Annotated in this window: 104 protein-coding genes, 1 pseudogene and 1 riboswitch (2 of these 106 only partly in view); of the genes and pseudogenes, 52 read left to right on the top strand and 53 right to left on the bottom strand. The window is 70.4% G+C overall.

What is annotated here, in order from left to right; all coding sequences use genetic code 11:
* The 4 genes in view from NAG42_RS23445 to NAG42_RS23460 are tightly spaced (at most 7 nt apart) and all read right to left on the bottom strand, a layout consistent with a single transcriptional unit that may run on beyond the window.
* Positions 1-404 carry the 5' portion of a DUF6461 domain-containing protein gene (locus NAG42_RS23445; RefSeq protein WP_250033085.1) on the bottom strand. Its footprint begins 1,351 nt before the window's first position, so the window shows 404 of its 1,755 coding nt (coding positions 1-404); its start codon is at positions 402-404; its stop codon lies beyond the left edge, outside the window.
* A 7-nt stretch (positions 405-411) separates the two neighbouring features.
* Positions 412-954 carry a P-loop NTPase family protein gene (locus NAG42_RS23450; RefSeq protein WP_250033087.1) on the bottom strand — a complete coding sequence of 181 codons (543 nt, stop codon included), beginning with the start codon at positions 952-954 and terminating at the stop codon, positions 412-414.
* A gap of 4 nt (positions 955-958) precedes the next feature.
* The gene (locus NAG42_RS23455) at positions 959-1,612 is read right to left on the bottom strand and encodes a response regulator (RefSeq protein WP_250033089.1); all 654 of its coding nucleotides are present in this window, start codon (positions 1,610-1,612) and stop codon (positions 959-961) included.
* The gene (locus NAG42_RS23460) at positions 1,609-2,727 is read right to left on the bottom strand and encodes a sensor histidine kinase (protein WP_250033091.1); all 1,119 of its coding nucleotides are present in this window, start codon (positions 2,725-2,727) and stop codon (positions 1,609-1,611) included. The genes NAG42_RS23455 and NAG42_RS23460 overlap by 4 nt, the downstream gene beginning before the upstream one ends.
* 120 nt (positions 2,728-2,847) lie before the next feature.
* Between NAG42_RS23460 and NAG42_RS23465 the strand changes: the two genes are divergently transcribed.
* From NAG42_RS23465 to NAG42_RS23475, 3 genes are read left to right on the top strand one after another with little or no spacing between them, the layout of a single operon-like run.
* Entirely contained in the window at positions 2,848-3,642 is a 795-nt protein-coding gene (locus tag NAG42_RS23465) for an alpha/beta fold hydrolase (protein WP_250033093.1), read from the top strand.
* 40 nt (positions 3,643-3,682) lie between these two features.
* Positions 3,683-4,015: a PadR family transcriptional regulator gene (locus tag NAG42_RS23470; RefSeq protein ID WP_250033095.1), complete on the top strand. Its 333-nt coding sequence runs from the start codon at positions 3,683-3,685 to the stop codon at positions 4,013-4,015.
* A complete protein-coding gene (locus tag NAG42_RS23475) occupies positions 4,012-5,034 on the top strand; it encodes a hypothetical protein (RefSeq protein ID WP_250033097.1) in 1,023 nt (340 codons plus the stop codon). The genes NAG42_RS23470 and NAG42_RS23475 overlap by 4 nt, the downstream gene beginning before the upstream one ends.
* A 444-nt stretch (positions 5,035-5,478) precedes the next feature.
* On the opposite strand, the gene NAG42_RS23480 is transcribed toward NAG42_RS23475, so the two are convergent.
* Positions 5,479-6,087 carry a hypothetical protein gene (locus tag NAG42_RS23480; RefSeq protein ID WP_250033098.1) on the bottom strand — a complete coding sequence of 203 codons (609 nt, stop codon included), beginning with the start codon at positions 6,085-6,087 and terminating at the stop codon, positions 5,479-5,481.
* A 250-nt stretch (positions 6,088-6,337) separates the two neighbouring features.
* Between NAG42_RS23480 and NAG42_RS23485 the strand changes: the two genes are divergently transcribed.
* The gene (locus tag NAG42_RS23485; RefSeq protein WP_284045782.1) at positions 6,338-6,751 is read left to right on the top strand and encodes a pyridoxamine 5'-phosphate oxidase family protein; all 414 of its coding nucleotides are present in this window, start codon (positions 6,338-6,340) and stop codon (positions 6,749-6,751) included.
* A gap of 75 nt (positions 6,752-6,826) precedes the next feature.
* On the opposite strand, the pseudogene NAG42_RS45370 reads toward NAG42_RS23485, so the two are convergent.
* The 7 genes and pseudogenes from NAG42_RS45370 to NAG42_RS23520 all read right to left on the bottom strand — a co-directional run.
* A pseudogene (locus NAG42_RS45370) lies at positions 6,827-6,910 on the bottom strand (DUF1348 family protein); the annotation flags it as partial.
* A gap of 14 nt (positions 6,911-6,924) precedes the next feature.
* Positions 6,925-7,893, bottom strand: coding sequence for a DNA polymerase domain-containing protein (locus NAG42_RS23495; protein ID WP_250033106.1), 969 nt, complete (start codon positions 7,891-7,893; stop codon positions 6,925-6,927).
* An 18-nt stretch (positions 7,894-7,911) separates the two neighbouring features.
* Positions 7,912-8,280, bottom strand: coding sequence for a hypothetical protein (locus NAG42_RS23500; RefSeq protein ID WP_250033108.1), 369 nt, complete (start codon positions 8,278-8,280; stop codon positions 7,912-7,914).
* Between the two features lie 142 nt (positions 8,281-8,422).
* A complete protein-coding gene (locus NAG42_RS23505; protein WP_438872436.1) occupies positions 8,423-9,310 on the bottom strand; it encodes a carbohydrate ABC transporter permease in 888 nt (295 codons plus the stop codon).
* A complete protein-coding gene (locus NAG42_RS23510; RefSeq protein WP_250033484.1) occupies positions 9,307-10,134 on the bottom strand; it encodes a carbohydrate ABC transporter permease in 828 nt (275 codons plus the stop codon). Before NAG42_RS23510 ends, NAG42_RS23505 begins: the two co-directional genes overlap by 4 nt.
* A gap of 129 nt (positions 10,135-10,263) precedes the next feature.
* Complete coding sequence (locus tag NAG42_RS23515; protein ID WP_250033110.1) at positions 10,264-11,571, bottom strand: ABC transporter substrate-binding protein; 1,308 nt, start codon at positions 11,569-11,571, stop codon at positions 10,264-10,266.
* Between the two features lie 272 nt (positions 11,572-11,843).
* A complete protein-coding gene (locus NAG42_RS23520) occupies positions 11,844-12,815 on the bottom strand; it encodes a LacI family DNA-binding transcriptional regulator (RefSeq protein ID WP_250033111.1) in 972 nt (323 codons plus the stop codon).
* Between the two features lie 460 nt (positions 12,816-13,275).
* Between NAG42_RS23520 and NAG42_RS23525 the strand changes: the two genes are divergently transcribed.
* Entirely contained in the window at positions 13,276-14,133 is an 858-nt protein-coding gene (locus tag NAG42_RS23525) for an NAD(P)-dependent oxidoreductase (protein ID WP_250033113.1), read from the top strand.
* A 411-nt stretch (positions 14,134-14,544) separates the two neighbouring features.
* Here the strand turns inward: NAG42_RS23525 and NAG42_RS23530 are convergent, their stop codons facing one another.
* The gene (locus NAG42_RS23530; RefSeq protein WP_250033115.1) at positions 14,545-15,474 is read right to left on the bottom strand and encodes a hypothetical protein; all 930 of its coding nucleotides are present in this window, start codon (positions 15,472-15,474) and stop codon (positions 14,545-14,547) included.
* 76 nt (positions 15,475-15,550) lie between these two features.
* Positions 15,551-16,018 (bottom strand): ribonuclease HI, encoded by a 468-nt coding sequence (rnhA, locus tag NAG42_RS23535; protein WP_250033117.1) that lies wholly within the window; start codon positions 16,016-16,018, stop codon positions 15,551-15,553.
* 69 nt (positions 16,019-16,087) lie between these two features.
* Here rnhA and NAG42_RS23540 point away from each other — a divergent pair, with 69 nt between their 5' ends.
* From NAG42_RS23540 to NAG42_RS23585, 10 genes are all read left to right on the top strand, one after another.
* Positions 16,088-17,005: an ABC transporter ATP-binding protein gene (locus NAG42_RS23540; RefSeq protein WP_250033118.1), complete on the top strand. Its 918-nt coding sequence runs from the start codon at positions 16,088-16,090 to the stop codon at positions 17,003-17,005.
* Positions 17,002-17,760 (top strand): ABC transporter permease, encoded by a 759-nt coding sequence (locus NAG42_RS23545; RefSeq protein ID WP_250033120.1) that lies wholly within the window; start codon positions 17,002-17,004, stop codon positions 17,758-17,760. Before NAG42_RS23540 ends, NAG42_RS23545 begins: the two co-directional genes overlap by 4 nt.
* 74 nt (positions 17,761-17,834) lie before the next feature.
* The gene (locus NAG42_RS23550) at positions 17,835-18,680 is read left to right on the top strand and encodes an ABC transporter ATP-binding protein (RefSeq protein ID WP_438872444.1); all 846 of its coding nucleotides are present in this window, start codon (positions 17,835-17,837) and stop codon (positions 18,678-18,680) included.
* On the top strand, positions 18,677-19,468 hold the full coding sequence (locus tag NAG42_RS23555) for an ABC transporter permease (protein WP_250033122.1): 792 nt from the start codon (positions 18,677-18,679) through the stop codon (positions 19,466-19,468). The genes NAG42_RS23550 and NAG42_RS23555 overlap by 4 nt, the downstream gene beginning before the upstream one ends.
* A complete protein-coding gene (locus tag NAG42_RS23560; protein WP_250033124.1) occupies positions 19,429-20,619 on the top strand; it encodes a sensor histidine kinase in 1,191 nt (396 codons plus the stop codon). Before NAG42_RS23555 ends, NAG42_RS23560 begins: the two co-directional genes overlap by 40 nt.
* Positions 20,616-21,233: a response regulator gene (locus NAG42_RS23565; RefSeq protein ID WP_250033125.1), complete on the top strand. Its 618-nt coding sequence runs from the start codon at positions 20,616-20,618 to the stop codon at positions 21,231-21,233. The genes NAG42_RS23560 and NAG42_RS23565 overlap by 4 nt, the downstream gene beginning before the upstream one ends.
* A 390-nt stretch (positions 21,234-21,623) precedes the next feature.
* Positions 21,624-22,580: an FAD:protein FMN transferase gene (locus NAG42_RS23570; protein ID WP_250033127.1), complete on the top strand. Its 957-nt coding sequence runs from the start codon at positions 21,624-21,626 to the stop codon at positions 22,578-22,580.
* Positions 22,573-23,271 (top strand): ferric reductase-like transmembrane domain-containing protein, encoded by a 699-nt coding sequence (locus NAG42_RS23575; RefSeq protein ID WP_250033128.1) that lies wholly within the window; start codon positions 22,573-22,575, stop codon positions 23,269-23,271. Before NAG42_RS23570 ends, NAG42_RS23575 begins: the two co-directional genes overlap by 8 nt.
* The gene (locus NAG42_RS23580; protein ID WP_250033130.1) at positions 23,268-24,491 is read left to right on the top strand and encodes an NADH-ubiquinone oxidoreductase-F iron-sulfur binding region domain-containing protein; all 1,224 of its coding nucleotides are present in this window, start codon (positions 23,268-23,270) and stop codon (positions 24,489-24,491) included. Before NAG42_RS23575 ends, NAG42_RS23580 begins: the two co-directional genes overlap by 4 nt.
* A gap of 59 nt (positions 24,492-24,550) precedes the next feature.
* Positions 24,551-24,778, top strand: coding sequence for a ferredoxin (locus tag NAG42_RS23585; RefSeq protein WP_250033132.1), 228 nt, complete (start codon positions 24,551-24,553; stop codon positions 24,776-24,778).
* On the opposite strand, the gene phoA is transcribed toward NAG42_RS23585, so the two are convergent.
* On the bottom strand, positions 24,747-26,105 hold the full coding sequence (gene phoA, locus NAG42_RS23590) for an alkaline phosphatase (protein WP_250033134.1): 1,359 nt from the start codon (positions 26,103-26,105) through the stop codon (positions 24,747-24,749). The two genes, NAG42_RS23585 and phoA, sit on opposite strands and share 32 nt — an antisense overlap.
* Before the next feature lie 218 nt (positions 26,106-26,323).
* Between phoA and NAG42_RS23595 the strand changes: the two genes are divergently transcribed.
* Both NAG42_RS23595 and NAG42_RS23600 read left to right on the top strand, forming a co-directional pair.
* Positions 26,324-27,514, top strand: a complete 1,191-nt coding sequence (locus NAG42_RS23595; RefSeq protein WP_250033135.1) for a hypothetical protein — start codon at positions 26,324-26,326, stop codon at positions 27,512-27,514.
* Positions 27,515-27,766: 252 nt separating this feature from the next.
* A riboswitch (cyclic di-GMP riboswitch) is annotated at positions 27,767-27,846 on the top strand.
* 14 nt (positions 27,847-27,860) lie between these two features.
* On the top strand, positions 27,861-30,785 hold the full coding sequence (locus tag NAG42_RS23600; RefSeq protein ID WP_250033137.1) for a Calx-beta domain-containing protein: 2,925 nt from the start codon (positions 27,861-27,863) through the stop codon (positions 30,783-30,785).
* Positions 30,786-30,843: 58 nt separating this feature from the next.
* Here NAG42_RS23600 and NAG42_RS23605 read toward each other — a convergent pair whose 3' ends face one another.
* Genes NAG42_RS23605 through NAG42_RS23615 form a run of 3 tightly spaced genes read right to left on the bottom strand, consistent with a single transcriptional unit; the run spans position 30,844 to position 35,128 of the window.
* Positions 30,844-32,745, bottom strand: coding sequence for an ABC transporter ATP-binding protein (locus tag NAG42_RS23605; RefSeq protein ID WP_250033485.1), 1,902 nt, complete (start codon positions 32,743-32,745; stop codon positions 30,844-30,846).
* Positions 32,746-32,798: 53 nt separating this feature from the next.
* On the bottom strand, positions 32,799-34,535 hold the full coding sequence (locus NAG42_RS23610) for an ABC transporter ATP-binding protein (RefSeq protein ID WP_250033142.1): 1,737 nt from the start codon (positions 34,533-34,535) through the stop codon (positions 32,799-32,801).
* Positions 34,535-35,128 (bottom strand): TetR/AcrR family transcriptional regulator, encoded by a 594-nt coding sequence (locus NAG42_RS23615; protein WP_250033143.1) that lies wholly within the window; start codon positions 35,126-35,128, stop codon positions 34,535-34,537. Before NAG42_RS23615 ends, NAG42_RS23610 begins: the two co-directional genes overlap by 1 nt.
* A 126-nt stretch (positions 35,129-35,254) precedes the next feature.
* Here NAG42_RS23615 and NAG42_RS23620 point away from each other — a divergent pair, with 126 nt between their 5' ends.
* From NAG42_RS23620 to NAG42_RS23630, 3 genes are all read left to right on the top strand, one after another.
* The gene (locus tag NAG42_RS23620; RefSeq protein ID WP_250033145.1) at positions 35,255-37,453 is read left to right on the top strand and encodes a putative bifunctional diguanylate cyclase/phosphodiesterase; all 2,199 of its coding nucleotides are present in this window, start codon (positions 35,255-35,257) and stop codon (positions 37,451-37,453) included.
* A gap of 62 nt (positions 37,454-37,515) precedes the next feature.
* Positions 37,516-39,171, top strand: a complete 1,656-nt coding sequence (locus NAG42_RS23625) for a sulfatase-like hydrolase/transferase (protein ID WP_250033147.1) — start codon at positions 37,516-37,518, stop codon at positions 39,169-39,171.
* Positions 39,172-39,370: 199 nt separating this feature from the next.
* Complete coding sequence (locus NAG42_RS23630) at positions 39,371-40,099, top strand: discoidin domain-containing protein (RefSeq protein WP_250033149.1); 729 nt, start codon at positions 39,371-39,373, stop codon at positions 40,097-40,099.
* A gap of 771 nt (positions 40,100-40,870) precedes the next feature.
* Here the strand turns inward: NAG42_RS23630 and NAG42_RS23635 are convergent.
* A complete protein-coding gene (locus tag NAG42_RS23635) occupies positions 40,871-41,896 on the bottom strand; it encodes a hypothetical protein (RefSeq protein ID WP_250033151.1) in 1,026 nt (341 codons plus the stop codon).
* 96 nt (positions 41,897-41,992) lie between these two features.
* Between NAG42_RS23635 and NAG42_RS23640 the strand changes: the two genes are divergently transcribed.
* Together NAG42_RS23640 and NAG42_RS23645 are read left to right on the top strand one after the other, a co-directional pair.
* Positions 41,993-42,541 (top strand): GNAT family N-acetyltransferase, encoded by a 549-nt coding sequence (locus tag NAG42_RS23640; protein ID WP_250033152.1) that lies wholly within the window; start codon positions 41,993-41,995, stop codon positions 42,539-42,541.
* Between the two features lies 1 nt (position 42,542).
* The gene (locus NAG42_RS23645; protein ID WP_250033154.1) at positions 42,543-43,160 is read left to right on the top strand and encodes an adenosylcobinamide amidohydrolase; all 618 of its coding nucleotides are present in this window, start codon (positions 42,543-42,545) and stop codon (positions 43,158-43,160) included.
* On the opposite strand, the gene NAG42_RS23650 is transcribed toward NAG42_RS23645, so the two are convergent.
* From NAG42_RS23650 to NAG42_RS23690, 9 genes are read right to left on the bottom strand one after another with little or no spacing between them, the layout of a single operon-like run.
* The gene (locus NAG42_RS23650) at positions 43,147-43,731 is read right to left on the bottom strand and encodes a DUF1684 domain-containing protein (protein ID WP_250033162.1); all 585 of its coding nucleotides are present in this window, start codon (positions 43,729-43,731) and stop codon (positions 43,147-43,149) included. The two genes, NAG42_RS23645 and NAG42_RS23650, sit on opposite strands and share 14 nt — an antisense overlap.
* A 56-nt stretch (positions 43,732-43,787) precedes the next feature.
* Entirely contained in the window at positions 43,788-44,963 is a 1,176-nt protein-coding gene (locus tag NAG42_RS23655) for an alpha-amylase family glycosyl hydrolase (protein ID WP_250033164.1), read from the bottom strand.
* 55 nt (positions 44,964-45,018) lie between these two features.
* Positions 45,019-45,384, bottom strand: coding sequence for a DUF3253 domain-containing protein (locus NAG42_RS23660; protein ID WP_250033165.1), 366 nt, complete (start codon positions 45,382-45,384; stop codon positions 45,019-45,021).
* Positions 45,381-46,529, bottom strand: coding sequence for an AAA family ATPase (locus NAG42_RS23665; RefSeq protein ID WP_250033166.1), 1,149 nt, complete (start codon positions 46,527-46,529; stop codon positions 45,381-45,383). The genes NAG42_RS23660 and NAG42_RS23665 overlap by 4 nt, the downstream gene beginning before the upstream one ends.
* A complete protein-coding gene (locus NAG42_RS23670; RefSeq protein WP_250033167.1) occupies positions 46,519-47,301 on the bottom strand; it encodes an RNA ligase family protein in 783 nt (260 codons plus the stop codon). Before NAG42_RS23670 ends, NAG42_RS23665 begins: the two co-directional genes overlap by 11 nt.
* 51 nt (positions 47,302-47,352) lie before the next feature.
* Positions 47,353-47,790, bottom strand: coding sequence for a GNAT family N-acetyltransferase (locus NAG42_RS23675; RefSeq protein ID WP_250033168.1), 438 nt, complete (start codon positions 47,788-47,790; stop codon positions 47,353-47,355).
* Positions 47,787-48,692, bottom strand: coding sequence for a phosphotransferase family protein (locus NAG42_RS23680; RefSeq protein ID WP_250033169.1), 906 nt, complete (start codon positions 48,690-48,692; stop codon positions 47,787-47,789). The genes NAG42_RS23675 and NAG42_RS23680 overlap by 4 nt, the downstream gene beginning before the upstream one ends.
* 22 nt (positions 48,693-48,714) lie before the next feature.
* The gene (locus NAG42_RS23685; RefSeq protein ID WP_250033170.1) at positions 48,715-49,524 is read right to left on the bottom strand and encodes a PrsW family intramembrane metalloprotease; all 810 of its coding nucleotides are present in this window, start codon (positions 49,522-49,524) and stop codon (positions 48,715-48,717) included.
* A gap of 55 nt (positions 49,525-49,579) precedes the next feature.
* Complete coding sequence (locus tag NAG42_RS23690; RefSeq protein WP_250033171.1) at positions 49,580-50,812, bottom strand: multidrug effflux MFS transporter; 1,233 nt, start codon at positions 50,810-50,812, stop codon at positions 49,580-49,582.
* 220 nt (positions 50,813-51,032) lie between these two features.
* On the opposite strand from NAG42_RS23690, the gene NAG42_RS23695 reads away from it, so the two are divergent.
* On the top strand, positions 51,033-52,382 hold the full coding sequence (locus tag NAG42_RS23695; protein WP_250033172.1) for an MFS transporter: 1,350 nt from the start codon (positions 51,033-51,035) through the stop codon (positions 52,380-52,382).
* A gap of 37 nt (positions 52,383-52,419) precedes the next feature.
* Here the strand turns inward: NAG42_RS23695 and NAG42_RS45375 are convergent, their stop codons facing one another.
* The gene (locus NAG42_RS45375; RefSeq protein ID WP_369077113.1) at positions 52,420-53,289 is read right to left on the bottom strand and encodes a pentapeptide repeat-containing protein; all 870 of its coding nucleotides are present in this window, start codon (positions 53,287-53,289) and stop codon (positions 52,420-52,422) included.
* Here NAG42_RS45375 and NAG42_RS23705 point away from each other — a divergent pair.
* Positions 53,271-53,768, top strand: a complete 498-nt coding sequence (locus tag NAG42_RS23705; protein ID WP_250033174.1) for a mycothiol transferase — start codon at positions 53,271-53,273, stop codon at positions 53,766-53,768. The genes NAG42_RS45375 and NAG42_RS23705 overlap by 19 nt on opposite strands.
* Positions 53,769-53,814: 46 nt before the next feature.
* On the opposite strand, the gene NAG42_RS23710 is transcribed toward NAG42_RS23705, so the two are convergent.
* The 3 genes from NAG42_RS23710 to NAG42_RS23720 are packed head-to-tail and all read right to left on the bottom strand — an operon-like array spanning position 53,815 to position 58,126.
* Positions 53,815-55,284 (bottom strand): ATP-binding protein, encoded by a 1,470-nt coding sequence (locus NAG42_RS23710; protein WP_250033175.1) that lies wholly within the window; start codon positions 55,282-55,284, stop codon positions 53,815-53,817.
* Between the two features lie 3 nt (positions 55,285-55,287).
* Positions 55,288-56,946 carry an NAD(P)/FAD-dependent oxidoreductase gene (locus NAG42_RS23715; protein ID WP_250033176.1) on the bottom strand — a complete coding sequence of 553 codons (1,659 nt, stop codon included), beginning with the start codon at positions 56,944-56,946 and terminating at the stop codon, positions 55,288-55,290.
* A 10-nt stretch (positions 56,947-56,956) separates the two neighbouring features.
* Positions 56,957-58,126 carry an NAD(+)/NADH kinase gene (locus tag NAG42_RS23720; RefSeq protein WP_250033177.1) on the bottom strand — a complete coding sequence of 390 codons (1,170 nt, stop codon included), beginning with the start codon at positions 58,124-58,126 and terminating at the stop codon, positions 56,957-56,959.
* Between the two features lie 191 nt (positions 58,127-58,317).
* Here NAG42_RS23720 and NAG42_RS23725 point away from each other — a divergent pair, with 191 nt between their 5' ends.
* Positions 58,318-59,820 (top strand): ricin-type beta-trefoil lectin domain protein, encoded by a 1,503-nt coding sequence (locus NAG42_RS23725; RefSeq protein ID WP_250033178.1) that lies wholly within the window; start codon positions 58,318-58,320, stop codon positions 59,818-59,820.
* A gap of 72 nt (positions 59,821-59,892) precedes the next feature.
* On the opposite strand, the gene NAG42_RS23730 is transcribed toward NAG42_RS23725, so the two are convergent.
* Positions 59,893-60,675: an isocitrate lyase/PEP mutase family protein gene (locus NAG42_RS23730; RefSeq protein ID WP_250033179.1), complete on the bottom strand. Its 783-nt coding sequence runs from the start codon at positions 60,673-60,675 to the stop codon at positions 59,893-59,895.
* A gap of 35 nt (positions 60,676-60,710) precedes the next feature.
* Here NAG42_RS23730 and NAG42_RS23735 point away from each other — a divergent pair, with 35 nt between their 5' ends.
* Genes NAG42_RS23735 through NAG42_RS23745 form a run of 3 tightly spaced genes read left to right on the top strand, consistent with a single transcriptional unit; the run spans position 60,711 to position 61,825 of the window.
* Entirely contained in the window at positions 60,711-61,067 is a 357-nt protein-coding gene (locus tag NAG42_RS23735; protein WP_250033180.1) for an ArsR/SmtB family transcription factor, read from the top strand.
* On the top strand, positions 61,064-61,546 hold the full coding sequence (locus NAG42_RS23740) for an SRPBCC family protein (protein ID WP_250033181.1): 483 nt from the start codon (positions 61,064-61,066) through the stop codon (positions 61,544-61,546). Before NAG42_RS23735 ends, NAG42_RS23740 begins: the two co-directional genes overlap by 4 nt.
* Positions 61,547-61,573: 27 nt before the next feature.
* Positions 61,574-61,825 (top strand): hypothetical protein, encoded by a 252-nt coding sequence (locus NAG42_RS23745; protein ID WP_250033182.1) that lies wholly within the window; start codon positions 61,574-61,576, stop codon positions 61,823-61,825.
* Here NAG42_RS23745 and NAG42_RS23750 read toward each other — a convergent pair.
* Positions 61,818-62,792, bottom strand: coding sequence for a class I SAM-dependent methyltransferase (locus NAG42_RS23750; RefSeq protein WP_250033183.1), 975 nt, complete (start codon positions 62,790-62,792; stop codon positions 61,818-61,820). The two genes, NAG42_RS23745 and NAG42_RS23750, sit on opposite strands and share 8 nt — an antisense overlap.
* A gap of 101 nt (positions 62,793-62,893) precedes the next feature.
* Here NAG42_RS23750 and NAG42_RS23755 point away from each other — a divergent pair, with 101 nt between their 5' ends.
* The 8 genes from NAG42_RS23755 to NAG42_RS23790 all read left to right on the top strand — a co-directional run bounded on the left by NAG42_RS23755 (position 62,894) and on the right by NAG42_RS23790 (position 68,970).
* Complete coding sequence (locus NAG42_RS23755) at positions 62,894-63,292, top strand: TOBE domain-containing protein (protein ID WP_250033184.1); 399 nt, start codon at positions 62,894-62,896, stop codon at positions 63,290-63,292.
* Positions 63,289-64,092 carry a molybdate ABC transporter substrate-binding protein gene (gene modA, locus NAG42_RS23760; RefSeq protein WP_250033185.1) on the top strand — a complete coding sequence of 268 codons (804 nt, stop codon included), beginning with the start codon at positions 63,289-63,291 and terminating at the stop codon, positions 64,090-64,092. The genes NAG42_RS23755 and modA overlap by 4 nt, the downstream gene beginning before the upstream one ends.
* Positions 64,089-64,871 (top strand): ABC transporter permease, encoded by a 783-nt coding sequence (locus tag NAG42_RS23765; RefSeq protein ID WP_250033486.1) that lies wholly within the window; start codon positions 64,089-64,091, stop codon positions 64,869-64,871. The genes modA and NAG42_RS23765 overlap by 4 nt, the downstream gene beginning before the upstream one ends.
* Positions 64,868-65,902, top strand: a complete 1,035-nt coding sequence (locus NAG42_RS23770; protein WP_250033186.1) for an ABC transporter ATP-binding protein — start codon at positions 64,868-64,870, stop codon at positions 65,900-65,902. The genes NAG42_RS23765 and NAG42_RS23770 overlap by 4 nt, the downstream gene beginning before the upstream one ends.
* A 368-nt stretch (positions 65,903-66,270) precedes the next feature.
* Positions 66,271-67,131, top strand: a complete 861-nt coding sequence (locus NAG42_RS23775; protein WP_250033187.1) for a helix-turn-helix domain-containing protein — start codon at positions 66,271-66,273, stop codon at positions 67,129-67,131.
* A 130-nt stretch (positions 67,132-67,261) separates the two neighbouring features.
* Complete coding sequence (locus NAG42_RS23780; protein WP_250033188.1) at positions 67,262-67,651, top strand: hypothetical protein; 390 nt, start codon at positions 67,262-67,264, stop codon at positions 67,649-67,651.
* Positions 67,652-68,115: 464 nt separating this feature from the next.
* Entirely contained in the window at positions 68,116-68,316 is a 201-nt protein-coding gene (locus NAG42_RS23785) for a DUF397 domain-containing protein (RefSeq protein ID WP_250033189.1), read from the top strand.
* A 432-nt stretch (positions 68,317-68,748) separates the two neighbouring features.
* Positions 68,749-68,970, top strand: a complete 222-nt coding sequence (locus NAG42_RS23790; RefSeq protein WP_250033190.1) for a helix-hairpin-helix domain-containing protein — start codon at positions 68,749-68,751, stop codon at positions 68,968-68,970.
* A 57-nt stretch (positions 68,971-69,027) separates the two neighbouring features.
* On the opposite strand, the gene NAG42_RS23795 is transcribed toward NAG42_RS23790, so the two are convergent.
* The gene (locus NAG42_RS23795; protein WP_250033191.1) at positions 69,028-69,876 is read right to left on the bottom strand and encodes a helix-turn-helix domain-containing protein; all 849 of its coding nucleotides are present in this window, start codon (positions 69,874-69,876) and stop codon (positions 69,028-69,030) included.
* 87 nt (positions 69,877-69,963) lie between these two features.
* Here NAG42_RS23795 and NAG42_RS23800 point away from each other — a divergent pair, with 87 nt between their 5' ends.
* Positions 69,964-70,653 (top strand): SDR family NAD(P)-dependent oxidoreductase, encoded by a 690-nt coding sequence (locus tag NAG42_RS23800; protein WP_250033192.1) that lies wholly within the window; start codon positions 69,964-69,966, stop codon positions 70,651-70,653.
* Positions 70,654-70,774: 121 nt separating this feature from the next.
* Here the strand turns inward: NAG42_RS23800 and NAG42_RS23805 are convergent, their stop codons facing one another.
* Entirely contained in the window at positions 70,775-71,329 is a 555-nt protein-coding gene (locus NAG42_RS23805; protein ID WP_250033193.1) for a hypothetical protein, read from the bottom strand.
* Between the two features lie 30 nt (positions 71,330-71,359).
* Positions 71,360-73,801, bottom strand: coding sequence for an excinuclease ABC subunit UvrA (locus NAG42_RS23810; RefSeq protein ID WP_250033194.1), 2,442 nt, complete (start codon positions 73,799-73,801; stop codon positions 71,360-71,362).
* 276 nt (positions 73,802-74,077) lie between these two features.
* Here NAG42_RS23810 and NAG42_RS23815 point away from each other — a divergent pair, with 276 nt between their 5' ends.
* Positions 74,078-75,697 (top strand): beta-1,3-glucanase family protein, encoded by a 1,620-nt coding sequence (locus tag NAG42_RS23815; protein ID WP_250033195.1) that lies wholly within the window; start codon positions 74,078-74,080, stop codon positions 75,695-75,697.
* A gap of 116 nt (positions 75,698-75,813) precedes the next feature.
* Here NAG42_RS23815 and NAG42_RS23820 read toward each other — a convergent pair whose 3' ends face one another.
* Positions 75,814-75,960: a pentapeptide repeat-containing protein gene (locus tag NAG42_RS23820; protein WP_284045832.1), complete on the bottom strand. Its 147-nt coding sequence runs from the start codon at positions 75,958-75,960 to the stop codon at positions 75,814-75,816.
* Positions 75,961-76,070: 110 nt separating this feature from the next.
* On the opposite strand from NAG42_RS23820, the gene NAG42_RS23825 reads away from it, so the two are divergent.
* Positions 76,071-76,445 (top strand): DUF2255 family protein, encoded by a 375-nt coding sequence (locus NAG42_RS23825; RefSeq protein ID WP_250033196.1) that lies wholly within the window; start codon positions 76,071-76,073, stop codon positions 76,443-76,445.
* Here NAG42_RS23825 and NAG42_RS23830 read toward each other — a convergent pair.
* Genes NAG42_RS23830 through NAG42_RS23840 form a run of 3 tightly spaced genes read right to left on the bottom strand, consistent with a single transcriptional unit; the run spans position 76,432 to position 82,649 of the window.
* The gene (locus NAG42_RS23830) at positions 76,432-78,222 is read right to left on the bottom strand and encodes a S9 family peptidase (RefSeq protein WP_250033197.1); all 1,791 of its coding nucleotides are present in this window, start codon (positions 78,220-78,222) and stop codon (positions 76,432-76,434) included. The two genes, NAG42_RS23825 and NAG42_RS23830, sit on opposite strands and share 14 nt — an antisense overlap.
* A 19-nt stretch (positions 78,223-78,241) precedes the next feature.
* A complete protein-coding gene (locus NAG42_RS23835; protein ID WP_250033198.1) occupies positions 78,242-80,014 on the bottom strand; it encodes an N-acetylglutaminylglutamine amidotransferase in 1,773 nt (590 codons plus the stop codon).
* A 58-nt stretch (positions 80,015-80,072) separates the two neighbouring features.
* Positions 80,073-82,649 (bottom strand): carboxylate--amine ligase/circularly permuted type 2 ATP-grasp protein, encoded by a 2,577-nt coding sequence (locus NAG42_RS23840; RefSeq protein ID WP_250033199.1) that lies wholly within the window; start codon positions 82,647-82,649, stop codon positions 80,073-80,075.
* A 184-nt stretch (positions 82,650-82,833) separates the two neighbouring features.
* Between NAG42_RS23840 and NAG42_RS23845 the strand changes: the two genes are divergently transcribed.
* Together NAG42_RS23845 and NAG42_RS23850 are read left to right on the top strand one after the other, a co-directional pair.
* A complete protein-coding gene (locus tag NAG42_RS23845) occupies positions 82,834-83,913 on the top strand; it encodes an NAD-dependent epimerase/dehydratase family protein (RefSeq protein WP_250033200.1) in 1,080 nt (359 codons plus the stop codon).
* Between the two features lie 53 nt (positions 83,914-83,966).
* A complete protein-coding gene (locus tag NAG42_RS23850; protein WP_250033201.1) occupies positions 83,967-86,090 on the top strand; it encodes a bifunctional SulP family inorganic anion transporter/carbonic anhydrase in 2,124 nt (707 codons plus the stop codon).
* Here the strand turns inward: NAG42_RS23850 and NAG42_RS23855 are convergent.
* Genes NAG42_RS23855 through NAG42_RS23865 form a run of 3 tightly spaced genes read right to left on the bottom strand, consistent with a single transcriptional unit; the run spans position 86,087 to position 88,020 of the window.
* A complete protein-coding gene (locus NAG42_RS23855; RefSeq protein WP_250033202.1) occupies positions 86,087-86,719 on the bottom strand; it encodes a maleylpyruvate isomerase family mycothiol-dependent enzyme in 633 nt (210 codons plus the stop codon). The genes NAG42_RS23850 and NAG42_RS23855 overlap by 4 nt on opposite strands.
* The gene (locus NAG42_RS23860; RefSeq protein ID WP_250033203.1) at positions 86,716-87,171 is read right to left on the bottom strand and encodes a MarR family winged helix-turn-helix transcriptional regulator; all 456 of its coding nucleotides are present in this window, start codon (positions 87,169-87,171) and stop codon (positions 86,716-86,718) included. The genes NAG42_RS23855 and NAG42_RS23860 overlap by 4 nt, the downstream gene beginning before the upstream one ends.
* A 24-nt stretch (positions 87,172-87,195) precedes the next feature.
* Positions 87,196-88,020 carry an SDR family oxidoreductase gene (locus NAG42_RS23865; RefSeq protein WP_284045787.1) on the bottom strand — a complete coding sequence of 275 codons (825 nt, stop codon included), beginning with the start codon at positions 88,018-88,020 and terminating at the stop codon, positions 87,196-87,198.
* Positions 88,021-88,499: 479 nt separating this feature from the next.
* Here NAG42_RS23865 and NAG42_RS23870 point away from each other — a divergent pair, with 479 nt between their 5' ends.
* Positions 88,500-89,036 (top strand): Rv1352/Rv1906c domain-containing protein, encoded by a 537-nt coding sequence (locus NAG42_RS23870; RefSeq protein WP_250033205.1) that lies wholly within the window; start codon positions 88,500-88,502, stop codon positions 89,034-89,036.
* Positions 89,037-89,040: 4 nt separating this feature from the next.
* On the opposite strand, the gene NAG42_RS23875 is transcribed toward NAG42_RS23870, so the two are convergent.
* The 4 genes from NAG42_RS23875 to bdeA form a co-directional block, all read right to left on the bottom strand.
* Entirely contained in the window at positions 89,041-89,685 is a 645-nt protein-coding gene (locus NAG42_RS23875; protein WP_250033206.1) for a response regulator, read from the bottom strand.
* Positions 89,676-90,755, bottom strand: coding sequence for a sensor histidine kinase (locus NAG42_RS23880; protein WP_250033207.1), 1,080 nt, complete (start codon positions 90,753-90,755; stop codon positions 89,676-89,678). Before NAG42_RS23880 ends, NAG42_RS23875 begins: the two co-directional genes overlap by 10 nt.
* Before the next feature lie 428 nt (positions 90,756-91,183).
* Positions 91,184-91,816 (bottom strand): DedA family protein, encoded by a 633-nt coding sequence (locus NAG42_RS23885; RefSeq protein ID WP_250033208.1) that lies wholly within the window; start codon positions 91,814-91,816, stop codon positions 91,184-91,186.
* A gap of 83 nt (positions 91,817-91,899) precedes the next feature.
* Positions 91,900-92,811, bottom strand: coding sequence for a bis(hydroxyethyl) terephthalate hydrolase (gene bdeA, locus NAG42_RS23890; RefSeq protein ID WP_438872437.1), 912 nt, complete (start codon positions 92,809-92,811; stop codon positions 91,900-91,902).
* A 248-nt stretch (positions 92,812-93,059) separates the two neighbouring features.
* Here bdeA and NAG42_RS23895 point away from each other — a divergent pair, with 248 nt between their 5' ends.
* Positions 93,060-93,668 carry a QsdR family transcriptional regulator gene (locus NAG42_RS23895; protein ID WP_250033209.1) on the top strand — a complete coding sequence of 203 codons (609 nt, stop codon included), beginning with the start codon at positions 93,060-93,062 and terminating at the stop codon, positions 93,666-93,668.
* On the opposite strand, the gene NAG42_RS45035 is transcribed toward NAG42_RS23895, so the two are convergent.
* On the bottom strand, positions 93,645-94,520 hold the full coding sequence (locus NAG42_RS45035) for a tryptophan 2,3-dioxygenase (RefSeq protein WP_250033210.1): 876 nt from the start codon (positions 94,518-94,520) through the stop codon (positions 93,645-93,647). The genes NAG42_RS23895 and NAG42_RS45035 overlap by 24 nt on opposite strands.
* Before the next feature lie 45 nt (positions 94,521-94,565).
* A complete protein-coding gene (locus NAG42_RS23905; protein ID WP_250033211.1) occupies positions 94,566-94,970 on the bottom strand; it encodes a YchJ family protein in 405 nt (134 codons plus the stop codon).
* A gap of 276 nt (positions 94,971-95,246) precedes the next feature.
* On the opposite strand from NAG42_RS23905, the gene NAG42_RS23910 reads away from it, so the two are divergent.
* From NAG42_RS23910 to NAG42_RS23945, 8 genes are all read left to right on the top strand, one after another.
* On the top strand, positions 95,247-96,233 hold the full coding sequence (locus NAG42_RS23910; RefSeq protein ID WP_250033212.1) for a LacI family DNA-binding transcriptional regulator: 987 nt from the start codon (positions 95,247-95,249) through the stop codon (positions 96,231-96,233).
* Positions 96,234-96,452: 219 nt separating this feature from the next.
* Positions 96,453-97,835: an ABC transporter substrate-binding protein gene (locus NAG42_RS23915; RefSeq protein ID WP_250033213.1), complete on the top strand. Its 1,383-nt coding sequence runs from the start codon at positions 96,453-96,455 to the stop codon at positions 97,833-97,835.
* 58 nt (positions 97,836-97,893) lie between these two features.
* Positions 97,894-98,835, top strand: coding sequence for a carbohydrate ABC transporter permease (locus tag NAG42_RS23920; RefSeq protein WP_250033214.1), 942 nt, complete (start codon positions 97,894-97,896; stop codon positions 98,833-98,835).
* Positions 98,836-98,839: 4 nt separating this feature from the next.
* Positions 98,840-99,724, top strand: a complete 885-nt coding sequence (locus NAG42_RS23925; RefSeq protein WP_250033215.1) for a carbohydrate ABC transporter permease — start codon at positions 98,840-98,842, stop codon at positions 99,722-99,724.
* A gap of 67 nt (positions 99,725-99,791) precedes the next feature.
* Positions 99,792-101,366, top strand: coding sequence for a glycoside hydrolase family 13 protein (locus NAG42_RS23930; protein WP_250033216.1), 1,575 nt, complete (start codon positions 99,792-99,794; stop codon positions 101,364-101,366).
* 33 nt (positions 101,367-101,399) lie between these two features.
* Positions 101,400-104,168, top strand: a complete 2,769-nt coding sequence (locus NAG42_RS23935) for a galactose-binding domain-containing protein (protein ID WP_250033217.1) — start codon at positions 101,400-101,402, stop codon at positions 104,166-104,168.
* 40 nt (positions 104,169-104,208) lie between these two features.
* A complete protein-coding gene (locus NAG42_RS23940; RefSeq protein ID WP_250033218.1) occupies positions 104,209-107,763 on the top strand; it encodes a galactose-binding domain-containing protein in 3,555 nt (1,184 codons plus the stop codon).
* 106 nt (positions 107,764-107,869) lie between these two features.
* On the top strand, positions 107,870-108,742 hold the full coding sequence (locus tag NAG42_RS23945) for an alpha/beta fold hydrolase (RefSeq protein ID WP_250033219.1): 873 nt from the start codon (positions 107,870-107,872) through the stop codon (positions 108,740-108,742).
* On the opposite strand, the gene NAG42_RS23950 is transcribed toward NAG42_RS23945, so the two are convergent.
* Positions 108,743-109,318 carry a hypothetical protein gene (locus NAG42_RS23950; protein ID WP_250033220.1) on the bottom strand — a complete coding sequence of 192 codons (576 nt, stop codon included), beginning with the start codon at positions 109,316-109,318 and terminating at the stop codon, positions 108,743-108,745.
* Positions 109,319-109,763: 445 nt separating this feature from the next.
* Entirely contained in the window at positions 109,764-111,221 is a 1,458-nt protein-coding gene (locus NAG42_RS23955; RefSeq protein WP_250033221.1) for an MFS transporter, read from the bottom strand.
* 63 nt (positions 111,222-111,284) lie between these two features.
* On the opposite strand from NAG42_RS23955, the gene NAG42_RS23960 reads away from it, so the two are divergent.
* Positions 111,285-111,836, top strand: coding sequence for a TetR/AcrR family transcriptional regulator (locus tag NAG42_RS23960; RefSeq protein WP_250033222.1), 552 nt, complete (start codon positions 111,285-111,287; stop codon positions 111,834-111,836).
* A gap of 134 nt (positions 111,837-111,970) precedes the next feature.
* On the opposite strand, the gene NAG42_RS23965 is transcribed toward NAG42_RS23960, so the two are convergent.
* Positions 111,971-112,690, bottom strand: partial view of a Gfo/Idh/MocA family protein gene (locus tag NAG42_RS23965; protein ID WP_250033223.1) — the 3' portion only. 303 nt of this gene lie beyond the right edge of the window; only the last 720 of its 1,023 coding nucleotides appear in the window; its start codon lies beyond the right edge, outside the window; it ends in the stop codon at positions 111,971-111,973.

Below are 112,690 nucleotides of genomic sequence, written 5' to 3' on the forward strand. Positions count from 1 at the left end.
ACCAGGGCGACCGTACGATCGATGATGCCCACGCGATAGCTTTCCAGCAGCGTGGCGGCGGACGTGGTCTCGCTTTCCCGAATTCCGCCCAGGGAGGCCGTCGCATAGCCGAATCGCTCCGGCGGTGCCGGCAGGCCGTCCAGCACGTCCGGCGCCGCTCCCCAGTCGTACCCCGCGATCGTCAGCTCGAGCGCGCCGAGCAGGCGCTCGGCCGCCAGCGGGCTCAAGGTTCGCAGGACCGACATGCTTGCCGGTTCCGGCCAGGGCATGCCCCAGTTGCGCCGGTTCTCGTCAGGGAGACCGAGCCGCCCGAGCGATCCGGCCGGACCGGCGGCCACCCGCACCCGGAGGACCGGTATCGCCGCGGCGACAAAGGCCGCCAGTTCATCCGTACGCGAAGGCATCGGTTCATCATCCCGGGCTGAGCGGCCGCCGGTGACCGATACCGGAGAGCCACCGCTCGACCTCGGCCGGCGAGCGCAGCAACACCGTCTCGGGGAAGTCCGGACTCGCCTGCCACCGGCGCATCCGGGCGCGTTTGCGGGCGAACGACTTGACGTGGAAATAGAGCAACGACTCGCGGTCGAAGAAGGCCAGCCGCCAGGTCTCGTAGTTGCCGTTGCAGATGGGCGTGCGGTGCACGATGTGGCGGACCGTGCGGCGCAGCAGGCGGGTCCACGACACCCACCGCGGCAGGTCGAGGCCGACGATCAGATCGGCTCGTTCGAGTACCAGGTCGTGCCACATCGCGTAGCCGGCGTCGATCACCCAGGCGTCGCTCGCGAGCAGCTCGCGGATGAGGTCGCGCTGTTCCTGCTCAGGCCGCGCCACCCAGCCCGGCTTCCAGGTGAGGTCGTCGATCGAGTGGTAGGGCAGGCCGAGCCGTTCGCCGATCCGGGCGGCCAGCGTCGACTTGCCGGAGCCGGTCACCCCGTAGACCAGAATGCGTTGCATCCGGTCACGATAGGGGTCCGGCCAGACCTTCCTCGAACGCGATAATGACCAGCTGGACCCGGTCGCGGACGCCGAGCTTGGCGATCGCCCGGGTGATGTGGGTCTTCGCGGTGAGCGGGCTGATCACCAGCTCGCGCGCGATGTCGTCATTGGACAGTCCGGTCGCGACCAGCCGCACCACCTCGCGTTCGCGCCCGGTCAGCACGGCCAGCCGGTCACCCCGCGGCGCGGCGGCCGGGCGGTGGGCGAACTGGCTCACCACCCGCCGGGTGACGCTGGGCGAGAGCAGGGCGTCACCGGCCGCCACGACCCGCACCGCCTGGCGCAGCCCGTCCGGCTCGATCTCCTTGGTCAGGAAACCGCTCGCCCCGGCCGCGAGCGCCGCGAAGACGTACTCGTCGGTCTCGAACGTGGTCAGGATGATCACTCGCGTGTCCGGGGCGAACGACAGGATCTCGCGGGTGGCCGCGATGCCGTCCAGGCCGGGCATCCGGATGTCCATCAGGATCACGTCGGGTCGCAGCGTCCGCGTGGTGCGCACGGCCTCGTCGCCGGTGGCGGCCTCGCCGACGACCTGGATCTCCTTGTCCCGGCGGAGCAGGCTGCGGAACCCGGCGCGGACGAGATGCTGGTCGTCGGCGAGCAACACGTTGATCATTCGCGCTCCAGGTAGGGGATGGTCGCCCGTACGGAGAAACCGGTCCGGCCGGCGCCGGCCGTGAGCGCCCCGCCCAGCGCGGCCACCCGCTCCCGCATGCCGGCGATGCCGTTGCCGTCGACGATCTCGGCCGGCACCCGGCCGTCGTCCTGCACGTCGACCACCGCACTTGCCGGGGCATAGCGCAGCGTCACCGCCACCCGGGTCGCGCCGGAGTGCCGCACCGTGTTGGTCAGCGACTCCTGCACCACGCGGTAGATCGCCGTGCCCACCGCGGCCGGCACGTCCGACCGCTCGCCGAACTCGTTGACCGACACGGTCAGTCCGGCCGCCCGCACCGGCTCGGCCAGCCGGTCCAGCCCGTCGAGCCCGTGGGCCGGCTCGGCGACCGGCGGCGCGCCTCCCTCGCGCAACACGTCGACCAGCGACTTCAGATCGGTCATGGCCTGCCCGCGGACGTCCTGAGCGAGCCGCAGCGACGAGCGGGCCTCCGCCGGGTCGGTGTCGAAGGCGTCGAGCGCGACGTTGAGGTGCACCCCGACCACGGCGAGCGTGTGCGAGACGACGTCGTGCAGGTCGCGCGCGATTCCCACCCGCTCCTCGGCCCGCCGGCGCCGCGCGTCCAGATCCCGCTCGTGCTGGGCCTGCTCGAGGCGCAGAGCCGTCTCGTGCTGCCAGTGGCGGGTGCTCACAAAGGCGGTCGCCGCCGCGAGCAGCGCGGCCAGCCACAACGCGTCGCCGCCGACGTGCGCGAGCGTCCAGTCGGCGCCGTGCTCGGTCATCAGGACGAAGGTGTCCCAGTTGGCCCCGTACAGCAGCGCCAGCCCGCCCGCGATGAGGGTGAACCGCAGCCGCCCGGCGAGCACCACGGCCACGAAGGCGGCACTGGCCGGCCATACCCAGCCCGACCCGACCAATCCGGCGCCACGCATGGCGGCGACCGTCGCGAGCGAGAAGACCAGGACCGTACGGGGGAAGCGTGGGGCGAAGAAGGCGGCGACCGCCAGCCAGAAGGCCAGCGTGAGGGTCATGACGGTCTGTCCGTTGCCGCCGGTGATCGCCAGGCCCGCGGGGACGCCGACCAGGGTCACGGCCGATGCGAGATATCTGTTCATGGCCAGGACGCTAGGACCGGCCGGGGGTGCGGCACGTCGTCCCACGGTGGACACTTCCATCGACGCCTCCCGGCTACCGGCTGCACCATTCGGAGTATTACCCGCCGATAGGCTGCCGTGGTGACCCTGCCTCCCACGGACGAGCTCCGCACGGCCGGTGGCGTTCTGCGCTACTGCTTCTACGGCCCGGCCGACGGCTTCCCGGTGATCGCGCACGGTGGTTCGCCGAGCAGTCGCTGGAAACGGCCGGTCCAGTTGGAGGCCATGGCGCCCAGCGGGCTGCGGATGCTCCATTACGACCGTCCGGGCTACGGTGGCTCGACCCGGCGGCCGGGCCGCACGGTGGTGGACGCGGTTTCCGACGTACGACTCCTGGCCGAGGCCCAGGGCTGGTCGCGTTTCGCCGTCTTCGGTGGCTCGGGCGGTGGCCCGCACGCACTGGCCTGCGCCGCGCTGCTGCCCGAAATGGTCACCCGGTGCGCTGTGCTGTCCGGCATCAAGCCGACGGCCAGACCCGGCCTCGACGAGCCGGTGCTGCGGACCGATCTGGCCGGTCACGCCGCCGGCATCATGGAGCAGGTCGCCGTGGGCGGCCCCGAGTCACCGGCCGAGCCCGGACCGCCGGCCCGCGACGACCCCGACGCGCTGGCCCGGTTGCACGCGACCTTCACCGACAGCCTCGACGGCTGGGTGGACGACACCCTGGCCTTCGGCCGGCCGTGGGGCTTCGACGTGGAGGCGATCACCGTCCCGGTCGCCCTCTGGCGCGGCACCGACGACCAGGCCGTGCCGGCCGACCACGCCGAGTGGCTGCTGTCGCACATCCCGGGCGCCGAGGGGCACGTCTACACCGGCGGCCATCTGCCCGGCCCGGACATCTACAACGACATCTACGAATGGTTGCGGCGGCCATGACTCGCTTGACGGTATATATCGTCGACCGTACTATCGCCGCATGCAGGAGCCGACCTTTCTGATCATCGCCTCGCTGGCCGATCAACCGCTGCACGGCTACGGCGTCATCCAGGCGGTCACCCGTCTGTCCGACGGCGACGTGAAGCTGCGCGCCGGCACGCTCTACGGCGCGCTGGACCGCCTCACCGAGCAGGGCCTCATCGAGGTCGACCGCGAGGAGCAGGTCGACGGCCGCCTCCGGCGGTATTACCGGCTCACCGACAGCGGCGCGGGGGCGCTGTCGGTCGAGATCGAGCGGCTGCGCCGCAACGCCGCCGCGGCCGAGCGGCAGCTCCAGCGCCGGCTCCGGCTGTCGTTCGGCGGTGCCGCGTGACGCTCGAGCGCCGCTACCGCCGCCTCCTGCTGGCCTATCCCGGCCCCTATCGGCGCGGCCACGGCGCCGAGATCGTCACGACGCTGCTCGAGATGGCGGCGCCCGGCCAGACCCGGCCCGCCGCGTCCGACGCCTGGCATCTGTTCCTCAGCGGCTTGCGGCAACGCTTCCGGTTGCCCTCCGGGCGGCCGCTCGTCCTGATCGCCGCAGTGCTGATCACCTTGGTCACGGGGGCCTTCGGTGCGGCCGCGGGCTCATGGGCGGCCGAGCAGACCTTCACCGACCTGCCCGGCGACGCCGGCGTCGAGGCCCTGACCCGCCAGGTGGCCGGCGGCGGCGCCGAGTTCGGTTCCGACCGCGCGGCCTCCCCGTGGTGGACCACGATGGTCCACGCCGGCGTGGACGAGCCGTCTTATACGCCCGAGGCGGCGCAGGCCCGGCTGACCGCACATGGATGGCAGGTGACAGCGATCCAGCCCCGCTCCGGCACGTCCGCCACCTTCGACCCGGCCACCGGCGCGACGGTCTCGGAGGCCGTGCGCAGCAGTGCTTTCGAGGCCACCCGCGACGGGCTCCGGCTGCAGGCCACCGGTTACGTGAGGGCCGGCCACGGCGTGGTGAACGTCCAGCTGTGGCCGGCCGACACGGGCGCCGTGGCCCCGCTGATGATCGCCGGCGCTGTCCTGGGCCTGCTGGCCGGCTGGCTGCTGACGGCGGCCGGCGCCTACCGGCTGCGTCCCCTTCCCACCTCCCGCCGCCGGGTCGTGGCCACCCTGACCACGCTGGCGCTGGGGGCGCTGGCCGTGCCCGCTTTCGCCCTGTGGGTGAACGTGTGGCGGGTCCTCGAGCACCGGGAGATGCCGATCTTCACCGTCCACAGCGCACTGAGCGCCGGCCCGTACTGGTCCTACGGCACAACGTGGCTGCTGCCCCAACTGGCCGCCGCCGGCCTCCTCCTGTCCCTCATCGCCTGGGCAGTCACCCTGCGCCGCCCACCCCCGACCCCGGTCGAGGCCTAGCCCACATCTCGTCAGGGGCCGGATTGAACGAGCAGTGGGCGAACGTGGACGCGCCACTTCTAACCACTCGCGATCCCTCGCGGGAGTGGTCGTGCACCTTGGACTCGACGTTGATGGGCTTCCGCGCGGTAGTCCGATGAAGCACCGTGTCGCGCTCCCTGGCCCGAGCCGGCAGCCGGGGGACGACACCTTCGGCTGGGGTGGACTGTGGTGACGGCGATCCAGGGCCGACGCCGTCGATGAGGGTGGGCCAGTCGGGTCTGGGGGGCGGGCCCGTTGTCGGTGAGCCGATTCTTGCGCGGCGGGCGGTTGAAGATCGGCACGCCGGTGACGGCAGCCCCAGAGTCCTCGCGGATGGCGGCGGCCCAGGTGAGAAGCACGCCGGTGAGGGGGATGGTGACGCCGCGGCGCAGGCCCAGCCACGTTGGAGGGTGTCGAGCGTGCTCAGGCGGCGAGGTTGAGGGTGCGCAGGTAGCCGGCGCGGTGGTAGGCGCTCGGATCGAGTGTGGCGATGACGCACTTGTGCTGGAGCGCCAGCAGGGTGGTGTGCATGACGTCGAGCGGCTCGCCCGTGTTCAGCCGGGAGATGATGTCGGCCTGGCGGAAAGTCAGGTCGGCCACGTCGGTCACGCTGCCCGGCAGATGCCGGAGCAGGGTGTGGACCCGCTGCTCGCCGCTCGTGCCGATGAGCGGGGGGGCGGCGCGCAGGTAGGCCAGTGTGGAGACGACGATCTGGCAGGCGCTGTCATGGGCGGCGTCGACCAGTGCCGCCCCGACGGTCTCGTTGTCCAGCTGCGCGTAGGAGAGCAGCACGCTCTCGTCGATGACCAGGTTGGGCCACGTGGTCAGCGGCCGGTGATAGTCGGTGAAGCCGAGATGCCCGATGTCCGCGACCAGCTGCCCGTAATCGGCTGGCCGCGGTTCGGCCCGCCGGTGGTCGCGCAGGTGCGGCAGCAGCATCTGGTAGATCCCGTCGAACCACCGGCCGGCGTCCTGGTATTGGCGGAGGATGCGGGCGCCGGCGTGCTCCCGGGCCATCGGTCGTTGATCCACGGCGAGAGACCCCAGGCAGGCCACAACCGTGCCGCAACGAACGGAACCGCAGGTCAAGCACGTGCCGCCGGGCCTTTTGGCAGATGGCCGCAACAACCGTGCGGGCAGCGGCCGGCACCGCAGGTCAGCGCCCCGTCCGTCACCGCTGACTGTTGTGTGGATCTTCGCCATCCGTGACAAGCGATGAATGCGGGAGGGGGCCACAGTTCGCGCACGGCGGCGCAAAGGCCTCCGGCCTAGGGTGGATCTCATGTTTCGTGATGAGGATCTTGTGTTGCTGGGGCGGCCGCTGTATGCGTTTCTCACCGTTGCGCCTCGTGGCCAGCGGTGGCCGGCGCCGCGGCCGGTGTGGTTCGAGATGACTGGTGCGGGTGAGTTGCAGATGTTCTCGGATCCGGGTGCACCCAAGCTCGACCGGCTTCGCGAGCAGGCGCGGGCGTCCGTGGTGGTCGCGGCGCCGGTGGGCGAGCCGGAGAACTGGATCTCGGTGGAGGGCACGGTCACGCTCCACGACGACGGGGCCTCCGAGCTCGCCGCCCGCCTCGCCGAGCGGTACTGGACCTTCGACGACCCGATCCACCCGCAGCTGCTCGACGCCTGGCGGACCGGACCCCTGGTGCGCCTCGTCCTGCGACCGGAGAAGGTCAACCGGTACTCGGCCTAGTGCAGGGGAAAGTCCTGGCCCCGCTCCGATTCGGGGCGGGGGCCGAGGATGTGGCGCTCGCTCCGGTCGGTCGCGGGTGTTCCACGCGTCCTCGGCGGCCTGCACCTTCTGCCGTGCGGTCTCCGGCGTGAACGGCGGGAACGGCGGTTTTCCAGACATGCGGGGAACGCTGGTCAGTCTTCTGCCTCGCGGCGAGCCTTGGCCCGGCGCTTGCCCTCGTGCATGGCCTGGACGCGGGCGACCGGGATCGTCCGGCCCTCGTCGATCAGGCCCTGGTCGAGCTTCTGCGGGGCGGGCATCGCGGCCGCCCACGGGTCGCCCTCGCCCAGCAGGCCCGGCGCGGTGTGCACGGTGAAATCGGCGGGGGTGACGTCGTCCAGATCGTCCCAGGGCACCGGGAACGACACGGGCAGACCGGGGCGTACGCGGGGACTGAACGTGGCCACCACGGTCGCCCCGCCCGAGCGGGTCGCGTCGAGGAAGACCTTGCCGTGGCGGTCGTCGCGGATGAAGGCGGTCGTCGCCAGCTCGGGGTCGAGGCGCTCGGCCCGGGCCGCCACGGCGCGGGTGGCCGCCGCGACCTCCTCGGGATCCGCCTGGCCGTCCAGCGGGACGAAGACGTGCACACCTTTGGAGCCGCTCGTTTTCACCGCGCCCGCCATGCCGGCACTGGCCAGGGCCTCGCGGACGAGCCGGGCCGCCCGCACCGCGAGCGTGAAGTGCGACGTGCCCTCGGGCGGGTCCAGATCCATGATCAGATGGGTCGGCTTGGTCGAGCCGGCCACCATCAGCGCGGGGTGGAACTCGATCGCCCGCTGGTTGCCGAACCACAGCAGCGTGCGGCGGTCGTTGCAGAGGCCGTAAGTCACCTCGCGGTGTGACGCCTCGGCCCAGACCTTTGTCCGCGGCACCCAGTCGGGCGTGTATTTGGGCAGGTTCTTCTGCATGAACTGGTCCTGCCCGCGCAGCAGGCGGATCACCGACAGCGGCCGCTCGTGCAGCACCGGCAACATCCGGTCACCCACCGCGTCCAGATAGTCGACCAGGTCGCGCTTGGTGGCGCCCGCGCCCTCGAACAGCTCCTGGTCGAGATTGGTCAGCGTGACCCCGTCGCGCTCCTCGCCCGTGCTTTTGCCGGCCATCGCCCCATCGTGCCGGAATCAGCGCAGCTGGGCGACCCACACGGCGGGCAGGACCATCAGAAGCGTCAAGATCACGTACGCGCTTCCGAGCCCGAACCGGCGGCCGTGGGTGGCGATCACCGCCGCCAGGAAGGGCATCATCACGGTCAGCAGCGCGGCGATCGAGATGATCTCGGGCTCGTTCTCGCGCCCGGTCACCCCGTACCCGATCAGGATCGGGACGATGACCGCCCAGCCGACGGTCAGAGCGGTGACGACACGCCGGATCCGGAGGCGGCGCGCGATCTCGGCCGGGTCCTTCTGGCAGGCGTACGCCATCCGCTCGGCGAAGCCCTGGGCGGTGCGGGCCAGGCGCACGCTCTTCACGGATTCAACCTCGGTGGTCACAGGCCCGAGCGTACGGGTGATCTTGCTCTGCCGTCTCCTTCGCCACGGGTGATTTGACCGAATCGTCATCACCGGTTGGCTTGCCCCCGGCACACCGTTCAGATGTGCCGGGGGCCCGGTGCGGCTCGTGACCGACCGGGAGCTAACTCTTGACCGAGCCCGCCATCAGGCCGCCGATGAACCAGCGGCCGAGCAGCACGTAGACCAGCAGGGTGGGCAGCGACGTGATCAGCGCGCCCGCCATCGACGCCGCGTAGTCGGGGGACTGGGCGCCGGCCAGAGCGTTGAGGGCGATGGTGATCGGCCCGTTGCGGGTGTTGGACAGGAAGATGGCGAACAGGTAGTCGTTCCAGGCCGACGTGAACTGCCAGATGATCGTCACCACGAAGCCGGGGATCGAGATCGGCAGGATGATCCGGCTGAACGTGCGCAGCAGACCCGCGCCGTCGACCCGGGCCGCCTCGATCAGCTCCTCGGGAACCGTGGTCGCGTAGTAGTTGCGGAAGATCAGCGTGCAGATCGGGATGCCGTAGACGCAGTGCACGAAGACCAGCGTCGTGATGCCGGGCGGGATGCCGAGCGTCGTGACGATCTCGCGCAGCGGGATCATGACGGCCTGGTACGGGATGAACATGCCGAACAGGATCAGCGTGAAGACGAAGTCGGCCCCGGGGAAGCGCCAGCGCGACAGCACGAACCCGTTGGCCGCGCCGATCAGTGACGAGATGATCGCGACCGGGACGGCCAGCTCGAACGTGCGGATGAACGAGGGACGCAGGACGTTCCAGGCCTTCTCCCAGGACGCCGTCGTCCACGTCTCGGGCAGGTTCCACTGGCTGGTCACGCCGATGTCCGCGCCCGACTTGAAGCTGGTCACGATCAGCACGTAGAGCGGCATCAGCACGATGATCAGGAAGATCAGCGCCAGCAGGTACTTGAAAATCGACCCCGGCCCCGATCGCGGACGCGGCTTGCTCTTCGGCGCGAGCGTCTCGACGGGCGGCGGCGCCGCGATCGACGTCGTCGTCATGCGTTCTTCTCCTGCCGGTTCGTATAGACCAAATACGGCACGATGACCACCGCGACGAGCAGCAGCAGGATGATCGAGATGGCTGCGGCCTTGGCGTAGTCGCTGGTCAGCAGCGTCTGCCAGACATAGATGGCCGGCACCTCGGTCAGCCACTGCGGCCCCGACACGCTCATGATCAAGTCGAACATCTTCATCGACATGTGCCCGAGGATGATCAGCGCCGACAGCGCGACCGGCGTCAGCTGCGGGAAGATCACGTTGCGGTAGAGCCGATACGTCGAAGCCCCGTCCATGGCGGCGGCCTCCCGCAGCTCGGCCGGGATGCCCCGGAAACCGGCCAGGAACAGCGCCATCACATAGCCCGACAGCTGCCAGATCGCCGGGATGGCCATCGACGCCATGCCCCAGCTCGGATTGGTCCACCAGGTGCTCTGCGCGAAATCCAGACCCAGACCCCCGAGTACGGCGTTGAGTCCGCCCGCGTTCTCGCCTTTGTTCGGGTTCATCAGCCAGCGCCAGACCACACCCGAGGCGACGAAGGAGACCGCCATGGGGAAGAGATACACCGTACGGAAGAAGCCTTCGGCCTTGACGCCCCGCTCGAGGATGAAGGCCCAGAGCAGGCCGAAGAACATGGCCCCGACCAGGAACACCACCGTGAAGACGGCCAGGTTCTTGAGCGAGTGGGTGAACCGGTCGTTGATGTCCTCGGTGAACAGCTTCGTGTAGTTGTCCAGGCCGGCGAAGCCCTTCGACCCCAGAGCGTTGTGCTCGTCGGAGACGGAGACTTTGGTCGTCCAGGCGATCAGGCCGTAGACGAAGATGGCGAGCAGGATCAGCGAGGGGGAGAGCAGCAGCAGGCCCGGTCCCCAGTGCCGGAGTTTGCGCATCCGGGCTCCTTCACAATGGGGGAAATGGGAGCGGCTCGCGGCCGCCCCCATCAACTCAGATGCTTACTTCTTGACGAACTGCGAAGCGGCGGTGGCCAGCGCCTTCTGCAGTGCGGCGACGTCCTGCTTGGTCGAGAAGGCGCCGAGGGCCGAGTTGGCCGCACCCTGCCAGCCCTGCGAGCAGGCCGAGCCGTGGGCACACGACGGCACCTGCTTGGCCGACTTCCAGTCGGCCATGGCGGCCTGCTGGTACTTCGGGTAGTCGGCGGGCGCGGCGTCCGTACGGGCCGGGATCGAGCCCTTGGTCGTGTTGAACGCCTTCTGGCCGGCGGCCGAGCCGACGGTCTTCAGCCAGCACTTCGTACCCTCGGGGTTGTTGGCCCCCTTGGGCAGCACGAACGAATCGGCCAGCCACTGGAACGTCTCGCCGTTGCCGGGGAACGTGAACCAGGCGTAGTCGGTGAACTTCTTGGCGTCCAGGTCGGCCGCCTCCCAGTCACCCATCAGCTGGTAGCCGGCCTTGCCGTCCATGACCAGCTTCTCGGCGTCGGTCCAGTCCAGCGCGTCGCGGTCGGTGTTGGTGTAGGTCAGCAGCGTCTTGAAGTCGTTGATGCCCTTGGTGACCAGCGGGTCGTTCCAGTCGGTGGTGCCGTTCCACAGGCCGGTGAACTTGTCCGGGCCGAGGTCGGTGATCAGGACCGACTCGAACAGCATCAGCTGCGTCCAGTCCTTGCCGATGGCCAGCGGCGCCTTGATGCCCTTGGCCTTGACCTTCTCGAGGTCGGCGATGAAGGCCGCCATGTCGGCCGGGTCCTTCGTGATGCCCGCGTCGGCCAGGACCTTCTTGTTGGTCCAGACCACGTTGGCGCGGTGGATGTTGGCCGGGACAGAGTAGATCTTGCCGTCCACGGTCAGGTTGTCGATCAGGCCCTGCGGGAACGCCTGCTTGAGGCCCCACGTGTCGTAGTCGGCGCTGATGTCCTCGACCTGACCGGCCAGGATGTAGTCGCTCAGCTCGGCACCGGCGTGCGCCTGGAACGTGTCGGGCGGGGTGCCCTGCTGGAGGCGGGACGCGAGCACGGACTTCGCGTTGGCGCCGGCGCCACCGGCGACCGCGCCGTTCTCGAAGGTCTGCCCGGCGCAGTCGGTGCCGAACTGCTTGACCAGGCCGTCGAGGCCGGCCTTCTCGCCGCCGTCGGCCCACCAGGTAAAGACTTCTACCTTTGTCGAGCCGGACCCGCCGCCGTCGTCACTGGACCCGCAGGCCCCGGCGGTCAGGAGCGCGGCGACACCGACAGCCGCAACGGCAGCCCGTCGAGTGAAGCCCGTCCGACCTCCCCGCCCGCCACCCTTAACCGGACTGAAGACCATCCTGTTTTTCCTCCATCGAAATATTGACATCGTTGTCACGCGATGGGGAGTACCGTGCCGCCTGATCGCACACGTGTCAACGCCTGTTTCCGTGTCGTTACGTGCGGGCTTTGTCGTTATCTGAGCGGATGACCGCCGACCTGCGAAAACGCTGATGGTTCGGCATCCGTCGAACTGAGGCTTGCCATCATTTCGGACACCCGACCGCCCGTTTGCGTGGCGATCTCTTCGCTGCGCGTGTTCGTTCGTGGTGCCTTGTGATCAGTGCCGGGTCACCGTGGAGGGCGCTCGCCGGAACCGCGGGCAATGATAGATGTAGAAATGACGATGGTCCGGGCGGGGCCGGAGTGCCCGCTGATCCGCTCGTGGGCCAGCCGCGCGGCTTCGCGCCCGAGGGCGGTCATGTCGTGGGCGACCACAGTGGTGCCCAGCACGTCGGCCAGGTCGAAGTCGTCGAAACCGACCAGCGCCGGCGGATCGGCCAGCCCGCGCAGGCCGCGCAGCGCCCCGGTGGTGAGCCGGTTGTTGGTGGTGAAGAACGCGGTCGGCGCCGGGTCGAGGGCGAGCAGCTCGCGCACGGTGCGCTCGGCGTGCCGGACATCGTGGACGTCGGTCCGGATGTAGGGCTCCCAGGCGTCGTTGCCGGCCGCCCGCATCGCCCCGACGAAGCCGTCGATCCGCCCCCGCTGCGGCGCCATCCGCTCCAGGTCGGCCACCAGGGCGATCCGCCGGTGACCGGCGGCCAGCAGGTGCTCGCCGGCCGAGCGGGCCCCGCCCACGTTGTCGATCAGAACGGCGTCGGCCGACAATCCGTCCGGCGGCCGGTCGAGGAAGACGAACGGGACGCCGCGGTTGCCCTCGATGGCCAGATACTCGTGGTCGTCGGCGCTGGGGATGACCAGCAGGGCCCGGACGCGCCGCTCGAGGAACGCGTCGACCAGGCTGCGCTCCAGCATGGCGTCCTCGTCGTTGTTGGCGGTGATCAGCAGCAGGCCGTGCTGCCGCAGCTCGCGCTCGATGCCACTGGCCACGGCCGAATAGAACGGGTTGGTCAGATCACCGCTGACCAGCCCGACCAGCGCCGAAGTGGCGCCGCGGCGCAGCTCCCGGGCGATGCCGTTGAGCCGATAGCCGAGAACGTCGGCCGCGTCCCGCACCCGCCGCCCGGTGGTGGGCGCGACGTTGGGCTCCTGGTTGAGCGCGCGGGAGGCCGTCTTGAGGCTGACGCCGGCCAGCTCAGCCACCTGAGTCAACGTCGGCCGGCGAACGGTCACATCGTCGGCGGGCATAACGCTCCGAGCGCTCTCAGTGGCGGGACAGCCAAGTATGACATCGAGCCCAGCCGGTCCGACCCCAGCACAGGCCTCCCGCGTCCCCTGATCAATTCATCAACCCGAATGGACCGTCCACGCGACCACGTTGGGCAAGGGCGGTCACAGGTCGGCGCTCATTGTTTGGTCTCGCTCGCACGGCCGGCACAGGTTGGCGCCATTGGCTTGGTCTCGCTCTCAGCGGCGGTGTCAGACGGATCCCCCGCACCCCGCCTCGAGAGGGTGTCCGGCTCCCGCGTCGAGCGACAACCTTCGGCGCCCGTACACCTAGGCTGGCGCTACGGCTGGCGGCTGACTCTGGCGGCTGGCGCTGCGGCTCCGGCCGGCGGCTGACACGGCGGCCGGCGGTTGACGGTGGTGATCGGGAGGTGGGATGGCGATGCTGACTGTGGGGCTGGTGAGCGCCGGGTTCATGGGGTCGGGGCTGGGTGCTGCTCTGCTCGGGGGTGGGGCCCGGGTGGTGACCACTCTGGAAGGGCGTTCGGCGCGGACCGCGCGGCTGACGGCCGAAGCCGGCCTCGAAGTGCTGGCCACGCTGGGTGACGTGGTGGCGGCGGCCGATGTCCTGCTGTCGGTCACTCCGCCCGGGGCTGTGCTGGACACCGCGCGGGCGATCGCCAAGCACACTGCCGGACGGCGCGGGCTGATCGTCGCCGATCTGAATGCGGTGTCGCCGTGGACCATGACCACTGTGGCCGCCGTGCTGGCGGAGACGCGCTTCGTGGACGGGTCGATCTCGGGGCCGCCACCCAGTGTCCGGCCCGGGGCGCGGCTCTATCTCTCGGGCGCGGACGCGGCGGCGGTGGCCGGGCTGCCGTGGAACGGCCAGGTCGAGCCGATCGTGCTCGGGAACGAGATCGGCGCGGCCAGTGCGCTCAAGATGTGCACGGGCAGTGTCTACAAGGGCTTGACCGCCCTGGTGACCCAGGCGATGCGAACGGCGGGTGCCCACGGCGTGCTCGACGCCGTGCTGGCCGACCTGGACCGCAACGGGCTGGCCGACAGTGACGGGGTGGCCCGGTCGGCCACGAAGGCCCACCGCTTCGTCGACGAGATGCGGGAAGTCGCGGCCACCCAGGAGGCGGCCGGTCTGACGGCGGAGCTGTTCATCGCCATTTCCCGGGTCTACGCCGACATCGCCCGCACGCCGCTGGCCGAAGCCGCCCCCGAGAACGACCGCGACCTCACCCCGGCTGAGATCGTCGCCCGCTTGAGATCGTCGCCCGCTTGAGGTGGTCGCCCGCTTGACGAGACCCGAGCCCACGACGTCTCTCGGGTCCGCCCCCGACGCCCCACCCCGACGCAGCCATCGTCGCGCGGCTGAGGTGGTCGCCCGCTTGAGGCCCTGGTGCGGCTGAGGTGGGCGCGGGGTTGAGGTGGTCGTCAGCTAAGCCGCCGATCCCAGGACCGTCAGCAAGCCCGCGGATCCCAGGACCGTCAGCTAAGCCGCGGATCTCAGGACCGTCAGCAAAGCCCGCGGATCCCAGGACCGTCAGCTAAGCCGCGGATCTCAGGACCGTCAGCAAAGCCCGCGGATCCCAGGACCGTCAGCAAAGCCGCGGATCCCAGGACCGCTGACTGAGCTGCGGGTCTCAAGACCGTTAAGCCGCGGGTCCCAGGACCGTCGGTTGAGCCGAGGGTTCTAGGACGGAGGTGCGACGTTCTCGTCCGTGCGGCGGCGGGGCTTGGGTACGGACAGATGTGTTGTCGTCTGCTCGGGCAGGGGCGTGCTGTTGGGCACCTTCGCGCGGAAGATGCGGTCGGGTGGGAGGCGATAGGTGGCACCCTGCACCAGTTCGTCCGGCACGGTGTGCTTGCCGACGCGGGGGGCCGGCTCATCCGGCGATGAAACCGGCGACGAGGGCAAGGCTGGTGACGACGAGACCGGCGACGAGGGCAAGGCCGGTGACGACGGCGAGCCCGGTGATGAGGACAAAGCCGGCGACGAGGGCGAGACCGGTGACGAGGACAAGGCCGGTAACGAGGGCGAGATCGGTGACAAGGGCGAGACCGGTGACGAGGCGGAGGCCGGAGTCGAGGTCGAGGTCGCGGCCGCGATCAGGGGCGAGGTCGGTAGCGGGAACGGCGACGGGCGTCGGCCGAGGACCGGGCCGGAGCCGTCGGCCGGGCGCGGGTCGCGCAGCGGCTGGAAGCTGAGCCCGCCCACCGCCGCCGGCTCGGCCAGCGTGTTGGGCGGGGGCGGCGGTGGCACGGGGAAGCCGAACGAGCCGGCCGGTGACGGGTCGGGACCCGCGGCTTTGGCGGCGACCCCCTGATGCCGGACAGCGCGACCGGGATCCGGGAAGGGGGCCGGCGCCGGCTCGGCCGGTGGGGGCGAAGGCTGCACGGCGGCCGCCCCGCGCGCCGGGCGGCCCGCGCGCTTGGGGGCGGCGATCCGCGCGGCCAGGCTGAACACCCGGCTCGAGGCGGTCTCGTAGCCGTCCCGGTAGGCCTCCTCCCGGTCCTGGCGCAGCTGATAGCGCTGGTGCAGGCGGCCGGCCGCGTATCCGCAGGAGGCGACGAACAGGGCCACGAGAACAGAGATCAGCACGAGGTCGCCGGGCGCGGTCATGCTCCAATTCTTTCGAAGTGAATAGATCAGGAGCTATAACCCGTTCGACGTACCACGATCGAATGAGCGGGGGCGGTCACGCCCCGCCGACGACCTCGCCGGCGGTGACTGCCTCCTGGAGCCCGCGCGCGGCCAGCCGGTCGGCCCGCTCGTTCTCGGGGTGGCCGGCGTGCCCTTTCACCCAGTGCCACTGCACGTCGTGGCGGCGGACCGCCGCGTCGAGGCGCTGCCACAGGTCGACGTTCTTGACCGGTTGCTTGGCTGAGGTCTGCCAGCCGTTGGCGGCCCAGCGCGGCAGCCACTTGGTGATGCCGTCGCGCACATAGATGCTGTCGGTGTAGAGCTTGACGGTCAGCGGCTGCCGGTTGAGCGTCTCGAGCGCCCGGATCGGCGCCATCAGCTCCATCCGATTGTTCGTGGTCGATTCCGCGGTGCCCCCGAACAGGTCCTTCTCCTTGGCGCCGTAACGCAGCACGGCTCCCCAGCCGCCGGGGCCGGGATTGGGTGCGCAGGCCCCGTCGGTGTAGATCTCCACCACGGTCATGTGAGGACCCTAACGGAGGCGCCCTGCCCACAGCCGTCGAGGAATGGGCGGCACGTAAAGTGAGTGACCGTGACGGACGCGGTCGAGGTACGGGACGTGGTGGTGCGCTACGGCGACACGCCGGCCGTCGACGGCGTGTCACTGACCGTCCCCCGTGGGCGGGTGCTTTCGCTGCTCGGGCACAACGGCGCCGGCAAGACCAGCCTGTTGCAGGTCTGTGAGGGCTTCCGCCGGGCCGACAGCGGCACGGTCCGGGTCCTCGGGCTCGACCCGATGGGTGATCACGACGCGTTGATGCCCCGCCTCGGCATCATGCTGCAGTCCGGCGGCGTCTATCCGTGGGCGACGGCCGGGGAGATCCTGCGGCTCTTCGCGAGTTTCGCCGCCACCCCGCTCGACGTCGACATGCTGCTCGACCGACTCGGGCTGCGCAAGTTCGAGCGTACGAGATGGCGCCGGCTCTCCGGGGGTGAGCAGCAGCGGCTGTCGCTGGCCGTGGCCCTGGTCGGCCGGCCCGAGCTGGTCTTCCTCGACGAGCCGACGGCGGGCATGGACACCGAGGCCCGCCACACGACCTGGCGGCTGATCGAGGAGTTGCGCGCCGACGGTGTGACCGTGCTGCTCACCACCCACCTGCTCGACGAGGCCGAGCGGCTGGCCGACGACGTGGTGATCATGCGCTCGGGGGTGGTCGCCGCGACCGGCACGCCGGCCGAGCTCACCAAGGCCGCGGGCATCGACCTGCTCGAGGTGCGCGCCGATCCGGGCCTGGTGCCCGACGGCCGGCTGGCCCACCTCAAGGTCACCGAGCCGACCCCGGGCGAATATACGATCACCGGTGCCCTCGACGCGGCGGTCATCGCCGACGTGCTGAGCTGGTTCGCCACCAAAAATGCGCAGGTCACCGCCGTGAACACCCACCGGCGCACGCTCGAAGACGTCTACCTGGCCCTGACGGCCGGAGAGAAAACCAGGGTGTACCGATGAGCGGCGCCTTCGCTCCCGCCCCCGGCCGCGCCCCCCTGCGTACGGTCGTGGCCAGCCAGATCCGCATGGAGCTCACCCTGACCGCGCGCCGCGGCGAGGCGGTGGTCCTGGCCATGGGTGTGCCGCTGCTCGTGCTGCTGGGGGCGGGCCTGACCGAGGCGACCAACGTGCCCGGCGACGACCGGCTCGCCTTCGTGGTGCCCGGCGTGCTGGCCCTGACGGTCATGTCCACCGCGTTCACCGGGCAGGCGATCACCACCGGCTACGAACGCAGTTACGGCGTGCTCAAGCGGCTCGGCGCCTCGCCGCTGACCCGGCCCGGCCTGCTCTTCGCGAAGACCACCGCCGTGCTCGGCCTGATCGTCCTGCAACTGATCACGCTGGCCGCGGTGGGTCTCGCGGTCGGCTGGCGGCCGCACCTCGGGTCGATCCTGCCGGCGCTCGGGGTCACCGTGCTGGCCACCGCGGCGTACTCGGGCCTGGCCCTTCTCATGGCCAGCCGGCTGCGGCCGGAGGCGACCACGGGCGCGGCCACCCTGATCTACGTGCTGATGCTCGCGGCCGGCGGCATCATGTTCGCCGCTCCCGACCTGGGGACCTTCGGCTGGTTCCTGCTTCCGCTGGCCGCGCACGCCGAGGCCTTGCGGGAGACCCTCTCGTACGGCGGAAGTGTGCCCACCGCGATCTGGCTCAGCCTCGGCACGTGGGCGGTCGTCTTCGTCACCGCCGCCGCCCGCACCTTCCGCTGGGAGTGATCTCTGTCCACCGTTCGGTGGACAACCGCTGACGGCCACCCGGTCGTCCCGCCGGGCCCCCGCGGACCAGCACGATCGAGGGCATGACAGCCATTGAGGTGCGGGGCCTGCGCAAGGCCTACCGGGGCCGGGAAGTGGTTAGCGGCATCGATCTCGACGTGGCCCGCGGCGAGGTGTTCGCGCTGCTCGGCCCGAACGGTGCCGGCAAGACCACGACCACCGAGATCCTGGAGGGACACCGGCGGCGCGACGGCGGCGAGGTGCGGGTGCTGGGGGCCGACCCGGGCACGGCCGGCTCGGACTGGCGGGCCCGCATCGGCATCGTGCTGCAGGACGCGGACGACGCGGCCGACCTGACCGTCGGCGAGATGGTCAAGCACGTGGCCGGCTTCTACGCCGGCCCGCGCGCGCCGGCCGAGGTGCTCGCCCTGGTCGGCCTGACCGACCGCAAGGACAGCCGGATCCGGACGCTCTCCGGCGGTCAGCGCCGCCGCCTGGACGTCGCGCTCGGCATCGTCGGACGTCCCGAGCTGCTCTTCCTCGACGAGCCGACCACCGGGTTCGACCCCGAGGCGCGGCGGAACTTCTGGGATCTGATCCGGGCGCTGGCCGGCGAGGGCACCACGATCCTGCTGACCACGCACTACCTGGAGGAGGCCGAGGCGCTGGCCGACCGGCTGGCCGTGCTGGCCGGCGGCGAGATCGTCGCCCAGGGCACCCCGGCCGCGCTCGGCGGGCGCGCGTCAGCCGGCGCCAAGGTCAGCTGGCGCGTGGACGGCGTGCTGCGCACCGAACAGGTGCCCGACCCGACCCCGCTGATCCGCGAACTGGTCGAGGCGAAGACCGACCTGAGCACGCTGACGGTCACCCGGCCCACCCTCGAGGACACCTATCTGGCCCTGATCGGAGCGCATCGATGAGCACCCTCACCCTGGGAGTCAGCCGCGGTCACGTGGAGCTGATCCAATTCTTCCGGGACCGCACGGCCCTGGTCTTCACGTTCGCCTTCCCGGGCATGCTTCTGCTGCTCTTCGGCACGATCTTCCAGGATTCGTACGATCAGCCCGGGGTCAGTGCCAGCCACGTCTTCACGGCCAGCATGATCGCGTACGGGATCCTCGCCACCGCCTTCGTGACGATGGGCGCCGGACTGGCCATGGATCGCGAGGACGGCACCCTCAAGCGCCTGCACGGCACGCCGATCAGCGCCACTTCGTACATCTTGGGCAAGCTTTTCCTGGTGTTGGTTCTCAGCGTCGCCGAGACGGTTGTCCTCATCGCGATCGGTGTATTCGTCTTCAGCATGTCCCTGCCGGATGCCTCGCACTGGCTGACCTTCGCCTGGGTCTTCCTGCTGTCGGTGATCGCCTGTTCGCTGCTGGGCATGGCGGTGAGCGCGATCGTCAAGCACGCTCGCACGGCCGGCGCCATTCTCAATGTGCCCGTGGTGGCGCTGCAATTCATCTCCGGCGTCTTCATCTACCCGGTGACTCAGCTGCCGTCCTGGCTCATCTCGGTGGCGTCGATCTTCCCGGTGAAATGGATGGCGCAGGGTTTCCGCTCCGTCTTCCTGCCCGACGGCATGCGCGTCAACGAGGCGGCCGGGCAATGGGAGCTGGGCCGCGTGGCCTTGGTGCTGGGCGCCTGGTGTGTGATCGCATTGGTGTTGTGTCTGGTGACGTTCCGGTGGACCCGGCCCGATCGGTGACGGTGGCTTCGGCGCGGTCGGATCCGGCGCGATCGGATCTGTCGCGGTCGGATCTGTCGCGCAATTTCTGGTGGGACGTCTATCTGGTGGTGATCGCGGCCGCGGTGGCAGTCGTGATCTTCGCCGCGGAGGGCCCCGGCCTGGGCGCGCGACTCGTCGCGACGGGAGCGATCGCCGGCATCGTCGTGCTGCATTTCGCGGCCGGGCGGCGGGCGATCGCGCGGGACGAGGCGCGCCCGGGTCTGCTGGTGGCCATGCTGGTGCTCTTCGCCGTGGCGGTGACGCTGGTGCCCAACGCGAACTGGATGCTCTTCAGCGTCAACCCGCTGATCTTCCAGATGGTGCCGCTCCGGACGGCGGTGTTCGCGGTGGTGGCGGTGAACGCGGTGCTGCCCGTCTCGGACCTGATCCTGCGGCCGGACGCCTTCGGGCCCGACCTCGTGATCGCCCTGATCGCGGGTGCGGCCGGTATCTTTCTCGGCACCTGGATCGTCCGGGTGGTGCAGCAGAGCCAGGAGCGGCACCGCCTGATCGGGGAGCTGGAAAGCAGCCGGGCCGAGGTCGCGCGCCTCTCCCGGGAGGCCGGGGTGACGGCCGAGCGGGCTCGGCTGGCGGGCGAGATCCACGACACGCTGGCCCAGGGCTTCACCAGCATCATCACGTTGCTGCAGGCGCCGGAACCCGATCTGGCGCTCGCGGTGCGGACCGCGCGGGAAAATCTGGCCGAGGCCCGGAGCCTGGTCGCGGCCCTCTCGCCGGCCGAGCTGACATCGGGGTCCCTGCCTTCCGCCGTACGTCGTCAGGTCGCCCGCTTCTCCGAGGAGTCCGGCGTGCCGGCCGCCCTGCGGGTCACCGGCGAGCAACGGCTGCTGCCCACGGCGATCGAGGTGGTGCTGCTTCGGGCGGCGCAGGAGGCGCTGACCAACGTCCGGCGGCACGCCCGGGCCCGGGAGGCGGCGGTTCTGCTGGCCTACACGCCGATGTCGGTGCGGCTCGTGGTGCGCGACGACGGCGGTGGATTCGTCCCCGGTGAGGCCGACGGCTACGGTCTGGCCGGCATGAGAGCGCGGGTGCAACAGGTGCGGGGAGACGTGACGGTGCGCAGCGACCCCGAAACCGGCACGACCGTCGAGGTGGAGGTGCTCGCGTGATCACGATCCTGCTGGTCGACGACCATCCGGTGGTGCGGCACGGGCTGCGCGGCATGCTCGACGCCGAACCGGACCTGACCGTGGTGGGCGAGGCGTCCTCGGGCGAACAGGGGGTCGCGCTCGCCCTCGCCCTGCGCCCCGACGTGGTGCTGATGGACCTGCGGATGCCGGGCGGCGACGGGGTGTCGGCCACCGAACGCCTCACCGCGGTGACCCCGGCGGTCCGGGTGCTGATCCTGACGACGTACGAGTCCGACCGCGACATCCTGCGGGCGATCGAGGCGGGGGCCGGCGGCTACCTGCTCAAGGACGCCTCACCGTCGGAACTGGCCGACGCGGTGCGGGCCGCCGCCCGGGGCGAGACGGTGCTGGCGCCCAGCGTGGCCTCGACCCTCATGCGGCAGGTGCGCCAACCCGCGCGCCCGTCCCTGTCGGCGCGCGAGGCCGAGGTGCTGCGGCTGGTCGCGCGCGGCCTGACCAACGCCGACATCGGCAAGGAGCTCTTCATCAGCGAGGCGACCGTGAAGACCCACCTGCTGCGCGCCTTCAACAAGCTCGACGTGGCCGACCGGACCGCCGCCGTGACCACCGCGATGCAGCACGGCTTGCTTTAGCTTCCCTTGCGTCGGCTCCCCCTGCGTCGGCTTCACAGGAACCGCCAAGGTCGCGCATAGGTCTACGCGAGGCGGAACGCGCACCGTTGCTGAGGTGTCACCAGGAAGGGGACACCGACGAACGGAGGCGGATCATGGAACGAGAGACCGGCCGGCGACGGGCGGCACTGCTCACCGGCGTCCTGGTGGCGGCGAGCGCGGTAGGGACCGCGGCTGTGGCCGCCGCCGCGTACGCATCTTCAGCGCCAACCACGACGACGACCACCGATGAGTCCGCGACCTCTGATTCGTCGTCCTCGACCACTACCGGGGACTATCCGTCGCTCTCCGACGACAGCAGCGACAGCGGTACCAGCGGTGGCGGCCAGGCGACTTCGGGAGGTTCCTGAGATGCCGCTCGTCGAGACCCTGCCGGTGGGAGCTGACACCGCCCAATGGGACGTGTGGGGAACGACGGCTCGGGTCGTCGTGACCTCGCCGGACAAGTGCGACGAAGCAGCCGCGATTGTCCGGGCCGGACTGGCGGCGGTCGACCAGGCGTGCAGCCGGTTCCGCGCCGACTGCGAGTTGCGCGCGGCCTGCCGTTCCGGACGCCCGGTGACGGTCAGCCCGCTGCTCGCCGAGCTGGTCGAGGCCGCGTTGACGGCGGCCCGGGAGACCGGCGGTGACGTCGACCCGACCGTGGGCGCGGCGATGTGCGGGCTCGGCTACGACCGGGACTTCGCCGAACTGACCGGCCGCCCGGTGGCGCCGGCCGTCCGCGTCTTCGACTCGCCCGGCTGGCGGTCGGTGCGACTGCGTGACCGCGAGCTGACCGTGCCCGACGGCGTGCTCCTGGACCTGGGCGCCACCGCCAAGGCGGTAGCCGCTGACCGAGCCGCCGCGCGCGTGTTCGCTGAGCTGGATGTCGGCGTGCTGGTCGCGCTGGGCGGCGACCTCGCGACCGCCGGTCCCGCTCCCGAGGGCGGCTGGCGAGTGCTGGTCCAGGACCGTCCGGGAGACCCTTCCTGCACCGTACGGCTCCCGGCCGGCGCCGCTCTGGCCACCTCCAGCACAGCGTCGCGCACGTGGGGCCGCCCCGGCGAGCTGCTGCACCACATCGTCGACCCCCGCACCGGCCGTCCGGCCGCTCCCGTCTGGCGCACGGTGTCAGTCGCCGCTCATTCGTGCCTGCGCGCCAACACGCTGAGCACCGCCGCCATGGTCCGCGGTGAGCGCGCTCCGGCCCTGCTCGGCCGCGCACCGTCGCGGTTGGTCACACCGTCGCTCGACGTGCTGCGCCTCGGCGGGTGGCCGTCTCCCGTTGCTCCTTTCGCGAGGCATTCTTCGCAGGTGCGGCATGGCTGATGCGCTCTGGTACTTCGCCCGCGGCAGCGGGGTGATCTCGCTGGTGCTGTTGACCGTGGTGGTCGCGCTGGGCATCGGGGCCCGCAGCGGCCGGACGGCGTTCGGGCTGCCCCGCTTCGCGGTGAACCTGCTGCACCGCAACGCGGCCCTGCTCGCAGTCGTGTTCCTGGTCGGGCACGTGGTCGGCCTGCTCTTCGACCCGTACGCCCAACTGCGCGTCTTCGACCTGGTGGTGCCGTTCGCAGGCAACTACCGCCCGGTCTGGCAGGGCTTCGGCACGCTGGCGTTCGACCTCGTGATCGCGATCGTGGTCACCAGCCTCCTGCGGCACCGCCTGGGCGCCCGCACCTGGCGGGCCGTGCACTGGCTGGCGTACCTCTGCTGGCCGATCGCGCTGCTGCACGGCCTCGGCACCGGCACGGACAACGGCACGGCCTGGCTCTGGTCGATCGCCGCCCTCTGCGCCGCCACCGTCCTGGCCGCCGTCGCCTGGCGCCTCACCCCGTCCTTCACCCGATATCCCCACCGCGCCGACCGCCAGGTCAACTCCCGGCTGCTCCCCGCCGTAGCGCCGACGTCAGGCAGCACACCGACACCCGCCGGCGCCCCGTCGCCCCATGCCGGCACGTCACCCCATACCGGCAGCCCTACCCCAGCGGGCATGCCCGGCGTCCCTGAGGAGGCACGATGACCAGCGTCGTGGAGGCGCCGCCCGGCAGCCGGGTGCAGCTTCGGCTGCTGGCCGGCACGCACGATGGGCGGCTCGACAGTCACCTCGCCCAGCATGGACGCCTTCCGGTGCTGGACGCCGCCCAGGTGATCGGCCTGGCCCGGGATGCGGGGCTCACCGGCCGGGGCGGCGCCGGGTTCCCGGTGTGGCGCAAGCTCAGCGCCGTCGCGGCGGCCGGTCGCCCGCCGGTGGTGATCGCGAACGGGGCGGAAGGCGAACCGGCCAGCGGTAAGGATCGTGCGCTTCTGACGTACGCGCCGAATCTGGTCCTCGACGGTCTGCAACTGGCGGCCCTGGGCGCGCAGAGCGCAGTCCTGTATGTGCCGGCGGCAGCTCACCGGCCCCTCCAGACTCTGATCGACGCTCGTCGCCGGGCCGGGCTCGACCGGGTGCCGGTTCGGCTGGTCGCGGCGCCGGATGCGTTCGTGGCGGGGGAGGAGACGGCGGCTGCGGCCGCGGTGGCGGGCCGGGGTGCGGTGCCGGCCGACAAACTGGTGCGGATCACCGAGTCGGGACCGGGCGGTTCGCCGACGCTGGTGCAGAACGTCGAGACGCTTGCCCACCTGGCCATGATCGCCCGGTACGGGCCGGGGTGGTTCCGCGCCGCGGGCACGGCCGATGAGCCGGGCACGTTCCTGGCCACGATCAGTGGCGCGGTCGCCTCACCGGGTGTGGTCGAGGCCGGCTACGGCGTGGCGCTGGGTGACCTGATTTCGGCTGCGGGCGGTGCCACCTCTGCGCTGAGCGCGGTGCTGGTGGGGGGATATCACGGCGGATGGGTGCCGGCGGCGGCCGCGCTGCCGGTCAGCCGGGCGGCCCTCACCGCGTACGGGGCAAGCCCGGGCGCCGGTGTGATCGTCGCTCTGCCCCGGCACGCCTGCGGGTTGATGGAGACGGCGCGGATCGCGGGATATCTGGCGGATCAGGCGGCCGGCCAATGTGGACCGTGCGTGAACGGCTTGCCGCGTCTCGCGAGCACACTCACCGATCTCGCGCACCGCCGGGCCCGTCCCGGACTGCCCGCCGAGGTCGACCGGCTCGCGCGCCTGGTGACCGGCCGGGGCGCCTGTCGTCACCCGGACGGCACCGCCCGGCTCATTCTGAGCGCGATGCACGCTTTCGAACCGGACGTCGCCGCTCATCTCGCGGGCCGCTGCCTGGCTGCCGGGGCGAGCCGATGAAACGCGGAGATGCGGGTCTGAGCCCAGCAGGTGCGGCAGTGAATCAGGGAGGGGGCGTTGTGAGCCGGTTGCATGTCGACTGGACCGCGTGTGACGGGCGGGGGCTCTGTGCGGAGCTGCTGCCGGAGTTGCTGGCCGAGGACGACTGGGGCTATCCGGTGCCGAAGGGCGACCTGACGGTGCCGCCGGCCCTGGAGCCGGCGGCACGTCAAGCGGTGGACCGATGCCCGGCCCTGGCGTTGCGTCTGACCGCGGTCAGCGCAGAGCGAGCGCCCGCTTCATCGTGAAGAACAGGTCGGTCTGGTTGGTCACGCCGAGCACGTTGGCCGCCTGCGGGCCGCCGGCGGCGATCCGGACCTCGGTGCCGGTGTGCTGCTGCGAACCGGTGATCTCGGACGTCGCGTAGGAGATCGTCATGTTCGCGTTGTCGTGGGTGACCAGCGTGGCCGTGTAGCCGAGGGTGGCCTCCTCGACGATCTGGCTGGTGTGGCCGTGGTCGGCGGTCACCACGACGAGGGTGTCGGGGTGCTGCTTCTGGTATTCGAGCACCTTCTTGACGGCGGCGTCGAAGGCGACGGTCTCACCGATCTGGCCGCACGGGTTGGCCGCGTGGTCCTGCTTGTCGATCGAGGCACCCTCGATCTGCAGGAAGAAGCCCTTCTTGCTGCGCTTGGTCTGCTGGTCCAGCACGTTCAGGGCCTTGCCGGCCATGTCGACCAGGTGCGGCTGCGAGGCCGTACGGGCCGTGTTGACCGCACATGTGGCCGGCGCGGTACCCGTACGGGTCGGGGTCGGGCCGACCCACTCGAGGTCCATGTTGTTCTTGGCGAACGCGCCCAGGATCGGCTTGTCGCCCCTGGCCGCGCTCAGCCCGGCGGCGTCGGTGACGACCTGGTAACCATTCGCCTGGGCCTGCTGGGTCACGGTCAGACCCTTGTACTGGCCGGCCTTGACGGTCTGGTCGAAGTACTGCTTGCCCCCGCCCAGCAGGACGTCCGGCTTGGTCTGCACGAGCTGCTCGGCGATCGAGCCGGCGCCGCCGTTCACCTTGTCGTTGACGGCGCAGGCGGCCATCGCGTCCGGGCCCTTGCAGTCGCGGCTGACGACGTGCGAGCCGAGCACGGCCGGGGTGGCGTCCTGCAGCTCGGCGGTGCTGACGTCACCGGTCTTGTAGCCGGCCTTCTTGGCGAGCTCGAGGATCGTCGGCACCGGCTTCTCGTTCGGCAGCACCGAGATCGCGCCGTTGTAGGTCTTGTGGCCGGTCGCCCAGCCCGAACCCGACGCGGCCGAGTCGGTCACGTAGTCGGGCTTCGACGGGTCGGCCTTCTGCACCGCGTAGGTGGTGTAGGCGCCGGTCAGCGGCAGCTTGTCCATGGCCAGCCGGCCGTTCGCGCCGACCTGGTAGTTGCGGGCGATGGTGATCTCGCTGTCGCCCATACCGTCACCGATGAGCAGGATGACGTTGCGAGCCGAACCGCCCTTGATCGCCTGCTTGGCGGCCCAGGTGCGGTCCTGGTGCGCGTCGCCGGCCAGAGCGACCGACGGCACCGCGACGACCGTGGTCGCCACCAGCGCCAAGGCGAGGCGGCCACGACGGGAACGCAGAGCATTCATGAATGCGCACTCCAATATGCGTTGATGCATTGTCGAGGCCCACGCCATCAGCTTTTCTTGAAGCCCCGGTGGCCGGAAAGTGACGCCTCGGCCAACTCGGGCCGGAGGGGACGTTCGACGTGAACGGACAACAACCAGGTGCTGTCAGTTCCCTGAGATCGGTGCGACACGTAAGTGGAGACGCCTCCCCGTTTGGTGCGCCTATCTAAGCTCGTCCGGTGAGGTGGGTGCGGCTGGTCCTGGCGGTGATGATCAGTGCTGCCGCGGCCCTGGCGGTGGTCCGGCTGGTCGCCCCGGCCGACGGCCAGTCCGGCGTACGGCGGCAGCTGGCCTTCCTGCGCACCGAGCTGGAGTCCGGGGCGGCCGAGGACGCGCAGCGGCTCTTCCCCGAGGGCTACTTCTTCTCGTACGCGTTGTATGGCCTGACCGCCGTCGACCTGGGCCGCCTGGACGACGCGCGGTGGGCGCTGGCCCGGCTCGAATCGGACGCCGGCCGCGCCCCGTTCACCGGCGAGATGCCCCTGCGGTACGGCGTCTTCTACCGCGGCTGGGTCAACTGGCTGCGCGGCGGCATCCTCTCGCACGAGCCCGCCGCCGCCCGGGACGCCGCCCAGCTGCGCGCCTTCGAGCAGGACTCGGCCGAGATCGCCGCCGCCTTCGACACCTCACCGACCCCGTTCCTGGTGTCCTACCCCGGAAAGGCGTGGCCAGTCGACTCGACGGTCGCCCTGGCCTCGCTGCGCCTGCGCGACAAACTGCTGACCCCCGCGTACGACGTCACCGCCATCCGCTGGCTGGCCAACGTGCAGGCCCGTCTCGACCCCACCACCCAGCTCATGCCACACACCGCCGACGCCGAGACGGGCGAGCCGACGTCAGGTGCGCAGGGCACGTCGCAGAGCCTGATCAACCGCTTCCTGCCCGAGATCGACCAGGACTTCGCCCGCCAGCAGTACGCCCGCTTCCGCACGTGGTTCCTGGACGCCCCACTGGGCCTGGGCCCGACAATCCGCGAGCACCCGACCGGGATCGACGGCCCGGCGAACGTCGACTCGGGCCCGCTGGTCTTGGGCGTGAGCCTGTCGGCCACAGCAGTGACGATCGGCACCGCCAAAGTCCACGGCGACGAAACCCTGGCCGACGGCCTCTCCCGCTTCGGCGAAGTGGCTGGCCTGCCCATCTACACCCCAGGAGCCAAGCGCTACGCCTTCGGAGCCGCCCCCATCGGCGACGCCTTCCTGGCCTGGTCGAAGTCCGCCCGCCCCTGGGTCGCCGCGGTCCCGGTCGAGCCGCCGTCCCGCTTCCTGTCCCGCTGGTGGCAATTGCCGCTGCTGACGCTGTTCCTGGCCGTTGGCCTGGCGCCGTGGTTGCTGGGTGCCGCCTGGCGGCGGACTCCGCGCCGTCGCTGACCGGTGTCGGCGGTTTGGGCGGAGTATTCCTATCTGCTCTGAAACAGCCTTGCAGTCCGGTTCGGGATAGGTGGCGATCGAGCCCGGAGGGCGGTTGTCGGCAGAGGTGGCGTTGGGCCGTAAGGCCTATTTGGGACGAAAAAAGCGTTCCGCCGTTAACGCGGTGATAGGCCGGTTAGATTACGGAAGGCGCGACTCTCTCGCGTTGCTTACACCGGCCCGGCCGGTTCCCCGAGCCGCCCTCAGGTGCGGTGCCCGAACAGGCAAACCCGTCGCAAGGCGGGGACGCAAAGCCAGGGGCCTCCCTCCATGGAGGCAGCCCAGCCGCCGAAGGAGAAAGAAAGACATGCGCGATTCCAAAGCCCATGCAGCCACGAGCGGCTCGGTTCCGTTCATGCTGCGCGGCCCCAAGTCCGTGCGCACGACCCTCGCGGTCGCCGTAGCGGCCGCGATCGGCTTCGCCCCGGCCGTGATGGTCGCCTCGCCGGCCTACGCCGTGCCGGGCGAGATCACACGTGTAGGCACCACCGACATCGACGTTACCGAAGGCGGCCGGATCGAGATCCGCCTCAACCGTGAGACCGGCGGACCGGTCACCGAGCAGGAGGTGACTTGGATCGCCACGGGAGGTGACCTGCCAGCCGCTGACTCGGATGATGTCGTCTCGATGTCCGGCACCGTCGTCTTCCCGGCCGCCACCAACGCGACCTCGCCGCAGTCGCAGACCATCTCGATCCAGACGGTCAACGACACGATGGACGAGGAGGACGTCGAGAACCTGGACATCGCGATCACGGTGCCGGGCAGCTCCATTCCGGTGACCGCCCACATCAAGGACAACGATGCTCCGCCGACCTACCGGCTGATGGTCGACGACACGACTCCCGACGAGGGTGCGAGCTCGGTCAAGGTCTCGGCCATGCTCAGTGCTCCGTCGGGCAAGGAAGTCAGGATCCCCGTCAGCACCACCCCCGGCTCCGCCAAGGCGGGCGCGGAACAGGACTACGTCGCGCTGGCCAGTGACGCCGTCCTTACCGTTCCGGTCGGGAGCTACGACAGCAGCGTCGAGTCGATCACAATCAACAACGACCACCTGTACGAGGAGCAGACGCAGTCGTTCACCGTCAAGAGCTCCAGCAGCACGACGGCCAGCGGCACTCAGTCGGTTACGGTCGGGATCGAGGACAACGAGGAGCAGCCCGAGATCAACGTGGAGGCCGTGGACGCGGCCCCCGAGGGCACTGACCTTGATTACCTCGTGTCGCTTTCCGGCCCTCGCTCGGAGCGGCCCGTCTCGGCGACTTGGACTACGGCTGACGGTGTTGGGTCTGACTTCGTGCCAGACCCGACTGACCCTGTGGGCCGCGCTACCGCCAGCAGTGACTACAACGGCGGTACTGGCACGGTGACGTTCCGCGCGGCGACGGGCGAGGACGACAGCACCGAGGCCAACAAGCAGCAGCACGTCAAGATCCGTACGCTGCGTGACTCTATTGACGAGATCGACCCCGAGGCTTTGCATCTCACGCTGTCGAAGCCGGTGATCGGCAAGCTCGGTGACAAGAGCGTGGCTACTGGCAGGATCACCGACGAGAACCTGCCGCCGGAGGTGCGGCTGCTTCCAACCACTCGCTCTGCGGCCGAGGGCAACTCGGGCCAGAAGGCGCAGACCTTTACTGTGCGTCTGGACAAGGCCTCGGGCCGGAAGGTCGTCGTCAACTACGCGACCGACGAAAGCAGCGCCAAGCAGGGTTCTGACTTCATCATGTCGTCCGGTTCCTTGATCTTCCAGCCGGGCGAGACGGAGAAGACGTTCTCGGTCAACGTCGTGGGCGACACTGCGCTCGAGCTCGACGAGAAATTCACCGTTACTCTGACCGTTCCCACCGGCGTCGCCGAGCTGGCGACGTCGGCCAACGGTCCGCAAGATTTCACCATCAGGAATGACGACTCGACGGCGACCTACTCAGTCGCACCGCTCAGCGTGAAGGAAGGCTCGGAGGGCACCGTAGCGGTCCTTCCGATCAAGCTCAGCGCGGCGACCGACACGAACGCGGCCTTCACCGTGACGCCATCGGGCACGCCCGGGCCGGGCGTTGCCACGAACACCGGGGCGGGCCTGGGTGAGGTCGACTACGTCGCGCCGGCCACTCCTGTGATCATCCCGGCCGGTCAGACAACCGGCTATGCCTACTTCTTGGTCAACGGGGATGACGTCTACGAGGGCGACGAGTCGTTCACCCTCACGGTCTCACCGACGACGCTCACCGAGACCCTCGTGACCGGGACGGGCAAGACGGCCAAGGTCACGATCACCGACGATGACGCCGCTCCGTCCCTGCAGATCAACGACGCCGACGCCGAAGAGGGCGACGACGTCCAGCTCACCGCGGTGACGGTCGGCGCGGCTCAGAACACGCTGACCTACAACGTCACTCTGCGCGGCGGCTCGGTCAACGGCAGCGTCGCCGCCTCGGCGAACGACTTCACCGACCCGGGCACGGTCGGCGTCACCATCGACGGTGGCACGATCTCCGGCACCACGGTCCGCGTCGGCGACCCGGTCACGGTGGCCGACGACGAGGCCTCCGAGCCGGCCGAGACCGTTCTCATCACCGGTAGCGCCTTCGGCACCGCCGGCAAGGTGGTCCCCGGCACGCTGACCATCGCGGCCAACGACGGCGCGGACGAGGTTCCCACCAACCCGGGCGAGCCCGGTGAGCCCGGCGAGTCGCCGAAGCCCACTATTTTCGCCCCGGCCACGGTCAACGGTGCGGCCAACGTCACGATCACCGGTAAGGTCGCGGCCAACGCCACGGTCGAGCTGTGGGGTGCCCCGATCGGCGGCGGCGCTCCGGCCTGGATCGCCAACACCAAGGCCACCGCGACCGGCAACTACTCGTTCACGCGTTCGATCGTCCAGGGCATGCGTTTCGTCACGCAGTCCAAGGAGGTCAACTCCAACGAGGCGCGGGTGCTGGTCAACCAGTGGGCGTCCCTGACGGCGACCTCGCCCTCGAAGGGTCGCGTCTCGGTGACCGTCAAGACCAGCCCGAACGCCAACGGCCGCAAGGTCGTCGTCCAGCGCTGGACCGGCCCCAACACCTGGACCAACCTCCTGGTGAGCCGGGCCAACGTGAACGGCGCCTACGCCGCCACGACGGTGGTGCCCTCGGGCACGATCGCGCTCCGCGCCTGGGTCGAGGGTGACGCCGGCCGGGGCATCAACGGCCCGGGTTGGTCGGACATCGTCCGCCCGGTCATCAAGTAAGCCCCAGTAAGTAGGACGGGGGCGGCCAGCTGGCCGCCCCCGTTCTTTGCGTGATGGCTCAGTCGACCTCGACCACCGCCTGGGCGAACTGCGCCGAATACAACCGGGCGTAAGCCCCGTCCGCCGCGATCAGCTCGTCGTGCGTTCCTTGCTCGACGATGCGTCCTTCTTCCATCACCAGGATCAGGTCGGCGTCGCGGATGGTTGACAGGCGGTGGGCGATCACGAACGACGTGCGGCCCTCGCGCAGGGTGGCCATCGCCCTCTGGATCAGCACCTCGGTGCGGGTGTCGACCGAGCTGGTCGCCTCGTCGAGGATCAGGATGCTGGGCTCGGCCAGGAAGGCCCGGGCGATCGTGATCAGCTGTTTCTGGCCGGCGCTGACGTTCGAGCCCTCCTCGTCGATCACCGTGTCGTAGCCGTCGGGGAGCGTCCGGACGAACTGGTCGACGTGGGCCGCCTCGGCCGCCTTGATCACCGAGTCCATGTCGAAGGAGTCGGCGCCGTACGCGATGTTCTCGGCGATTGTGCCGCCGAACAGCCACGTGTCCTGCAAGACCATCCCGATCTCCTCGCGGAGCAGCGAGCGCGGCATCGTCGCGATGTCCACCCCGTCGAGCAGGATGCGGCCGGAGTCCACGTCGTAGAACCGCATCAGCAGGTTGACCAGGGTGGTCTTCCCGGCGCCGGTCGGTCCGACCACCGCCACCGTCTGACCCGGCGCGACGTCGAGCGACAGGTGCTCGATGAGCGGCTTGTCCGGCAGGTAGCGGAACGAGACATCGTCGAACGTCACGTGGCCGCGTACGTCGTCGAGGCCCTCGAAAGCGGGATCGGGGGACTGTTCCGGCGCGTCGAGCAGGGCGAACACCCGCTCGGCGGAGGCCACGCCCGACTGGATCAGGTTGGCCATCGACGCCACCTGGGTGAGCGGCTGGCTGAACTGCCGCGAGTACGTGATGAACGCCTGCACCTCGCCCAGCGTCAGCGAACCGGAGGCCACCCGCAGACCGCCGACCACCGCCACCAGCACGTAGTTCAGGTTGCTGATGAACATCATGGCCGGCTGGATCAGGCCGCTGATGAACTGCGCGCGGAACGACGACGCGTACAGCTTGTTGTTGTGCTCGGCGAAGACGGCGTTGGCCTCGTCCTGGCGGCCGAAGACCTTCACCAGTGAGTGACCGGTGAACATCTCCTCGATGTGACCGTTGAGCTTGCCGGTGGTGGCCCACTGGGCGACGAAGTTGGGCTGTGAGCGCTTGCCCACGGCCGTCGTCACGAGGAACGAGACCGGCACCGTCACCAGCGCGATCAGCGCCAGCAGGGGGGAGATCCAGAACATCGCGCCGAGCACGCCGACGATCGTCAGCAGGGCGGTGGTCAGCTGGGCGAACGTCTGTTGCAGGGTCTGGGCGATGTTGTCGGTGTCGTTGGTGGCCCGGCTCAGCACCTCGCCGCGCGGCTGCTGGTCGAAATACGACAGCGGCAGCCGGGACAGCTTGGTCTCGACCTGCTCGCGCAGGCGGTAGACCGCCGTCTGCACCACGGTCGCCGTGAGGCGGCCCTGCAGCACACCGAACACCCAGGCGAAGACGTAGATCAGCGCGACCCACATCAGCACCTGGGCCAGGCGGTCGAAGTCGATGCCCCGGCCGGGCGTGAAGTCGATCGCGCCGAGCAGGTCGGCCTGCGTGTTCTCGCCCCGGGCCCGCAGCGCGGCGATCGCCTCGGCCTTGGTGACGTTGCCGTCGACCATGTTGCCGACGACGCCGGCGAAGATGACGTCGGTGGCGTGGCCCAGCAGGTAGGGCCCGATCACCGACAGGGCGACGCTGATCGCGCCGGCCAGCATGACCACGCCGACCAGGACACGCTGCGGCTTCAGCAGGCCGAGCAGGCGCTTGGTGGACCCCTTGAAGTCCTGGAGCTTCTCGGTCGGAGCGGGTCCCGCCATCATCCGTACGGCGGGAGGTCCGCCCACGGGTGGGCCGGGCCGGCGGGCAGGGGCGGTCATACGGCGGCCTCCTCAGCGGTGAGCTGGGAGAGCACGATCTCCCGGTAGGTGGTGTTGGTGGCCATGAGCTCGGCGTGGGTGCCGGTGCCGCACACCCGGCCGTCGTCGAGCACGATGATCCGGTCGGCGTCGCGGATGGTGCTGACCCGCTGGGCGACGATCATCACGGTGGCGTCGGCGGTGTGCTCGGTCAGCGCCGACCGCAATGCCGCGTCGGTGGCGTAGTCGAGCGCCGAGAACGAGTCGTCGAAGAGGTAGATCTCGGGCCGGTGGACCAGGGCCCGCGCGATCGCCAGCCGTTGCCGCTGGCCGCCCGAGACGTTGGTGCCGCCCTGGGCGATCGGCGCGTCCAGGCCGCCCTCCATCCGTTCGACGAAGGTGCGGGCCTGGGCGATCTCGAGGGCTTCCCACAGCTGCTCGTCGGTCGCGTCCGGATTGCCGTACCGCAGGTTGGAGGCAACCGTGCCCGAGAACAGGTACGGCCGCTGGGGCACCAGGCCGACCAGCCGCGACAGCAGGGCCGGTTCGAGGTCGCGGACGTCGACGCCGTCGACCAGCACGGTGCCCGCCGTCGCGTCGAACAGCCGGGGCACCAGGTTGAGCAGCGTGGTCTTGCCGCTGCCGGTGCTGCCGATGACCGCCGTGACCTCGCCCGGCCGGGCGGCCAGGTTGATGTCGCTGAGCACCGGCGCCTCGGCCCCGGGGTAACTGAAGCCGACGCCGCGCAGGTCGAGCCGGCCGTGCTCGGTGACCTCGGTGACCGGGTCGGCGGCCGGCGCCACGCTCGAGTCGGTGCCCAGCACCTCCTCGATGCGCTCGGCGCAGACCTCGGCCCGCGGGATCATCACGAACATGAAGGTGGCCATCATGATCGACATGAGGATCTGCATGAGGTAGCTGAGGAACGCGGTGAGCGCGCCGATCTGCATCGCGCCGGAGTCGATGCGGTGCCCGCCGAACCACAGCACCGCGACGCTGGACAGGTTCACGATTAGCATGACGGTCGGGAACATCAGCGCCATCAGCTTGCCGACCTTGAGCGACACGTCGGTCAAATCGGTGTTGGCCTCCGCGTAGCGGGCCTGCTCGCGCTCGTCGCGGACGAACGCGCGGATCACCCGGATGCCGCTGATCTGCTCGCGCATCACCCGGTTGACCCGGTCGATGCGGGTCTGCATCGTGCGGAACAGCGGTCGCATCCGCACGATGATCGCGGCGACCGTGGCCACCAGGATCGGGACGATGACCAGCAGCAGCCCGGACAGCGGGACGTCCTGCCGCAGGGCCAGGATGATGCCGCCGAAGCACATGATCGGCGCCGAGACCATCAGGGTGAAGGTCATCAGCACCAGCATCTGGACCTGCTGGACGTCGTTGGTGGTGCGCGTGATCAGCGACGGCGCGCCGAACTGGCCCACCTCGCGGGCCGAGAACGTCTGCACCTGCCCGAAGATCGAGGCCCGCACGTCCCGGCCCACCGCCATCGCCGTACGGGCACCGAAGTACACAGCGACGATCTGCGCGGCGATGCTGGCGAGCGTGATGGCCAGCATCCACCCGCCGATCTGCATGACGTAGCCGGTGTCGCCCTTGACCACGCCGTTGTCGATGATGTCGGCGAACAGCGTGGGCAGGTAGAGCGTGGCCAGCGTCTGGATGAACTGGAAGAGCACGACGAGCACGATGTCTCGCCGGTAGGGCCGTAAGTAGTTCCGGAGCAGTTGGATGAGCACTACCGGTTCCCCCGTCGGATGAGCAGTCCGTCGAGCAGCAAGGAGACCGCCTCCTCGCCGCTGAAGTCGTCCGGGTCGCCGAACGGCCCGAACGTGTTGGCACCGCAGAACAGAAGCAGCAGCGTCGCCACCGCGGCCGGCGGCCGGCGCAGTTCCTCGGCCCCCGGCGCCGCGACGACCTCGGTCAGCGCGGCGTGCAGCTTCTCCCGGTTGTTGAGCGCCTGGACCGAGGCGTCCCCGGACAGGATCAGCTTCCGGGCGGAGTTCATGAGCTGGGCGTTCTCGGCGAACCGGGCGTGCACGAGCTCGGTCGCCTTGATCAGCCGCTCGCGCAGGGGCGCGGCACGGTCGATCGCGGCCAGCGCGTCCAGCGTCGGCTGCGGGTCGAGTGCCTTGATCACCGAGCACACCACCAGCGACGTCTTCGTCTCGAAGACGCCGAAGATCGTGCCCTCGGCCACGCCGGCGGCCTGCGCGATCTGCCGCGTGCTGACGTCCAGCCCGTGCTCGTGCAGCAGCGGGATGGTCGCGTCGATCAGGGCGGCGCGACGCTCCTCAGGGGCGAGGGCGCGCACACGTTGTCGCTTCTCCACGACGACGAGACTACTGAGCGAGCACTCACTCATCCACTGACATTTGTCATGGGTCGCTCGGCGGAGGCGAGAAACCTCAGGTCGGGAACGACCGGGCCGATCGATGCGCCCGTGCAGCCAGCCGAGATGGACGATCACACCGCCGAGTACTGGGCGCGTCAGCTACGTATCGGCGCCGCCATGGCTTCGGTGGTCACCGCGATCGGTGGCCTCCGGATAGCCACGGGCTGGGAGAGCGCGTACCGCGGGTGGCTGATCCCGATCATCCTGGCCGTGCTGGCCCAGGCGGCCATCTTCCCGCTGCCCTGGGCCCGGCTCGTGCGCAGCGGACGCACCCGTCGGCTGCTGACCCTGTGGTGGCTCAGCGAGATGCCGGTGATGGTGTTGTTCGGCTGGGTCGACCCGGACGGCTGGATGCTCTACGTCCCGGCCGCCGTCCTTCTGCTGATCACCGCGGCCGCCCTCTGGTCGCCCCGGTTCGTCATCGTCCTCGGTGTGATGTCGGTCGGCGGTTACGCCCTGTTGCTGCCGACCCGAGCCGGAACCAACCTGGGCACCACGTTCGTCCTCATCGCGATGATGTCCTGCGTCGTCGGTCTGACCGCGATCTTCGCCAAGAGCCGCCGATCGCTGGACAACCGGCGCCGTACGGCCGAGCAGCGGGCCGAGACGTTGCTGGCCGCCTCGGCCGACGCGGTGATCGCCATCAGCCCGGACGGCCTGGTCCTGTACGCCACCGAGTCGATCAGCCCGATGCTCGGCATCTCGCGGCAGACACTGGTCGGCTCGCGCCTCAGCAGCCTGCTCCCCGACGACCGGGTGGGCCCGGCCGGGGAGTTCTTCGCCGAGTTGATCGCGCTGCCGAACGGCCAGAGCATGCGCGCCGAGTCCCAGCTGCGCAACGCCGACGGCAAATGGGTGTACGTCGACGTGCTGGCCACCAACTGGGTCGACGACCCCGACATCGAAGCCGCCGTGGTGAGCCTGCGCGACATCGGCGCCCGCCGCGCTCTGGAGAACGAGCTGCAGCACCAGGCCTACACCGACTCGCTGACCGGCATGCCCAACCGGGCGCTGTTCCGGCTGCGGCTCGAGGAGGCGGTGGCCGGGCACGCCGAGCGGCCGGTCACCGTGCTGCTGCTCGACCTCGACGACTTCAAGCTGGTCAACGACAACCTCGGGCACAGCGCCGGCGACGAGCTGCTGACCACCATCGCCGCCCGCCTGCGCCGGCACGTCCGCCCGTCCGACGTGCTGGCCCGCCTCGGCGGCGACGAGTTCGCCATCATCATGCGCGACCTCGAGCCGGGCGACGCCGCGGCGCTGGCCGAGCGGCTGGTCCGCACCATCCGCGAGCCGATCCGGCTCGGCAGCCGGGACATCGCCTGCTCGCTGAGCATCGGCATAGCCACCTCGACCGCCGACGACCAGGGCGACCAGCTCCTCGGCAACGCCGACCTGGCCATGTACGCGGCCAAGCGGGCCGGCCGCAACGGCTACGCGATCTTCGACCCGACGATGACGATCTCGGTGCTCGAGGAGGCCCAGCTGCGCATCGACCTCGAGCAGGGGCTGGAGCAGAACGAGTTCGCCGTGCTCTACCAGCCGGTCGTCGACATGCAGACGCAGAGCGTCACCTCGGTCGAGGCGCTGGTGCGCTGGAACCACCCCCGCGACGGCCTGCTCGGCCCCTACCACTTCATCGGCGCCGCCGAGGCCAACGGCCTGATCGTGCCGCTCGGCCGGTGGGTGCTGCGGGAGGCCTGCGCCCAGCTCGCCCGGTGGCGGGCCGAGTCACCGGCCGCCGCCACGCTCAAGGTCAACGTCAACCTGTCGGCCCGCCAGTTCCAGTACGCCGGGCTGGTCGACGACGTCGCCGAGGCCCTGCGCGACGCCGGCCTCGACGCCGCCTCGCTCACCCTCGAGATCACCGAGTCGATGCTGATGGAGGACATCGAGACGGCCAAGAGCACCCTGCACGCGCTGCGCGCCCTGGGCGTACGGCTGGCGATCGACGACTTCGGCACCGGCTACTCCTCGCTGAGCTACCTCAAGCAGCTCCCGGTCGACGTCATCAAGATCGACAAGACGTTCGTCGACGACGTGGACACCGACGCCGACGACGTGGCCCTGGTCGACGCCGTGGCCGGGCTCGGCCAGGCGCTCAAGATGCAGACCGTGGCCGAGGGCATCGAGACCGATGCGCAGTGGGTGACGCTGCGCCGCCTGGGCATCGACCACGGTCAGGGCTACCTTTTCGGCCGGCCCGCCGACCCCGATCAGATCAGCGACCTGCTGGCCGGGGTGAGCACCATCTCCGCTTGAACCGAGAGCCCGCACCCAGCGTGTACCTGTTGGTAGTGCAACTCTGCGGTTAGGAATTCTCAGTGGCGGTCAACAAGCACGTGCGCCGGGTCGCCGGCGGGGTGGTCACCCTCCTCGCCGCCCTCCTCGTCTTTCTCGCGCTGGTGCTCCCCGACCAGATCACCCGGCTCCCACCGGGCAACTTCTGGCTCACGGCGCTGATCCGCGTGCCGATCGAGGCGCTGCTGGCCGTGGCCCTGCTGCTGGCCCTGCCCGGCCGGGCCCGCCGGATCACCGCGACCGTGCTGGGCGCGCTCCTCGGCGCACTGACCGTTCTCAAGGTCATCGACATCGGCTTCTACGCCGTGCTGGCCCGCCAGTTCGACCCGGTGCTCGACTGGACGCTGTTCAAGGACGGCTTCCACTTCCTGGTCGACTCGGTCGGCCGGGGTGGTGCGCTGCTCGCGGCGGCCGGCGCCGTGCTGCTGGCCGCGGTCACGCTGGTGGCCATGACGTTCTCGGTGCGGCGGCTGAGCCGGGTGATCGCGGCTCACCCGTGGCCCGTACGGGGAACGGTCCTGACCTTCTCAGCGGCCTGGGTGACGCTGGCCGTGCTGGGCTTCCAGCTTGTCGGCGGCATCCCGGTGGCCAGCCAGAGCGCGGCCGAGCTGGCCCGTGACACGGTGCTGGCGGTGCCGCAGGACATCCAGGACCGCAAGGACTTCGCCCGCGAGGTGCGCAACGACGACTTCAAGAACCTGCCCGACGACCAGCTGCTGAGCGCGCTCCGCGGCAAGGACGTGATCATCGGCTTCGTCGAGAGCTACGGGCGCGACGCCGTCGAGAACCCCGAGTTCAACCAGCCCGTGCTCGACCAGCTGCGGGCCGGGCAGAGCAAGCTCGCGGCCAAGGGCTTCGCGGCGCGCACCGGCTACCTCACGTCACCCACCTTCGGCGGCGGCAGCTGGCTGGCCCACTCGACCTTCCTGTCCGGTCTGTGGATCGACAACCAGAACCGCTACCGCAGCCTGGTCGCCACCGACCGGCTCACGCTGACCTCGGCCTTCAAACGGGCCGGGTTCCGCACCGTGGGGTTCGAGCCCGGGGTCACGTTCGCCTGGCCCGAGGGCGAGTTCTACGGCTACCAGCAGGTCTACGACTCGCACACGCTCGGCTACCACGGCCCGATGCTGAGCTGGTCGACGATGCCCGACCAGTTCGTCATGAAGCAGGTCCACGAGTACGAGTTCGGCAAGGCCAAGCGGCCGCCGCTGCTCGCCGAGGTGACGCTGACGTCGAGCCACACGCCGTGGACCCCGGTGCCGCCGATGCTGCCCTGGGACGAGATCGGCGACGGCCGGGTCTACGGTCCGATGATCGCCGGCGCCCCCAACGCCCAGCAGCTCTTCTCCGACGGCAAGAAGGTCAAGCAGGCGTACGCGGGATCGATCGCCTACTCGGTGGACAGCCTCCTCTCGTACGTGGAGAACTACGGCGACGACAACCTGGTGCTCGTCCTGCTGGGCGACCACCAGCCGGCCTCGGTCGTGGTGGGCACCAACGCGACCAAGGACGTGCCGATCTCGATCGTGGCCAAGGACCCCAAGGTGCTCGACCGGATCAACGGCTGGGGCTGGACCGACGGGCTGACCCCGGCGCCCGGTGCCCCGCTGTGGCCGATGAACGAGTTCCGCGACAAGTTCCTCACCGCCTACAGCCCGCAAGGGGAACCTCACTGAACGCAGAGTGACGAACTTCCCTATCGCATGATCGACAGCGAATAGACCGCGATCTACCCGCGCGTCACTCCTTTCCGTGACCGAAGTCCGTCAAGATGACCTTCGGCGGCTGCGAGGGGGCAGCCGGCGGAAGCGAACGGGGAGTTCTGTGGAGGACCGTCAGCGGCCGTCCCGGGCGGACAGCCTGAGGCTGACCCGCATGCCGGAGCTGCGCCCGCCCAACAGGCCGTCAGGACCGGCCCCAGAGCCGCCGCCCCCGCCCGCGGCACCCCGGCGGAAGTCTCGTAGGGCCTGGTGGGCGGCGGCCGGCCTGGTCATGGTGCTGGCCCTGGCGGGCGGGTTGGTCGTCGCCTACCGGGCGACCACCGACGCCACGATCCCCGACCGCGGTGTGCCGCCGGTGGCGATCCCGACCGAGGCGTTCGCCCCCTCCGGCCCGGCTCGCGCGGAGGTGGCGGCTCCGGTCAGCCGAGTGCCGTCACCGTCACTTTCGGTATCGGTCAAGCCGGCTCCGTTGAAGGTCACCGCCCGCACGAATCCGTCCCGGGCCAACCTCGCGCGGACCGCCACGATCACAGCCAGCAGCAGCGAAGGCAGCGCGTGGCCGGCCCGCGACGCCGCCGACGGCGACCCGGGGTCGCGCTGGTCGAGCGGCTTCGCCGAGCCGCAGTGGCTGAAGGCGGACCTGGGGGAGCGGCGCGCGGTCAGCGAGGTCACGCTGATCTGGGAGCACGCGTACGCGATCGGCTACCGCATCGACGTATCACTCGACGGCCGGCGGTGGCGCACGATCTGGTCCACCACGGCCGGCGAGGGCGGCACAGTCCAAGTCGACGCCGGCGGCGTTGGCGCGCGGTATGTGCGCATGTACGGCACCAAGCGCTCCAACCAGTACGGCTTCTCGCTCTTCGAGCTGGAGATCCGCTGAACGGGGTGGGTGTTCAACGACGGCAAGGCGTCAAGATGCCGCACATCGCTCTGCGGTCATCGACCAGCCGGCAACCAGGGCCCCCACGCGGCTGCCGCTCGGAGATCAGCGGCTCGATCCGGGCCCGGAGGTCGTCAGCGACCAGCCAGGGCCGTGGGTCGCGCTTCCTCATGTCATCGACAACGGCCGGCCCAGGGTCACGTCATGGCGGGGCACCCGAGTGAGTCAGGAGATCCTGCTGCGCTGTTGACGACGTGACCTATGAAGTGAGCCGATTGCCGAGGAATCGGGTGGAGAGCCCTTTCGGGCCGCCTGGTGCTGGACCGGCCGTCACTCGATGATCGATACGGAAGCCGCACTGGCCGTCCAGCAGGAAGCCACCCACGCCGCACTCCGGGAGGCGGCCGGCGTCTCGTGCGCACCAGATGTGGCCGCGCCCGAAACTTTTCTCCAGCGGAACGCCGCCCGAGCGGAACCCAGCTGGGCGGAGCGTCGGCGGTGCCGAGGCGGGCGCGTGAACCGACGGGGTTCAAGAGAGTGCGCGGAGAATGAGGCGCTCCCCGCAAGCAGAGGCCTGCGGGGAGCGCCTGACGAACGACTCGGGACCCTGGGCGCGTTTTAGAGCTGGACCCGGCCTGCGCCGAGGCCCAGATTCCGCCTGCGTGCGGCCCGCGGAAGGCCGGTTACAACACCGGTAGCCGGCCTTCCGCGGGCCCCCCGCAGGCGGGATCTGGGCCGCACCGCAGACCGACCCCAGGTCTAAAACGCGCCTTAGTCGATCGTCGGGGGGAGGTTTCGGGCGGCTTTCAGGGCGGCGGCGGCGCCGGCGTACGGGTTGTAGGTGTAGGAGCGGTCGAGGGAGCCGGGGACCTTGTAGTAGGCGGCGGCCAGCCTCGCCGGGTCGGTGGCGATCTCGCCGCGGGCCGGCACGTCGTTGCCGTCGTCCCAGCCCCACGGGGCGTTGGCCGAGTTGGTGCCGCACGAGTACGTGCCCTGGCCGCAGCCGCCCGTGGTGTCCCCGGCGAAGGTGCCCAGGTTGGCGAACAGGTTGGTGTTGGTGCGCTGCGACCACAGGCCGCCGTCCGCGAAGACGTCGATCAGCTCATAACGCACGTCCCGGTCGTTGGTGCCGCTGGGCGACTCGGACACGGTCGACGACGGGTAGTAGACGACGCCGTCCCCGTCGATGTCGTACTGCGGCCACGCCTTGAGCCCGTGCCCGCCCCGCTCCTGCGCGGTCACCGGGTGCTGGAACGAGTCGTGCGGCGAGGACTTGAACTGCAGGGTGCCGTCGATCGTCTCGCTGCCGTTGGCCCAGGTGCTGCCGCTCGGCGCGTACGAGAAGAAGTCGCTGTGGGCCACCGTGACCGCGGCCCTGAGGGTGCCGTAGGCCGAGCCGTCCTTCTCGACGACCTCGAGCACCCCCTCGCCGTCGTTCTCGTGCTCGGTCTCGAAGAACGGGTGGTCGATCCAGTCGCGCGGGTGGAAGAAGAAGTACGTCAGGTAGTAGTGGGTGCCGGTCTCGAGCACCGAGTAGTACGCCGCGGCCGCAGTGTTCTTCCCGGCGTTGTCCCAGTTGTCGCGGCCGTTCAGATTGCCGTCGAAGTCGTACCGGGTAATGAAGTCGCTCTTGCCGCTCAGCGCGTGGCTGCCGGTGGCGTCCACGTCCTGGTAATGGACCGGCGCCCAGCGCAGCGCCAGCTCGGCCCGGCTCGGTGCGGCCGCTGCCGGCGCCACCAATCCGGCCGCTGCCAGCACGCCCGCCACGCCGGACGCGATCACCCGACTGATACCCATGCCTACCTCCTGAGATTGATGATCGTAAATCTAAGGGTGGTGGGTGGACGAGAGGCGACGGGGAAATTTCCGGCACGCGGCGGCTACGCTGTGCGGATGTTCAAGGTCGATCTGGGTGGCGGCGCGGAGCTCCGGCCGCTGGAGCCGTGGCAGGCCGAGGAGTTCCTCGCACACATGGATCGGGCCCGCCCGTTCGTCGACCCGTGGATCGCCTGGGCCGGCCGCAGCACGACACTGGCGACGGCCACCGAGACCCTTCAGCGTTATGCGGATCTGCAGGCGCGCGGCGAGGGCCGGATCCTCGGCATCTGGCTCGACGACGTCCTCGTGGGCGGCGTGATGGCGTTCAACCACGACGCGCACGCCGATGCCTGCGAGGTCGGCTGCTGGCTCGAGGAGGCCGGCACCGGCCGCGGGCTGATCACCCGGGCGTCGGCCCGGCTGATCGACTGGCTGTTCACCGAGCGGTCGATCCACCGCGTCGAGTGGCGCTGCCGGCCCGACAACGTGGCCAGCTCGAACGTCGCCCGCCGCCTCGGGATGACGCACGAGGGCACGCTGCGCGAGAGCTTCCCGTGGCAGGGCGTGCGCCACGACAGCGAGGTCTGGGCCGTCCTCGCGCCGGAGTGGTCCGGCGGCAAGTGAGGTGCTGCCTGAGCCCGCACTGACCCACCGCACCGAGGGTGGCCGCGACGAGCCGCTGCTCGTGTGGCGGCTGCCCGAGCCGGTGCTGGCGATCTCGTCGGCCGTGCTCGGCGGGGGCATCGGCCCGTGCGGCTGGGTGGTCAACGCGACCGTGCCGATGTCCTACGACCGGGACGACCCGGCCGACCACCTGGCCGCCATCGCCGGGGGCCTCGGTCTGCGCGGCCCCGGCGTGGGCCTGCTGACCGGGGTCGACGTCGCCGAAGTGGTGAGCACGGCCGACGACGGCGTGCGGCTGTGGGCGACGGTCGGGCTGGGCGTGCCGATCCGGGCCGCCGCCCCGCCGGTGGAGCTCGGACCGCGGGTCGGCACGGTCAACGTCGTGGCCTGGGTGCCGGCCCGGCTCAGCGCGGGTGCGCTGGTCAACGCCGTGGCCACGGTCACCGAGGCGAAGGCGCAGGCGATCCGCGACCTCGGGTGGGACGCGACCGGCACCCCGACCGACGCGGTGTGTGTGCTCTGCCCGGCCGAGGGACCGGTCGCCGCGTACGCCGGGCCGCGCTCGACCTGGGGTGCGCGGCTGGCCCGGGCCGCTTACGCAGCGATCAGTGGTAGGTGAGCTCGCCGGCCTCGATGGCGGCCGGGATCGTGTTCTCCGGCGGGGCCAGCGGGCACAGCCAGGCGTCGTTGTAGGCGCACGACGGGTTGTAGAGGTAGTTGAAGTCGAGCCGCACCCGATCACCGGACAGCGGTTGCAGGCCCCGGCCGTGGGTGCCCTTGACCGTGTCGGTGAGGTAGCGCCCGCCGCCGTAGGCACCCTTGCCGCAGGTGGCGTCGCGCACCGGCAGGAAGAGCCCGCCCCCGTAGGCGGCGATCCACCACAGCGACAGCTCGCCGAACGGTGACTCGATGACACCGGCCCGGTCGTAGTGCACGACGCCGTCGGGGCCGCCGGTGTCGATGTCGATCGAACCGGACGCCGGGCGCACGGTGGCCTCGACGATCACGTCGTCGTTGCGCGGGAGGTAGCGCAGGCCGGCGAACGACCCGCGCTCGTCCTCGGGGATCGCCGACTGGGGATGGGTGCCGAACAGCTTGTCGCGCTCGGCGCGGAACTCCTCGAGGCTCGTGTCAGCCAGATACATCCGCGCGACGGTGGCGCGGTAGTCGGTCAGCTCGAGTGCCTGCATGCCAGTCAATCTAGGCCGCGATCACGGGTTGCACCCGGTGATGAATACCTCAGGGACTACTCGTCCACGATCTGCCAGTCGTGCGCCGGGACCGTGACGCTCGCGCCGTCGACCGTGAACGTGTACGGCTCGTCGCCGATATTGAGCAATGTGACCAGCCGGTTGCCGCCGTCGGTGGAGACCAGGGCCACGGCCGTGTTGGTGAGCTGCTCGGCGGTCGTGCGGGCCCGGACCAGCCAGGCGTGCCGCCGCCGGACACTGATGAGCCGCTGATGCAGGTGGAAGATCGGCCACCCGTAGCCGGCGAGCCCGTCGCGCGTCTCGGGGAAGGCCGGCCGGACCGCGTCGTCGCCACCCGCCCGGTCCTCTTTGACCCCGCGGAAACCCTGCTCGTCGCCGTAATAGACGCTGGGCACGCCGCCGACCGTGAACAACACGGCCAGGGCGTGGGCGAGGTGGCGCTCGTCGTCGAGCTTGCTCGCTATCCGGGTGACGTCGTGGTTGCCGACGAAGGTCAGCGGCTGCCCGGCCTCGAGCACGTCGTTGTTGCGCTTGAGGGTCCAGGCCAGCTCGTAGAAGTTGCCGTCGTTGAGGCTGCTCCAGATCGCCTTCCACAGCTCGTACTGGGTGATCGAGTCGAGCCCGCTGTCGCGCAGGTAGGCCACGTAGCCGCCCTGCAGGATCTCGCCGGTGAACCAGGCCTCGGGTTTGGCCGGCCGCACCCGGGCCAGGGCGGCCCGCCAGAACGCGGGCGGCACCCCGTAGGCGACGTCGAGCCGCCAGGCCGAGGCGCCCCGGTCGAGCCAGTGCTCCATGACGCGTACGACGTGGTCGAGCACCTCGGGCTCGTCGTGGTTCAGCTCGACCAGCGAGCCGTGCCCCTCGAAGACCGCCCGCTCACCCGAAGCGGTGTGCTTGAACCAGCTCTCCGGCGCCTGGAAGCTGCGCCCGACGTGGTTGAAGACGCCGTCGAGCATGACCTGCAGCCCGCGCTCGCGGCAACCCGCGATCAGCGCGTCGAAGTCGGCGTCGTCCCCCAGGCGCGGGTCGATCCGGAAGTGGTCGGTGGTGTCGTACCCATGCGTCTCCGAGGCGAAGATCGGCCCCAGCTGCAGACCGTTGACGCCCAGTTCGACGGCGTAGTCGAGCCAGCCGGTCAGCCGCTTGAGCCCGCCCCCGAACCCCAGCGGATAGACGTGCCACCAGATCACATGGTCGACCCACTCGCGCATGCGCTCACTATCCCCCTCCGGCCCCCGGCCTACGCACCCGGACGGGGAACGGTCCTCACCACCGGGGGCCGCGGGCCAGCCGGATCGGCCCGGTCGCGGTGGCCACGTCGACCTCGGCGCCGTGCTGGCGGACCGTGATGACGCCGTCCCGGGCCAGCTCGGCCGCCACCTCGCGGGCCTCGTCCATCAGGTCGCGCCACGACTCGCCGCCGGTGACCCGGGCCGCGTCGCTCGGGCAGATGGTGGACTCGGGACGGCGGTGCCGCAACAGCGCGCGCATCGCCGCGCCCAGCCGGGCCGCCGGTTCCGCCGGGAGGTCGCCCAGCGCCAGCTCGGCGTCCCGCACCCGGCCGGGGGCCGCGTCGTGGCGAGCCTCCGCCAGCTCGCTCAGCAATTCACGGCGCAGTGCCTCCGGGATCATGGAGCCATTGTCCAGGCGCCGGGCACCCGGACGGCGTGGGCCTCGGTCAGGTCCGGCGACTCCCACTTGCCGATCAGCCGGTCGATCACCGCGTCGGGCACCGGGGCCGACCGGCTCGCGTTCTGCCGGCGTACGGTCCCCGGCGGCACCTCCAGGGCCACGATCTCGACCCGGGCCTGATAGGCCGCGCCCAGCCCGATGCACAGCTCGCGATGCTGCCGCGAGATGTTGGTGGCGTTCCAGACGAAGTCGCGGCCGGCCCGCAGATGCTCGCGGGCCTGATCGTGTGTGGCGGCGGCCACGGCCCGCTGACCGTCGGTCGGCTTGATCCCGAGGCGGGTGCGGATGGCGTCCAGACTGATCACCGGCCGGCCGTTCGCGTGCGCGGCCACCCAGGTGTCCTTGCCGGCACCGGGCAGGCCGGAGAGCACGGTCATCCTCAGGCGGGTGTCGTCGTAGGCGGCGTACCGCGGGTCGCGGCCCTCGGTCCGGAAATACTGGAACCGGGCGTGGTCGGACGCGAACGGCGAGGGCTGGTCGAGCACGCCCAGGCCGGCGCAGTATTCGCGGAACAACTCGATATTCTCCAGCACCTCGTCCCGATCGCCGCAGATCCGGCCGGTGATGTCCGCGTCGGCCAGCATCGCCAGCTCCCGGTTGCCGGCCAGCAGGCTGACCCGCAGCACGATCTGCTCCAGGTCCGGTCGTTCCAGCGCCCAGAAGGGCACCTGGTGGTGCCGCACCAGCGCGGCCACGTGCTCGCGCCACGGCCGGGGCGCGCCCAGCTCCCACAGGATCCGGCGCACGGTCAGATCGCCGCGGCGGGAGTGGCCGGGCGCGGTGATCCGGCCGTCGGCCTCGGTGCGGGTGCAGTCCGGCTTGGCCACGTCGTGCAGCAGCACCGCCGCGAACAGCCGGGCCCGGCCGGCCGGTGGCAGCTCCCGCCAGGCGGGCTGCGCGGCCAGGGCCTCGGCGGCCATCCGGGTGTGCGTGGCCACGTCGCCCTCGGCGTGGTGCACCGCGTCCTGGGGCACGCCGCGCAGCCGCCGGATCCAGTCGAACTCGGCCTCGATCCGCGGCCACGGCACCGTCCAGGATGGACCGGCCGGGCACAGCTCGGCGAAGATGGTCCAGTCAGATCGCATACATCACCGCCGGGTCGGCCAGGCCGTTGGGCACGATCGGGCGGTCGGCCCAGTGCGAGCCGGAGTCCAGGACGGCCTGCAGGAAACCGGCCCGCACCCACTTGTAGCGGCCGGCCACCCGACCGCCCGACTCGTCCTTGACGTACAAGCCCTCCATCTCGTCGCCCGGGTCGGTTTCGGCCAGGACGCGACCCGGGTCGGCTCCGGCCTTGGCCGCCGACACGCGCAGCGACTCCCGCCAGGCCGCAGTCCGCACGGTCGACGACGTGACCAGCGCGGTCAGCTCGCCCAGCGTGGCCACCGTCCCGGTTCGCAGCACCGGGACGCTGACCACCGGCGTGCCGGCCAGCATCGCCTGCCGGGCCGGGGTGTCCAGGAACGCGCCGGTCTCCCGGTCGAGGATGTCGAACTCGCAGAAGTAGTGCGGCAACGCGTCGTAGAAGACGGTGTGCTTGGCATAGAGCCACTCGCCGTAGAGCACGAACCGGGCGCCCAGGACCGGCCGCAGGATGGGCGCGATCAGGTTGGCCCACGACTTCAACGGCGCGAACTGGCGCTCCCGCGGGCCACCGGTCAGATAGTGCCCCCGCGACTGCAGGCGCAGCTCGCCGTCGCCGGTGAAGCTGATCGCCGCGTTGGCCCCGTCCAGCTTCTCCTCGACGACCAGAGTCCGCCCGGCGAGCTCGGCGAACGGCGTCTGCGACAGGTCCTCGTCGCCCGGCTGCAGGCGTGAGCCGGCCAGGTGCGGCGTCCGAGGGTACTTGCTGATCATGTGCTGTTTGTACCGGTGCCCGGTCGCCGGGACCACCGAATATGGCCGCGCTCAGGCCAGCGGCAGGTTGAGCATCGTCAACCCGCCGACCGGTCCGAAGCCGGCCGAGGCATAGAGGGCCAGCGCTGCCGCGTTGTCACTCTCGGTCTGCAGCGACACCCGGCGTGCGCCCGCCGCGCGGGCGGCCTCGGCCACGTGGGTGAGCAGCGCGCGGGCCACGCCCCGGCGCCGGGCCCGCGGCGGGACGAACAGATCGCGGACGAGCCACGCCTCGCCCAGCGTCAGCGAGGCCGGCAGGACCGCGACCGTGGCGAACCCCTGATCCGCCGCCGCGGCGACCCGGAAACGGCCGGTCGTCACCTGGTCGGCCAGCCACGTGTGCGTCCGCGGGCCGGCCGGCGGCAGGCCGTAGTGGACGCGGTATTCGTCGAAGAGCGTGGCCACCCCGGCGAAGCCCGGATCGGCCGGCGTCACCCAGGCGACGGTCATCGGAGGTCCGCCAGCTCGGCTTCGAGCAGTGCCATCACCCTCTGCTGCCGGTCGGCGTCCGGCGCGATACCCCGGCTCGGTCCCTCGGCCAGCATCAGCACGTAGAGGTGGACCCGATACAGCGCCAGCCGGGTGAGCTCGGCCTCGGTGAACGGCCCGGCGCCGTAACCCACCACGAACGGATGGGCGGCGTCGATGCGCCGGAACAGGGCCGGCGACACGAAGTCGAGGAGCGGGTCACCGTAGAGGTAGCGCTCCCCGTCGACCAGCCCGCTCAGCGACCCGTCTGGGGCCACGAGCACGTTGCCGTCCCACAGATCGAAGTGCAGCAGGGCCGGCCGGGTCACCGTGGCCAGCACGTCGCGGTGCCGCTCGAGCAACCCGTCCAGCGGTGGCAGCGAGACCTCCCAGGCGGCCGCGTCGGCCCGCAACGACGCGATCATCGCGCCGAACGCGGCCGGCCAGTCGTCGCCGGCCGGCCGGCCGCCGGTGTAACCGAAGTGCGGCCCGCTGATCGTGTGCACGCGCGCGACGGCTTCGCCCAGCTGACGGCGGGCCACAGCCGAATCCCGGCCGGTGAGCGCCCGCCCGGGCAGCAGCGACGAAATGATCCAGTTCTCGTCGCGGGCCAGCACCGCCGGGACGGGCGCCTTCCCGCGTACGAGGGAGAAATACTCCGCCTCGGCCGGGATCAGCCCCCGCTCGTACCCGAGCAGTCGAGCCGACGCCGGCGGCCCCACCTTGACCACGACGTCCCGCCCGTCGTCGAGCGACGCCCGCCAGACGGCGGCGAACCCGCCCCCGCTCAGCTCGGCGGCCTCGGACACGACGGCGCCGAGACCGTCCCGGACGATCCCGGCGATGTCCTCGACGCCGATCAGCGGTTGAGTGGGGCTGCGCATCCGGCGAGGTTAGCGAACAGACCTAGATCGTGAGGGGCCGCAGGGAGAGCGCGGCCGGCTCGTGCTCGGCGAAGGTGCGGTAGTGGCGCAGGGCCAGGAACAGCCAGCCCAGGCTGATCACGGCCAGGATGACGTAGGGGATCGGCGCGCCGAAGGTGTCCCAGCAGGTGTGCAGGACGACCGCCCCGGCGAAGGTGCCCAGGAAGGCCAGCACCCGCTTGGCGTTCGGCGCCGCGATCAGGGCCCACAGCGCACCCGCGGTCAGCCCGGTCCAGGCGGTGTGCCCGGCCGGCGAGGTCAGCCCGCGCAGGAACAGGGTCTGCTCGACGCTGCTGATGTTGCCGTCCGAGGCGAGCAGCGCCGTGAAGGCGTACCCCATGGTCTCGAGGGCTGCGAAGCCCATGCCCGCCGCTACGCCGATGATCAGGCCGTCCGACGGCAGGCGCCGCTCGTGCCGGCGCATGATCGTGAGCAGCAGGATCAGCGGCACGATCAGCTTGGCCGCCTCCTCGATCACCGCGACCAGCACCATCGGCAGCACGCCGAGGCCGCGCAGGGTGTCGTATTCGAGCGTGCCCGCGACCACGATGCCGATGACGCCGCCGAAGAAGCCGGAGATCACCAGGGCCGAGGTCGGCACCTGCCAGCGGCCGGCGTGGGCCTGGGCGAAGGTGAGGAAGGACAGCGGGACGACGGTCGCGCCGAGCAGGATCAGCGCCGGCACGAAGTTGGGGTTCTGCGTGTGAACGAGGGTCCGCAGCACTACGGCGTACAGAGCTAGTCCGGTGACGAGGACGCCGAGCCAGGCCCACCGGCGGGTGTGATCGCGCATGGCACGCTGCTACCCGACCGGTGGGATCGACTCACGGAAATGCGATGCGCGTCGCTCAGTGTGCGACGGCCATCACGGGCTCGCCCGTCTCGGCCGGCAACCGGCTCGGCCGGACGACCGCCCAGAGCACGACGACGGCGGCCGCCATGCCGCCGGCGACGACGATCGCCATCGCCGTCGAGCTGTTGCCGAGCACGCCGACCAGCGGGGCGGCCAGCGCGCCGACGCCGAACTGCACCGCGCCGAGCAGGGCCGCGGCGGTGCCGGCGGCCTCACCGTGCCGGGAGAGGGCGAGCGCCGGGGCGTTCGGCATGGCCAGGCCGACGGTGGCCAGCACCAGCCACAGCGGGACGAGGATGCCGACCAGGCCGCCGAAGCCGGTGGTGGCGGTGACCAGCAGCACGACGCCGAAGACGGCTCCGGCGACCAGCGCGGTGCCCAGAATCTGGGCCGGCGCCCAGCGGCGGAGCAGGCGCACGTTGAGCTGGGTGGCGCCGATCAGCCCGACCGCGCCGCCGGCGAAGACGTAGGCGAACTGCTGCTCGCTCATGCCGTACTCCTCCTGGAAGACGAAGGAGGAGCCGCTCACGTAGGCGAACAGGGCGGAGAAGGCGAGGGCGGCGACCAGGATCAGACCCACGTACGTGCGGTCGGTGAACAGCGTGCCGTAATCGCGCAGCGTGCCCATGACACCGCCGTTGCGCCGCCGCTCGACCGGGAGCGTCTCGGGCAGGAACAGCGCGGTCGCGGTCAGGATGGCGATCGAGACCAAGGTGAGCACCACGAAGACGCCACGCCAGGAAGTCCAGTGCAGCACCGTGCCGCCGATGGTGGGCGCGAGGATCGGCGCCACGCCGATGACGAGCATCAGCCGGGAGAGCAGCTTGGCCGCGGCGAACCCGCTGAACAGGTCGCGCACGATCGCCATCGCGACCACCGCGGCCGCCGCGGCGCCCAGGCCTTGCAGGATCCGCAGCGTGCCGAGCACGGCCAGGTTGGGGGCGACGACACACAGGACCGAGGCCAGGACGTGGACGCCGACCCCGGCCAGCAGCGGCAGGCGGCGCCCGAACGCGTCCGAGAGCGGGCCGATCAGCAACTGGCCGAGCGCCAGACCGAGGAGCGTGCCGGTCAGCGTGAGCTGCACCGCGGCCTCGGTGGTCTGCAGGTCAGTGGCGATCGTCGGAAGGGACGGAAGGTACATGTCGATGGTCAGCGGCCCGAGTGCGGACAGAAAACCGAGGACGAGGACGACACCTAAGCGGCGGCCGGCAGGATCTTGGCGCATATTCGGTTTCAAGCCTCCGTCGGCCGGGATTCTTCCGTCCGGTAATAGTGATCACACCTCGCCGAATCGCGCTGATGGGCTTGACTGCTCGGGGTCCTGTGCTGCGAAAACGATCAGTGACGGGACGCACGTGTGGTTTCGGCCGGATTCAGTTGTGACCGGCGGCCGGGCGGACAAGGCTGGACGCCGTACGTGTCAGAAAGCGAGTGGAAGGCGTCTCATGCCCCTGCGTCCCTCAGCACGGGCTTGGACGGTCTGGGCCGTCGGCCTCGCCGCGTACATCATCGCAGTGCTGCATCGCACCTCGCTCGGCGTGGCCGGGCTGGACGCGCAGCACCGCTTCGGCATCGGCGCCGGGGCGCTCGCCTCGTTCGCCGTGCTGCAGCTTCTCGTGTACGCCGGACTCCAGGTGCCGGTCGGGCTGTTGCTCGACCGATTCGGGTCACTGCGACTGGTGGTCAGCGGCGGTGTGCTGATGGCGGCCGGTCAGGCGATCATGGCAACGACCGATCACGTGGGCGGTGCCGTGCTGGCCCGCATCCTGGTCGGCGCGGGCGACGCGATGACCTTCATCAGCGTGTTGCGCCTGGTGCCGCAGTGGTTCCCGGCCCGGCGGGTGCCCGTGCTGACCCAGGTGACCGGCATCGTCGGGCAGGCCGGGCAGGTGCTGTCGGCCGTGCCGCTGGCGATCCTGCTGGCCGGCCCGGGCTGGAGCACGGCGTTCTTCGCGGCCGCGGGGGCCGGGGTCTTCGTGTCGATCGCCGCCTTCGCCGCGCTGCACGACAGCCCGGACAAGCGGATCAGCAACGGTGCCTCGATGACCATGCGGCAGCTCGGGGACAACCTGGGCAGCGCCTGGCGGCACCCGGGCACCCGGCTGGGGCTGTGGACGCACTTCACCACCCAGTTCATGGGCACGGTGTTCGCCCTGATGTGGGGGTTCCCGTTCCTGGTGGCCGGGCAGGGCCTGCCCCGTGAGACGGCGAGCGCCCTGCTCACCCTCTTCGTGCTGGTCGGCATGGCCGCCGGGCCGCTGATCGGGGTCCTCGTGCAGCGGCACCCGCTGCGCCGCTCCTGGCTGGTGCTGGGCGTGGTCGCGGTGAACGCCTCGGGCTGGGGTCTGGTGCTGGCCTGGCCGGGCCGGGCCCCCCTGCCGGTCCTGGTGCTGCTGATCGTGGCGCTGGGTCTGGGCGGCCCGGGTTCGATGATCGGTTTCGACTACGCCCGGACGTTCAACCCGGCCAGCCGCCTGGGCACCGCTACCGGAGTGGTCAACGTCGGCGGCTTCGTCGCGTCGCTGCTCTCGATCGAATTGATCGGCCTGATTCTCGACGCGCGCACCGGTGGCGGCACGAACTATGACATCGCCGACTTCAAAGTGGCCATGTCGGTGCAATACGTCTTCCTCGTGATCGGCGTCGCCGGGATCCTGCGAACCCGCAGGCTGGCCCGGCGGCGGATGGCCGAGGAAGGTATCGTGATCCGCCCGCTTCGCGAAGTGTGGGCAGAACGACGGGGTTTAGCAATCAGCCGTACGGAGAAGGCCAAGGCTTTCACGGGACGGAAGTAGACCCGCCAGCAGTGATCCGGCCGCCTGGAGCCGGACGTCAGTAAGGGCAGAGGAGGACATGACCGAGCACGCACCGGACCGTCTCTGGTCCGGCATCGACATCCCCAAGACCATCGCCGGAACACTCGCCGCGGTCTCCGCCGCGGTCGTGGGTTCCTTCCTCGGCGTCGCAGGAACGCTGATCGGCGCAGCCGTGGCCAGCCTCATCGGGTCGGTCGGCACCGAGCTCTACACCCGCTTCATCAACCGCGGGAGCAAGAAGATCGTGTCGACGTTCGTGACCGCCCCGGCCGCCATCGGTACGCCGACGGTCGTGGCCGCCGAGGAGGAACTTCCCTCCGAGGAGCCGGTCGTCGAGCAGAAGCCGGCGCGCAAAGACGTGCGGTGGGGGCGGGCCGCCGCCATGGCCGGCGCGTTGTTCGTGCTGGCGATGGGCTCGCTCACGGCATTCGAGCTGCTCACCGGCAAGAGTGTGCCGGCCGCGGTCGGGCACACGACCAGTTCCACCACGACGATCGGATCCGCCTTCAGCGGCGACAACGGCACCGACGAAAAGGCGACGCCGACGCCGTCGGAGTCCGCTGCCACCGATTCCACCGAGGCACCCGCGGACGGTGAGCCGTCCGGCACGCCGACCACCGGGCCCACGGAGGACCCGGCCGCGACTCCGGCTCCGACGACCGAGCCGGTCGACCCCCAGCAGACCGGTGACACCGGTTCGGGCACCGAGCCCACGGACCAGCCCACCGACGGGGCGGACCAGCAGGACGGCACGACGCAGGACGGCACGACCCAGGACGGCACCACTCAGGACGGCACGACTCAGGACGGCATCACGCAGGACGGCATCACGCAGGACGGCACGAACCAGCAGAGCGGAGAGTGACGATGGATGCCAAGGGCGTATTGACCGAGGCCTTCGGGCGCCTCCCCGACCTGGTGGAGACGGCCGTGCGGGGACTCACCCCGGAGCAGCTGCGGTGGCAGCCGGGCGAGGGCTCCAACTCGATCGGCTGGCTGGTCTGGCACCTCACCCGGGTGCAGGACGACCACGTCGCCGAGGTGATGGGGACCGAGCAGGTCTACGCCACCGGTGACTGGGCGGCCCGCTTCGGGCTCAAGGACCCGTCCGAGACCGGGTACGGCCACGACGCGTCCCAGATCACCGCGGTCGCGCCGGAGAGCGCGCAGGTGCTGCTCGACTACTACCGGGCGGTGCACGACCGCACGGCCGGTTACCTGGCCGGTCTCACCGAGGCCGACCTCGACCGGGTGGTCGACGACAACTGGGATCCGCCGGTCACCCTCGGGGTCCGGCTGATCAGCGTCTATGACGACGACGCCCAGCATGCGGGGCAGGCCGCCTACGTGCGCGGGCTGCTGTAGGACGAACGAGAGAGCGGGCGGGGAGATCCCCGCCCGCTTTTCTGTGTCAGGCCGACGACGGCTCGGTCAACGGAAGCCGTACGAGGAACTTGGTGTCACCCGGCTGGGACTCCAGCCGGATGTCGCCCCCGTGCCCGTTCACGATGATCCGGTAGGAGATGTCGAGGCCCAGACCCGTGCCCTCACCCACCGGCTTGGTGGTGAAGAAGGGCTCGAAGACCCGCTTCTTGAGATCCTCGGGCACGCCCGGCCCGGTGTCGCCGACCGCCACCACCACGTGGTCGTCCTCGCGGTACGTCTTGATCGTCAGCGTGCCGGCACCGCTCATCGCCTGTACCGCGTTGTCGATCAGGTTGGTCCACACCTGGTTGAGCTCGGCCGGGTGAGCCGGCACCTGCGGCAGCGACCGGTCGTAGTCCTTGACGACGGTGACCCCGTTGCCGATCTTGTGGGTGAGCATCACCAGCGTGCTGTCGAGGCCGGTGTGCACGTCGATCCACTGGTGCGCCGCCCGGTCCATCTGTGAATACTGCTTGGCCGCCGAGACCAGCGACGACACCCGGCTGGTGGCGTCCTCGATGTCGGTCATCAGCTGCTCGGTCTCGAGCGCGTAGCCGATCCAGTGAATGGCCTGGTCGAGCAGAGCCTGGGTGCCGACCCGCTCCTCGATCAGCGTGAGGCACTCGATGTCGATGCCGCCCTGGGCGAAGACGGGAGACAGGTCCCACCCGCCGGTGACGTTGCGCTCGTCCATCCAGTCGCCGAGCTCGTCCTCGCGGTCGGCGGTCTCCATCACCGTCAGCGGCTTGGCCTTGGCCGCCCGCTCGATGACGTCCTCCTGCAGCTCGACCAGCGCCACCAGGCGCTCGGGGTCGACCTTGCCCGCGGCCAGCATGGCCAGCTTGTGCCGCATGCCGGCGACCCGCTGGCGCAGCGCGCTGGTGGCCCGCCCGGCCGCCGCGGCCGGGTTGTTGAGCTCGTGCATCAGGCCCGCCGAGAGCGCGCCGAGCGCGGTGAGGCGCTGGCGCTCGCTGACCGCGGCCTGGGTGCTGCGCATGCCCAGGGTGAGGCCCTCGAGCAGGTGGATCGCCATCGGGAACCACTCGCGCATCATGTGCCCGAAGTCGGACGCGCTCATCACGAAGAAGTCGGCGTCGTCGAGCGCGCGCATGCTCGCCATGTACCGCCGCTCGAGGCCGTCGTCGCGCAGGTAGGACTGGGTCGCGCCCATGTAGACCCCGCGTTGCTCGGTGCGGGTCGTCTCGACCTCGTCCTGACCGATCTTGCGGGTGAGCGCGATCGTGCCGCTGAGCAGGATGAAGAACTGGTCGGCGGGATCACCCTCGCGGATCACCACGCCGCCGGCCGGCATGTGCATGGTGCAGCCGTGGGCCGAGATCCAGGCCAGCTGGTCGGCGGTCAGCTTCTCGAAGAGGAACAGGGTGCGCAGGTCGTCGGGGGTGAGCGCGCCGGGATCGCAGGGGACGAGCCGGACCTCGTCGGTGGTGTCAGCCATGGGTTACTGAGCCTCCAGGTAGCGGTGGACCAGCGTGACGGCCATCGCGCCCTCGCCGACCGCCGAGGCCACCCGTTTGACCGAGTTGGCCCGGACGTCGCCGGCGGCAAAGATGCCGGGAACACTGCACTCCAAGTAGAACGGATCCCGCTCCCGATCCCATCCCTTCGGACGGGTGCCATTTGAGAGCAGGTCGGGCCCGGTGTAGACGAAGCCCTTCTCGTCCCGGGCGACCGACTGGCCCAGCCAGTCGGTGCGCGGCTCGGCACCGATGAAGACGAAGAGGTAACCGCACTCGACGGTGGTGCTCACGCCTTCCTTGCTGTCGCAGATCGTGATCGCCTGGAGGTGGCCGTCGCCCTGGGCGCTGAGCACCTCGCAGCGGGTGCGCACCCGGATGTTGTCGATCTTGTTGAGCTGCTGGATCAGGTAGTACGACATCGACGCCTCGAGCGAGTCGCCCCGCACCAGCAGGGTCACCGTCCGGGCGTACCGGGAGAAGAACAGCGCCGCCTGCCCGGCCGAGTTGGCCCCGCCGACGATGTAGACGTCGGTGCCGGCGCAGGAGGGGCCCTCGGTCGAAGCCGAGCCGTAGTAGACGCCCGAGCCGGTCAGCTCGGCCACGCCGTCGGCGATCAGCGGCCGGTAGGAGACGCCGGTGGCCAGCACGATCGAGTGGGCCGAGACCTCGCCGCCGTCGGCGAAGGTCAGCGTGCGGGCCGAGCCGTCCTGGCGCAGACCGGTGACGTCGCGGGTGTTGAGCACCTCGGCCGAGAACTTGCCGGCCTGGCGGCGGGCCCGGTCGGTGAGCTGGGCGCCGGAGATGCCGTCGGGGAAGCCCAGGTAGTTCTCGATGCGCGAGCTCTGACCGGCCTGGCCGCCGACCGCGCGCCGCTCGACCAGCAGCGTCCGGAGCCCCTCGGAGGCGCCGTAGACGGCCGCCCCCAGCCCGGCCGGGCCGCCGCCGACGATGATCAGGTCGTAGAAATCGCGCCCCGGGGCGGTGGAGAGGCCGACCGCCTCGGCCACCTCGGTGCTGCTGGGCTGGGCCATCGCCCGGCCGTCGGCCGTCACCACCAGCGGGATCGACTCGGGGCCGACCCCCGCCGCCTCGAGCAGGCGGCGGCCCTCGGGCTCGTCGGCGCCCAGCCATTTGTAGGGCACCAGGTTGCGGGCCAGGAAGTCGCGGATCTCGTACGACGGCTCGCTCCACCGGTGGCCGACGACCCGGATGTCCTCGGTCTCGCGGTCGCCGGTGGCCAGCCACGCGTCGAGCAGCGCGTCGAGCACCGGATAGAGCTTCTCCTCCGGCGGGTCCCACGGCTTGAGCAGGTAGTGGTCGACGTCGACGACGTTGATCGCCTGGATGGCGGCGTCGGTGTCGGCGTACGCCGTCAGCAGCGCGCGCCGCGCGTTGGGGAACAGGTCCATCGCCTGCTCCAGGAACTCGATGCCGTTGACCTGGGGCATCCGGTAGTCGGCGAGGATGACGGCGACCCGGCCGCCGCGCAGCTTGAGCTCCCGGAGCGCCTCCAGGGCCTCGGCGGCGGAGGAGGCGCGAACGATGCGGTACTGGTCGCCGTAGCGACGGCGCAGGTCACGGGCGATCGCCCGGGAGACAGCGGGGTCGTCGTCGACGGTCAGGATCGCGGGGTGGCCCATGGCAGGTACCTCAGCTATCGACAGTTGGCGTGGCGAGGAGATCGGCGAACTCGGGGTGGCGGTCCAGATATCCGATGACGAAGGGGCAACTCGGCACGACCGGGGTGGCCCGGCTGCGGGCGTCCTCGAGCGCGGCGGTGGCCAGCCGGCTGGCCAGGCCGCGGCCCGAGAAGGACTGCTCGATGTCGGTGTGCATCAGCTCGATCTGGCCGCCGTGGCGGCGATAGTGCAGCACGCCGGCCACCTCGCCGCCGAGCAGCAGCTCGTAGCGCTGCCGCTCGAAGCTGTCGACGACCACGGCGTCGCCCGAGTCGGGCACGCCGACCTGGGCGCTGCCCTCGACGCGCAGCTTGCGGCGGGCCCGCTCGTAGAAGCTGGTGTTGCCCAGCCGGATCACCTGCGCGGCGGCCGGGACAGGCTGGATGCAGAGCCGGTCGTCGGGACCGGCGTAGCCCTCGATGATGCCGTCCACCTCGATGGCCAGCCGGCCGCTGGTGGGCAGGACGTCGAGGTCGAGCTGCTCCTGCAGGGCCAGCATGAGCGGGCGGTTGAACGACGAGTGCGCGGCCGAGGCGGTGACGATCAGACCCTCGACGTTGGGGGAGACGATCGGGCCGCCGGCCGAGAAGCTGTAGGCCGTCGAGCCGGTCGGCGTGGCCACGATGACCGCGTCGGCCGCGTAGTTGACGAAGTTCTTCTTCTCGACCGAGATGCCGATCGCGGCCAGCCCGTCGCCGGGCACCCGGACCATGGCGATGTCGTTGAACGCCGACACCTCCCGGCCGTCGGGCAGCGTCGTGCGGACCGCGGTGCGCGCCTCGATCGTGAACTTGTGCTCGTCGATCGCCGACAACGCGGCGGGCAGATCGGGCAGGTCGACCTCGGCCAGGAAGCCCAGCCGGCCCACGTTGACCCCGAGCACCGGCGTCTTGCGCCCCTCGACCAGCCGCATGGTGCGCAGCATGGTGCCGTCACCACCCAGGCTGACCAGCAGGCCGGCCCGCTCGACCATCTCCTCCGGGGTGACCGCGACCGCGTCGCAGTCGATGCGGTTGATCTCGTCGTGCAGGCCGAGCACGGTGACATCGCGGCGGTCGGCCCATTTCACGATCGCGTCGATCGCCGACCCGCAGTCGCGCCGGGGGTGCAGCACCAGGCCCACGACCTTGACCATGCCCATCCAGCGCCCCGCCCCTCGTCCGACTCGACATCACAGCCTTGCACGTCCGCCCCCCGATCGGCGAGGGCAGGCGACGGAGCACACGTGGTTCATTCGGGCAGGTTTCCTTCCGGTTTCTTGACAGCGTTGTCACACATAGACAGCCTCCGATTAATCCCCGTTTTTCCCGGCGCACTGAAAGGACCTCCGACATGCGCCTCCGTTGGTTGGCGATCGCTGCTGCAGCGGTCACCGTCGGCACCCTCAGTCCCCTTCCCGTCCAGGCCGCCGCCCCCGCGACCGACATCGACCCCGGCATGCTCAGCGCCATGCGCCGCGACCTCAAGCTGGACGACTCCCAGATCGCGACCCGGCTGCGCACCGAGGCCGCCGCCCCCGTGGTCGAGAAGCGCCTGAAGGCCAAGCTCGGCTCGGCCTTCGCCGGCGCCTGGATCCCCGAGGGATCCGAGCGACTGACGGTCGCGGTCACCGACGCTTCCGCCGCGGCTTCCGTACGGGCGGAGGGCGCCGACCCCCGTGTCGTGGCTCACAGCGGTGGCGATCTGGCGTCGACGCGTACGGCTCTGGACAAGCGCGCTTCCCGGGCGCGGGCTTCCGTGGTGCGCGGCTGGTATGTCGACACCCCGAACAACCGGGTCGTCGTGATGGCCGCCCCGGGGTCCGAGAAGTCGGCGCGGGAGTTCGCCGCGGGCGCCGGCGATGTCACGGTGGTCACCGCCGAGCAGCCGCGCACGATGTACGACACCCGCGGCGGCGACCAGTACGTGATCAACGGGAACACGCTGTGCTCGGTCGGCTTCTCGGTGGCCGGCGGCTTCGTCACCGCGGGGCACTGCGGTGGCACCGGCAGCCCGACGCTCGGCTACAACAACGTCGCCCAGGGCACCTTCGCCGGCTCGTCGTTCCCCGGCAACGACTACGCCTGGGTGCGGACCAACGGCAACTGGACCTCGCAGCCGTGGGTCAACAACTACTCGGGCGGCAACGTCACCGTGGCCGGCTCGCAGGACGCGGCGATCGGCAGCTCGATCTGCCGCTCCGGGCGCACCACCGGCTGGCGCTGCGGCACCCTGCTCGGCCGCAACGAGACGATCGTCTATTCGCAGGGCGCCGTCTCGGGCCTGTCCCGCAGCAACGCGTGCGCCGAGCCGGGTGACTCGGGCGGCTCGTGGATCTCGGGCAACCAGGCGCAGGGTGTGACCTCGGGCGGCAGCGGCAACTGCTCCAGCGGCGGCACGATGTGGTTCCAGCCGGTCAACGAGATCCTGTCGGTCTACGGCCTGTCGCTGACCACCACCGGCGGTGGCTCGGGCGGGTCGGCGGTGATCAGCAACCTGAACGGCAAGTGCCTCGACGTGCCCAACGGCAACTTCGCGGACGGCGTAAGGGTGCAGATGTGGAACTGCAACGGCACCCCCGCCCAGCAGTGGAACTTCGTGAACGGCACGCTGCAGACGTCGAACAACAAGTGCCTCGACGTGGCGTGGGGCTCGACGGCCAACGGCACCGTCATCCAGATCGCCGGCTGCAGCGGCAACCCGGCCCAGCAGTTCGTGCTCTCGGCGGCCGGTGACCTGGTCAACCCGCAGGCCAACAAGTGCGTGGACATCGACGCCTGGAACGCCAACGAGGGCGCCGTGCTGGTCCTCTGGGAGTGCACCGGCGGCGCCAACCAGAAGTGGCGCCGCGGCTGATCCGGCCCCTGAACCGGCGTGGTGCCGTCGCGGCAGCGGCACCACGCCTCAGGAACACTCGGGTCGGCGCTGTCACCCGAATGCCCGGCTGATCTCCTCCTCGGTCAGGGCGCCGCGGCGGAAGGTCGTGGTGCCGGTCTCCTGTAGTTCGCGGGCGGCGTCGCGCAGGGCTCCGTAGGCCGCCCAGGCCAGGGCGCCGCCGGTGGAGACGCGGCGGACGCCCAGGTCGGCCAGCTCGGGGACGGACGGCGCGCCGGGGATGGCGAGCACGTTGACCGGGCATGTCACCGCGGCGACCACGCGGCCGATGTCCTCCGGCGTGCGCAGGCCGGGGGCGTAGACGACGTCGGCGCCGGCCGCCCGGTAGGCGCGCAGGCGCTCGATCGTGTCGTCCAGGTCGTCGTACCCGTACAGATGGTTCTCGGCCCGGGCGGTCAGGACCACGCCGTGCCGGGCGCAGGCCTCGGCGGCCGCCGCGACCCGCTCGATGCCGGACTCCAGGGCCTCGATGCGGCCGGTGGCGGGGTCGTAGTCCTCGATCGAGAGGCCGGCCGCCCCCGCCTCGGCCAGCTGGTCGACCGTCTCGGCGATGCCCTCGGGGCTGTCGGCGAAGCAGCGCTCGGCGTCGACGGTGAGCGGGATCCCGACGGCGGCCGTCAGCTGAGCCACGTGGGCCACCAGCTCGTCCCGGGTGACCTGCTGGTCGCGTTTGCCCAGGCCGGCCGCGAAGCCGGACGACGTGGTGGCCAGCGCCTGGAAGCCGAGCGACTCGAGCAGCCGGGCCGAGCCGGTGTCCCACGGGTTCGGCAGCAGGAAGGTGCCGCTCTCGTGCAGCGCGCGGAAGCGTTCTCTCATGGGCAAAAGCGTAACGCATGGGTTACGCTTCCGGGGTGGACGATGTCGCGGCGGCGATCGCCGACCCGGTCCGCCGGGAGATCCTCGAGATGCTGCGTGATCGACCTCTGCCCGCCCGGCGCATCGCCGAGCGGTTCCCGATCAGCCGGCCGGCCGTCAGCCGCCACCTGCGCGTCCTGCGCGAGTGCGGGCTGGTCCACGACACCCCGGACGGGCGCGAGCGCGTCTATCGGCTCGACCCGTCACCCCTGACCGGCATCAAGCACTGGCTCGCCGGTTTCCCGGACACCGCCGAGGCGTGGAACCGGCGCCTCGACGCCCTGGAGACCGAGGTCTATCGCACCCGCCGGGACCGCCGCGCCCCGGCCACCGACCGACAGGAGACGGCATGACGAACGCACCGACCGGACGGCTCGACGGCAACGACCTCGTGCTGACCCGCACCTTCAACGCCGGCCCGGACGACGTCTGGGCGAGCGTCACCGAGTCGAGCCGCACCGCGCGGTGGTTCGGGCCGTGGACCGGCGAGGCGGGGCCCGGGCGCACGATCAAGGTCCAGATGGCGTACGAGGAAGGAAGCCCCTGGATGGAGGCGCGGATCGACGCCTGTGAGCCGCCGAGCCGTCTGCTCCTCACCACCGTCGACGAGGCCGGATCCTGGCACCTGGAGCTGCTGCTGACCGCGGCCGGCGGCGGGACCGAGCTCCGCCTCGTGCACCACCTGACGACCACGGACGGGCTGGGCGAGGTCGGCCCTGGCTGGGAGTATTACCTGGACAACCTGGTCGCCGCCCGCGACGGCGAGCCGCTGCCCGCCTTCACCGACTACTACCCGTCGATGAAGGCATACTTCGAGGCGCTGACACCGTGACCGGACGCGCCGCCTAGGATGGCGGGCATGACCGATGAGACCACGGCTGACCAGGTTCGGCAGCACCTGAAGGACCTCGACGAGGAACTGGCCGAGATGCGCCGCCTGGCCGGCGACGTCCGAGACCGCCGCGGCCAGGACGGCGCCAGCTCGATCGGCCTGCAGGAGCCCGAGGAGCTCGCCACCGAGCTGACCGGGCTCGCCGAGACCGAGGCGGTCATCGACACCCTCGAGCAGCGCCGCGAGACCCTCGAGGCCAAGCTCAAAGAGCTCAGCTGACGCGCACGGCGACGGCCAGAAACCGGTCGTCGTCGTCCTCGTAGACCGACAGTGCCCACCCGGCCGACGTCAGGAGCGGTTCGAGGTTGGCCTCGTTCAGGGGCTCGTCGGCGGTGAGGGTGCGGCCGTGCCGGGCGGCCAGGGCCGCTCGGCCGGTGGGATGGAAAAGCGCCAGGCGGCCGCCGGCCCGGGTGACCCGGGCCAGCTCGGCCAGGCCGGCGGCCGGGTCGGGCAGGTGGTGGACCAGGCCGGCGGCGAAGACGACCTCGGCCGCGGCGTCGGCCACCGGCAGGTGGCGGGCGTCGGCCTGCACCAGGGTCGCCCACCGGTCGCGACCCTTTGTGCGGGCCGTGGTCAGCATGTCGCGGGTGCAGTCGAGGCCGATCACGCGACCCGCCGGGCCGACCGCCGCGGCCAGGGCCGGCAGCGCCCGGCCGGTGCCGCAGCCGATGTCGAGAACGACATCGCCGGGCTCCGGGGCGACGGCGTCCACGGCTTTCGCGTACGCGGGAAGGTCCTCACCGAATTTGTCGTCCCAGCCCGCCGCCCGCGGGGCGAAGAAGGCCTGGCTCTCGGCCAGGTGCCAGCGGTCGGGGTCGGCCAGGCGCGGATGCAGCTCCCGGATCACCGGCCACTGCGGATCGTGGTTGTCGATCACCACCTGGGCCCGCCGCTCACCGGGACCGGCCGGGCCGCGGCCGCCGGACCGCAGATAGACGATCACCCGGTCGGCCGCGGGCTCGAGCACGTTCAGCGCCGAGTCGAGCGCCCCGCCGGACGAGCCGGTCAGGCCCAGGACGGCGTCGACGTTCCAGGCGCGGGCCGAAGGCGGGAAGGCCGCCGCCAGCCGCGCCGCGAAATGACCGGCCGCGCCGTGGTCGCCGCCGTCGACGATGACGGTGAGCGGCGCGCGGGGGGTGAGGATCTCGGCCAGGAACGCCGTGACCTCGGTGAGGCGCTGGGACACGCCTCCCAGCATGCCGCCGCCATGTGACGTCGGCAACGGTTTCGCATCTGCGAGTCCTATCGTGTTCTCACCGTCGCAGATGCGGCCCTAGGGTGACGCCTGTGACGACATACCGCATCGGCGAGGCGGCCGAGCTGCTCGGCGTGAGCGTCGACACGGTCCGGCGGTGGGTCGACGCGGGCCGGCTGCCGGCCGACCGGGACGACCACGGGCACCGGCACGTGGCCGGAGCCGCTCTGGCCGCCTTCGCCCGCTCGATGGCCGACGAGCCCGACCCCGGCACGGGCCGCTCGTCGGCCCGCAACCGGCTGCGGGGCATCGTCACCGCGATCACCCGGGACTCGGTGATGGCTCAGGTCGACATCCAGGCCGGCCCGTTCCGGGTGGTGTCGCTGATGAGCCGCGAGGCGGTCGACGAGATGGCGCTCGAAGTGGGTTCGACGGCGGTCGCCGTCATCAAGTCGACCACCGTGGTCGTGGAGCGGGGAGACGACAGATGAGAAAAGTGCTGACCGGTCTGGCTCTGGTCGCCGTGTTCGCGACGGCGGCCTGCGGCGGCGGCTCCGACGACAGCGCCAACAGCGCCCCGGCCGGCGGCGGCGCGCCGGGCAGCGCCGGGCCGGGAGCCTCCGGTCAGCTGGTCGTGCTGGCCGCGGCGTCGCTGACCGAGTCGTTCGACAAGATCAAGGAAGACTTCCAGGCGCAGAACCCCAACCTCCAGGTCACCATCTCGTACGGCGGCAGTTCCGGCCTGGCCCAGCAGATCACCGCGGGCGCCCCGGCTGACGTGTTCGCCGCGGCCAGCCCAGCCACCATGCAGGCGGTCGTCGACGCGGGCGAGGCCGCCGGCGAGCCGGCCGTCTTCGTCCGGAACCAGCTGGTCATCGCGACCGCCAAGGGCAACCCCGAGGGCATCCGGACCCTGGCCGATCTGACGAAACCGGATCTCAAGGTGGCGCTCTGCGCCGAGCAGGTGCCGTGCGGCTCGGCCGCCAGGAAGGCCATCGAGGCGGCCGGCGTCGACCTCGAGCCGGTGACGCTGGAGCAGGACGTCAAGGCGGCCCTGTCCAAGGTGAAACTGGGCGAGGTCGACGCGGCGCTGGTCTACCGCACGGACGCCAGGGCGGCCTCGGCCGACATCGACGGCGTCGAATTCCCCGAGTCGGCCGGGGCGATCAACGACTACCCGATCGTGACCCTGAAGAGCGCGCCCAACCCGGCCGCGGCCGCCGCGTTCGTGGCCTTCGTGCGGTCCGGGCCCGAGCTGAAGGTGCTCACCGACGCCGGGTTCCAGCTCTGAACCGTCCGAAGATCCCGCTCGCGCTGGCCATCCCGGCCGCGCTCGGCCTGGTGTTCCTGACGCTGCCCCTGGCCGGGCTGCTGATCCGGGCGCCCTGGTCGACGCTGCCGGAACGCCTCACCGAGCCCGGCATCCTCGCCGCGCTGCGACTGTCCCTGCTGACGGCGAGCCTGGCCACGGTCGTGTGCCTGATCCTGGGCGTACCCCTGGCCTGGGTCCTGGCCCGCCTGCACTTCCCCGGGCGCCGGCTGGTGCGGGCGCTGGTCACCGTGCCGCTGGTGCTGCCGCCGGTTGTCGGCGGGGTGGCGTTGCTGCTCGTCTTCGGCCGGCGCGGGCTGATCGGCGGCTGGCTCGACCAGACCTTCGGGGTGAGCCTGCCGTTCACCACGGCCGGGGTGGTCGTGGCCGAGGCCTTCGTGGCGATGCCGTTCCTGGTGATCGCCGTGGAGGGGGCGCTGCGCGGGTCGGACGCCCGGTACGAGGAGGCGGCGGCCACGCTCGGGGCCTCCCGCTGGACCGCGTTCCGCCGGGTCACGCTGCCGCTGATCGCGCCCGGCGTGGCGGCCGGGGCGGTGTTGTGCTGGGCCCGGGCGCTGGGCGAGTTCGGCGCGACGATCACCTTCGCGGGCAACTTCCCGGGGCGCACCCAGACCATGCCGCTCGCCGTCTATCTGGCGCTCGAGCAGGACCTGGACGCGGCCATCGTGCTCAGCCTCGTGCTGCTGGCCGTCTCGGTCGGGATCCTCGCCGCCCTGCGCGACAAATGGGTGGCGGCATGAGTCTGCGCGCGCGTCTTTCCGTACGCCGGGAAGGGTTCGGCCTCGACATCGCGCTGACCGCCGAGCCGGGGGAGGTGGTCGCGCTCCTGGGCCCCAACGGCGCGGGCAAGACCACGACGCTGCGCGCGCTGGCCGGCCTGCTGCGGCTCGACGACGGTCACATCACCCTGGACGGCGTACGCCTCGACCCGCTCGCCCCCGAGCAGCGCCGCATCGGCGTGGTCTTCCAGGACTACCTGCTCTTCCCGCACCTCAGCGCCCTGGACAACGTCGCCTTCGGACCGCGCTGCCGTCACGTCCCCAAGGCCGAGGCACGGCGCACCGCCCAGGAGTGGCTGACCCGGGTCGGTCTGGCCGATCACGTCCGCAAGAAGCCGCGGCAGCTGTCCGGCGGCCAGGCCCAGCGGGTGGCCCTGGCCCGCGCCCTGGCCACCGAACCCAGAATGCTGCTGCTCGACGAACCCCTGGCCGCGCTCGACGCCCGCACCCGGCTCGACACCCGGGCCCAGCTGCGCGGCCACCTGGCCGCTTTTCCTGGCGCGACGATCCTGGTGACGCACGACCCGCTGGACGCCCTGATGCTGGCCGACCGCCTGGTCATCATCGAGGACGGCCGGGTGGTGCAGACCGGCGACGCCGCCACGATCACCGCCCAGCCCCGCACCGACTACGTGGCCCGCCTGGTCGGCCTGAACCTCTACCGGGGCCGGGCCGAGGGTGCCACGGTCACCCTGCCCGACGGCTTCGCCCTGGTCACCGCGGGCGACGAGCAGGGCGAGGTCTTCGTGGCCTTCCCGCCGTCGGCGGTGGCCCTCTTTGCCACCCGCCCGGACGGCAGCCCCCGCAACAGCTGGCCCGCCACAGTGACCACAGTCTCCCGCCACGGCGACGCCCTGCGCATCGAACTGACCGGCCCCTTGCCGGTGGCCGCCGACGTCACCCCGGCCGCGGCGGTGCACCTCGGTCTGGAACCGGGGCGCGAGGTCTGGGCCACGGTCAAGGCCACCGAGGTACGCGCCTACCGCGCCTGAGGCCGCCACCCGATGCGCGCGCCCGATTGGCTTATCAGGCATCGCTTACTGGCGTCATACGGTGATCCCGTCGTCATCCGCGAATTCACATATTCTCCACCGTGCACCTACCGGCTCGCTACATTGCTGCTCGCTCCCAGCCAGGCGCTACCTGCTACTAGCTACCTAGCTGCTGGATGGTGGTCGCCTGGCCGGAAGCGTATTTGCCGCGCTCTGGAGCCCCTGATAAGCAGGCTTCCTGCGGTTCATAGGTAGCTACCCGCTATGTAGCTAGTTGAATGCTACTGTCAGCTTGCTAGCTGAAAGCTACCTCCTAGGAGACCCAAATAATGGCCGAGAGCCGAGACCCGGCAGTCCTCCGTCGCCGGTTGCGGATCGAGTTGCGGAAATCGCGAGACGAGACCGGGCAGTCGCAGAAGGAAGTTGCCGATGCGCTGGCCTGGTCGCCGTCCAAGCTGCTCCGCATCGAGAACGGCATGGTCGGCATCACGGTGACCGACCTACGGGCGCTCCTCGATCACTACGGCGTTCGCGATCGCCGGCGCGTGGAAGAACTGAGCAAGCTGGCTCAGCAGTCACGCAGGCTCACCACGGCGAACTACGGCCGGTCGGTTCCGTCGAGCACCATCAGCTTCTGGAATCTTCGGAGCTCGTCGATCCGAGTTCGTCAGTTCGAAACTCTTTTGATCCCGGGTCTGCTGCAGACCGAGGAGTACGCCCGCGAGGTGATCACCGCCTACTCGACGCCGAGCCTGTCGGACAACGACGTCGACGAGCGCGTCCAGGCTCGTCTGGACCAGCAGAACCTTCTCGATCGCGAGGATCGCCCCGAGCTCTACTTCATGATCGACGAGGCTGCGGTCCGCCGGTGGGTCGGTGGACCGGAAGTCATGCGCAAGCAACTCGAGAAGCTGAAGACAGTCGCCGACCAACCACGGATGACCCTCCAGTTCGTGCCCTTCAACGCCGGCGTCCATGGCGGCATCCTCGGCCCTTTCCAGATTCTGGAATTCCGCGAGGGTGAGGACTACGTCCTCTATCTCGACGACCCGGCGGGTGGGGTGGCCTCCCGGGATGTCGGAGCCGAGACGGAGCGCTACCTCACGCTCTTCTTTGATCTCGAGGCGATTGCCACCAAGCCCCGCGAGGCCTCCACGTACCTGGACGAGGTCTTGAAGGGATTCGATCTGAACCAGAACGGAACCAGCACGGAGACGACCACTACCTAAGTATCAGCTGCGGGAACCGACACCCGCTTCTTCACCTCGACGGAGGTGGCTCGATGAGAGCGACGCGCACGCATCGCCTAACTGCCGTGTGGTGCATGCGTGCGCGTCGGCTCGGCGAAAGGCGGATGGCATGACCGCCCGTCAGCCGGCAGAGCAGGAGCCGCCCAAGTCGGAGACCTTCGCCTTCTTGCAATGGGTCCTCAGCACCTGGCCGCGCTCCATCCGCGCCATTCTTCTCATCTCCGCACCCATCGTCGGAGTTCTGATCTTCGTTGGCATCGCGGTGACGGTGATCTTCTATCTCAAGGTGGATCCCCAGCGCTGGGCTGCCGCCCTGGGGCTCGGAGTTGTCACGGCCGGCGTCGCCAAGGCGGTCGTCTCGGTGCGCGCCTGGGTCAGTCGGCGGCAGGTGTCATCTTCTCCGGAGAGCGCGCCATCGGGCACGGAGGACATCACTGCTTCCGAAGGCGACGCCGGTGCTGCCGGCGAGCGCCAGGGCGACGATGATCTGCGTCAGTAGTGCCGCTTCGGAATCCCGGCCGAGGAGCGAGCCGACTGCCTTGCCGGCACCCACGGCGAGAATTCCGGTCAAAAAAGCTCCTAGAGCCAGTGCGGGCCAACTCAGCGTGCTTCGCGAAGTCTCGGCTTCTCGCCGTTCGACCACGATGCAACACCTCCACGGGTCCGTGATCTGGCTTCCTCCAGGGCGCTGCGCCGTCCGTCGGTGAGTTCGTTGAGCCTAATGGCTACTGAACAGTAGGAAACAGGATTGCCGCCAATCCGACGACGCGTCGTCGCAAGGCTGACAGGGGGCCTGAGACTTCGAGCCTAGTGGATCGACCATTGACTATCTACACTGTCGGGTGGAGCGATGATCACTGTCAGTGATTCAGTGACTCGTCTTGCGACAGCCGAACGGAGGCGTCGGTGGCGGCGGCTCGCGTTGTCCGCCTGTTGTGCCGCGCCTCGATCAAGGAGGCGAACGTGACGGATCCCGACCAGATCAAACCTCGCTGGCGCACCAGCACCCGCAGTGGGGGTGGGGATTGCGTCGAGGTGGCCTTCGTCGACGACACCGTGTGGGTCCGGGATTCCAAGGACGCCGGCGGCCCCGTGTTGACCTTCAGCCGGGACGAATGGCGCGCCTTCCTCGACGACCTTCCCGCGCGGCCGAGACCTGAGTGAGAACGGCGGGCGGGGGCAGCACGGCCTGTAGTGGTTCGTCACTTCCATATGCACCGATTCCTTGACCGGGTCAGATACCCAGCTTGAGTTCTGGCCGCCTCAGGAACTGGGCGAGACAGGTGCCTCCTGAGATCAGTTACCTATCGCCGATCGGCGTGAGGTTCTCTGCAGACCGAGAGCGACACGCGCCGTCGCTCGCGTCTACCTCTCGGGTGGCTTCAGCCCGCAGACGATAAAGCTGAGCTGGTCACGACCTCGACCGTCCCGGTCGACAGTCGGGTATTCGGAACTCCGGCACCACAGGCGCGTACCGGCCGGCCTCCGTCGGTCGAACCCATCTCGATGCTGTGTATCGGATCGGCTCATCTGAGCCGACTGTGAAGCGCTGGGCGACGAGATCGCGCGGCGCGGTCGGGCCACTATCGTGATGGCGTGAGTACCCGGGATGTGCCGGCGCGGATCGGTGACCTGCCGCCGATCGGGCGGCCGGCCAACAGCGCCTTGCTCGCCGCCGGTATCACGACGTTGGCGCAGGTGGCGGCTCGCAGCCGGAGCGAACTGCTGGGCATGCACGGGGTCGGGCCGAAGGCGGTCGGCATCCTGGCCACCGCGCTGGCGGAGCGCGGCCTGGGCCTCGCCGACAAGCAGCGGTAGGTCACGCCCGGCCGCGTCGGCGTTCTCCTCGCCGCGGAGGCTTTCGGGGCGGGCCGATCACATCAGCTGAGCGCCTGAGCCGGAGACCAGGGCCAGGCGCAGGCGGGTTTCGTCGTCGGTGTCGGCGGCGGCGGTGAGGATGACTATTTTGAGCTCGGCGTCGCCGTCGGTCAGGACGTCGCAGTCGACGGCTATCGGGCCCACCGTGGGGTGGTCGACGATCTTGTGGTCCTCGCGGTGGGAGCCGACGCCGCCCGCGGCCCACAGCTCGGCGAAGCGGCGGTTGCCCTCGGTCAGGTCGCGGACCAGCTTGGTCAGGCGGCGGTGGCCCGGGAAGCGGCCGGTCGCCCGGCGCAGGTCGGAGACGATGGCCGCCTCGGTCACCTCGCGCGCGAACGACGTCACCGGCCACTGTGAGAGTCGCGGTGTGTGGCCCTCGGCCGGGAAGCTGTCGCGGGCGAAGTTGCGCAGCGGGGGCGGCACGGCCGACGGGTCGCCGAGCAGGGCCGCCCACCCACGGTTCCACGAGATCAGCTGCCAGTCGGCGGCGAAGACGGCCACCGCGGCGGTGTCGCCGAGCCGGGTCAGCATGCGCTGCAGGCCGGGCGGCACGTGGTCGGAGATGTCGGCCGGCGGGACGTGCCCGGCCAGGCGGTAGAGGTGGTCCCGCTCGGCCGTGGTGAGCTGCAGTGCCCGGGCCAGCGCGGCCACGACCTGGGCCGACGGCGACGCGAAACGTCCCTGCTCCAGGCGTACGACGTAGTCGACCGAGATGCCGGCCAGGTCGGCCAGCTCCTCCCGGCGCAGACCGGCGGCCCGGCGTGCGTGGGCGCTGGGCAGGCCCACGGCGGCCGGGGTCAGACGGTCCCGCCAGGTGCGCAGGGCAGCTCCGAGTTCGGTGGTCATGGTGCCGATTGTTGCTCGCCCGGAGCCGATGAGGGTGGTAAGGCTCTTCCCTGGTTGGTCGCTCGGGGAAGTCCAACTATTGGGTCCATGACGATCACCTTTATCACCGGGGCCAACAAGGGCCTCGGATACGAGACCGCCCGCCGCCTGGTCGACGCCGGCCACACCGTGGTGCTGGGCGCCCGGGACGGCGCGGTCGCCGCGGACAAGCTCGGCGTGCGCTGGGTCCGGATCGACGTCACCGACGAGGCGTCGGTCCGGGCCGCCGCGGCCGACGTGGAGCAGCACGAGGGCGTCGTGGACGTGCTCATCAACAACGCCGGCGTGCACGGCCCGATGGGTGACCCGAGCGGCCTGACCGGCGACGAGCTGCTCGGCGTGCTCGACGTCAACCTGGTCGGCGTCGTCCGGACCACCACCGCGTTCCTGCCACTGCTGCGCCGGTCGGCCGACCCGGTCATCATCAACGTGAGCAGCGCGATGGGCTCGCTCGCGGCCACCCACGACCCGGCACGGGCCGAGTCGGGCGTCGTCGCCCCGGCGTACACGTCGTCCAAGGCCGCCCTGACCATGCTGACCACCCAATACGCCAAGGGCCTGCCGGACATCCGGATCAACGCGGCCGACCCCGGCTACACCGCGACCGATCTCAACGGCCACTCCGGCCCGCAGACCGTCACCGAGGGCACCGACGCGATCGTCGCCTTGGCCACCGAGGGCCCGGGCCACGGCTCCGGCCGCTTCGTCGACCGCCACGGCGAGATCGCCTGGTCGTGAGCCGAGTCCCCGCGGGAGGCAGCGTTGTCGGCTGATCCCCCGCGGGAGGTGGCGTTGTCGGCTGATCCTCCGTGGGAGGCGGTGTCGTGGGCTGATCCTCCGCGGGAGGCGGCGTCGGGGGTCAGTTCAGCGCGGATTCGTAGGCCAGGGAGACGGTGAGGATGTCGCCGTCGGCCGAGGCGTAGAACATCTGGCGGCCCCCGGGGCCGGGCGTGGTGCCGTGGCTGGCGAACAGACCGTTGCCGGCGTCGCGGCAGCCCGCCCGGACCTCGTCGGGCGACGAGTGCTGGACCGTGCGGACCGCCCACTCGGCCAGCGCGTCGCACGCCGCTGTGCCGGCCGAAGCGGTGGTCCAGGTGGCGACGAAGCCGGTCTCGGCCCGGCCGTCGTGGACGACCCCGAGGCGTACGCCGCCGCGGATCTCGGGGGTGCCGGTCTGGCCGTCCTGGGGGAGCAGCGCGACGGGATCGGCGCTGCTCCAGCCGCGGGGTCCGCCGATGGCGAGCGCCTGGCGCAGGGCCGCCTCGGTGGACCTGGTCCGCGGGTCGTCGGCGCGGGGCCACAGCCAGACGGCCACCCCGGCCGCCGCCACCAGCGCCACCGCGACGGCGATGACCACCCGGCTCGCCGTGGCGGCCCGGGGCGCGGGACGCTCAGTGATCGCATCGATCGACATGCGTTCATAGTGTGACGGCCGCGCAACCGGTCAGCCGAGGTGGGAGGCCAGCCAGGGTCCGGTCACGCTGGCGGGGTCGGCGGCCACCTCGGCCGGGGTGCCGGTGGCGACGATGCGGCCGCCGGCCGGGCCGCCGGTCGGGCCCATGTCGATCAGCCGGTCGGCGGCGGCCAGGACGTCCAGGTCGTGGTCGATGACGACGATCGTCGCCCCGGAGTCCAGGAGACGGTCGAAGACCCCGGCCAGCGTACGGATGTCGACCGGATGCAGCCCGGTCGAGGGCTCGTCCAGCACGTAGAGCACGTCGCGCTGGCTGCTGCGCAGGCGAGCCGCGATGCGCAGGCGCTGGGACTCGCCACCGGACAGCGACGGGGTGGGCTCGCCCAGGCGCAGATAGCCCAGCCCCACGTCGAGGATGGGCCGCAGCGGACGGACGATCGCCGGCACCGCGGCGTAGTGCTCCAGAGCCTGCTGCACGGTCAGGTCGAGCACGGCCGCGATGGTCAGGTCGTCCACCCGTACGGAAAGGGTCTCGGGGTTGAACCGGGCGCCGTGACAGGTGGGGCACTCGACGTTGATGTCGGGCAGGTATTGCACGTCGAGGTCGATCGAGCCCAGGCCTTTGCAGGTGGGGCACTGACCCTGTTTGGTGTTGAACGAGAAGTGCCCGGCCGGGCGGCCGGATGCGGTGGCGAAGTGGGCGCGGATCGCGTCGAAGGCGCCCGAGTACGTGCTCGGCGTGGAGCGCGCGTTGAGCCCGATCGGGGTGGCGTCGATCTCCACCACCTGGCGCAGCGGGCCCAGATCGAGCGACTTCACGTGGGCCGGCAGATCGGCCCCGGCCAGCCGGGCGCGGGCCGCGGGCACCAGGCTGTCGAGCACGAGCGCGGTCTTGCCGGCACCGGACGGGCCGGCCACCCCGGTCAGCCGGTTGATGCCGAAGGCAGCCGAGACGTCGTGCAGGTTCCACAGCCGCTCGACCTCGATCGTGATCGAGGCGCCGGCCGGCGGCCGGGGCGAGCGCGACACCGCCGGCTGCCCGGCCAGGAACGGTCCGATGATCGACTTCCGGTTGGTCTCCAGCGACGCGACCGGGCCCTGGGCCAGGATCGTCCCGCCCAGCCGGCCCGCGCCCGGGCCCATCTCGATGACCCAGTCGGCCGTCCGGATCACGTCCAGGTCGTGCTCGACGATCACCACCGAGTTGCCGTTGGCGGCCAGCGCGGCGATCGTCTTGCGCAGCCCCTCGACGTTGCTCGGGTGCAGCCCGACCGACGGCTCGTCGAGCACATAGAGCATGCCGGTGGTGGTGGACCGGACCGTCGAGGTCAGCTCGATCCGCTGACGCTCGCCGGTCGACAGCGTGGCGCCGGCCCGGTCCAGCCCCAGATAGCCCAGCCCGACATCGAGCAGCGGGGCGATCGCGCCGGTCAGCTCGCCGAGCAGCCCGGTCGTCAGGCGGCTCAACTCCGGCGGCATCAGCGGCGCCAGCTCACCGGCGAAGACCACCAGGTGATCGAGGTCGAGCGCGCTGATCTCGGCCAGGTTGCGGCCGTTGAGCCGCGAGGTCAGCGCCTCGGGCCGCAGCCGGGAGCCGTGGCAGACCGGGCAGGTGTGCGAGTTCAGGTATTTGCTGTTCTCGGAGCGCTGAGCCGCGGTGACCGCATTGTCATAGGTCACGTTGAGCCGCACCGGCCGCCCGTTGCGCCCCGAGACGGTCACGACCTGCTTGCGGGGCTCGCCGTGCAGGACGAGTTCCTTTTCTTCGGGCGACAGCTTCCCGTACGGCACATCGAGCCGCACCCCGAGCTCGCCCGCGGCATACATGCTGAGCCGGCGACCGCCCACGTTCCAGGGCAGCACGGCTCCCTCGGCGATCGTCTTGCCCGGGTCCGGCACCAGCGTCGCGGGGTCGACCTCGAACACCGTGCCGATGCCGTGGCAGCGCGGGCAGGCCCCGTACGAGTTGAAGGCGAACGTCTCGGCCCCGGGCGCCTCGAACCGGATGCCGCAGGTCGGGCACTGGATCTCCATGGCCTGGGTCGCGATGGACGGCGGCACGTCGTGCCCGTTGGGGCAGCGGTGGGTGCCGAGCCGCGACATGGTCAGTCGCAGCACGTTGAGCACCTCGCTCATCGTGCCGACGGTGCTGCGGGGCCCGGGTACGGGCGGGCGCTGCCGCAGCGCGAGGGCCGGCGGCAGGTTGTCGATGCGGTCGGCGTCGGGCCGCTCGGCCTGGGTGAGCCGCCGCCGGCTGTACGTGCTGAGGCCCTCCAGGAAGCGGTGCAGGCCCTCGGCGTAGAGCGTGCCCATGGCCAGCGACGTCTTGCCCGAGCCGGACACCCCGGCGATGACCACGGTCCGCCAGAGCGGCACGTCCACGTCGAGGTCGCGCAGGGTGTTGTGCCGGATGCCGCGGGCCTGGATGGCCCGGGGCAGTGAGTCCGGCGGGGGCGGGATCTTCGTGGCCATAGCTTCGTCATAGCCGCGATCAGCGGTTTCCCGGACCGAATCGAGCTGTCAATCGCGTCACACCGGGTGGTTTCCGGCCGCGCGGGCGGCATCGGCCGTGACCGGGAGCCTGCCACGGCACCCTGCCGCACCGGCGCTGAGTGTGCGGGCAGCGGGCCGGGGGCGGAGGGGCAATTCGACCTTAAAGCGACCTTAAAGATCAACATGGATGGGGTGGATGGGCCCCTCGCTTCCAAAGATGGGCTGGTCCGGCTCACTACGGAGGCAAGTCAGAAGATGCGTCGCAAACGAAGTCTCGTCCTGTCCGGTGTCGTCGCCGCGGTCGTCGGCATCACCACGTGGATCGCCCTCCCGGCCTCCGCGGCGGCGCCCACCGCCGAGCTGCGCACGGTCTCCGACTGGGGATCCGGATGGCAGGGCGAAGTGACGATCAAGAACACCGGGACGGACGCGATGTCGTCGTGGAAGGTCGAGTTCGACCTGCCCGCGGGCGCGGCGGTCGGCAGCTTCTGGGACGCCGGCATGGTGGCCGCGGGCAGCCACCGGACCTTCAGCAACCGGCCCTGGAACGGCGGCGTCGCGGTCGGAGGGACCGTCACGTTCGGGTTCGTGGGGTCGGGCGGCAAGCCGGCCAACTGCAAGCTCAACGGGGCGCCTTGTTCCGGGGCCGGCGTGGTGATTCCGACTGTTGCGCCCACCACGGCGCCCACCACCGCGCCCACCACGGCGCCCACCACCGCGCCGCCGGCTACTCCGTCGGCCACCACCAAGGCCCCGGCTGCCCCGGTCGCCGTTCCGGAGGCGAGCACCGTGCTGCCGGTGGCGGTCAAGAACGAGACCGGGCGGGGCGACAACGTCTTCCTCTACGTGCTGGGCACCAACCTGACAACCGGCAAGCTCGGGTACGTCACCGCGGCCGGCGCCTTCACCAACTGGACCGGCGGCGGTCCCGTCCCGGTCCCGGCGCCCGACGTGTCGATCGCCGGCCCGGCCAACGGTTCGACCACCACGCTCAAGCTGCCGAAGAACCTGTCCGGCCGCCTCTACATGTCCTTCGGGCAGAAGCTGGACTTCCGGCTGACCGGCGACGGCCTGGTGCAACCGGCGCCGTGGGCCGGTGGTGACCCCAACCGCGACATCCTGTTCGACTGGAGCGAGTTCACGCTCAACGACTCCGGCCTGTGGCTCAACAGCTCCCAGGTCGACATGTTCGCCGTGCCGCACGTGGTCAGCGTGACCGGCGGCGACGGGCGGACGGCCAAGACCGGTGAGGTGAAGGCGGGCGGCCGGCAGCGGGTCATCAACGCGGTCAAGGCGTCACCCGACTTCGCCAAGAGCGTGGTCACCCGGGGCGACGGGACGGTGCTGCGGGTGCTGGCGCCGGGCAAGGCGGCGGACGCCGGCCTGATGAGCCCGACCTATCTGGACCCGTACATCACCAGCGCCTGGAACGCGTACGGCTCGAAGACCTTGACCGTGGTGCCGTTCACCGACCGGCCGGACACGAAGTTCCTGGGCCGCACCAGTGGCAACGTCATGAACTTCACCGACAGCACGGGCAAGACGGTCGCGTCGTTCACCAAGCCGTCGACCGCCAACGTGTGGGGTTGCGACGGCGCCCTGGGCGCCCCGAACGACCTGATCGTCGGGCCGATCGCCCGGACGCTGTGCGCGGCGCTGACCCGCACCACGCTGGGCCGGCTCGACACCCAGCCCAGCGGCACGGCGGCCGACTTCTATCAGGGCACCCCGGCCAACCTGTACGCCAAGGTGGTGCACGACAACATGGTCGACGGCAAGGCGTACGCGTTCGCCTTCGACGACGTGCAGAACCAGGAGTCCCTGGTCCACAGCGGCGACCCGCGCACGGCCGGGATCACCCTCAGCCCGTTCTGAGCCAACCACTGACCGAAGCGTCCGCGATCAGCCGGACGCCCTTGGACGGAAGCGCCGGCACCGCCGCGGGAGGGGACCGCGCGGTGGCCGGCGCTTCCCACGCCGCCACCCGTTTCTCATCGAAGCGTGAACTGGACCGCGCCGCGGTGATAGGTGCCGGTGGCGCCGGTCAGGTCCACGCCGGTCAGGTCGGTGTCACTCAGATCGGCGAAGTTGAGGTCGGCCTCTTGCAGGATTGCTCCGCGAAGGTCCGCACCGGTCAGATCGGCGCCGGACTCGACATAGGTTCATGGCAACGCTCGGGACAGGGGCGGGAGCCTGATGAAGGGAATGTCATCCCTTCGTCAGGCCGTGGCGCCGAGGGGGCTCAACGGTGACTGGTCGATGGTCGGCGGAGGAGTTGCGGCGGGTGGCCGAGGCCGGGGAGCTGGAGATCGCGGTCCGGCGGTCGGACGGCAGCCTGCGACGGTGGGTGCCGGTCTGGGTCGTGTGCGCCGGTGAGCAGGCGTACGTGCGGAGCTGGCACCGGCGGGACACCGGCTGGTTCGGCCATGCCGTCCGTGATCGGCGGGCCCGCGTACGGGTGCCGGGCCTCGAGTCCGACGTCACCGTCGAGGACGTCGGGGACGCGTCGCCTCAGGTCACCGCCGAGGTCGACGCCGCCTACCGCGGCAAGTACGGCGGCGGCGCCGACTCCATGGTCACCGCCGCCGCGGCGGCCACCACTCTGCGGCTCAGCCCAGGGTGAAGGGGCGCGGGTGCAGGTGGCTGGTCAGCCAGTCGACCGTCTCCCGCAGGTAATCGGCCCGGGACGAGCGGTTCAGCAGCTCGTGGCCCTCGCCCGGGAAGAGCAGATAGCGGTGCGGCACGCCGCGCGCCTGCAGGGCGGCCACCACCTGCTCGGCCTCGATGACCGGGACGTTGCTGTCGTTCTCGCCGTGCACGATCATCAGCGGCGTGCGCAGGTGGTCGATGCGGGTGATCGGGGACAGGTCCGCCAGCAGGTCGCGGTCGGTCACCGGGTCGCCGTACTTGGAGACCGCGGCCGAGGCGATCCACGGCTCGGTGTGCTCGTAGAAGGTGGCGAAGTTCGACATGCCGCAGACGTCGATGCCCACCGCGAACAGGTCGGGGAAGGTCGTCAGCGCGGCCAGCGTGAGGTAACCGCCATACGAGCGGCCCATGATCCCCAGCGTGGACGAGATGCCCGACTCCGTCAGGAAGCGGGCGCACGACCGGACATCCTCGATCGCCGCGTAGCGCAGCCCCAGGTTGTCGGCGTTGACGAAGCTGCGCCCGAAGCCCGACGACCCGCGCACGTTGGGCGCGAAGACGGCGATGCCGCGGTCGGTCAGCGACTGGAAGAGCGGTCCGTGCCCCGGCCGTTCCTGAGCTTCGGGACCGCCGTGGAACCACAGCACCGTCGGGTGCGGTCCGTCGCCCTCGGGCCGGAACAGCCAGCCGGTCAGCGTCAGCCCGTCGTGCGCGGCGAACGTCTCGAGCGTGGGCCGGACCGCGTTCGGCGCCGCCGGCTCGGCCGACACCGCCGCGACACCCTCGGCCGACGAGACCCACACGCCGTGCGGCTGGCCCGGGCCCTCGGCCGTGAAGGCCAGCGTCGACCCGTCGAAACACCACGTCGGGCCGCTGACGACCCAGCCCGGCAGCGGGCTCACCGAGCGCCGTCCGCCGGAGTCGAGGTCGACCAGCGACAGCTCGGACAGCCCGCCCCGCACGTTCCACAACACCGCCGCCGTACGCCCGTCGGCCGTGATCGTGAAGGTCTCGACCTCGTCAGTGGGGGAGGAGGCGAGCACCTCGACGCTGCCCTTGACCACCCGGATCAGCATCGGCAGCTCGCCCGACTCGCTGCGGGCGTACACCGTCGTGCCGTCCGGCCCGAAGACCGCCTGCTCGCCCGCGGTGACGAACTCGTCCACCCCGGTCAGCAGGTCGCGGACGACGATGTGCCGGTCACCGCGCGGCCCGATGCGCAGCAGCGCCCGGTCGCGGCCGGGCGCGACATCGAGCAGCGAGATCAGCTCGCCGCGGGCCACCACCGACCGCTCGCCCGAGACCGGGTCGACCAGCAGGGCCGTGTCCAGGTTCTCGGTGAAGGCCAGCAGCGACCGGCCGGGCAGCCAGCGCATGTTGTCGGCCGTGCCGTCGCCGAAACCGGCGATCTGGTGCAGCTCGGAGCCGTCCGGCCGGACCAGCCAGATCTCGTGGCGGGGGGCCCCGCCCGGCGCGACCAGGCAGGCCAGCCAGCCGCCGCCGGTCGACCACTGCACCTCGGCGACCGGCGGCTCGCCCGTGTCGACCAGGAACGTCAGGTCGCTGCCGACGGGCTGCACCCACACCTGGGGGCGCCCGCTGCGGTCGGAGACGTAGGCGGCGTGCCGGCCGTCCGGCGACAACGCCGGCGACCAGCTGCCCGACACTTCGGAAGGGAAGGTACCCGTCTCACGATCAGTCCACCCCATGGGCAGCACGGTGACGTCGACACGGTTGAACTGACCGGTCATACGGGTCCTCCCTCGATGTCTAGATTCCCTTGTCCTGCAGCCACATCTCCAGCAGGGCGAGCTGCCACAGCTGGTTGGCGCCGAGTGTGGTCCTCGGCGTGTTCGGGTCGGCCAGCAGGAGCTCCACGTACTCCGGCCGGAACAACCCCCGGTCACGCGCGGCCTGTGCCCCGAGCGCGTCGCGAACCTTGTCGAGCATGGCTCCTTCGAGGTGCCGGATGCCCGGAACCGGGAAGTAACCCTTGGTGCGGTCGATCACCTCGTCGGGGACGACCCCGCGGGCCGCCTCCTTGAGAACCCCCTTGCCACCGTGCGCCAGTTTCAGAGCGGGCGGGCAGGCCGCGGCCAGTTCCACCAACTCGTGATCGAGGAACGGTACGCGAGCTTCCAGCCCCCACGCCATAGTCATGTTGTCGACCCGTTTGACCGGATCGTCGACCAGCATCACCTGGGAGTCGAGACGCAATGCCGCGTCCACCGCGGTGTCGGCGCCGGGCCGGCCGAAGCTGGCGGCGACATAGGCCCGGCTGACGTCCTCGCCGATCAACCACTCGGGGCTCAGTTGCTGGGCGAGGCGGCTGTGCGGGCGGTCGAAGAACTCCTTCGCGTACGCATCGACGGCCTGATCCCTCTCGACGTGCTCGAGCGGCGGATACCAGCTGTAGCCGGCCAGGATCTCGTCCGCTCCCTGACCAGATTGCACGACCTTGACGGATTTTGAAACATCTTCACTCAACAGGTTGAACGCGATGCAGTCGTGCGAGACCATCGGCTCGCTCATCGCCGCCACGGTGTGGTCGACGGCGGGCAGGAAACGATCCTTGCCGATCCTGATCTGGTGGTGCACCGTGTCGAACTGCTTCGCCACGATGTCGGAGTAGGCGAACTCGTCGCCCGTCTCACCACCGGCCGCCTCGAAGCCGATGCTGAAGGTCGTCAGGCCGCGCTGCCCCTGCTCGGCCAGCAGCGCCACGATGTAGCTGGAGTCGATGCCGCCCGAGAGCAGCACGCCCACCGGCACGTCGGCGACCATCCGCCGCTCGACCGCGAGCTTCAGCTTCTCGTGGATGAGCTCGGGCCACTCGGCGTCGGCGATGTCCGGCCGCCGGGTGAACGACGCCTCCCAGTAGACCCGCTCGGTCGACGTGCCGTCGGTCCGGATGACGCGCACGGTCGCCGGGGGCAGTTTCCGGACGCCGTTGACGATCGTGCGCGGGGCCGGCACCACCGAGTGGAACGTCATGTAGTGCTGCAGGGCGACCTTGTCGATCGACTTGTCCACGTCACCGGCCGCCAGCAGCGCGGGCAGTGTCGACGCGAAGCGCACCCGGCCGCGGGTCTCGGCCAGGTAGAGCGGCTTGATGCCGAGCCGGTCGCGGGCCAGCACGACCGTACCGCTGTCGTGCTCGACGATCACGAAGGCGAACATGCCGAGGAAGTGCTGCACGCAGTCGGCGCCCCAGCGGTGGTAGGCCTTGATGATCACCTCGGTGTCCGAGGTGGAGAAGAACTTGTAGCCGTACCCCTGGAGCTCCTCGCGCAGCTGCTTGTAGTTGTAGATGCAGCCGTTGAAGACCAGGGAGAGTCCCAGCTCGTCGTCGGTCATCGGCTGGCCGCCGGCCTCGGAGAGGTCGATGATCTTGAGGCGGCGGTGGCCGAGGGCGACCGGTCCACGCGCCCACAGGCCCTCGCCGTCCGGACCCCGCGACTCGAGGCAGGGCAGCATGCGGCGGACCGCCTCGGCGTCCGCGAGGTGTCCGTCGTACCGCAGTTCGCCCGCGATTCCGCACATGATTAGAGAACCTCCCTCTCGTCGGTTTCGATCGTGTCACCGGGCCGTAACGCGCCGGTCACCCCAGCAACCAGGTGTCCTTCGAGCCGCCGCCGCGCGACGAGTTGACGATCATCGAGCCGGCCGGCGCGACCCGGGTCAGGGCGGCCGGGGCGACCACCGAGCCGGTGCCGGTGAAGACGAAGGCGCGCAGGTCGACGTGCCGGGGGGCCAGCTGATGGCCGTCGAAGACCGGGTGCGTCGAGAGCTGGACGACCTCCTGGGCGACCCACCGGTGCGGCGCGGTGCGGATCTGCCGCCGGACGGCCGCCAGGTCCTCCGGCGTCGCGTGCGGGCCGATCACGATGCGGTCGCCGCCGTAGCCGTCCACCGGCTTGCAGACCAGCTGGTCGAGGCGGTCGAGCACCTCGGCCCGCTGCTCGGGGATGCCGCACAGATAGGTCTTCACGTCGGCCAGCAGCGGCTTCTCGCCCAGGTAGTACTCGATCAGCTGGGGCACGTAGGCGTACACGGCCTTGTCGTCGCCGATCCCGTTGCCGAGCGCGTTGGCCAGCACCACGGTGTCGGCGTGCAGCGCGGTGACCAAGCTCGGTCCGAGCGGCATGCCGTCGGCCCCGGGCGAGTGGACCAGGCTGTCCTCGCCCATCCGCAGATAGATCACGTCGACCGGATGGCGCTTGCCGTCACGCAGCCGGAACACCCGGGTCTCGTCGACGAACAGCTCGGTGCTGCGGACGACCGGGACGCCCATCTCCTCGGCCAGCATCCGGTGCTCGAACCAGGCCGAGTCGTCCGGGCCCTGGCTGAGAACGACGATCCTCGGGTCGTCGCCGGCGGCCGGGCGGGCCGACTCGGTGAGCGCGCGGCGCAGCATCTCGGGGGTGCGCTCGACCGAGATGAGGCCGTCCGGTTCGGGCAGCTCGGGCAGGACGGCCTGGGTCAGGCGGCGGTTCTGCATGGCGTACGCGATGCCCGAGGGCACCCGCAGGTTGTCCTCGAGCACGCACCAGCGGCCGACGTCGTCGCGCACCAGGTCGACCCCGGCCACCTGGGCCCGGACTCCCTCGTGGGTGATCAGGGCGCCGCTCGGCCGCAGCTCGGGCGAGCCGTCGAGCACCCACTCGGGCACGATGCCGTCCCGGACGACGTTCCGGTCGCCGTAGACGTCCTGGATGAACAGGTCGAGCGCGCGCACCCGCTGCACCAGCCCGCCGCGCAGGCCCGACCAGTCGGACGCGGGCACGATGCGCGGCACCAGGTCGAACGGGAAGAGCCGGGTGGCGGCCTCGCCGGCCACGCTGAACGTGATGCCCCGTGAACGCTGCTCGTCGTCCCGGGCGTCCTCCCGCCGTCGCAGACCGGCCGAGCCGAGCGCCGACAGGACATTGACGACTCCCGCGTACGCCGGAGCGACCTCGCCGTCCGGGAAGGCCTCATCGCCGGCGGAGGCGTAGGGGAAGAGCCCGGCCGGAACCGACTGGCCCTCGGGACCGATGCCGGTCGCGCCGCCCCGGGTGTCGGCCACCATCAGGTCGACCACGTCCGAGATGCGGCCCCGGCGGGCCAGGGCCCGGCGCTGGCGGGCGGCCGAGCTGCCCCGGCTGAGCGCCCGCACCGACAGGTCGAAGACCTGCTCCCAGTCGCCCAGCTCCTCGAGCTGTGGGCGCAGGTCGCCGACCAGCCGCTCGACGGCGACCGCGGCCGGGATCGGCTCGATCGAGCGGGGCAGGTCGAGCAGGTCGCCCTCGAGGCCGGAGCGGGCGGCGCGCCACATCGCGGCCCGGTGCAGCGGCGGGCGGGTCGGGGTGAACGGCCGACCGGCGCGGTAGTCCTGCTGGGCCCGCAGGACCAGGCCGCGGAACAGCCCGGCGATCAACACGACGGTGTCGACGTCGGGGCTGGAGTCGGTGACCCGCAGCTCGACCGTGGGCACGTGGGCCGACGGCCGGACGTCGAAATAGACCATCTTGGGGTCGGTGATGGTGCCCGAGGCGATCAGGTCGGCGACCAGCTCGTCGAACTCGGCGGCGCTGTTCAGCGGCCCCGGGTCGCCGGCGGTCGGCCAGCGCAGCCAGACCAGCGAGCGCACGCTGGCATAGCCGGAGTCCTCACCCATCCAGTAGGGCGAGCTGGTGCTGAGCGACAGCAGCACGGGCAGCGAGGACGCGACCCGCTGGGTGACGGCGACCGCCTCGTCCCGGTCGGGGACGCCGACGTGCACCTGGGCGCCGCAGATCAGTTGCTCCCGGGCCAGCATCTGGTAGTCGTCCAGCATCCGCCGGTAACGCGACGTGGCCGTCACCGGGAGTGACTCCAGGTCGACCAGCGGGACCGTCCCCGCGGCGACCAGGCCGAGCCCGAGTGACTCGGCGACCGTGATCGCCGTGCGGCGGCGCTCGACGATGGCGTCGCGCAAACCGTCCAGGGTGCCGGCCACCGGGGTGTTCGTCTCGACCACCGACCGGTGCAGCTCCGCCGAGAAGGCGGTCGGGTCGAGCTTGTCGAGGATCTCCTGCGCCCGCGGCACCAGCTCCCGGGTGACCAGGTCGACGACGTGCAATTCCTCCTCGACACCGAGGTCGAGACCGTGGCTCGCGGTCGCGTCGCCCGAGGTCACACTGAGAGACTCCGTCATGGGGACCGCCTTTCTGATGGCCCAACACTGCCTCGTCGGAGCCTTGCCATCACATGTGCCGAATCTGTCACGTGCCCGTTTCCGTCCTGAGCCATGCATGACTGTGACGACATGCGAGGCGGCGGTCCAGCCCTTCGCATACACCCTGTAACGTCGGGCCGAACTCTCACCGGAGGTTTGTTTGATGAGCAATGTCGTCGTGGTGACCGGATCCGCCGGTTTGATCGGCTCCGAGTCGGTGAGGCACTTCGCCGGGCTCGGCATGGACGTCGTCGGCATCGACAACGACATGCGCAGCTACTTCTTCGGCCAGGACGGCTCCACCCGGTGGAACCTGGACCGCCTGACCAAGGAGGTCGGCGACCGCTACACCCACCACGAGATCGACATCCGGGACCGGGACGGCCTGGCCGCCCTCTTCGCCCGGCTCGGCAAGAACATCGGCCTGGTCATCCACGCCGCCGCGCAGCCTTCGCACGACTGGGCGGCCAAGGAGCCGTTCACCGACTTCGACGTCAACGCGGTCGGCACGCTCAACATGCTCGAGGCCGCGCGCGCCCACGCGCCGAGCGCCCCGTTCATCTTCACCTCGACCAACAAGGTCTACGGCGACACCCCCAACCGGCTCCCGCTGATCGAGCACGAGACGCGGTATGAGCTGCCCGAGGATCACCGGTGGTATCAGGGCATCGACGAGGACATGTCGATCGACCAGACCATGCACTCGGTCTTCGGTGCGTCCAAGGTGGCCGCCGACGTGCTTACCCAGGAGTACGGCCGGTATTTCGACATGCCGACGGCGGTGTTCCGCGGCGGCACGCTCACCGGCCCGGGTCACTCGGCCGCCGAGCTGCACGGCTTCTTGGCGTACGTGATGAGGTGCGTCATGGAGCAGCGGATGTACCACATCTACGGTTACAAGGGGAAAATGGTCCGCGACGCGATCCACTCGCACGACCTGGTCTCCGCGTTCGAGGCCTTCCACCGGGCGCCGCGCGTCGCCGAGGTCTACAACATGGGCGGCGGCCGATTCTCCAACTGCAGCCACATCGAGGCGTTCAAGATCGCCGAGGAGATCACCGGTCTGGAGGCCCGCACCGACTATGTCGACCAGGCCCGCACCGGTGACCACCAGTGGTGGATCAGCAGCACGGCCCGCTTCGAGCAGCACTACCCGGACTGGAAGCTGACCTACGACGTCCCGGCGATCCTGCGCGAGATGTACGAGGCGAACCAGGACGTCTGGAAGCCGGCCGCCGGTTAGCCGCGCGCTCGGGTCGTAACGTTCGGTTAACCCGCTATCGGTACATTGCCGGAATGTCCGTATTGAAGGTATTTCGGCATGACGTCCCGGCGTCGATCGTCGTCTTCCTGATCGCCATCCCGCTCTCGCTCGGCATCGCCGCGGCCTCGGGCGCGCCCCTGCTCGCGGGGCTGATCGCCGCGGTGGTCGGCGGTGTGGTCGTGGGAGCGCTGAGCGGCGCGCCGCTGCAGGTCAGCGGACCGGCCGCCGGGCTCACGGTGATCGTGGCGGGGACCATCGCGAGCTACGGCTTCGCCGGCACCGCTGCCATCGTCGCGCTCGCCGGTGGTCTGCAGATCCTGCTGGGTGTGGCCCGCCTCGGCCGGGCCGCGCTCTCGCTCTCGCCCGCTGTCGTCCACGGCATGCTCGCCGGCATCGGCCTGGTCATCGCGCTCAGCCAGATCCACGTGCTGCTCGGCGGTGACGCGCAGAGCGAGGCCTGGAAGAACCTGCGCGACCTGCCCGCCCAGGTGGTGGGCAACCACGGCGTGTCGACCATGCTCGGCGTGCTCACCATCGCCGTACTCCTGCTCTGGCCCCGCCTGGTGAAGACCTCGCTGCTGCCGGCCGCCCTGGCCGCGGTCGTTCTGGCCACCGCGCTGGCCGCCGCCATCGGGGCCGACGTCAAACGGGTCGACCTGCCCGCGAACCCGCTCGACGAGATCGTGTTCCCGCGCTGGCCGGACGCCGAGCCGGGCGAGATCGCGATCGCGGTGGTCACCATCGCCCTGGTCGCCAGCGTCGAGTCGCTGCTCTCGGCGGTGGCCGTCGACCGCCTGCACGACGGCCCGCGGGCCGACCTCAACCGCGAGCTGGTCGCCCAGGGAGCCGGCAACGCGACCTCGGGCCTGCTGGGCGGCCTGCCGATCACCGGCGTCATCGTCCGCAGCTCGGCCAATGTGGCCGCCGGAGCTCGTACGCGGGTCTCGGCGATTCTGCATGGCCTGTGGATCGCGGCCTTCGTGCTGCTGTGCGCGCCGCTGCTCGAGACGATCCCGATGGCGGCGCTGGCGGCGGTGCTGGTCGTGGTGGGGCTCCGGCTGATCAGCCTGGCCCAGATCCGCACGTACATCCGGCACCGCGAACTGCCCACCTATCTGATCACCGCGACCGGCGTGGTGGTGACCGACCTGCTGACCGGGGTCGCGCTCGGCCTCGCCTCGGCGGTGCTGCTCATGCTGTGGCGGCTGGCGCGGTGCGAGACCGAGGTTGTCGAGGCCGGGCCGGGGGAGTGGACGGTCACGATCAGCGGCTCGCTCGCCTTCGTGGGCTCGGGGCGGGTGGCTCGCGCGCTGGCCCTCGTGCCGGCCGGCGAGCGCGTGACGATCGAGCTGCACCTCGACTATCTCGACCACGGGGCGTTCCAGGTGATCGACGACTGGCGGGAGGCGTTCGAGAGGGCGGGCGGCACCGTGACGGTGCGCGAGACCCACGACGGGTGGTTCTCGCGAGCCCGGAGCGGGCGGCTGGGCGACGGCAAGACCGCGCCGGCCCGCCGTTTCGGCTCGTGGTCGCAGTGGCAGAGCCGCGACCGTCAACGGCGCGACGCGATGGAGACCGGCATCCGCGAGTTCGAGCTGAGCGTGGCGCCACTGGTACGTCCCCACCTGGCTGGCCTCGCCCGCGACGGCCAGCAGCCCGAGCAGCTCTTCATCACCTGCGCCGACTCCCGCCTGGTGCCCAACCTGATCACCACCAGCGGCCCCGGCGACCTGTTCTGCGTCCGCAACGTGGGCAACATCGTCCCGCCCCACGGTGCGGGCGACGCCTCGGTGGGTGCGGCCGTCGAGTTCGCCGTGGAGGTCCTGGGCGTGCACGCGATCACGGTCTGCGGCCACTCGGGCTGCGGTGCCGTGCGGGCCCTGATGACCGGCGGCTTCCGCGAGGACCAGGCCCTGGGCCGGTGGCTGACCCAATCGGGCGCCGACTTCACCGAGTGCACCGACGAGGAGCACTGCGTCACCGCCAACGTGGCCCAGCAACTGATCAACCTGCGGACCTATCCGGTGGTGCGAACCGCCGAGGCGGCGGGCCGGCTGAAGCTGACCGGCCTCTACTTCAACCTGGCCGAGGCTCACATGTACACCGTCGACCCTCTCCGCGGCGTCCGGGACACCGTCCCGATCAACATGCCCTAGGACGGCGGCAGCCGGGTGGCGAGCTGCTCGACGCCGGGGCCGGTCAGGTCGGTGAGTGCGGCCCGCCGGCCCGTCACCGCCATGCCGAGAGCTTCGAGCGAGCCGGTCACCACGGCGCCCGCGCCGGTGTACCAGGTGCCGTCGCCGGCGCGGAGTTCCAGGCCGTCGAGGCGGCCCGGTGGCACCAGGGCCGGCGCCACACCGGGAGAGGTGAGGTAGTCGAGGAGCAGCCGCCAATGGTCGGCCGGCACGTCGGCCGCGAGACCGAGCGGCCGGGCGATGTCCCGCAGGTGCACGCAGGTCTCGGCGAACGGGCCCATCGGCCCGACGCGGGGCGGGTCGACCCGGTCGGCCGCATGCGCGCGCAGCAGGGCGATCAGTTCGGGTCTCGGCCGGTGGGCCAGCCGGCGGGTGAAGTGGTCGACGGTCCGGTCGGTGTCGCCGCGGTACCGGAGGGAGGCCAGGAAGAACCGGCCGAACCCGACGAGCATCGGCTGCACGAAGTGGGCGGCCAGATGCCGTACGGTCCACCCGCCGCACAGGGTGGGCGACTCCCACTGCTCGTCGTCGAGGCTTTCCAGTACGCCGGCGATCATCAGCCGGTTCTCGGTGGTGAGCTGATAGATCATCGGTCGCCCCCGGCCCGGCTCCGCACGTCCCGGTTGAGGCTGCGCAGCACCTTGACCGCCGTGGCGATCTCGTCGGCCGTGCACTCGCCGGCCATCCGGTCCAGCCGCCCGAGCTCGTCCCGCCGGATCCGCTCGAACCGCGCCGCACCGGCCGCCGTCAGTCCGATCAGCACGGACCGCCGGTGGGCCGGATTGTCCCGTGTCTCGACGAGCCCCCGCTCGCTCAAGTCGTTGACGTGCCGCTGAATCCCTTGGCGTGCTAGGTCGAGCCGCTCGCCGATGGCCGGCACCGTGGCCGGTCCGTTGTCGGCGAGCACCTCCAGCACCGCCCGCATGCCGACGGTCAGCCCGTCGGCCGCCAGGTCCTGTTCCACCACCCGGGCCGAGTTGAGCACCAGCGGCCGCACCTGGCGCAACACGTCGTACAGCAGGACACCCCGGTTCGCCGACATGACAACAATGATGTCATATCGGCGTCACTTCTGGAGCAGCTCGGCCAGGGTTGTGGCCGGGTGACCGGTCAGCTCGGGAACGGCCGTGCTGACCGCGGCGAGCTCGCCCGCCGCGATCGCCGTGTAGGTGCTGACCCAGGCGTCGACCTGCCAGCGCGGCGCGTCGTAGGAGGCCCGCGACTCGTACGCCTCGGAAAGGGACTCGTCGTGGTAGCGCACCTCCCGGCCGGTGGAGGCGCTGATCGTCGCCGCCACCTCGGTCATGCTCAGCGCCGCCGGCCCGGTCAAGTCATAGGTCCGCCCCGCGTGGGCCGCCGGATCACGCAACACGGCCACCGCCACGTCGGCGATGTCGTCCTGGGCCACCACGGCGGCTCGCCCGTCACCGGCCGGCCCGCGGATGACCCCGTCCTCGCCCACCAGGAACGGCAGGAAATCCGCGTACAGGTTGTCCCGCAGGAACGTGAACCCCAGCCCACTGCGCCGAATGTGCTCCTCGGTCGCCCAGTGGTCCCGCGCCAACGTGAACGTGGCCTCCGGCGCCGCCCCCATGAACGACGTGTAGACCAACTGCCGCACCCCCGCCCGCGCCGCCGCATCCACGAAGCTCTTGTGCTCGCCCACCCGGTCCGGAGTCTCAGCGGCCGACACCATGAAGACGGTCTCCGCCCCCGCCAGCGCCCGCCGCACCGAGTCCCCATCCCGATACTCAGCCACGGCCACCTCAGCCCCAGCGATCCCGGGCGCCCGCGCGGCATCCCGCACCACCAGCCGCAGCGCCCCGCCCAGCTTCCGAGCCACCCGCCCACCAAGGCGCCCACTGGCACCCGTCACCACGATCAAACCCATCCCCCTTTTGTACGCCGCCACGCCGCCCCCCACCTCGCAGACACCCTCACCGCCGGTGCCGTACCGGCCGTGCCGTGCCGTGCCGCCGCGCCGACTGTGCCGCGCCGCCACGCAACCGTGCCGCGCCGCCCGCCGTCAACCGCGCCCTGTCGCCCGCCGCCGACCGCGCCACGTGGGCCGCCGACGACCGCGGCTCGCTGCTCGTCGGCGACGGATGCGGGGGTGAATCCGAACGAAATCGGCCATTTGGCGGATCTTCGTGCGCGGAAGGTCGACGCGGCGCTGTTCGGGCACGGTGTGGCCCGGAATCCGATTTGTTGGACTCGACCCTCCAAGGCCAGGTGGGCGGTATGCCTTCCGCGACGCAGCGGGCGCGACTCGGGCGGACCGGCCATCGGCACGATCGAAGGAACGAGATGAGCGCTTTTCTCCGGCAGGGATCAAGGACGCGACACGTCGCCTTGGCTACGGTTTGTCTGGTGGGCGGCGGGCTGACCGGGCTGTCCCCAGCGGCCGCGGCGCCCCGGACGACGATTCCCGGGAGCGGCACCTACTTGGTCGGCAAGGATTTTCAGGCCGGCGTCTACCGTTCGGTCGGCAACGACTCGTGCTACTGGCAGCGGGCCACCGACGCCACCGGTGCCACGAGCAGCATCATCGCCAACGACATCGGCGGCGGTCAGCGGCTCGTCTACGTCAGGCCCACCGACAAGGTCTTCAAGAGCAGCAGCTGCAAGCAGTGGATCAGGGTGACCCCGGCCGCGATGACCGTCAAGTCGACCCGGACGACGATCCCCGGCAACGGTGTCTATTTCGTCGGCTCCGACTTCGTCCCCGGCACCTACCGCTCGTCGGGCAACAAGGAGTACTGCTACTGGGAGCGGTCGCGCTCGGCCGACGGTGCCTCCAGCAACATCATTGCCAACGAGATCTCGGAGGGTCAGCTGGTTGTGACCATCACCGCGGGCGGCGTCTTCAAGAGCAGCAGCTGCACCACCTGGACCAAGATCGGCTGACCGGTCACATGCCCAGGTAGTGCAGGACGGCCAGGATCCGGCGGCTGTAACCGGTGGCGCCGGCCAGGCCGAGCTTGTCGAAGATGGCGTTGATGTGTTTCTCGACGGCGCTCTGCGAAACGTGCAGGCGGTCGGCGATGGCGGCGTTCGTGTAGCCCTCGGCCATGGTGCGCAGCACGTCGGTCTCGCGGGGAGTGAGGCGGCTCAGGGGATCGCTGCGGGTGGTGGCGGACATCAACTGCCGGACGACCTCGGGGTCGAGCGCGGTGGAGCCGGCGGCCACCCGGTCGAGGGCGTCGAGGAAGTCCTCGACCTGGGCGACCCGGTCCTTCAGGACGTAACCGATGCCCTCCGAGCGATCGGCCAGCAACTGGGCGGCGTACCGCTTCTCGACGTACTGCGAGAGAACCAGCACAGCCGGGCCGGGCCACCGTCGGCGGATCTCCAGGGCCGCCCGCAGTCCGTCGTCGGTGTTGGTGGGCGGCATCCGGACGTCGGTCACCACCACGTCGGGCTGGTGGGCGCCGACCGCCTCGATCAGCTGGTCGGCGTCGGCCACGGCCGCGACCACGTCGTGCCCCTCGTCGGACAGCAACCGCGCCAGCCCCTCGCGCAGCAGCGTCGAGTCCTCGGCCAGGACTATTCGCACGGCAGGCCGACCTGGATCATGGTGCCGGCCCCGGGCGGACTGTCCAAGGCGAACCGGCCGTCGAGCGCGGCCACCCGGCGGGCCAGGCCCTGCAGACCGCTGCCGTACGGGTCGGCGCCGCCCTGACCGTCGTCGCGGAGCCGCATCTCGACCTCGGTGCCGCGTCGGGTGATGTCGATGTGGATGACCGTAGCGCCGGAGTGTTTGGCGGCATTGGTGATGGCCTCGCACGCCACGAAGTAGAGCGCCGTCTCGACCGGCGGCGGCGGGCGCTCGGTCAGCCGGTAGTCGATGCGGACCGGTACGGCGGACCGGTGGGCGACCATGCTGAGCGCATCGTCGAGGGTGCCGTGGTCGAGCGCGGATGGGTAGACCCGCCAGGCCACCTCGCGCAGCTCGTCGAGCGCGCGCGTCGCGTCGCCGTGGGCCTGGGTGAGCAGCCGGGCCGCCTGGTCGGGGTCGCGGCTGCGGCGGGCCCGGCCGAGCAGCAGACCCAGTGAGACGAGGCGCTGCTGCAGGCCGTCGTGCAGGTCGCGTTCGATGCGACGGCGTTCCGCGTCGACGGCCGACATCACCCCGGCGCGGGTCGTGGTGAGCTCGGAGATGCGTTGCTCGAGCTCCTCGCGGCGGCCCGGCTCGAGCAGGTTGCGGGCCAGCCACCGGTCGAGTTCCAGCACGCTGCCGATGGCTTGGATGTTCAGCGCGAGCAGCAAGCCGCCGATGACCACCTGCAGGAGTGCCTCACCCGCGCTCATCCGCCCGGCGACGAGGGCCCGCGTCACGATCCCGGCCAGCACCAGCCCGACCACGAGCAGCCCCGACGTGACCGCCCCGAGAACGGCCGGGGCCAGCCGCGCGCCGAGATATCCGAATACCCGCGGCCCCCGCACCCGCACCGGCGGAAGCCGCAGCCGCCGCCGCTCCCACGCGACGAGCCCCTGAGCGGCCTCCAGCACAACGGCCCGGCCCCGCGTCGGCCACACCAGACCCGCAAGCACCAGGAAGACCGCCTCGGCCGCACCGCTCAAAGCCCCGAACGCCACCACCGCCGGCGGCCGCCCCACACGCACCAGCGCCCGATGCGCCCGGCTCCCGACAACAGGAGACGCGGGCCCAGGAGTCGCGGGCCCGGGAGTGGCGGGCCCAGCAGTGGCGATCCCGGGAGTAGCGATCCCCGGAGTAGCGATCTCGGGAGTGGCGGGCCCGGGAGTGACGATCCCGGGAGTGGCGATCGTGGGAGTCGCGGGCCCAGGAGTGGCGACCCCTGGAGTCGCGGGTCCTGGAGTCGCGGGCCCTGGAGTCGCGGGCCCTGGAGTGGCGACCCCTGGAGTCGCGGGCCCAGGCGTCGCAGGCCCTGGAGTCGCGGGCCCAGGACTCGCAGGCGCAGGAGTCGCGGGCCCTGGAGTCGCGGGCGCAGGAGTCGCGGGCCCACAAGCCGCCGGCCTGGAACCCGCCGGCACGGGACCAGCCGGCGCTGAGTCGCGAGAAAGCATCCCGGTCACCGTACGCGGTGGCGGCGAACCAGGCGGACGGCGACGAAGGCGGCCACAGCGACCACGCAGACGGCGATGACCAGTTTCTGGAACGTGGCGGCGTAGGCCTCGACCTCGTGCCAGTTGGCGCCCAGGTAATAGCCGGACAGGACGAACACGCTGTTCCAGATCAGGCTGCCGACCGTGGTGCAGAGCAGGAACACCGGCAGCGACATGCGCTCCACGCCGGCCGGGATCGAGATGAGGCTGCGGAAGATCGGGATCATGCGGCCCAGCAGCACGGTCTTGGGGCCGTGGCGGTGGAACCACGCTTCGGTCCGGTCGAGGTCGCTGACCTTGATCAGCGGCAGACGGCCCGCGATCGCCCGTAAGCGGTCGCGGCCGAGCAGCACGCCCGCGTAGTAGAGAGCGACCGCCCCGACCACCGAGCCGAGCGTGGTCCAGGCGATCGCCCCGATCACGCTCATCCGGCCCTGCCCGGCGGCGAACCCGGCGAGCGGCAGGATCACCTCGCTCGGGATGGGCGGGAACAGGTTTTCCAGGGCTACGGCCAGGCCGGCTCCGGGCCCGCCGAGACGGTCCACCAGGTCGGTGACGAAGCCGGTCAGACCGCCGTCGGTCGTGGGGGTCGAGGTCATGGCGAAAACGCTAGGGATCGGCGACCGGCCGCACCATGCAGCCGACCGCCGATCTGTCCTGCGGAAAACCGCAGGGGAGCGGATCAGGAGGAGTGCGGGCAGGTGTCGCGGTAGTCGGAGATCGACGTGCTGACCCGCGGGGCGGGGCAGAGGAACTGGTCGTAGCGCACGTCGTTGTCGACGAAACGCTTCAGCCACGAGATCGAGTACTGCGCGATCGTCGTGTTGCTGCTGTTGGGGGCGAAGTGCGAGGCGTTGTTGAGTTCCAGGTACGCCTTGTCCAGCGACGACGGCAGGCTGTTGTAGAACGGGATCGAGTGTGACGAGACCGGGGCCACCGAGTCGCTCTCGGCGCCGATCACCAGGGTCGGGGTCTGGACCTCGGGCCACGTCTTGTCGGTGTTCCACGGGGTCAGCGGCACCGCGGCCTGCAGGCTGGGACGGCTCTTGGCGGCCTCCAGCGTGCCGCCGCCGCCCATCGAGTGCCCCACCACGGCCAGGCGGGTGGCGTCGATCCGGGTGCGGACGGTGCTGCGCTGGGTCAAGTAGTCGAGCGCGGCCAGGAGCTGACGGCCGCGGCTGGCCGGCTGGTCCGAGCGGGTCAGGGTGTCGATGTTGAAGACCACGAAGCCCTGCGAGGCCAGCCGGGGCGCCAGCCAGGCCATGCTCGACTTGGAGGCGGTGTAGCCGGGGGCGATCGCCACCGCGCCGAAGGTGCCGGCGCTCGTGCTGGTCGGGTAATAGATGTCGCCGCCGCCGAAGCCGCTGGCGGTCAGCGACGACACGCTCGTCTGGGAGACCGCGAACGAGCCGCGGGTGGCCTGGATGCTGGACAGGGTCGGCGCGGGGCCGCGCTCGAAGGGGTTGGTCGCGGCCTGGGCCGACGGCACCAGGGTGACTCCGCCGACGGCCATCGTCACCGCGGCGGCCGCGCCGACGAGGTTGCGGGCGCGCAGCAGGCGGCGGGGGCGCCGCTCGGTCTGGATGGAGGACATGGGGTCTCCTGTCATACCCGCGGGCAAGCGGGATCGGATCGTGGCGGAATCGATCCTGAGGGCCTTCCAATCCGTATTTCAAGACGAACGGAAATCGTGAGACGGCTGTCGCAGGAAGGCGTTTGACCTTCTTCGATGTCTCGGCGGCAATCCGGACAAAGGAGCGGGCAGGGTGGAGATCCGGCAAAAGCAAAGTGCACGCGGCGTCAGAGTCTTGCTACAGTGAGCGCCGGGTCGGATAGACGGTGATGGCGGCGAAGATGGTTGACGCAAAGGCGTCCGCGGACGGCGGCGCGACGAGTCGCCGTGTGGTCAATCGCGACCAAGTCGTGCGAGCCGGGATCGATCACTTTCTGCAACGCTCGACACTGGACATGGAAGTGCTGGCGGGCGAAATGGCGATCAGCCGCGCCACTCTTTACCGGGTCGCCGGCAGCCACGATGACCTGCTCGGCGACATCCTGAGCGCCCTCACCGAGGCCATGTTCGCCGAGGCCCGCGCGACCCGCACCGCGAGCGGATTCGACGGTGTGGTCGAGGTTTCCCGTTATTTCGGGGAAATGTTGCGCTCGCCGGTCCTCGAGACTTTTCTGCACCGGGACGCCGAAGCGGCATCGCGAATATTGTTCACTCCGGCCGGGGCCGTGCACGAGAGCGCGGTACGGAATCAGATCGAGATCTTTCGCGAGACCGGCCTGATCGACGAGTTGTCACCCGGCGCCGACATCCAGCATCTCGCCTTTCTCTACGTCCGCATGGTCGGGGCTTTTCTCTACGCGGAGTTCTTCACCGGCCGAAAGGCCGATTTTGATGAACTCGTGCCCGCGCTGCGCTCACTGATGAGCGCGGCTCCCTGACCCCGGAGTTCCCATCTCGGTGCGGACGGCGTAGAGCTCGGGGAAGAAGGTCAGGTCGAGCGCCTTCTTGAGGAAGTCGACCCCGCTCGACCCGCCGGTGCCGCGCTTGAAGCCGATCGTCCGCTCGACCGTCTTGAGGTGCCGGAACCGCCAGAGCTGGAAGTTCTCCTCGATGTCGACCAGCTCCTCGCAGGCCTCGTAGGCCTCCCAGAACTGCTCGGGATCGCGGTAGATGCGGACGAAGACCGGCACCAGATCCTCGTGGTAGCGCCACGGCAGGGTCACGTCCCGTTGCAGCAGCTCGACCGGCACGTCGTGGCCGTGGCGGTGCAGGTAACGCAGGAACTCGTCGTAGACGCTGGGTGTCGCGAGCGCCTCGGTCAGCATCTCGCGGGCCGCCTGGTCGTCGTCGAACAGCGCCAGCATCCGCTTGTCCTTGTTGCCGAGCAGGAACTCGACCGCACGGTACTGGTACGACTGGAAGCCCGACGACGTGCCGAGGAAGCTGCGGAACTCGGCATACTCGCTCGGGGTGAGGGTGGCCAGCACCGACCACTGCTCGGTCAGCGTCCGCTGGATGTGCTTGACCCGGGCCAGCCCCTTGAGCGCCGGGCGCAGGTCGTCCTTGGCGATCCGCCGGGTCACCTCGCGCAGCTCGTGCAGCACGAGCTTGAGCCACAGCTCCGAGGTCTGGTGCTGGAGGATGAAGAGCAGCTCGTCGTGGTGCTCGGGCACGCTGACCGGGTGCTGCGAGCTGAGCAGCTCGTCGAGGTGCAGATATCGGCCGTACGAGAGGTTGACCGTGAAATCGCGGACGACGGAGTCCTCGATCGGGCGCTGGTCGGAAGTCACGTCGGAGCCCTCCTCGGTTCGTCACCTGAAGGGAATCACACCAGCTCAGACGTTGGCCAACGATCCGTTGGCCAGGATCGGGCCCCAGTACGCCCACCGGCCGTCATGCCGGACGAAACGACTCCGCTCGATCATGTCGCCGGCCTTGCCGTGATCCTTGTAGTGCGCGCGGAACTCGACGATCCCCTCGGTGTCGAACAGGCCGCCGCCGCTGGCCTCCAGGATGTCGAGGCCGGTCCAGCGCAGGCGCGAGTCGGGCTCGATGCGGGCGGGCCGGGTCTTCGGGTGCCACGACGACAGCACGTACGCGTCGTCGTCGAGCGCGAAGGCGGAATACCGCGAGCGCATCAACGCCTCGGCGGTGGCCGGCGGGTTGCCCAGGTGGGCCGGCTCGCAGCACTCCGCGTAGGGCAGCCCGCGGCCACAGGGACAAAGCTTCGTCTGCGCCATGCCGCTATTCTCTCAGCCGCCCGGCACCGCACACTCGGGTCCGCCGCTTTTGCGGCCACGGGCGTTATGGAACCGTGGCGTAAGTCGATGTCCGGTCCTTCATCGCGGTGAGCGACGACTTACTCGCTTCAGTCCGGCCGGGCCGACACGGTGAGCGATATTCCGACCACGCAAGATCAAGCGGCGGTCAAAAAACTTGCAGCCGTCGGCCAAAGATTCGGGCAGACCTGCAAACCGCCGTTCGGAAATTGCAGTGATCTGCCCTAGGATTGCCGCATGACCAAACGTCTGGCCGAGGTGGCCAAGAAGGCGGGCGTCAGCGAGGCGACCGTCAGCCGGGTGCTCAACGGTCGCAACGGTGTGAGCGAGGCGACCCGTGCGTCGGTGCTGACCGCGCTCGACGTCCTGGGCTACGAGCGCCCGACCAAGCTGCGCGGCGAGCGCGGCCGGCTGGTCGGTCTCGTCCTGCCCGAGCTGCAGAACCCGATCTTCCCGGCGCTGGCCGAGGTGGTCACCGCCTCGCTGGCCCAGCGCGGGTTCACCCCGCTGCTGGCCGCCCGCACGATCGGTGGCGTCCCCGAGCGCGACTACATCGAGATGCTTCTCGATCACCAGGTCTCCGGGGTGGTCTTCGCCGGTGGTTCCTATGCGCTGGCCGACGCCGAGCACGGGCACTACCGCGCGCTGACCGATCGGCGGATGCCGGTCGTCATGGTCAATGCCGGCGTCTCCGACCTGGGCTTCCCGCACATCTCGACCGACGACGCGGTGGCCGTCGAGCAGGCGTACGGGCATCTGCGCTCGCTCGGGCACGAGCGCGTGGGCATGGTGATGGGCCCGGAGGACCACGTGCCCTCGCGGCGCAAGCTGGCCGCCCTCGACGGCAAGGATTACCAGGTCGAGCGGACCAGTTTCTCGATGGAGAGTGCCCGGCTGGCCGCGGCCAAGCTGATCGAGCGCGGCGTGACCGGCATGATCTGCGCGTCCGACGTGCTCGCGCTCGGGTCGATCCGGGCCGCGCGCCGGCTCGGCCTCGACGTGCCGGGTGACGTGTCGGTGGTCGGCTTCGACGATTCGGCGCTGATGACCTGCACCGACCCGCCGCTGACGACCGTCCGGCAGCCCATCGAGATGATGGGCCAGGCGGCCGTCGATCTGCTCGTCAACCAGATCGAGGGCAGCGGCGTCGAGCCTGACGAACTCCTTTTCGAGCCGGAGCTGGTCGTCCGGGGCTCCACCGGGCCGGCGCGAAAGCGTCACTGACCAGCAAGTTTCTTCCTTCGAGGGCGGGCCGTCGGCCCGCCCTTCGGCGTTTCCGTGCGCCCGCAGGAGTAGTCGAGTTTTTTCTTAGTCCAGTCGGCTTCTTGCGTAGACGCCGTTGGACTTTGTATCGTCACCTCCACGAAACATGCGAGACCCAAGTCACACGATCACGCATATCAGCGATGGCCATGGATACACCGTTCCCGAAGGGATGGACAGATGTCCGTACCGCAGTACCGGAAGGCAGCGGCGCTCGCGCTCGTGGCCGGCCTGGGGCTCAGCCTCACGGCATGCTCCACCAAGAGCGACGACGACGGCGGGTCCGACGCGGCCGGCAAGGTCACCATCACGGTCGACTGCCAGCCGGTCGGCGCGCAGAAGGAGCTGCTGGCGAACTGGAACGCGGATGTCGCGGAGTTCCAGAAGCAGAACCCCGACATCACGATCAAGAGCGTCAGCGTCGGCGAGCAGTGCAACAACCCGCCGGACTTCACCGCCCGCCTGGCCGGTGGCACGATGACCGACGTCTTCTACGGCTACATGACCGACCTGCAGCAGGTGCTCGACAGCGGTCAGGCCATGGACATCACCCAGTACGCGACCAAGGACACCATCCCGACCTGGGACAGCGTCGATCCCGCCCTCAAGGACGTCTTCACCGAGGAGGGCAAGCTCTACGCCGTACCGGTGAAGAACTACTCGATGGGCCTGGTCTACAACAAGGCGCTGTTCAAGAAGGCCGGCCTGGACCCGGCCGCCCCACCCAAGACCTGGGCTGAGGTGCGGGCCGCGGCCAAGAAGATCGCCGGGACCGGTGGCGGCGTCGCGGGATACTCGGAGTACAGCGCCGGCAACACCGGTGGCTGGCACTTCACCGCGATGACGTACTCGCAGGGCGGCAAGGTCCTCAGCGAGGACGGCAAGAAGGCCGACTTCAACACCGCCCAGGGCAAGCAGGTCCTGCAGAACCTCAAGGACATGCGCTACGGCGACAACAGCATGGGCAGCCGGCAGCTGCTGCAGTGGGGCGACCTGCTGACCAACGCGGGCGCCGGCAAGGTCGGCATGTTCATCGGTGCTCCCGACGCCACCCAGGCGATCGTCAGCCAGTTCCAGGGCAAGTACGAGGACTGGGCGATGGGCCCGATGCCCGGCCAGGACGGCCCGGCCAAGGGCACGCTCGGTGGCGGCGAGGGCTACTTCTTCAAGAAGGACCTCACCCCGGAGCAGGTCAAGGCTGGTCTGAAGTGGATCGCGTACCAGAAGCTGACGCCGGGCAAGGGACAGCTCGACTACGTGCGGGCCAAGCCGCAGAACTACCCGGTGGGCCTGCCCCAGCCGCTGCTGTTCACCAACGGCAGCGAGGCGCAGAAGCAGGAGCTCGAGCTGCGCAAGGCGAACGCCAACGTCGACACCACCAACTTCGAGGCGTTCGAGGCGAACCCGGTGCCGATCGTCGGTGAGCCCCGGAACGCGCAGGCCATCTACGCGGTCCTCGACTCGGCGATGTCCGGGGTGCTGACCAACCCCAACGCGAACATCGACTCGCTGCTCAAGACGGCCGAGACCAAGGTCAACCAGCTCCAGGCCGCCGGAAGCTGACCGAGAAGAGTGCGGGAGCCGGCGATCGGCTCCCGCACCCGCACCCCTGGAGCCTCACTTGGCGATCATGACTGCACCCGGCGTCACCGCGAAGCCCGCGCCGGCGCCCGCACGCCCGGTCTCGAAACGGGGCCGCAAGCTACGCGACAACCTCACCGGGCACGCGTTCCTGATCGGGGCGGTTGTCTGCTTCGCCCTCTTCATGTGGTATCCGATGATCCGCGGCGTCGTGATGAGCTTCCAGCGCACCCGGCGCGGCGAGACCACCTGGGTCGGCTGGGACAACTACACCCGCATCGTCGCCGACCCGAGCTTCTGGATCGCCTGGAAGAACACCTTCCTGTTCACGGCCCTCGCGCTCGTCGTCGGTTACGTCCTGCCGTTCTTCGTGGCGATCCTGCTCAACGAGTTCCGGCACGCCAAGGGCTACCTGCGGGTCCTGGTCTACCTGCCGGTGATGCTGCCGCCGGCCTCCGCGCTCTTCCTCTTCAAGTACTACGCGTACGACCCGAGCGAAGCCGGCCTGTTCAACGCGATCCTCAAGTTCCTGCACCTGCCGACCTCGGAGTGGATGCAGTCACCGACCATGACGATCCCGGCCATGGTGATCGCTTCGACCTGGATGAACCTGGGCAGCGCGGTGCTCATCTATCTGGCTTCGCTGCAGAACATCCCGGGCGAGCTGTACGAGGCGGCCGAGCTCGACGGCGCGGGCGTCTGGCGGCGCATCTGGAACGTCACGATCCCGCAGACCCGGCTGATCCTGGCCCTGCTGGCGATGCTGCAGATCGTCGCCACCATGCAGCTGTTCATCGAGCCGCTGATCCTGGCCAACGGCGCCGGCACGCAGGACTCCGCGACCTCGGTCGCCTACCTGATCTACCAGCACGGCTTCTTCCAGAACGACCTGAACGGCGCCGCCGCCCTCGGGGTCATCATGTTGCTGGTGCTGGCCGCCTTCTCCGCCGTCTACGTGCGACTGACGACGAAACAGGACTGACACCATGGCTGACTCCGGCACCCGGACCCTCATCTCGCAGGCCCAGCTCCGGCGCGGACGCGGAAAGTTCCTCTACTGGACGCTGCTCACCGTGGTGGTTCTCGGCTTCACCCTGGTCTTCCTGGGGCCGCTCTACTGGATGGTCACCGGCGCGCTCAAATCGGGTCAGGAGATCGCGCAGACCCCGCCCACGCTGTGGCCGCGGGATCCGCAGACGCAGAACTACGTCGACGCCTGGACCAACCTCGACCTGGCCAAGCTGATGTTCAACACGTTCTACTACGCGGCCGGCGCGGTCTTCTTCCAGCTCGTCTTCGACACCGCCGCGGCGTACGCCCTCTCCAAGCTCCGCCCGGCCTTCGGCAACGTGATCCTGGCCCTGATGCTGGCCACGCTGATGATCCCGGCCATGGTGCTGATCGTCCCGCAGTACGTGACGGCGATCGACCTGCCGATCATCCACGTCAACCTGCTCGACTCGCCGTGGGCCATCTGGCTGCCGCTGATCGCCAACGCGTTCAACATCTTCCTGCTCAAGCGGTTCTTCGACTCGATCCCGGAGGATCTGATCGCGGCCGCCCAGGTCGACGGCGCGTCGCCGCTGCGCACGCTGTGGTCGATCATCCTGCCGATGTCGCGGCCGATCCTGGGCGTGGTCGCGATCTTCGCGGTGACCGCGGTCTGGAAGGACTTCCTCTGGCCCAAGCTGGTGATGCCGTCACCGGAGACCCGCACGCTCAGCGTGGGCATCTACGCCTTCAGCGGAGGGACGCCGCAGAACGTGGTGATCGCCGCCTCGGTCATCGCCGCGATCCCCACGGTGATCATCTTCCTGCTCTTCCAGCGAAACATCATGTCAGGCCTGACGACCGGCAGTCTGAAAGGCTGATCTTCCACACATTTCGGGCGACCTCCTCGGGGTCGTCAGACCCACTGTGCACAGAAAGCGGGTTGCAGTGTCTCTCAAAGACTCCCAGTGGTGGCGCGACGCGGTGATCTACCAGGTCTATCCGCGCAGCTACGCCGACGCCAACGGCGACGGCGTGGGCGACATCGCGGGCATCCGGGCTCGGCTGGGACACCTGCGCGACCTGGGCGTCGACGCGATCTGGATGAGCCCGTGGTATCCGTCGCCGATGGCCGACGCCGGCTACGACGTGGCCGACTTCCGCGACATCGACCCCGCTTTCGGCACGCTGACCGAGGCCGAGGCGCTGATCGAGGAGGCGCACGCGGCCGGCATCCGCATGATCGTCGACATCGTGCCCAACCACATCTCCAGTGAGCACCCGTGGTTCAAGGCGGCGCTGGCCTCCCCGGACGCGCCCGAACGCGACTACTTCTGGTTCCGGCCGGGCCGGGGCGACACGGGCGAGCAGATGCCGACGGACTGGCGAGGGGAGTTCGGCGGCACCACCTGGACCCGTACGCCCGACGGGTCCTGGTATCTGCACCTGTTCACGCCCGAGCAGCCCGACCTGAACTGGGACCACCCGGACGTGCGGGCCGAGTTCGAGAGCATCCTGCGGTTCTGGTTCGACCGCGGCGTCGACGGCATCCGCATCGACTCGGCCGCGCTGCTGCTCAAGGACCCGGCGCTGCCCGAGGTGCTCGAGGACAGCCCGCACCCGTTCCACGACCTCGACGGCGTGCACGAGGTCTACCGCGCCTGGCGGCGCGTCTCCGACTCGTACGGCGAGGATCGCGCCCTGATCGGCGAGGTGTGGATGCCCGAGGTCGAGCGGTTCGCGAACTACCTGCGGCCGGACGAGCTGCACGCGGCGTTCAACTTCGACTTCCTCGGCTGTGCCTGGGATCCCCGGCTCATGCGGGACTGCGTCGACCGTACGCTGCACGCCCACGCCGCCGTGGGCGCCCCGGCCACCTGGGTGCTGTCCAATCACGACGTCACCCGGCACGTCACGCGGTACGGCCGCGAGGACACCACGTTCAGCTTCGACAACAACCTCGACGGCACCCCGGTCGATCTCGAGCTGGGCACCCGCCGGGCCCGGGCCGCCGCGCTGCTGTCGCTGTCGCTGCCCGGCGCGACCTACATCTATCAGGGTGAGGAACTCGGTCTCTGGGAGAACGAGAACATCCCGCCCGAGGAGTTCCAGGACCCGATGTGGGGCCGGCGCGGGCACAGCCGGGACGGCTGCCGGGTGCCGATGCCGTGGACCGGTGACGAGGCGCCGTTCGGCTTCACCACCGCCACCCCGTGGCTTCCTCAGCCGGCCGAGTGGAAGGACCGCACGGCCCAGGCGCAGACCGGCGACCCCAACTCGATGCTCGAGCTCTACCGCTCGGCGATCGCCCTGCGCCGCACCGAGTCCTTGGCCGAGTTCTCGTGGCTCGACCTGGACCCGTCGGTGCTCGCCTTCTGCCGCGGCCGGAACTTCGGCTGTGTCGTCAACATGTCGGGCGCCCCCATCGCCCTGCCCGCCCATCAGTCCGTCCTGCTCACCAGTGGCCCTCTCGACGGTGACCGCCTCCCCCCGGACACCGCCGTGTGGCTGCGCCTTTCGTAAATCCGGGGGCTGGCCACCGATGAAGGGATCCCCATGGCCAACCGCACACTCCGATTGACGCTCGCCGCCCTCACGGCGGGCGCCGCCGTCGCCGCGATTCCCTGGACCGCCTCGCCGGCCCAGGCGGCCGGCCTCTCCCCGTTCGACATCGCCGGCCGCGGCGCGACGGTTCCCTTCGTCGAGCAGGAGGCCGAAAGGGCCGCGCACAACGGCACCTCGACCGGCACCAGCCGCACCTACGGCACCCTGTCGTCGGAGGCCTCCGGACGCGAGGCCGTCACCCTCGACGCGGCCGGCGAATACGTCGAGTTCACCCTGACCAAGCCGGCCAACGCGGTGACGTTCCGCTACAGCATCCCGGACAACGCCAACGGCACCGGCCGGGACGCGACCATCGACGTACGGGCCGGTTCCTCGCTGGTCAAGACGGTGCCGGTGACCTCGAAGTACAGCTGGTACTACGGGTATTACCCGTTCTCCAACAACCCCGCCGACCCGCTGCCGCACCACTTCTACGACGAGGCGCGGACGCTGTTCGGCACCACCTACGCGGCCGGTACGAAGATCCGGCTGCAGGTCTCCTCGACCGCGCAGTCGCCCACCTTCACCATCGACCTGGCCGACTTCGAGAATGTGCCCGAGCCGATCGCCAAGCCGGCCGGCGCCATCGACGTGGTGGCCGACTACGGTGCCGACCCGACCGGCGCCACCGATTCGACGGCCAAGTTCCAGGCCGCGGTGAACGCGGGCGCGGCCGCCGGCCGGACCGTCTACGTCCCGCGGGGCACCTTCACGCTCTACAGCCACGTCATCGTCGACCGGGTCACGCTGGCCGGCGCCGGACCCTGGTACAGCGTCCTCGGCGGCCGGCACCCCACCCAGCGCAACCTTGCCGCCGGCCTCTACGGCAAGTACACCAACGAGGGCGGCCCGAGCCAGAACGTCGTGGTCCGCGACCTCGCGGTGATCGGCGACATCCGCGAGCGGGTCGACAACGACCAGGTCAACGCGTTCGGCGGAGCCATGTCCAACTCGACCATCGACAACGTCTGGATGCAGCACACCAAGGTCGGTGCCTGGATGGACGGGCCGATGGACCGGTTCACCATCAAGAACAGCCGGATCCTGGACCAGACGGCCGACGGCGTGAACTTCCACATCGGCGTCACGAACTCGACCGTCACCAACACCTTCGTCCGCAACACCGGAGACGACGCGCTGGCGATGTGGGCCGAGAACGTGCCGAACGTCGGGAACTCGTTCACCCGCAACACGATCGTCGCCCCGATCCTGGCCAACCACCTGGTCAGCTATGGCGGCCGCGACATCGTGATGACCGACAACGTGGTCAGCGAGTCGGTCTCCAACGGCGGCGGGATCCACGTCGGCAACCGCTATCCCGGCGTGACCGGGCCGACCGCGGTCGCCGGCACCTGGACGCTGGCCCGCAACACCCTGATCCGGGCCGGCAACTCCGACTACAACTGGAACTTCGGGATCGGCGCGCTGTGGTTCTGGGGTGACCAGGGGCCGATCACCGGCGCCACCATCAACGTCACCGACACCGACATCCTGGACAGCTCGTACGCGGCGATCCAGTGGATCGGCAGCCAGACCAGCGGGCTCAACCTGACCAACGTGAACATCGCCGGGGCGGGCACGTTCGCCCTGCAGGCCCAGGCTCCGGCGTCGGCCCGGTTCACCAACGTCCGGGCGTCCGGGATCGCGCAGAGCCAAACGGTCTACAACTGCGCGGGCTCCGGTCTGCAGATCGCCGACGGGGGCGGCAACTCGGGCTGGTCGACCGCCAACTCGTACTGCGGACCGTGGCCGGCCCCGCAATACGGCAACGGCCCGACGACCCCGCCGACAACCACGCCGCCGACGACACCGCCCACCACGCCGCCGACGACCACGCCGCCGGCCACGGGAAACCTCGCTCAGGGGCGCCCGGTCACCGTCTCCTCCGTCAACGGGCCGTACGCCGGGGCGAACGCGGTCGACGGCAACCAGGCGACGTACTGGGAGAGCAGTGGTGCGCTGCCGCAGACGTACACCGTCGATCTGGGTTCGGCCCAGCCGGTCGGCCGGCTCGTCCTCAAGCTGCCCTCGGGCTGGGAGACGCGCAATCAGAGCATCGCGGTGGCCGGCTCGACCGACGGGTCGTCCTGGACGACGGTGACGCCGGCCGCGGCCTACACCTTCAGCCCGGCGGCGACCGTCACGCTGCCGTCCGGGAACCGTCGCTACCTGCGGCTCACCTTCTCGGCCAACACCGGCTGGCCGGCCGCGCAACTCTCCGAACTGGAGGCGTACGCGAACGGAGGCACCACGCCGCCGACCACCACTCCGCCGACCACGCCGCCCACGACCACGCCGCCCGCGGGCAACCTGGCCGCCGGCCGGCCGGTCACGGCGACCAGCCAGGCCGACGTCTACGCCCCGGCCAACGTGACCGACGGCAACGCCGGCACCTACTGGGAGAGCCAGAGCAGTGCCTTCCCGCAGTCGGTCACGGTCGACCTCGGCTCGTCGCGGTCGGTCGGCCGGGTCGTCCTCAAGCTCCCGCCGGCCACGGCGTGGGCCACCCGCACCCAGACGCTGTCCGTGCTCGGCAGCACCGACGGCTCGTCGTTCCCGACGCTCAAGCCGAGCGCCGGCTACACCTTCAACCCCGCATCGGGCAACACCGCCACCGTCACCTTCACCGCGTCCACCGCGCGCTTCGTGCGGGTGACCTTCACCGGTAACACCGGCTGGCCCGCCGGCCAGCTCTCCGAGTTCGAGGTCCATCCCTCCTGAGCCCAGCTTGCTCTGTCCTCGAAGAAAGGTGCGCTCCCACATGTCCGGAATAAGAAGAAAGTTCCTCGCGGCCGCCGTCGCCACGGGTGTCGTCGCCGCCCTCGTCCACGCCCCGGCCGCCTCCGCCGCCGGCCCCAACCTGGCCGCCGGCAAGACGTTCAGCGCCAGCAGCACCAGTGACGTCTACGGCGCCGGCAACGCCGGTGACGGCAACGCCAATACGTACTGGGAGAGCAGCAACAACGCGTTCCCGCAGTGGTTGCAGGTCGACCTGGGCACCGCCACCCAGGTGAACCAGGTCGTCCTCAAGCTGCCGCCGGCCACCGCCTGGGCCACCCGCACCCAGACGCTCACCGTGCAGGGCAGCACCACCGGCTCGTCCTATTCGACGCTCAAGGCGAGCGCGGGCTACACGTTCAACCCGGCCAGTGGCAACGCCGTCACCGTCGACTTCACCGCGGCCGCCGCCCGGTTCGTCCGCCTGAACTTCACCGGCAACACCGGCTGGCCGGCCGGTCAGCTCTCCGAGCTCGAGGTCTACGGCCCCGTCTCCGGCGGCGACACCCAGGCCCCGGCAGCGCCCGGCAACCTCGCCTTCACCCAGCCGGCGACCGACCAGATCCGGCTGACCTGGTCGGCCTCGACCGACAACGTGGGCGTCACCGGCTACGACATCTTCGCCAACGGGGTGCAGCGCACCAGCGTGGGCAGCAGCGTGTTGACCTACACCGACACGCAGCCGGCCTCGGCGACCGTCTCCTACCAGGTGCGGGCCAAAGACGCGGCCGGCAACGTCTCGGCGCTGAGCAACCCGGTCACCCGCAACGGCACCACCGGGCCGGGCAGCAACCTGGCCCAGGGCAAGCCGATCGAGGCTTCGTCCACGGTGCACACGTTCGTGGCCACCAACGCCAACGACAACGACACCGCCACCTACTGGGAGGGCGGCGGCCAGCCCGCGACCCTGACGGTCAAGCTCGGCTCGAACGCGTCGGTGTCGTCGGTCGTCGTCAAGCTCAACCCGGACAGCTCGTGGGGCGCCCGCCAGCAGACGTTCTCGATCCTCGGCCGGGAGCAGAGCGCGAGCGCCTTCACGACGATCGCCGGCGCGGCGTCGTACAGCTTCAACCCGGCCTCGGGCAACACCGTGACCGTCCCGGTCAGCGCGACCACCGCTGACCTGCGCCTGTCGTTCACCGCGAACTCGGGCGCCCCGAGCGGCCAGGTCGCCGAACTGCAGGTCATCGGTGTCGCGGCCCCCAACCCGGACCTCACCGTCACCGCGACCTCGGCCTCGCCGGCCGCTCCGGTCGAGACCGACTCGGTCACCCTGTCGGCCACCGTGCGCAACGCGGGCGGCGTCGGCAGCGCGGCCTCCACCGTCAACTTCTACCTCGGTACGACGAAGGTCGGCACCGCCACCGTCGGCGCTCTCGCGGCCGGCGCCCAGGCGACCGTCTCGGCGAGCATCGGCGCCCGCGACGCCGGCTCCTACCAGGTCGTGGCCAAGGTGGACGAGGCGAACACGGTCATCGAGTCGAACGAGGCCAACAACTCCTACACCAGCCCGTCGGCTCTCGTGGTGACCCCGGTCAGCAGCTCCGACCTGGTCGCGTCGGTGGTCAGCTGGTCGCCGGGCACCCCGGCGGCGGGCCAGACGGTCACCTTCTCGGTCACCCTGAAGAACCAGGGCTCGGCCGCCTCGGCCGGCGGGGCGCACGGCATCACGCTGACCGTGCTCAACGGCTCCTCCGTGGTCCGCACGCTGACCGGTTCCTGGACCGGCACCCTCGCGGCGGGCGCGTCGTCGCCGGCCGTCAACCTGGGCACCTGGACCGCGGCCAACGGGCGCTACACCGTGCGTACGGTGATCGCCAACGACGCCAATGAGCTGCCCGTCAAGCAGGCCAACAACACCAGCGAGAAGGGCTTCTTCGTCGGCCGCGGGGCCAACATGCCGTACGACATGTACGAGGCCGAGGACGGCCAGACCGGCGGCGGCGCGGCTGTCGTCGGCCCCAACCGGACGGTCGGCGACCTGGCCGGCGAGGCGTCCGGGCGCAAGGCCGTGACGCTGAACCAGACCGGCGCGTACGTGCAGTGGACCACCCGGGTCGCGACGAACACGGTCGTCGCGCGCTTCTCCATCCCGGACGGCACCACCAGCTCGGTCAACGTCTATGTCAACGGCACGCTGAACAAGACCCTGCCGCTCACCTCGAAGTACGCCTGGCTCTACGGCAACGAGACCGCGCCGCAGAACTCGGGCACCGGCCCGCGGCACATCTACGACGAGGCGAACATCCTGCTGACCGGGTCGTTCCCGGCCGGCAGCACCATCAAGCTGCAGAAGGACGGCGCCAACTCGGGCAATATCGCGATCGACTTCATCAACTTGGAGCAGGTCGCGCCCAAGGCCAACCCGGACGCGGCGCGTTACGTCGTACCCAATGGCTTCGACCAGCAGGCGGTGCAGAACGCGCTGGACACCGCGCGCCAGGACACGACCAAGCTGGGCGTGTACCTGCCGGCCGGTGACTACCAGACGTCGAACAAGTTCCAGGTGTACGGCAAGTCGCTGCGCGTCGTCGGCGCTGGACCCTGGTACACCCGCTTCCACACCCCGTCGACACAGTCCGAGACGGACGCCGGCTTCCGGGCCGACAGCACGGCCAACGGTTCGACGTTCGCCGACTTCGCGTTCTTCGGCAACTACACGATCCGGATCGACGGCCCCGGCAAGGTCTTCGACTTCGCCAACACGGCCGGCATCACCATCGACAACATCTGGACCGAGCACGTGGTGTGCCTCTACTGGGGCGCCAACACCGACAACATGGTGATCAAGAACAGCCGGATCCGGAACACGTTCGCCGACGGGGTCAACATGACCAACGGCAGCACCGGCAACCTGGTCGACAACAACGACGCCCGGGCGACCGGCGACGACAGCTTCGCGCTGTTCTCGGCGATCGACGCGGGCGGGGCCGACGAGATCAACAACGTCTACTCCAACCTCACGTCGACCCTGACCTGGCGGGCCGCGGGCATCGCGGTCTACGGCGGCTACGCCAACACGTTCAAGAACATCTACATCGCCGACACCCTGGTCTACTCGGGCATCACGATCAGCTCGCTCGACTTCGGCTACCCGATGAACGGGTTCGGCGCCAACCCGCCGACGGTGTTCGACAACATCTCGATCGTCCGGGCCGGCGGCCACTTCTGGGGCAGCCAGGTCTTCCCGGCGATCTGGGTGTTCAGCGCGTCGAAGGTCTTCCAGGGCATCCGGGTCTCGAACGTCGACATCATCGACCCGACGTACTCCGGGATCATGTTCCAGACCAACTACGTGGGCGGGCAACCGCAGAACATCGTCAAGGACACCGTCTTCACGAACGTCACGATCAGTGGCGCCCAGAAGAGCGGTGACGCGTTCGACGCCAAGTCCGGATACGGCATCTGGGCCAACCCGATGCCCGAATCCGGTCAGGGCCCCGCGGTCGGCTCGGCGACCTTCACCAACCTGCAGCTGAGCAACAACTACCGCGACATCGAGAACCCGACCTCCACCTTCACCATCATCCGGAACTGACCCACTCCCGCACCACTGGGGCCCGCGCCCGTCCGCGCGGGCCCCTTCGGGTCAGCTGAGGCCGATCGGCGGGCGGTGGACGTGTCGCTTGCGTACATTCGTTCGCGTGGAACGCATCGTCCTGCCTGACGGCCGCACGCTCGAATACCTCGTCGAGGGGCCGCCCGGCGGTCTGCCCCTGGTCCTGCACCACGGCACCCCGTCCGGCGCCGTCCGCTACGCGCCCGTCTTCGACTCCGCCCTGCGGCACGGCCTGCGCATCGTCCTGGCCAGCCGCCCCGGCTACGGCGGCTCCTCACCGCACCCCGGTCGCCGGGTGGCCGACGTCGCCGCCGACACCGCGGCCCTGCTCGACGGGCTGGAAGCGGCCCACTTCGTCACGATCGGCTGGTCCGGCGGCGGTCCGCACGCCCTGGCCTGCGCGGCCCAGCTGCCCGGACGCTGCGTCGGCGCCGCGACCATCGCCGGGGTGGCCCCCTACGAGGCCAAGAACCTCGACTGGTCGGCCGGCATGGGTGAGGAGAACGTCGCCGAGTTCGCCGCGGCGGCCGAGAGCGTGCAAGCGCTCGACACATTGCTCACGTCGATGGCCGGCGACCTGGCCCGGGTGACGGCCGACGACGTGGTCGAGGCCTTCGGCGACCTGCTGTCCGAGGTGGACAAGACTGCCCTGACCGGCGGCTTCGCCGAATACCTGGCCGAGTCGACCCGATACGCGGTGTCGGCCGGCATCGCCGGGTGGCGGGAGGACGACCTGGCCTTCCTCGCCGGCTGGGGCTTCCCCCTAGAGGACCTCCGGGTGCCGGTGGCGATCTGGCAGGGCGAGCAGGACCGCATGGTCCCGGCCGCCCACGGCCACTGGCTGGCCGGCCACGTTCCCGGGGCCGAGGTTCACCTGCTCCCCGACGAGGGTCACCTATCCCTGCTGGCCGGCATCGACGAGGTGGTCGACAACCTGCTGGCCCACATCACCGTCTGATCAGGCCCTGTTCCGCCCTCTTCCGAGATACGGCACGGGCCGCCGGGCCAGGACCTCCGCGAGATTGTCGACGCGCTCCAGCATTCTCGTGGCGCCCGGTGCGAGGTATTCCACGAGCTCATAGATGCGCTCGCGGTCCGCCTCGAGGTGTCGCATGTGAACCGGCTCATGGTGCATGATGCGATTTCTGAACATGCGGAGATGCTCGAGATGAGCGTGCATCTGGCGGCGCGGCCCGCGGTAGCCGGGGCGGAAGGCTCGATAGAGGGCGGGCCGCCACATGACTTCCTCGTTGCTGCGGCTGAGCAACGAGACCCAGAAGCCGAACGGCATCGCGGCGACGACGTCGTCCGAGGTCGGCACGTGGCCGCTGGTCCGGTTGAGCTTTCGCTGAGCGGCATCGATCACGAACGCGCCATCACCGACCGGCGGAGCGGTTGTCCACCACTCGGATCGCGCGTAGTTGGAGGTCAGCTCGTCATGGAAAGCGTTGCGCAGGATGACTTCCAGAAAGTTGAGCGCGGGATAGAAGGCAGCTGACACTTCGATGTTCCACCAGTAGAGCTCCAGAGCCACGGCTTCGTCACCTGCGCAGTCCCGGACGTAGGGCTTGAATCGCGGCACGGAGAGGAACCTCTTGACCCACTCGGCATCGGGCTCACGGACAGACACGTGAATTCTCCGGCAGGTTCAGAACGGGCCGACGCTGTGCTAGCCTCGTAGTCGTACGCCCCGGGACTCGCCTCTGCTTGCATGCGACCCGGGGCAAAGTCTTTTCCGGCACAGTTCTCATTGGCAACGTTTCTCGCCGGCCAGCCCCTGAGTGTTCCCCCGTCAGCGTAGGGCTGGGCGGCGGCGTCGTGTTCGATCGCATCACTGAAGCCTCTAACTTCGGTCGTTCGCCAACTAGTCGCCCGCACTCTAGTCGCTTGTATCGACGATGGCACGTCTGACGAGCGGCCCGCAAAAAGCGCGCACCCGCCCCTGGGGGTGGGTGCGCGCTGTGTGGTGTGCGGTGCGATCAGACTTCGACCGGGGACAGCTCCGGCAGTGTCTCGGGGCTGCGCTCCCGCTCGGGCTCGGGCTCGGGCTCGGCTTGCGGGGCCCGGGCCGTGGGCACCAGCAGGGCCACCAGGAAGGCGGCGCCGGCGACCACGGTCAGCACCAGGAACGCCTCGGTGAAGCCCGACTCGGCGGGCACGCCCTGGGCGCCCGGGTGGCTGGTGATGATGGAGCTGACCACCGCGGTGCCGATGGAGGCGCCGATCGTACGGATGTTGGTGTTCATGCCGCTGGCCACGCCGGTCTGGTGGCGCGGGACGCTCTGGACGATCAGGTTGACCAGCGACGAGTAGACCAGGCCGAGGCCGATCCCGAAGACGCCGCCGGCCACCGCGACCTCCCACTGCTCGCCGTGGCGCAGGGCCAGCGACAGGGTGGCCAAGGTGCTCAACCCGGCGCCCCACAACAGCTGCGCCTTGCTGCTCGCCCACCGTGTGAGCGGTCCGCTCAACGAGCCGAACACGGCCATCGTGACCAGCATCGGCAGCATCAGCAGGCCGGCCCCGGTGACCGTCGCGCCGAAGCCGTAGCCCGACGAGCGCGGGATCTGCATGAGCTGGGGCAGGAAGGCGAACACGCCGAACATGGCCGCCCCGAAGAGCAGCGCCACCAGGTTGGCCGTCCACACCGCGGGCAGCCGCATCATGCGCATGTCGATCAGCGGCTCGGCCGAGCGGAACTCGGCGAGCAGCCAGGCGGCGAGCAGGACGACGCCGGCGGTGAGGAAACCGAGCGTACGGCCGGAGGTCCAGCCCCAGGCGGTGGCCTTGCTCAGTGGCAGCAGCAGGGCGACCAGCCAGCCCGACAGCAGCGCGGCCGAGAGCCAGTTGACCCGTCCGGGAGTGCGAACGGGCGAGGCCGGCACGAGACGCCAGGCCGCCAGCCCGACGAGCACGACGACGGCCAGGGGCAGCCAGAACAGCCAGCGCCAGCTCAGCGCGCCGACGATCGGACCGGCCAGCACGATGCCGAGGCCGCCGCCGGTGGCGATGACCGCGGCCATGACCCCGATCGCCGAGGTGACCCGGGCCGGCGGGAACTCGTCGCGCAGGATGCCGAACGAGACGGGGAAGATCGCGCCGCCGAGCCCCTGGATGACGCGGGCCACGATCAGCACGGCGATGTTGGGAGCCAGCGCGGCCAGCAGGCAGCCGACGGCGATGGCGGCCAGCGCGACCAGCAGTGCGCGGTCCTTGCCGGTCATGTCGGCGATCCGGCCCATCAGCGGGGTGGCGACCGAGGCCGAGAGCAGCCAGGCGGTGAGCACCCAGGTGACCGTGCCGGCCGAGGTGTGCAGGTCCTGCTGGATCGTCGGGAGGACCGGCGTGACCAGCGACTGCATGAGCGAGAAGGCCGCCGCCGCGGCGGCCAGGACCGCGAATGTCGTTCGCGGTGAGCGCTGGTAAAGTCGAGGCATGCCTCCACATTAGTGGAGGGGTGCCTCCGGTTCGCAACCGGAACGACTGTGGGGAGGGTCACTGTGGCGGTTGCCGTACGCCGTCCGCAGCGTGCTGATGCGCGGCGCAATTTCGAAGCCCTGTTAGCCGCGGCCCGCGAGGCGTTCGCCGAGAACGGCACCGAGGCCTCGCTGGAGGACATCGCCCGTCGCGCCGGCGTGGGCATCGGGACGCTCTACCGCAACTTCCCGACCCGCCAGGACCTGTTCGAGGCCGTGTACGTCGAGGAGATCAGCCAGCTCGCCCGCGTCGCCGAGGAGGTCGCCGACCGGCCGCCGTGGGAGGCGCTCACCGCCTGGCTCGATCAGTTCGTCTCGTACGTGGGCACGAAACGAGCAGTCATCGAGGCGCTCAACCGCGAGTCCGAGATGTTCCGGTCGTGCCGCGCCACCATGTACGAGGCCGGCGAGCCACTCTTCCAGCGCGCTCAGGCGGCCGGCGAGGTCCGCACCGACGCCGGCTTCGACGACCTGCTGCGCCTGGTCTCCGGCCTGACCTCAGCAACCTACGTCGACGACGCCCAGCGCGACCGCGTCCTCGGCATAGCCCTGAGCGGCCTACGCGTCACCCACTGAGCGGCCGCCTGTCGCCAACTGAGCGACCGGGCCGAGCGTCGCTCGCTGAGTCGCAGCACCGGGCCGAGCGTCGCCCGCCGAGCGTCGCTCGCTGGGTGCCCGCCGCGCGCTCGGTCAATGGCTGGCCGGCGCGGTCAGAGCCGGACGGCCTGGCCGCTGCGGGCGCTCTCGCGGGCCGCGTCGAGCACGGTCATGTTGCGCACGACGTCGGCCGGGTCGACCGGCAGCGGGCCCTCACCGCGCACCGCCGCCGCGAAGGCCGGGTAGTAGAGATCCCACCGGCCGCGCTCGCTGCGCACCTTGGTGCCGTCGTCGCCGCGATAGATGCGGCCCCAGCTCTCCTCGGGCTCGACCCCCCACTCGTCACCGAGGTCGGCGGGGGACCGGCCGGCTTTGAGCGCGGCCTCCTGCCCGTCGACGCCGACGACCACGAACGTGCCGGTGGTGCCGGCCACCCGATAGCGCGGCCCCGGCGCGCCCTGGCGCCAGCTGCCCCACAGGTGCGACTCGACACCGTTGACGTGATGCAGCGCGAGGAAGAAGTCGTCGTCGAGCTCGCCGCTGCCGCGAACCTCCGCATAGGCCCGGACGGCCGGACCGTTGAGCACCAGCGCCTGGTCGACCAGATGCGAGCCGAAGTCGAGCAGTGTGCCGCCGCCGGCCGCGCCGGGCTTGCGCTCGGGTGCCCACCGCTCGAACCGGGACTCGAAGCGGCGCACCGTGCCGAACTGCCCGTCGTCGATCAGGCGCCGCAGCGTGCGGAAGTCGGAGTCGTAGCGCCGGTTTTGATAGACGCTCAGCAGCACGCCCTTGTCTTTGGCGGCCGCCACGACCTCACGGGCCGCCGGCGCGGT

Origin of the sequence: Paractinoplanes maris (assembly GCF_023544465.1) — a bacterium.
Classification (GTDB): Bacteria; Actinomycetota; Actinomycetes; order Mycobacteriales; family Micromonosporaceae; genus Actinoplanes; species Actinoplanes maris.

What these genes read in the sequence shown, in the direction of transcription:
- NAG42_RS23740 (WP_250033181.1), top strand. Translation starts at nt 61,064, where the DNA reads ATGACGAACGCACCGACCGGACGGCTCGACGGCAACGACCTCGTGCTG.
- NAG42_RS23705 (WP_250033174.1), top strand. Translation starts at nt 53,271, where the DNA reads ATGGATGCCAAGGGCGTATTGACCGAGGCCTTCGGGCGCCTCCCCGAC.
- NAG42_RS23650 (WP_250033162.1), bottom strand. Translation starts at nt 43,731, where the DNA reads ATGCAGGCACTCGAGCTGACCGACTACCGCGCCACCGTCGCGCGGATG.
- NAG42_RS23800 (WP_250033192.1), top strand. Translation starts at nt 69,964, where the DNA reads ATGACGATCACCTTTATCACCGGGGCCAACAAGGGCCTCGGATACGAG.
- NAG42_RS23715 (WP_250033176.1), bottom strand. Translation starts at nt 56,946, where the DNA reads ATGGGCCACCCCGCGATCCTGACCGTCGACGACGACCCCGCTGTCTCC.
- NAG42_RS23845 (WP_250033200.1), top strand. Translation starts at nt 82,834, where the DNA reads ATGAGCAATGTCGTCGTGGTGACCGGATCCGCCGGTTTGATCGGCTCC.
- NAG42_RS23460 (WP_250033091.1), bottom strand. Translation starts at nt 2,727, where the DNA reads ATGAACAGATATCTCGCATCGGCCGTGACCCTGGTCGGCGTCCCCGCG.
- NAG42_RS23600 (WP_250033137.1), top strand. Translation starts at nt 27,861, where the DNA reads ATGCGCGATTCCAAAGCCCATGCAGCCACGAGCGGCTCGGTTCCGTTC.
- NAG42_RS23485 (WP_284045782.1), top strand. Translation starts at nt 6,338, where the DNA reads ATGTTTCGTGATGAGGATCTTGTGTTGCTGGGGCGGCCGCTGTATGCG.
- NAG42_RS23850 (WP_250033201.1), top strand. Translation starts at nt 83,967, where the DNA reads ATGTCCGTATTGAAGGTATTTCGGCATGACGTCCCGGCGTCGATCGTC.
- NAG42_RS23855 (WP_250033202.1), bottom strand. Translation starts at nt 86,719, where the DNA reads ATGATCTATCAGCTCACCACCGAGAACCGGCTGATGATCGCCGGCGTA.
- NAG42_RS23690 (WP_250033171.1), bottom strand. Translation starts at nt 50,812, where the DNA reads ATGCGCCAAGATCCTGCCGGCCGCCGCTTAGGTGTCGTCCTCGTCCTC.
- NAG42_RS23495 (WP_250033106.1), bottom strand. Translation starts at nt 7,893, where the DNA reads ATGGCCGGCAAAAGCACGGGCGAGGAGCGCGACGGGGTCACGCTGACC.
- NAG42_RS23670 (WP_250033167.1), bottom strand. Translation starts at nt 47,301, where the DNA reads ATGATCAGCAAGTACCCTCGGACGCCGCACCTGGCCGGCTCACGCCTG.
- bdeA (WP_438872437.1), bottom strand. Translation starts at nt 92,811, where the DNA reads ATGTCCTCCATCCAGACCGAGCGGCGCCCCCGCCGCCTGCTGCGCGCC.
- NAG42_RS23840 (WP_250033199.1), bottom strand. Translation starts at nt 82,649, where the DNA reads ATGACGGAGTCTCTCAGTGTGACCTCGGGCGACGCGACCGCGAGCCAC.
- NAG42_RS23720 (WP_250033177.1), bottom strand. Translation starts at nt 58,126, where the DNA reads ATGGGCATGGTCAAGGTCGTGGGCCTGGTGCTGCACCCCCGGCGCGAC.
- NAG42_RS23530 (WP_250033115.1), bottom strand. Translation starts at nt 15,474, where the DNA reads ATGACCGCGCCCGGCGACCTCGTGCTGATCTCTGTTCTCGTGGCCCTG.
- NAG42_RS23545 (WP_250033120.1), top strand. Translation starts at nt 17,002, where the DNA reads ATGAGCGGCGCCTTCGCTCCCGCCCCCGGCCGCGCCCCCCTGCGTACG.
- NAG42_RS23925 (WP_250033215.1), top strand. Translation starts at nt 98,840, where the DNA reads ATGGCTGACTCCGGCACCCGGACCCTCATCTCGCAGGCCCAGCTCCGG.
- NAG42_RS23620 (WP_250033145.1), top strand. Translation starts at nt 35,255, where the DNA reads ATGGACGATCACACCGCCGAGTACTGGGCGCGTCAGCTACGTATCGGC.
- NAG42_RS23525 (WP_250033113.1), top strand. Translation starts at nt 13,276, where the DNA reads ATGGCGATGCTGACTGTGGGGCTGGTGAGCGCCGGGTTCATGGGGTCG.
- NAG42_RS23635 (WP_250033151.1), bottom strand. Translation starts at nt 41,896, where the DNA reads ATGGGTATCAGTCGGGTGATCGCGTCCGGCGTGGCGGGCGTGCTGGCA.
- NAG42_RS23885 (WP_250033208.1), bottom strand. Translation starts at nt 91,816, where the DNA reads ATGACCTCGACCCCCACGACCGACGGCGGTCTGACCGGCTTCGTCACC.
- NAG42_RS23695 (WP_250033172.1), top strand. Translation starts at nt 51,033, where the DNA reads ATGCCCCTGCGTCCCTCAGCACGGGCTTGGACGGTCTGGGCCGTCGGC.
- NAG42_RS23685 (WP_250033170.1), bottom strand. Translation starts at nt 49,524, where the DNA reads ATGCGCGATCACACCCGCCGGTGGGCCTGGCTCGGCGTCCTCGTCACC.
- NAG42_RS23805 (WP_250033193.1), bottom strand. Translation starts at nt 71,329, where the DNA reads ATGTCGATCGATGCGATCACTGAGCGTCCCGCGCCCCGGGCCGCCACG.
- NAG42_RS23795 (WP_250033191.1), bottom strand. Translation starts at nt 69,876, where the DNA reads ATGACCACCGAACTCGGAGCTGCCCTGCGCACCTGGCGGGACCGTCTG.
- NAG42_RS23630 (WP_250033149.1), top strand. Translation starts at nt 39,371, where the DNA reads ATGCCGGAGCTGCGCCCGCCCAACAGGCCGTCAGGACCGGCCCCAGAG.
- NAG42_RS23835 (WP_250033198.1), bottom strand. Translation starts at nt 80,014, where the DNA reads ATGTGCGGAATCGCGGGCGAACTGCGGTACGACGGACACCTCGCGGAC.
- NAG42_RS23570 (WP_250033127.1), top strand. Translation starts at nt 21,624, where the DNA reads ATGCCGCTCGTCGAGACCCTGCCGGTGGGAGCTGACACCGCCCAATGG.
- NAG42_RS23780 (WP_250033188.1), top strand. Translation starts at nt 67,262, where the DNA reads ATGACCGCCCGTCAGCCGGCAGAGCAGGAGCCGCCCAAGTCGGAGACC.
- NAG42_RS23810 (WP_250033194.1), bottom strand. Translation starts at nt 73,801, where the DNA reads ATGGCCACGAAGATCCCGCCCCCGCCGGACTCACTGCCCCGGGCCATC.
- NAG42_RS23660 (WP_250033165.1), bottom strand. Translation starts at nt 45,384, where the DNA reads ATGATCCCGGAGGCACTGCGCCGTGAATTGCTGAGCGAGCTGGCGGAG.
- NAG42_RS23470 (WP_250033095.1), top strand. Translation starts at nt 3,683, where the DNA reads ATGCAGGAGCCGACCTTTCTGATCATCGCCTCGCTGGCCGATCAACCG.
- NAG42_RS23710 (WP_250033175.1), bottom strand. Translation starts at nt 55,284, where the DNA reads ATGGCTGACACCACCGACGAGGTCCGGCTCGTCCCCTGCGATCCCGGC.
- NAG42_RS23935 (WP_250033217.1), top strand. Translation starts at nt 101,400, where the DNA reads ATGGCCAACCGCACACTCCGATTGACGCTCGCCGCCCTCACGGCGGGC.
- NAG42_RS23860 (WP_250033203.1), bottom strand. Translation starts at nt 87,171, where the DNA reads ATGTCGGCGAACCGGGGTGTCCTGCTGTACGACGTGTTGCGCCAGGTG.
- NAG42_RS23910 (WP_250033212.1), top strand. Translation starts at nt 95,247, where the DNA reads ATGACCAAACGTCTGGCCGAGGTGGCCAAGAAGGCGGGCGTCAGCGAG.
- NAG42_RS23555 (WP_250033122.1), top strand. Translation starts at nt 18,677, where the DNA reads ATGAGCACCCTCACCCTGGGAGTCAGCCGCGGTCACGTGGAGCTGATC.
- NAG42_RS23665 (WP_250033166.1), bottom strand. Translation starts at nt 46,529, where the DNA reads ATGCGATCTGACTGGACCATCTTCGCCGAGCTGTGCCCGGCCGGTCCA.
- NAG42_RS23455 (WP_250033089.1), bottom strand. Translation starts at nt 1,612, where the DNA reads ATGATCAACGTGTTGCTCGCCGACGACCAGCATCTCGTCCGCGCCGGG.
- NAG42_RS23680 (WP_250033169.1), bottom strand. Translation starts at nt 48,692, where the DNA reads ATGCGCAGCCCCACTCAACCGCTGATCGGCGTCGAGGACATCGCCGGG.
- phoA (WP_250033134.1), bottom strand. Translation starts at nt 26,105, where the DNA reads ATGAATGCTCTGCGTTCCCGTCGTGGCCGCCTCGCCTTGGCGCTGGTG.
- NAG42_RS23675 (WP_250033168.1), bottom strand. Translation starts at nt 47,790, where the DNA reads ATGACCGTCGCCTGGGTGACGCCGGCCGATCCGGGCTTCGCCGGGGTG.
- NAG42_RS23895 (WP_250033209.1), top strand. Translation starts at nt 93,060, where the DNA reads ATGGCGGCGAAGATGGTTGACGCAAAGGCGTCCGCGGACGGCGGCGCG.
- NAG42_RS23865 (WP_284045787.1), bottom strand. Translation starts at nt 88,020, where the DNA reads ATGGGTTTGATCGTGGTGACGGGTGCCAGTGGGCGCCTTGGTGGGCGG.
- NAG42_RS23580 (WP_250033130.1), top strand. Translation starts at nt 23,268, where the DNA reads ATGACCAGCGTCGTGGAGGCGCCGCCCGGCAGCCGGGTGCAGCTTCGG.
- modA (WP_250033185.1), top strand. Translation starts at nt 63,289, where the DNA reads ATGAGAAAAGTGCTGACCGGTCTGGCTCTGGTCGCCGTGTTCGCGACG.
- NAG42_RS23640 (WP_250033152.1), top strand. Translation starts at nt 41,993, where the DNA reads ATGTTCAAGGTCGATCTGGGTGGCGGCGCGGAGCTCCGGCCGCTGGAG.
- NAG42_RS23575 (WP_250033128.1), top strand. Translation starts at nt 22,573, where the DNA reads ATGGCTGATGCGCTCTGGTACTTCGCCCGCGGCAGCGGGGTGATCTCG.
- rnhA (WP_250033117.1), bottom strand. Translation starts at nt 16,018, where the DNA reads ATGACCGTGGTGGAGATCTACACCGACGGGGCCTGCGCACCCAATCCC.
- NAG42_RS23450 (WP_250033087.1), bottom strand. Translation starts at nt 954, where the DNA reads ATGCAACGCATTCTGGTCTACGGGGTGACCGGCTCCGGCAAGTCGACG.
- NAG42_RS23905 (WP_250033211.1), bottom strand. Translation starts at nt 94,970, where the DNA reads ATGGCGCAGACGAAGCTTTGTCCCTGTGGCCGCGGGCTGCCCTACGCG.
- NAG42_RS23815 (WP_250033195.1), top strand. Translation starts at nt 74,078, where the DNA reads ATGCGTCGCAAACGAAGTCTCGTCCTGTCCGGTGTCGTCGCCGCGGTC.
- NAG42_RS23940 (WP_250033218.1), top strand. Translation starts at nt 104,209, where the DNA reads ATGTCCGGAATAAGAAGAAAGTTCCTCGCGGCCGCCGTCGCCACGGGT.
- NAG42_RS23605 (WP_250033485.1), bottom strand. Translation starts at nt 32,745, where the DNA reads ATGATGGCGGGACCCGCTCCGACCGAGAAGCTCCAGGACTTCAAGGGG.
- NAG42_RS23725 (WP_250033178.1), top strand. Translation starts at nt 58,318, where the DNA reads ATGCGCCTCCGTTGGTTGGCGATCGCTGCTGCAGCGGTCACCGTCGGC.
- NAG42_RS23955 (WP_250033221.1), bottom strand. Translation starts at nt 111,221, where the DNA reads ATGCCTCGACTTTACCAGCGCTCACCGCGAACGACATTCGCGGTCCTG.
- NAG42_RS23655 (WP_250033164.1), bottom strand. Translation starts at nt 44,963, where the DNA reads ATGCGCGAGTGGGTCGACCATGTGATCTGGTGGCACGTCTATCCGCTG.
- NAG42_RS23505 (WP_438872436.1), bottom strand. Translation starts at nt 9,310, where the DNA reads ATGACGACGACGTCGATCGCGGCGCCGCCGCCCGTCGAGACGCTCGCG.
- NAG42_RS23915 (WP_250033213.1), top strand. Translation starts at nt 96,453, where the DNA reads ATGTCCGTACCGCAGTACCGGAAGGCAGCGGCGCTCGCGCTCGTGGCC.
- NAG42_RS23730 (WP_250033179.1), bottom strand. Translation starts at nt 60,675, where the DNA reads ATGAGAGAACGCTTCCGCGCGCTGCACGAGAGCGGCACCTTCCTGCTG.
- NAG42_RS23830 (WP_250033197.1), bottom strand. Translation starts at nt 78,222, where the DNA reads ATGACCGGTCAGTTCAACCGTGTCGACGTCACCGTGCTGCCCATGGGG.
- NAG42_RS23770 (WP_250033186.1), top strand. Translation starts at nt 64,868, where the DNA reads ATGAGTCTGCGCGCGCGTCTTTCCGTACGCCGGGAAGGGTTCGGCCTC.
- NAG42_RS23745 (WP_250033182.1), top strand. Translation starts at nt 61,574, where the DNA reads ATGACCGATGAGACCACGGCTGACCAGGTTCGGCAGCACCTGAAGGAC.
- NAG42_RS23515 (WP_250033110.1), bottom strand. Translation starts at nt 11,571, where the DNA reads ATGGTCTTCAGTCCGGTTAAGGGTGGCGGGCGGGGAGGTCGGACGGGC.